The organism is Saccharopolyspora sp. MMCC62 (assembly GCF_057736575.1).
The window spans coordinates 399,930-514,452 of the sequence record NZ_JBYKCM010000004.1; the positions used below are offsets into that span (position 1 = coordinate 399,930).

Annotated in this window: 104 protein-coding genes (2 of these 104 only partly in view); 67 read left to right on the top strand and 37 right to left on the bottom strand. The window is 72.9% G+C overall.

The features are described from left to right. Nucleotides 1-809 carry the 5' portion of a type VII secretion integral membrane protein EccD gene (eccD, locus tag AC29IT_RS12275; RefSeq protein ID WP_488218765.1) on the bottom strand. Its footprint begins 610 nt before the window's first position, so 809 of the gene's 1,419 nt are visible here — the first part of the coding sequence; it begins with the start codon at nt 807-809; its stop codon lies beyond the left edge, outside the window. Nucleotides 810-1,128: 319 nt separating this feature from the next. On the opposite strand from eccD, the gene eccCa reads away from it, so the two are divergent. From eccCa to AC29IT_RS12350, 15 genes are all read left to right on the top strand, one after another. Next, the gene (eccCa, locus tag AC29IT_RS12280; RefSeq protein ID WP_488218766.1) at nt 1,129-5,226 is read left to right on the top strand and encodes a type VII secretion protein EccCa; all 4,098 of its coding nucleotides are present in this window, start codon (nt 1,129-1,131) and stop codon (nt 5,224-5,226) included. A gap of 62 nt (nt 5,227-5,288) precedes the next feature. Next, a complete protein-coding gene (locus AC29IT_RS12285) occupies nt 5,289-6,233 on the top strand; it encodes a helix-turn-helix domain-containing protein (protein WP_358434085.1) in 945 nt (314 codons plus the stop codon). Beyond that, a complete protein-coding gene (locus AC29IT_RS12290) occupies nt 6,193-6,369 on the top strand; it encodes a DUF397 domain-containing protein (RefSeq protein WP_358434088.1) in 177 nt (58 codons plus the stop codon). The genes AC29IT_RS12285 and AC29IT_RS12290 overlap by 41 nt, the downstream gene beginning before the upstream one ends. 319 nt (nt 6,370-6,688) lie before the next feature. After that, nucleotides 6,689-8,509 carry a type VII secretion-associated protein gene (locus AC29IT_RS12295; RefSeq protein ID WP_488218767.1) on the top strand — a complete coding sequence of 607 codons (1,821 nt, stop codon included), beginning with the start codon at nt 6,689-6,691 and terminating at the stop codon, nt 8,507-8,509. A 268-nt stretch (nt 8,510-8,777) separates the two neighbouring features. Then, entirely contained in the window at nt 8,778-9,089 is a 312-nt protein-coding gene (locus tag AC29IT_RS12300) for a WXG100 family type VII secretion target (protein ID WP_358434094.1), read from the top strand. A 62-nt stretch (nt 9,090-9,151) separates the two neighbouring features. After that, a complete protein-coding gene (locus AC29IT_RS12305) occupies nt 9,152-9,439 on the top strand; it encodes a WXG100 family type VII secretion target (protein ID WP_358434098.1) in 288 nt (95 codons plus the stop codon). A 418-nt stretch (nt 9,440-9,857) separates the two neighbouring features. Next, a complete protein-coding gene (gene rplM, locus AC29IT_RS12310; RefSeq protein ID WP_358434101.1) occupies nt 9,858-10,307 on the top strand; it encodes a 50S ribosomal protein L13 in 450 nt (149 codons plus the stop codon). Nucleotides 10,308-10,396: 89 nt separating this feature from the next. Continuing rightward, entirely contained in the window at nt 10,397-10,876 is a 480-nt protein-coding gene (rpsI, locus tag AC29IT_RS12315; protein ID WP_488218884.1) for a 30S ribosomal protein S9, read from the top strand. Nucleotides 10,877-11,003: 127 nt separating this feature from the next. Continuing rightward, nucleotides 11,004-12,338: a phosphoglucosamine mutase gene (glmM, locus tag AC29IT_RS12320; protein WP_358434358.1), complete on the top strand. Its 1,335-nt coding sequence runs from the start codon at nt 11,004-11,006 to the stop codon at nt 12,336-12,338. Nucleotides 12,339-12,389: 51 nt separating this feature from the next. Next, complete coding sequence (locus tag AC29IT_RS12325) at nt 12,390-12,554, top strand: hypothetical protein (RefSeq protein ID WP_358434106.1); 165 nt, start codon at nt 12,390-12,392, stop codon at nt 12,552-12,554. Further along, nucleotides 12,547-12,669 carry a hypothetical protein gene (locus AC29IT_RS12330; RefSeq protein ID WP_358434109.1) on the top strand — a complete coding sequence of 41 codons (123 nt, stop codon included), beginning with the start codon at nt 12,547-12,549 and terminating at the stop codon, nt 12,667-12,669. Before AC29IT_RS12325 ends, AC29IT_RS12330 begins: the two co-directional genes overlap by 8 nt. A 113-nt stretch (nt 12,670-12,782) precedes the next feature. Continuing rightward, nucleotides 12,783-13,118 carry a hypothetical protein gene (locus tag AC29IT_RS12335; RefSeq protein WP_358434112.1) on the top strand — a complete coding sequence of 112 codons (336 nt, stop codon included), beginning with the start codon at nt 12,783-12,785 and terminating at the stop codon, nt 13,116-13,118. A gap of 139 nt (nt 13,119-13,257) precedes the next feature. Beyond that, the gene (locus tag AC29IT_RS12340) at nt 13,258-13,569 is read left to right on the top strand and encodes a type VII secretion target (RefSeq protein ID WP_358434115.1); all 312 of its coding nucleotides are present in this window, start codon (nt 13,258-13,260) and stop codon (nt 13,567-13,569) included. After that, nucleotides 13,569-16,298, top strand: a complete 2,730-nt coding sequence (locus tag AC29IT_RS12345) for a DNA polymerase III subunit gamma/tau domain-containing protein (RefSeq protein ID WP_488218768.1) — start codon at nt 13,569-13,571, stop codon at nt 16,296-16,298. The genes AC29IT_RS12340 and AC29IT_RS12345 overlap by 1 nt, the downstream gene beginning before the upstream one ends. A gap of 27 nt (nt 16,299-16,325) precedes the next feature. After that, nucleotides 16,326-16,775 carry a hypothetical protein gene (locus tag AC29IT_RS12350; RefSeq protein WP_488218769.1) on the top strand — a complete coding sequence of 150 codons (450 nt, stop codon included), beginning with the start codon at nt 16,326-16,328 and terminating at the stop codon, nt 16,773-16,775. A gap of 44 nt (nt 16,776-16,819) precedes the next feature. Here the strand turns inward: AC29IT_RS12350 and AC29IT_RS12355 are convergent, their stop codons facing one another. Next, complete coding sequence (locus AC29IT_RS12355) at nt 16,820-17,227, bottom strand: hypothetical protein (RefSeq protein ID WP_488218770.1); 408 nt, start codon at nt 17,225-17,227, stop codon at nt 16,820-16,822. Between the two features lie 297 nt (nt 17,228-17,524). Continuing rightward, a complete protein-coding gene (locus tag AC29IT_RS12360; RefSeq protein ID WP_358434126.1) occupies nt 17,525-18,343 on the bottom strand; it encodes a dienelactone hydrolase family protein in 819 nt (272 codons plus the stop codon). Nucleotides 18,344-18,612: 269 nt separating this feature from the next. Here AC29IT_RS12360 and glmS point away from each other — a divergent pair, with 269 nt between their 5' ends. From glmS to AC29IT_RS12395, 7 genes are all read left to right on the top strand, one after another. Then, nucleotides 18,613-20,475: a glutamine--fructose-6-phosphate transaminase (isomerizing) gene (glmS, locus tag AC29IT_RS12365; RefSeq protein WP_488218771.1), complete on the top strand. Its 1,863-nt coding sequence runs from the start codon at nt 18,613-18,615 to the stop codon at nt 20,473-20,475. 134 nt (nt 20,476-20,609) lie between these two features. Then, nucleotides 20,610-22,112, top strand: coding sequence for an NAD(P)H-hydrate dehydratase (locus AC29IT_RS12370; protein WP_488218772.1), 1,503 nt, complete (start codon nt 20,610-20,612; stop codon nt 22,110-22,112). 94 nt (nt 22,113-22,206) lie between these two features. Beyond that, nucleotides 22,207-23,352, top strand: coding sequence for an alanine racemase (gene alr / locus AC29IT_RS12375; RefSeq protein WP_358434134.1), 1,146 nt, complete (start codon nt 22,207-22,209; stop codon nt 23,350-23,352). Then, nucleotides 23,349-24,455, top strand: a complete 1,107-nt coding sequence (locus AC29IT_RS12380; RefSeq protein ID WP_488218773.1) for an alpha/beta fold hydrolase — start codon at nt 23,349-23,351, stop codon at nt 24,453-24,455. Before alr ends, AC29IT_RS12380 begins: the two co-directional genes overlap by 4 nt. Next, nucleotides 24,452-24,913: a tRNA (adenosine(37)-N6)-threonylcarbamoyltransferase complex ATPase subunit type 1 TsaE gene (gene tsaE / locus AC29IT_RS12385; protein ID WP_488218774.1), complete on the top strand. Its 462-nt coding sequence runs from the start codon at nt 24,452-24,454 to the stop codon at nt 24,911-24,913. The genes AC29IT_RS12380 and tsaE overlap by 4 nt, the downstream gene beginning before the upstream one ends. Nucleotides 24,914-25,022: 109 nt before the next feature. Next, nucleotides 25,023-25,232: a hypothetical protein gene (locus tag AC29IT_RS12390; protein ID WP_358434143.1), complete on the top strand. Its 210-nt coding sequence runs from the start codon at nt 25,023-25,025 to the stop codon at nt 25,230-25,232. Between the two features lie 69 nt (nt 25,233-25,301). Next, nucleotides 25,302-25,955, top strand: coding sequence for a DedA family protein (locus AC29IT_RS12395; protein WP_358434145.1), 654 nt, complete (start codon nt 25,302-25,304; stop codon nt 25,953-25,955). Here AC29IT_RS12395 and AC29IT_RS12400 read toward each other — a convergent pair. Then, entirely contained in the window at nt 25,941-26,720 is a 780-nt protein-coding gene (locus tag AC29IT_RS12400) for an IclR family transcriptional regulator (RefSeq protein WP_358434148.1), read from the bottom strand. The two genes, AC29IT_RS12395 and AC29IT_RS12400, sit on opposite strands and share 15 nt — an antisense overlap. Before the next feature lie 181 nt (nt 26,721-26,901). Between AC29IT_RS12400 and aceB the strand changes: the two genes are divergently transcribed. The 3 genes from aceB (at nt 26,902) to AC29IT_RS12415 (ending at nt 30,712) form a co-directional block, all read left to right on the top strand. Continuing rightward, a complete protein-coding gene (aceB, locus tag AC29IT_RS12405) occupies nt 26,902-28,500 on the top strand; it encodes a malate synthase A (RefSeq protein ID WP_358434151.1) in 1,599 nt (532 codons plus the stop codon). Between the two features lie 72 nt (nt 28,501-28,572). After that, a complete protein-coding gene (locus AC29IT_RS12410) occupies nt 28,573-29,823 on the top strand; it encodes a DUF6986 family protein (RefSeq protein WP_488218775.1) in 1,251 nt (416 codons plus the stop codon). Nucleotides 29,824-30,373: 550 nt separating this feature from the next. Next, entirely contained in the window at nt 30,374-30,712 is a 339-nt protein-coding gene (locus AC29IT_RS12415; protein WP_358434157.1) for a hypothetical protein, read from the top strand. Between the two features lie 88 nt (nt 30,713-30,800). Here AC29IT_RS12415 and AC29IT_RS12420 read toward each other — a convergent pair whose 3' ends face one another. Continuing rightward, a complete protein-coding gene (locus tag AC29IT_RS12420) occupies nt 30,801-31,409 on the bottom strand; it encodes a TetR/AcrR family transcriptional regulator (RefSeq protein WP_358434160.1) in 609 nt (202 codons plus the stop codon). Nucleotides 31,410-31,542: 133 nt separating this feature from the next. On the opposite strand from AC29IT_RS12420, the gene AC29IT_RS12425 reads away from it, so the two are divergent. After that, complete coding sequence (locus tag AC29IT_RS12425) at nt 31,543-32,094, top strand: hypothetical protein (RefSeq protein ID WP_488218776.1); 552 nt, start codon at nt 31,543-31,545, stop codon at nt 32,092-32,094. 143 nt (nt 32,095-32,237) lie between these two features. On the opposite strand, the gene AC29IT_RS12430 is transcribed toward AC29IT_RS12425, so the two are convergent. The 3 genes from AC29IT_RS12430 to AC29IT_RS12440 all read right to left on the bottom strand — a co-directional run bounded on the left by AC29IT_RS12430 (nt 32,238) and on the right by AC29IT_RS12440 (nt 34,167). Continuing rightward, a complete protein-coding gene (locus AC29IT_RS12430) occupies nt 32,238-33,140 on the bottom strand; it encodes a serine/threonine-protein kinase (protein ID WP_488218777.1) in 903 nt (300 codons plus the stop codon). Beyond that, on the bottom strand, nt 33,137-33,325 hold the full coding sequence (locus AC29IT_RS12435) for a hypothetical protein (RefSeq protein WP_224963052.1): 189 nt from the start codon (nt 33,323-33,325) through the stop codon (nt 33,137-33,139). The genes AC29IT_RS12430 and AC29IT_RS12435 overlap by 4 nt, the downstream gene beginning before the upstream one ends. A gap of 242 nt (nt 33,326-33,567) precedes the next feature. Further along, nucleotides 33,568-34,167 (bottom strand): TetR/AcrR family transcriptional regulator, encoded by a 600-nt coding sequence (locus AC29IT_RS12440; RefSeq protein WP_358434169.1) that lies wholly within the window; start codon nt 34,165-34,167, stop codon nt 33,568-33,570. Nucleotides 34,168-34,291: 124 nt separating this feature from the next. Here AC29IT_RS12440 and AC29IT_RS12445 point away from each other — a divergent pair, with 124 nt between their 5' ends. Beyond that, nucleotides 34,292-35,167, top strand: a complete 876-nt coding sequence (locus tag AC29IT_RS12445; protein WP_488218778.1) for an NAD(P)H-binding protein — start codon at nt 34,292-34,294, stop codon at nt 35,165-35,167. Between the two features lie 469 nt (nt 35,168-35,636). Here AC29IT_RS12445 and AC29IT_RS12450 read toward each other — a convergent pair whose 3' ends face one another. Then, the gene (locus AC29IT_RS12450; protein WP_358434174.1) at nt 35,637-35,906 is read right to left on the bottom strand and encodes a hypothetical protein; all 270 of its coding nucleotides are present in this window, start codon (nt 35,904-35,906) and stop codon (nt 35,637-35,639) included. Between the two features lie 168 nt (nt 35,907-36,074). On the opposite strand from AC29IT_RS12450, the gene AC29IT_RS12455 reads away from it, so the two are divergent. Genes AC29IT_RS12455 through AC29IT_RS12475 form a run of 5 tightly spaced genes read left to right on the top strand, consistent with a single transcriptional unit; the run spans nt 36,075 to nt 37,684 of the window. Beyond that, nucleotides 36,075-36,944, top strand: coding sequence for a helix-turn-helix domain-containing protein (locus AC29IT_RS12455; protein WP_488218779.1), 870 nt, complete (start codon nt 36,075-36,077; stop codon nt 36,942-36,944). Next, nucleotides 36,913-37,116, top strand: a complete 204-nt coding sequence (locus AC29IT_RS12460; protein ID WP_224962254.1) for a DUF397 domain-containing protein — start codon at nt 36,913-36,915, stop codon at nt 37,114-37,116. The genes AC29IT_RS12455 and AC29IT_RS12460 overlap by 32 nt, the downstream gene beginning before the upstream one ends. After that, nucleotides 37,109-37,360 (top strand): DUF397 domain-containing protein, encoded by a 252-nt coding sequence (locus AC29IT_RS12465; protein ID WP_358434182.1) that lies wholly within the window; start codon nt 37,109-37,111, stop codon nt 37,358-37,360. Before AC29IT_RS12460 ends, AC29IT_RS12465 begins: the two co-directional genes overlap by 8 nt. After that, nucleotides 37,314-37,502: a DUF397 domain-containing protein gene (locus AC29IT_RS12470; RefSeq protein ID WP_358434185.1), complete on the top strand. Its 189-nt coding sequence runs from the start codon at nt 37,314-37,316 to the stop codon at nt 37,500-37,502. The genes AC29IT_RS12465 and AC29IT_RS12470 overlap by 47 nt, the downstream gene beginning before the upstream one ends. After that, entirely contained in the window at nt 37,499-37,684 is a 186-nt protein-coding gene (locus tag AC29IT_RS12475; RefSeq protein ID WP_488218780.1) for a DUF397 domain-containing protein, read from the top strand. The genes AC29IT_RS12470 and AC29IT_RS12475 overlap by 4 nt, the downstream gene beginning before the upstream one ends. Before the next feature lie 77 nt (nt 37,685-37,761). On the opposite strand, the gene AC29IT_RS12480 is transcribed toward AC29IT_RS12475, so the two are convergent. The 5 genes from AC29IT_RS12480 to uraD form a co-directional block, all read right to left on the bottom strand. Beyond that, nucleotides 37,762-38,784, bottom strand: a complete 1,023-nt coding sequence (locus AC29IT_RS12480; RefSeq protein ID WP_488218781.1) for a S8 family serine peptidase — start codon at nt 38,782-38,784, stop codon at nt 37,762-37,764. A 360-nt stretch (nt 38,785-39,144) separates the two neighbouring features. After that, nucleotides 39,145-40,119: a glycoside hydrolase family 43 protein gene (locus tag AC29IT_RS12485; RefSeq protein WP_488218782.1), complete on the bottom strand. Its 975-nt coding sequence runs from the start codon at nt 40,117-40,119 to the stop codon at nt 39,145-39,147. A 224-nt stretch (nt 40,120-40,343) separates the two neighbouring features. Next, the gene (gene pucL / locus AC29IT_RS12490; protein WP_488218783.1) at nt 40,344-41,234 is read right to left on the bottom strand and encodes a factor-independent urate hydroxylase; all 891 of its coding nucleotides are present in this window, start codon (nt 41,232-41,234) and stop codon (nt 40,344-40,346) included. A gap of 5 nt (nt 41,235-41,239) precedes the next feature. Next, complete coding sequence (gene uraH, locus AC29IT_RS12495; RefSeq protein WP_488218784.1) at nt 41,240-41,569, bottom strand: hydroxyisourate hydrolase; 330 nt, start codon at nt 41,567-41,569, stop codon at nt 41,240-41,242. Then, nucleotides 41,566-42,270 (bottom strand): 2-oxo-4-hydroxy-4-carboxy-5-ureidoimidazoline decarboxylase, encoded by a 705-nt coding sequence (uraD, locus tag AC29IT_RS12500; protein ID WP_488218785.1) that lies wholly within the window; start codon nt 42,268-42,270, stop codon nt 41,566-41,568. Before uraD ends, uraH begins: the two co-directional genes overlap by 4 nt. A 202-nt stretch (nt 42,271-42,472) precedes the next feature. Here uraD and AC29IT_RS12505 point away from each other — a divergent pair, with 202 nt between their 5' ends. From AC29IT_RS12505 to AC29IT_RS12540, 8 genes are all read left to right on the top strand, one after another. Beyond that, a complete protein-coding gene (locus AC29IT_RS12505; protein ID WP_488218786.1) occupies nt 42,473-43,585 on the top strand; it encodes a glycerate kinase in 1,113 nt (370 codons plus the stop codon). Nucleotides 43,586-43,687: 102 nt separating this feature from the next. Continuing rightward, nucleotides 43,688-44,335 carry a GntR family transcriptional regulator gene (locus AC29IT_RS12510; protein WP_488218787.1) on the top strand — a complete coding sequence of 216 codons (648 nt, stop codon included), beginning with the start codon at nt 43,688-43,690 and terminating at the stop codon, nt 44,333-44,335. A 485-nt stretch (nt 44,336-44,820) separates the two neighbouring features. After that, nucleotides 44,821-46,302, top strand: a complete 1,482-nt coding sequence (locus AC29IT_RS12515; RefSeq protein WP_488218885.1) for an NCS1 family nucleobase:cation symporter-1 — start codon at nt 44,821-44,823, stop codon at nt 46,300-46,302. A 23-nt stretch (nt 46,303-46,325) separates the two neighbouring features. Then, nucleotides 46,326-47,051, top strand: a complete 726-nt coding sequence (locus AC29IT_RS12520) for an aspartate/glutamate racemase family protein (RefSeq protein WP_488218788.1) — start codon at nt 46,326-46,328, stop codon at nt 47,049-47,051. 35 nt (nt 47,052-47,086) lie between these two features. Further along, nucleotides 47,087-48,433, top strand: coding sequence for an allantoinase AllB (allB, locus tag AC29IT_RS12525; RefSeq protein ID WP_488218789.1), 1,347 nt, complete (start codon nt 47,087-47,089; stop codon nt 48,431-48,433). Continuing rightward, nucleotides 48,430-49,557, top strand: coding sequence for an allantoicase (alc, locus tag AC29IT_RS12530; protein ID WP_488218790.1), 1,128 nt, complete (start codon nt 48,430-48,432; stop codon nt 49,555-49,557). The genes allB and alc overlap by 4 nt, the downstream gene beginning before the upstream one ends. Nucleotides 49,558-49,833: 276 nt before the next feature. Further along, nucleotides 49,834-50,694 carry an AraC family transcriptional regulator gene (locus AC29IT_RS12535; RefSeq protein ID WP_358446810.1) on the top strand — a complete coding sequence of 287 codons (861 nt, stop codon included), beginning with the start codon at nt 49,834-49,836 and terminating at the stop codon, nt 50,692-50,694. 97 nt (nt 50,695-50,791) lie between these two features. Further along, nucleotides 50,792-51,244 carry a MarR family winged helix-turn-helix transcriptional regulator gene (locus AC29IT_RS12540; RefSeq protein WP_358446807.1) on the top strand — a complete coding sequence of 151 codons (453 nt, stop codon included), beginning with the start codon at nt 50,792-50,794 and terminating at the stop codon, nt 51,242-51,244. 177 nt (nt 51,245-51,421) lie between these two features. Here the strand turns inward: AC29IT_RS12540 and tsaD are convergent, their stop codons facing one another. The 8 genes from tsaD to AC29IT_RS12580 form a co-directional block, all read right to left on the bottom strand. Next, nucleotides 51,422-52,480, bottom strand: a complete 1,059-nt coding sequence (tsaD, locus tag AC29IT_RS12545) for a tRNA (adenosine(37)-N6)-threonylcarbamoyltransferase complex transferase subunit TsaD (protein ID WP_358446805.1) — start codon at nt 52,478-52,480, stop codon at nt 51,422-51,424. Continuing rightward, nucleotides 52,477-52,968, bottom strand: coding sequence for a ribosomal protein S18-alanine N-acetyltransferase (gene rimI, locus AC29IT_RS12550; protein ID WP_358446802.1), 492 nt, complete (start codon nt 52,966-52,968; stop codon nt 52,477-52,479). Before rimI ends, tsaD begins: the two co-directional genes overlap by 4 nt. Then, the gene (gene tsaB, locus AC29IT_RS12555) at nt 52,965-53,723 is read right to left on the bottom strand and encodes a tRNA (adenosine(37)-N6)-threonylcarbamoyltransferase complex dimerization subunit type 1 TsaB (RefSeq protein ID WP_358446799.1); all 759 of its coding nucleotides are present in this window, start codon (nt 53,721-53,723) and stop codon (nt 52,965-52,967) included. Before tsaB ends, rimI begins: the two co-directional genes overlap by 4 nt. Nucleotides 53,724-54,152: 429 nt before the next feature. After that, the gene (locus AC29IT_RS12560) at nt 54,153-54,581 is read right to left on the bottom strand and encodes a thioesterase family protein (RefSeq protein ID WP_488218791.1); all 429 of its coding nucleotides are present in this window, start codon (nt 54,579-54,581) and stop codon (nt 54,153-54,155) included. After that, nucleotides 54,578-55,537 (bottom strand): 3-hydroxyacyl-CoA dehydrogenase NAD-binding domain-containing protein, encoded by a 960-nt coding sequence (locus AC29IT_RS12565; RefSeq protein ID WP_488218792.1) that lies wholly within the window; start codon nt 55,535-55,537, stop codon nt 54,578-54,580. Before AC29IT_RS12565 ends, AC29IT_RS12560 begins: the two co-directional genes overlap by 4 nt. Further along, nucleotides 55,537-56,427 (bottom strand): beta-keto acid cleavage family enzyme, encoded by an 891-nt coding sequence (locus AC29IT_RS12570; RefSeq protein ID WP_358436664.1) that lies wholly within the window; start codon nt 56,425-56,427, stop codon nt 55,537-55,539. Before AC29IT_RS12570 ends, AC29IT_RS12565 begins: the two co-directional genes overlap by 1 nt. Nucleotides 56,428-57,037: 610 nt before the next feature. After that, nucleotides 57,038-57,589: a SanA/YdcF family protein gene (locus tag AC29IT_RS12575; protein ID WP_358436661.1), complete on the bottom strand. Its 552-nt coding sequence runs from the start codon at nt 57,587-57,589 to the stop codon at nt 57,038-57,040. A 117-nt stretch (nt 57,590-57,706) separates the two neighbouring features. Beyond that, nucleotides 57,707-59,272 (bottom strand): alkaline phosphatase D family protein, encoded by a 1,566-nt coding sequence (locus tag AC29IT_RS12580; protein WP_488218793.1) that lies wholly within the window; start codon nt 59,270-59,272, stop codon nt 57,707-57,709. An 803-nt stretch (nt 59,273-60,075) separates the two neighbouring features. Here AC29IT_RS12580 and groES point away from each other — a divergent pair. After that, nucleotides 60,076-60,366 carry a co-chaperone GroES gene (gene groES / locus AC29IT_RS12585; RefSeq protein ID WP_184483059.1) on the top strand — a complete coding sequence of 97 codons (291 nt, stop codon included), beginning with the start codon at nt 60,076-60,078 and terminating at the stop codon, nt 60,364-60,366. A 231-nt stretch (nt 60,367-60,597) separates the two neighbouring features. After that, nucleotides 60,598-62,217 carry a chaperonin GroEL gene (groL, locus tag AC29IT_RS12590; protein ID WP_488218794.1) on the top strand — a complete coding sequence of 540 codons (1,620 nt, stop codon included), beginning with the start codon at nt 60,598-60,600 and terminating at the stop codon, nt 62,215-62,217. 266 nt (nt 62,218-62,483) lie between these two features. Here the strand turns inward: groL and AC29IT_RS12595 are convergent, their stop codons facing one another. Continuing rightward, nucleotides 62,484-62,786 (bottom strand): WhiB family transcriptional regulator, encoded by a 303-nt coding sequence (locus AC29IT_RS12595; protein WP_224956128.1) that lies wholly within the window; start codon nt 62,784-62,786, stop codon nt 62,484-62,486. A 205-nt stretch (nt 62,787-62,991) separates the two neighbouring features. Between AC29IT_RS12595 and AC29IT_RS12600 the strand changes: the two genes are divergently transcribed. The 4 genes from AC29IT_RS12600 (at nt 62,992) to AC29IT_RS12615 (ending at nt 67,872) form a co-directional block, all read left to right on the top strand. Beyond that, nucleotides 62,992-64,380: a MerR family transcriptional regulator gene (locus tag AC29IT_RS12600; protein WP_488218886.1), complete on the top strand. Its 1,389-nt coding sequence runs from the start codon at nt 62,992-62,994 to the stop codon at nt 64,378-64,380. Nucleotides 64,381-64,678: 298 nt separating this feature from the next. Next, the gene (locus AC29IT_RS12605) at nt 64,679-65,275 is read left to right on the top strand and encodes a response regulator transcription factor (protein ID WP_184483053.1); all 597 of its coding nucleotides are present in this window, start codon (nt 64,679-64,681) and stop codon (nt 65,273-65,275) included. Between the two features lie 653 nt (nt 65,276-65,928). After that, a complete protein-coding gene (locus tag AC29IT_RS12610; RefSeq protein ID WP_184483051.1) occupies nt 65,929-66,501 on the top strand; it encodes a sigma-70 family RNA polymerase sigma factor in 573 nt (190 codons plus the stop codon). A gap of 318 nt (nt 66,502-66,819) precedes the next feature. After that, nucleotides 66,820-67,872: an anti-sigma-D factor RsdA gene (locus AC29IT_RS12615; RefSeq protein ID WP_488218795.1), complete on the top strand. Its 1,053-nt coding sequence runs from the start codon at nt 66,820-66,822 to the stop codon at nt 67,870-67,872. Nucleotides 67,873-68,008: 136 nt separating this feature from the next. Here AC29IT_RS12615 and AC29IT_RS12620 read toward each other — a convergent pair whose 3' ends face one another. After that, nucleotides 68,009-68,410 (bottom strand): DUF5319 domain-containing protein, encoded by a 402-nt coding sequence (locus AC29IT_RS12620; RefSeq protein WP_224968014.1) that lies wholly within the window; start codon nt 68,408-68,410, stop codon nt 68,009-68,011. A 239-nt stretch (nt 68,411-68,649) separates the two neighbouring features. On the opposite strand from AC29IT_RS12620, the gene guaB reads away from it, so the two are divergent. Then, on the top strand, nt 68,650-70,161 hold the full coding sequence (guaB, locus tag AC29IT_RS12625; RefSeq protein WP_224956125.1) for an IMP dehydrogenase: 1,512 nt from the start codon (nt 68,650-68,652) through the stop codon (nt 70,159-70,161). Between the two features lie 49 nt (nt 70,162-70,210). On the opposite strand, the gene AC29IT_RS12630 is transcribed toward guaB, so the two are convergent. Beyond that, on the bottom strand, nt 70,211-71,128 hold the full coding sequence (locus tag AC29IT_RS12630; protein ID WP_488218796.1) for an NmrA family NAD(P)-binding protein: 918 nt from the start codon (nt 71,126-71,128) through the stop codon (nt 70,211-70,213). A gap of 94 nt (nt 71,129-71,222) precedes the next feature. Here AC29IT_RS12630 and AC29IT_RS12635 point away from each other — a divergent pair, with 94 nt between their 5' ends. The 4 genes from AC29IT_RS12635 (at nt 71,223) to guaA (ending at nt 76,582) form a co-directional block, all read left to right on the top strand. Continuing rightward, nucleotides 71,223-71,786, top strand: a complete 564-nt coding sequence (locus tag AC29IT_RS12635; protein ID WP_358436644.1) for a TetR/AcrR family transcriptional regulator — start codon at nt 71,223-71,225, stop codon at nt 71,784-71,786. Nucleotides 71,787-71,876: 90 nt separating this feature from the next. Continuing rightward, a complete protein-coding gene (locus tag AC29IT_RS12640; RefSeq protein WP_358436641.1) occupies nt 71,877-73,007 on the top strand; it encodes a GuaB3 family IMP dehydrogenase-related protein in 1,131 nt (376 codons plus the stop codon). Nucleotides 73,008-73,175: 168 nt separating this feature from the next. Beyond that, nucleotides 73,176-74,891: an FAD-dependent oxidoreductase gene (locus AC29IT_RS12645; protein ID WP_358436638.1), complete on the top strand. Its 1,716-nt coding sequence runs from the start codon at nt 73,176-73,178 to the stop codon at nt 74,889-74,891. A 149-nt stretch (nt 74,892-75,040) separates the two neighbouring features. Continuing rightward, nucleotides 75,041-76,582, top strand: a complete 1,542-nt coding sequence (guaA, locus tag AC29IT_RS12650; RefSeq protein ID WP_488218887.1) for a glutamine-hydrolyzing GMP synthase — start codon at nt 75,041-75,043, stop codon at nt 76,580-76,582. 309 nt (nt 76,583-76,891) lie between these two features. On the opposite strand, the gene AC29IT_RS12655 is transcribed toward guaA, so the two are convergent. The 3 genes from AC29IT_RS12655 to AC29IT_RS12665 form a co-directional block, all read right to left on the bottom strand. Then, nucleotides 76,892-77,818, bottom strand: coding sequence for a glycoside hydrolase family 16 protein (locus tag AC29IT_RS12655; RefSeq protein WP_488218797.1), 927 nt, complete (start codon nt 77,816-77,818; stop codon nt 76,892-76,894). Between the two features lie 629 nt (nt 77,819-78,447). Next, nucleotides 78,448-78,639 (bottom strand): hypothetical protein, encoded by a 192-nt coding sequence (locus AC29IT_RS12660; RefSeq protein ID WP_488218798.1) that lies wholly within the window; start codon nt 78,637-78,639, stop codon nt 78,448-78,450. Beyond that, nucleotides 78,632-79,819: a PspC domain-containing protein gene (locus tag AC29IT_RS12665; RefSeq protein WP_488218799.1), complete on the bottom strand. Its 1,188-nt coding sequence runs from the start codon at nt 79,817-79,819 to the stop codon at nt 78,632-78,634. Before AC29IT_RS12665 ends, AC29IT_RS12660 begins: the two co-directional genes overlap by 8 nt. Nucleotides 79,820-80,300: 481 nt before the next feature. Between AC29IT_RS12665 and AC29IT_RS12670 the strand changes: the two genes are divergently transcribed. Together AC29IT_RS12670 and AC29IT_RS12675 are read left to right on the top strand one after the other, a co-directional pair. Then, the gene (locus tag AC29IT_RS12670; protein WP_488218888.1) at nt 80,301-81,596 is read left to right on the top strand and encodes a PspC domain-containing protein; all 1,296 of its coding nucleotides are present in this window, start codon (nt 80,301-80,303) and stop codon (nt 81,594-81,596) included. A 26-nt stretch (nt 81,597-81,622) separates the two neighbouring features. Next, nucleotides 81,623-82,297, top strand: a complete 675-nt coding sequence (locus AC29IT_RS12675; protein ID WP_488218800.1) for a response regulator — start codon at nt 81,623-81,625, stop codon at nt 82,295-82,297. Between the two features lie 59 nt (nt 82,298-82,356). Here AC29IT_RS12675 and AC29IT_RS12680 read toward each other — a convergent pair whose 3' ends face one another. Next, nucleotides 82,357-83,298, bottom strand: coding sequence for a DMT family transporter (locus tag AC29IT_RS12680; RefSeq protein ID WP_488218801.1), 942 nt, complete (start codon nt 83,296-83,298; stop codon nt 82,357-82,359). 112 nt (nt 83,299-83,410) lie between these two features. On the opposite strand from AC29IT_RS12680, the gene AC29IT_RS12685 reads away from it, so the two are divergent. Then, nucleotides 83,411-84,304, top strand: coding sequence for a LysR family transcriptional regulator (locus AC29IT_RS12685; RefSeq protein ID WP_358436620.1), 894 nt, complete (start codon nt 83,411-83,413; stop codon nt 84,302-84,304). A gap of 64 nt (nt 84,305-84,368) precedes the next feature. Here AC29IT_RS12685 and AC29IT_RS12690 read toward each other — a convergent pair whose 3' ends face one another. From AC29IT_RS12690 to AC29IT_RS12710, 5 genes are all read right to left on the bottom strand, one after another. Further along, nucleotides 84,369-85,928 carry a serine/threonine-protein kinase gene (locus AC29IT_RS12690; RefSeq protein ID WP_358436617.1) on the bottom strand — a complete coding sequence of 520 codons (1,560 nt, stop codon included), beginning with the start codon at nt 85,926-85,928 and terminating at the stop codon, nt 84,369-84,371. Between the two features lie 210 nt (nt 85,929-86,138). Continuing rightward, a complete protein-coding gene (locus AC29IT_RS12695) occupies nt 86,139-87,596 on the bottom strand; it encodes a serine/threonine-protein kinase (protein WP_488218802.1) in 1,458 nt (485 codons plus the stop codon). A 494-nt stretch (nt 87,597-88,090) separates the two neighbouring features. Beyond that, on the bottom strand, nt 88,091-89,026 hold the full coding sequence (locus AC29IT_RS12700) for a hypothetical protein (protein ID WP_488218803.1): 936 nt from the start codon (nt 89,024-89,026) through the stop codon (nt 88,091-88,093). A gap of 205 nt (nt 89,027-89,231) precedes the next feature. Continuing rightward, on the bottom strand, nt 89,232-90,464 hold the full coding sequence (locus tag AC29IT_RS12705; protein ID WP_488218804.1) for a hypothetical protein: 1,233 nt from the start codon (nt 90,462-90,464) through the stop codon (nt 89,232-89,234). Between the two features lie 158 nt (nt 90,465-90,622). Continuing rightward, nucleotides 90,623-90,943 carry a hypothetical protein gene (locus tag AC29IT_RS12710; protein ID WP_358436605.1) on the bottom strand — a complete coding sequence of 107 codons (321 nt, stop codon included), beginning with the start codon at nt 90,941-90,943 and terminating at the stop codon, nt 90,623-90,625. A 160-nt stretch (nt 90,944-91,103) separates the two neighbouring features. Here AC29IT_RS12710 and AC29IT_RS12715 point away from each other — a divergent pair, with 160 nt between their 5' ends. Then, nucleotides 91,104-91,880 (top strand): 3-hydroxybutyrate dehydrogenase, encoded by a 777-nt coding sequence (locus AC29IT_RS12715; RefSeq protein ID WP_358436602.1) that lies wholly within the window; start codon nt 91,104-91,106, stop codon nt 91,878-91,880. 84 nt (nt 91,881-91,964) lie between these two features. On the opposite strand, the gene AC29IT_RS12720 is transcribed toward AC29IT_RS12715, so the two are convergent. After that, a complete protein-coding gene (locus AC29IT_RS12720; protein ID WP_358436599.1) occupies nt 91,965-92,282 on the bottom strand; it encodes a chorismate mutase in 318 nt (105 codons plus the stop codon). A 285-nt stretch (nt 92,283-92,567) separates the two neighbouring features. On the opposite strand from AC29IT_RS12720, the gene AC29IT_RS12725 reads away from it, so the two are divergent. After that, on the top strand, nt 92,568-95,021 hold the full coding sequence (locus AC29IT_RS12725; protein WP_488218805.1) for a UvrD-helicase domain-containing protein: 2,454 nt from the start codon (nt 92,568-92,570) through the stop codon (nt 95,019-95,021). Nucleotides 95,022-95,044: 23 nt separating this feature from the next. Here AC29IT_RS12725 and AC29IT_RS12730 read toward each other — a convergent pair whose 3' ends face one another. Continuing rightward, nucleotides 95,045-95,866, bottom strand: a complete 822-nt coding sequence (locus AC29IT_RS12730) for a class I SAM-dependent methyltransferase (protein WP_358436593.1) — start codon at nt 95,864-95,866, stop codon at nt 95,045-95,047. Between the two features lie 87 nt (nt 95,867-95,953). On the opposite strand from AC29IT_RS12730, the gene AC29IT_RS12735 reads away from it, so the two are divergent. Then, on the top strand, nt 95,954-96,421 hold the full coding sequence (locus AC29IT_RS12735; RefSeq protein ID WP_488218806.1) for a GbsR/MarR family transcriptional regulator: 468 nt from the start codon (nt 95,954-95,956) through the stop codon (nt 96,419-96,421). An 89-nt stretch (nt 96,422-96,510) separates the two neighbouring features. Here AC29IT_RS12735 and AC29IT_RS12740 read toward each other — a convergent pair whose 3' ends face one another. Then, entirely contained in the window at nt 96,511-97,248 is a 738-nt protein-coding gene (locus tag AC29IT_RS12740) for a M23 family metallopeptidase (protein WP_358436588.1), read from the bottom strand. A gap of 698 nt (nt 97,249-97,946) precedes the next feature. On the opposite strand from AC29IT_RS12740, the gene AC29IT_RS12745 reads away from it, so the two are divergent. The 10 genes from AC29IT_RS12745 to AC29IT_RS12790 form a co-directional block, all read left to right on the top strand. Continuing rightward, on the top strand, nt 97,947-99,755 hold the full coding sequence (locus tag AC29IT_RS12745; RefSeq protein ID WP_358436586.1) for a hypothetical protein: 1,809 nt from the start codon (nt 97,947-97,949) through the stop codon (nt 99,753-99,755). 423 nt (nt 99,756-100,178) lie between these two features. Next, nucleotides 100,179-101,348: an ADP-forming succinate--CoA ligase subunit beta gene (gene sucC / locus AC29IT_RS12750; RefSeq protein WP_358436583.1), complete on the top strand. Its 1,170-nt coding sequence runs from the start codon at nt 100,179-100,181 to the stop codon at nt 101,346-101,348. A gap of 3 nt (nt 101,349-101,351) precedes the next feature. Next, nucleotides 101,352-102,236: a succinate--CoA ligase subunit alpha gene (gene sucD, locus AC29IT_RS12755; protein WP_358436580.1), complete on the top strand. Its 885-nt coding sequence runs from the start codon at nt 101,352-101,354 to the stop codon at nt 102,234-102,236. A gap of 332 nt (nt 102,237-102,568) precedes the next feature. After that, entirely contained in the window at nt 102,569-103,675 is a 1,107-nt protein-coding gene (locus tag AC29IT_RS12760; protein WP_488218807.1) for a DUF5336 domain-containing protein, read from the top strand. A 296-nt stretch (nt 103,676-103,971) separates the two neighbouring features. Beyond that, complete coding sequence (locus AC29IT_RS12765; protein ID WP_488218808.1) at nt 103,972-105,594, top strand: cell division protein PerM; 1,623 nt, start codon at nt 103,972-103,974, stop codon at nt 105,592-105,594. A 231-nt stretch (nt 105,595-105,825) separates the two neighbouring features. Then, nucleotides 105,826-106,419 (top strand): phosphoribosylglycinamide formyltransferase, encoded by a 594-nt coding sequence (gene purN, locus AC29IT_RS12770; protein ID WP_358436679.1) that lies wholly within the window; start codon nt 105,826-105,828, stop codon nt 106,417-106,419. After that, nucleotides 106,416-107,981: a bifunctional phosphoribosylaminoimidazolecarboxamide formyltransferase/IMP cyclohydrolase gene (gene purH / locus AC29IT_RS12775; RefSeq protein ID WP_358436571.1), complete on the top strand. Its 1,566-nt coding sequence runs from the start codon at nt 106,416-106,418 to the stop codon at nt 107,979-107,981. Before purN ends, purH begins: the two co-directional genes overlap by 4 nt. A gap of 611 nt (nt 107,982-108,592) precedes the next feature. Next, complete coding sequence (locus AC29IT_RS12780) at nt 108,593-109,675, top strand: hypothetical protein (protein WP_488218809.1); 1,083 nt, start codon at nt 108,593-108,595, stop codon at nt 109,673-109,675. After that, nucleotides 109,665-111,683 (top strand): DNA polymerase Y family protein, encoded by a 2,019-nt coding sequence (locus tag AC29IT_RS12785; RefSeq protein ID WP_488218810.1) that lies wholly within the window; start codon nt 109,665-109,667, stop codon nt 111,681-111,683. Before AC29IT_RS12780 ends, AC29IT_RS12785 begins: the two co-directional genes overlap by 11 nt. Next, on the top strand, nt 111,680-114,523 hold the 5' portion of the coding sequence (locus tag AC29IT_RS12790; RefSeq protein ID WP_488218811.1) for an error-prone DNA polymerase. The gene runs 459 nt beyond the window's last position; 2,844 of the gene's 3,303 nt are visible here — the first part of the coding sequence; the start codon lies at nt 111,680-111,682; its stop codon lies off the right edge, out of view. Before AC29IT_RS12785 ends, AC29IT_RS12790 begins: the two co-directional genes overlap by 4 nt.

Here is a 114,523-nt window from a genome sequence, read left to right on the forward strand (position 1 = left end):
GCGCCTGCGCCGGCGGCGACCCCGGCCGCGCTCGCCCCGCTCGGCAGCAGCAGCGCGGCGATGAACGCGAGCACCGCGAAGGTGGAGACGGTCGCGGCGGCGATGAACGTGACGATGCCGGTGCCGATCACCATCAGCGAGATCGACGCGAAGATGAGCACCAGCGCGCTGGCCAGCAGCAGCTTCGGGGTGGGGTCGTTGCCCGGCACCGCGTTGAGCCCGGCGACGAACGCCATCGGCAGCGCGCCCGCCCCGGCGATCACGGTCCCGGTGGTGGCGGCGCCGTAGGCGCGGGTCACGACGGAGCCGATTCCGGTGGCGAACACGGCGACCACGACCGCGATGATCGCGGTGATCGCGTGGAAGAGGACGCCACCGGCCTGACCGGACAGTCCTAATGCGGCGGCGGCCGCGACGAACCCGAGCACGCCCGCCGCGTGCCCGATCTTCGCGGCGGTCTCCTTCGTCCACGGCCGGTAGCTGCCCGGTTCCGCTTCGGCGAGCGCGTCCACCACGTCGTCGTACAGCGGCGGCGGCGGGTCGTCGGAGCGGCGGCGCAGCTGCAGCAGCTCGCCGTCGACGACGCCCAGCGAGGACAACGTCTGGCTGTTCTCCAGCGGTTCTTCACCCAGCTTCGCCAGGCACCAGCCGCCGTGCCGCGAGCCACCGTCCGTGCTGGCCTCGCGGGCCATCTCCAGCAGCATCGGCAGCAGATCCGCCACCGCGACGTCGGCGGGCAGCGCCAAGTCGATGCGAGTATTCGGCGCCACCACTGTCACGCGGCTGAACACCGTGGTCCCGGTCGCCACTGCGGCCCCCTACTTCCTAAGTCCTGGCACTTGGGTCCTCCTGCGTCAATCCGGCCGTGGTGCGGTTTTCTCGGCGAAAGCGGCCCGCCCGGCCGAAGAGCGCCCCTAGTATGGCCGCACCGACCTCGCAGGGGTGAAGGGTTTGGTCGAACTCGTGCCAACGGGTTCGCAACCGGATGGTCACGGACCGGCCGGAACCACCCGGACCCTGCTGACGTCGGTGCCGTGGACGGTACAGAATGCCGCCTGCGGCAGTAGGGGCGTCGTGACGTGAGCCCGCCGCTCCACATTGCTACGACAGGAAAGGTTGCTGCCTCCGGTGAGCACGCTGCAGTTCAAGCGAACGCCGCGCATGGCCGCTCCGAGGCCGCCTGGCGGGGAGGTGCACCTCGAACCGCCACCCGAGATCCCGCGGGTGATCCCCGGCAACATCGTTCAGAAGGTGCTGCCAGGCGTCATGATCGTCGCATCCCTCGGGATGATGGTCTTCATGCTTCAGCGGGCCAAGGACAACCCGATGATGATGATGATGCCGATGATGATGCTCGTCTCGACCTTCGGGATGATGGCGGGCGGCGGCAAGGACGGCGGTCAGAAGAAGGCCGAGATGAACGAGGACCGCAAGGACTACCTGCGGTACCTCGGTCAGATGCGGGATCGCGCCCGCGAGGCCGCGGACGAGCAGCGCCTCGCCCGGGAGTGGGTCCACCCGGACCCGCAGACGCTGTGGTCGCTGACGAACGGCACCCGGCGGATGTGGGAGCGCAGGCCGAACGACAACGACTTCTGCCAGGTCCGGGTCGGCCGCGGTTCGCAGCGCCTGGAGACCCGGCTGGTGCCGCCGCAGACCGGTCCGGTCGACGAGCTGGAGCCGATCACCACGTTGGCGCTGCGCCGTTTCGTGCGCGCGCACTCGCTGGTGGCGCAGCTGCCGATCGCGACCTCGCTGCGCGGTTTCGCCGCGGTCGGGCTGCAGGGCGACCGGGCGGTCACCCGGGGGCTGGCGCGGGCGATGCTGGCGCAGCTGGCGACCTTCCACTCGCCGAACGACGTGATGATCGCGGTCGCCTCCAGCGGCCGGGCCCGCACCGAGTGGGACTGGGTGAAGTGGCTGCCGCACGCGCAGCACCCGACCGAGACCGACGGCATCGGCTCGTTGCGGTTGATGTCCGGTTCGCTGTGGGGCATCGAGGAGATGCTCGACGAGCAGCTCGCCGAACGCCCCCGGTTCCAGCGCAACGCGGCCCCGCCGGACGGCCAGCCGCACATCGTGATCGTGCTCGACGACGCCGAGATCAGCCGCGAGGAGCAGCTGATCGTCGAAAGCGGCCTCGCCGGCGTCACGATCATCGACCTGTCCGATGTGCTCGGTCAGATGACCCAGCGCCGCGGCATGCGCATCGTCGTCGAGCCGGACCGCATCGGCGCTCGCGGCCAGAACAGCGTGGAGTGGTTCGGCGAACCGGACACGCTGAGCATGGAGGAGGCCACCTCGCTGGCCCGCCAGATGGCGCGCTACCGCATCGCGTCCGGCCCGGCCGAGGTGGACGACGGCGACGGTTTCGAACCGCTCACCACGCAGCTCAACTACATCGAGCAGCTCGGCCTCGCGGGCGACCCGGTCACCTTCGACCTCAACGAGGCGTGGCGCCCGCGCCCGCGGGACGACATGTACCGCGTCGCGATCGGCCCGGGTGAGCAGGGCGAGATCGTGCACCTGGACATCAAGGAGACCGCGTCCAACGGCATGGGCCCGCACGGGCTGTGCATCGGTGCGACCGGTTCCGGCAAGTCCGAGTTCCTGCGCACCATCGTGCTGGGCCTGCTGGCCACGCACTCCTCGGCATCGCTGAACTTCGTGCTCGTCGACTTCAAGGGCGGCGCGACGTTCAAGGGCTTCGACAGCGCCCCGCACGTCTCGGCGAGCATCTCGAACCTCGGTGACGACAGCACCCTGGTCGACCGGATGCAGGCCGCCCTCGACGGCGAGATGAACCGCAGGCAGGAGGTGCTGGACAAGGCGGGCGCGAAGAACGTCTGGGACTACCGGAAGCTCTACGAGGCCGGGCACGAGAACGCCAAGGACCCGCTGCCCGCGCTGTTCGTGGTCATCGACGAGTTCGGCGAGCTGCTGCAGCAGAAGCCCGAGTTCGCCGACCTGTTCAACATGATCGGCCGGCTGGGCCGGTCGCTGCAGGTCCACCTGCTGCTCGCCTCGCAGCGGCTGGAGGAGGGCAAGCTGCGCGGCCTGGACTCGCACCTGTCCTACCGGATCGGCCTGAAGACGTTCAACGCTTCCGAGTCCCGCGCCGCCATCGGCATCCCGGACGCGGCGGACCTGCCCTCCAACGGTGGGCACGGCTACCTGAAGCACCCCAACGGGATGGAGCGCTTCCGCGCCGCCTACGTCTCCGGCCACGACCACCAGACCAGCGGACGCCGCCCGATGAGCCGCGCGGCTTCGCCGGTGACGGGGGAGAAGCGGCCGCGGTTCTTCATCCCCGACTTCGTGGAGAAGCCCCCGGAGCCCGCGGCACCGGCGGTCGTCGAAGAAGAGGAACCGAAGAAGAAGGACGAGCTGGCGCCGACCGACTTCCAGCTGGTCATCAACAAGGTCGAGGGCCAGTGGCCGCCCGCGCACACCGTGTGGCTGCCGCCGCTGGACGCGCCGCCCACGCTGGACGGGCTGCTGCCGCCGCTGCAGGCCACCGACGACCGCGGCTACTCCGCCGTCGGCCACCCGGGCAGCGGCAAGCTGGAAGTGCCGATCGGGCTCATCGACGTGCCCTACCACCAGCGGCAGGACCCGCTCGTGCTGCGCTTCGCCAACGGCGCCGAGGGCAACGGGGCCGTGGTCGGCGGTCCGCAGACCGGCAAGTCGAACCTGCTGCGCACGATGATCGCGTCGATGGCGCTCACGCACACCCCGCAGGAAGCGCAGTTCTACTGCGTCGACCTCGGTGGTGGTTCGCTGGCGGCGCTGCGCAACCTGCCGCACGTCGGCGCGTACGGCAACCGGCGCGACCCGGACACGGTGCGCCGCACCATCGCGGAGATCAAGGCGCTGCTGGCGGCGCGCGAAGGCCGGTTCCAGGAGGCGGGCATCGACTCGATGACCGACTTCCGCAACCGGAAGCGCCGCGGCGAGATCACCGACGACCCGTACGGCGACGTGTTCCTCATCATCGACGGCTGGGAGGCGTTCCGCGCCGAGCCCGATTTCGAGCCGCTCGAACCGGAGATCAACAACCTGGTGCAGCAGGGCCTCGCGTTCGGCATCCACGTGTTCATCGGTGCCAACCGGTGGGCCGCGATCCGGCCGCAGGTCAAGGACGCCCTCGGCACCCGGATGGAGCTCCGGCTCGGTGACCCCGGCGAGTCCGAGGTCAACCGCAAGCTCGCGGTGACCGTGCCGCAGGGCCGCCCGGGACGCGGGCTGCACGCCACGCAGATGCACTACCTGACGGCACTGCCCCGGGTGGACAGCGAGAAGCTCGGCGACCGCATCCCCGCGGAGGCGGCCCGCGCCGAGGCGGCGAACGAGAAGCACCCGCGCCCGTCGTGGGAGCTCTACAACGACGACCTCGCCGACGGCGTCGCCGACCTGGTCAACCGGGTCCGCAGCTCGTGGAAGGGCCGTCCGGCGCCGCAGGTCCGGCTGCTGCCGAACCTGCTGCCGTACGAGCAGCTGCCCACCTTGGAGCAGCAGCCGCGTCCGCACCTGGTGCCGATCGGCATCAACGAGGACGGGCTCAACCCGGTCTACCTGGACTTCAAGGCCGAGCCGCACTTCTACGCGTTCGGCGAGCGGGAGTCCGGGAAGACGGCGCTGCTGCGCAGCATCGTGCACGGCATCACCACCAGGTACACCCGCGAACAGGCGCTGATCCTGCACGTCGACCTCCGCCGCACGATGCTCGGCGTCGTGCCGGAGTCGCACCTGATGGAGTACACGGTCACCTCGGACCAGCTGAAGAGCAACGTGCGGGACATCGTCAACGCGCTGAAGCGGCGGCTGCCCGGCCCGGACGTCACGCAGCAGCAGCTGCGCGACCGCTCCTGGTGGAAGGGCGCGGAGCTGTTCATCGTGATCGACGACTACGAGATGGTCTCGCCGCAGGGGAGCAATCCGCTGGCGCCGCTGGCCGAGTTCGTCCCGCAGGCCTCCGACGTCGGGCTGCACATCATCCTGGCCCGGAACTCGGGCGGTGCCAGCCGGGCGCTGTTCGAGCCGATCATCGGCAAGATGCGGGAGGTCTCCACCCCGGGTCTGGCGATGAGCGCGAACAAGGACGACGGCCAGCTCGTCGGCAACGTCAAGTCCCGGCAGCTGCCGCCGGGCCGCGGGATGCTGGTCAGCCGCTCGATGCGCGGTGGCCCGCAGCTGATCCAGACGGCGTACTCGCAGCCGCAGTGATCGGTTCCTGAGCGGAACGACGACGGCCCTCCCCTGACCGGGGAGGGCCGTCGTCGCTCTCGGTGAATGACACGATCGAGCGAAGATCTTCCTCGGTTTTCGCGCTTATGGTGTGGGCCATGTCAGACACCCCCCGAGCCCGCGCGCTGGGAAAGGAATTGCGTGCCGTTCGCGAGCAATCCGGACTGACCTTGCGCCAGCTCGGCGATCTGATCGGCTGCTCCGAAGCGAAGGTGAGCCGAATGGAGACGGCCCGCCGCCGTCTCGCCCCGAATTCCGTGCGGGCCTTCCTGGACGCCGTGGACGTCCGCGGCGCGAACCGCGACCGCCTGTTGCGCCTCGCCTACGACATCGACGAACCGGTGTGGTGGGAATCGGGTGTCGGATTGCCCGCGCAGCTCACCGAACTCATCGACGCGGAACAACGCGCGGTCTGCATCACCGAGGCGTCCGAGGTCCTCATTCCGGGACTGCTGCAGATTCCCGACTACGCCCGCGCGCTGTTCCTCGCCACCGGTGTTCCGGCCGATCGCGTGGACCGGCTCATCGCGGCCCGGCTGGCCCGGCAGGGGGTGCTGCACCGCTCCGAACCGACCCGGTACGTGGTGCTGCTGGACGAGGCCGCGCTGTGCCGCGCCGTCGGCGGGCCTGCGGTGATGGCCGCGCAGCTGAACGCCGTGCAGGCGATGTGCCGGGAACCGAACATCTCGCTGCACGTGGTGCCGTTCGCGAAGGGCGCGCACACCGGGCTGGACGGCCCGTTCCTGCTGCTGGAGTTCGTTCGGAGCAGGCCGATCGTCCACTTGGAACAGCGCCGGTGCGGCGCATTCCTGGACGACCCGGAAGATGTAACGCCCTTTCTGCACGCACGATCTAGTCTGTGCCGGACGGCGCTGAGCCCTGAATGTTCCCTGGAACTCGTCGCGGCTTATGCGCGCAGGTACGAGTGCGGGGAGGGCACTGGTCATGGGGACGGGGCGCTGGCGGAAATCGAGCTACAGCGGTAGTCAATCGGCGTGCGTGGAAGTGGGGTCGATCGCGATGCGGGTGGACGTGCGCGATTCGAAGGACCAGTCCGCGGTGTTGTGCTTCCGACGCGATCAATGGCGCACGTTCCTGGCCGAGATCAAGTATTCGAATTGAGCTCCGCGGGCCGCCGGGGGAGGGCGGCCACCGGGACGGCGGGACGACCGCCGCGCCCGGGGTCGGCCGGGCCGCTCGATGATCGGGAGCGTCGCGCACGGTGAGTCAAGGGGTTGCCGCCTAAGTCACCCGATCGAGGGCAGACTGTTGAACTGCGCGCACCCTCGGCCTCTAGGGTGCTGGGGTGGATTCGGGATCGGAACCCGACTCGCGCGAACCGTTCGGGGGAATTCGGGTTCGCTCCCGGTTCGTCCCGCCGCACCGGCGGCCCGGCGAAGACACCGACGCGACCTCGCGGCGGTGCGCGAAGGAGTAGTGGGTGTCCCTGCACGTCTCGGTCGACTTCGGCACCTCGAGCACTTGCACCGTGGTGTCCGTCGGCGGCGGTGAACCGCAGGTGGTGGTCGTCGACGGCCAGCCCCTGGTGCCCTCGGCGGTGTTCGCCGCCGCCGACGGCACGGTGTTCGTCGGCCACGAGGCGGAGCGGCAGGCCGCCGTCGACCCGTCCCGGTTCGAACCGCACCCCAAGCGCCGCATCGACGAGGGCGAGCTGCTGCTCGGCAGCAGCGTGCTGCGCGTCGGCGACGTGGTGCGCGCGGTGCTGCAGCGCGCCGTCGGCGAGGCCCGCCGGTTCGCCGCAGGCGCCGGAGTGGACCTGCTCGTGCTCACCCACCCCGCCGACTGGGGCGCGGTCCGCGCCGGGGTGCTGCGCCAGGCCGCCGCCGGGCTGGCGAAGGAAGTGGTGCTCGTCCCCGAACCCGTGGCCGCGGCCGTGTTCCACTCCGCCGGGCACGGGCTGCCCGACGGCGGCGCGCTGGCCGTGCTCGACCTCGGCGGCGGCACCGTGGACGCCAGCGTGGTCCGCAAGCAGGGGCACGCGTTCCGGGTGCTGGCGACGAGGGGCGAACCGAACTTCGGCGGCGCCGACATCGACCAGGCGTTGCTGGAGCACATCGGTTCCGTCGTGTCCGGGATGGACCCGGCCGCGTGGCACAAGCTCGTCGAAGGCCGGGACATGGCCGACCGGCGGCGCCGCCGGGTGCTGCGCCAGGACGTGCGCGGGGCGAAGGAGACGCTGTCCCGGCACACCTACACGGACGTGCCGATGCCGCCGCCGTTCTCGGACGCGCACGTCACCCGCGCCGACCTGGAACGCCTGGTGGCCGCGCCGCTGGCGAAGGCCGCGGACCTCGTCTCGACGATCCTGCAGGACGGCCAGGTGCCGCGGGACCGCCTCGCCGGCGTGTTCCTGGTCGGCGGTTCCAGCCGGATCCCGCTGGTGGCCCGGTTGCTGCACGAGCGCACCGGGGTGCTGCCGACCACGTTGGACCAGCCGGAGACGGTGGTGGCCCGCGGCGCGCTGCGGGCGGTGCGGCTGGACCCGGAGCGCACCGGTGGGCTCGCGCCCGCGGGCGCGCACCGCGGCGCGCCGGCACCGGCCGCGCGTCCCCGCTACGCGGCCGGGCAGCGGCCGGGATGGGTACCGCAGCCCGCCGCGGTGCCGCCGGGCGATTCGCTCAGCCGCGCCTCCACCATCGTCATCGGCGCCGGCGACCAGACGCGTCCGGTGTTCCACACCCCGGTGCCGCGCCGGACCGGGGTGCAGCCCTGGGTGTGGGGTGCGGCCGCCGCCGCGGCGATCGTGCTCGTGGTGGTGGTCGCGGTGCTGCTCGTGCAGGTCACCGGCGGCCGGGCGGACGTCCCGCCGCGGCACGTCGCGCAGTACGAGTACGGCTTCGACTACCCGGGCGGTTGGAAGCAGACCGGCGGCGATCCGGAGCTGTGGCAGACCGTGGTCGCGCCGCGCTCCGACGGCGACGACCTGATCGTCGTGCAGCAGGGGGACCTCGGCTACGACGTGGAGGCCGGGCGTTCCCGCGCGGTCGCGGACCTGCGCGCCGAGTACGACCGGTACAACGCCGACGGGCAGCGCTTCTCCGGTTTCGACTCCTCGGCGACCTTCGCGGGCCGGGACGTCGTGTACTACCGGGAGGACCTGGCGGGCGCGACCGTCGAGTGGTTCGTGCTGCACCAGGGGCACTACCAGGTGAGCGTGGGCTGCCGGTACACCGCGGCGGGGAAGTCCGAAGTGGAGGGAGCCTGCGAGCGGGTCGTCTCCTCGCTCTCGATCTCCCGGTGATCACCGCCCCGCGAAAGGTGCCCGCCGCCACGCGAAATCGGTAGCGGGTGCAAATCGCATTCGCGAATTCCGCGTCCGTTCGTCCGCGCAGTCGGCGCGCGCGGATTCTTTCGCAATCGCTAATCCGCTCGTGACCAGCGATTTCCCTCATCCGCGTTTACAGCCGCAACCGTTTCCGCGAAAAGCTGGGACAGAGCGGAACCGGACGTGGCAATGTCTGCGTCGTAGGTTCATCGATCTTCGAACAACGAATGAAGGGGGCTCACCTATGAGCGGGATGGGTACCGACGCGGACCTGATGGCCAAGGCTTCGGGTCAGGTCGAAGAGGTTCGCGGCAACGTCGAGAACGCGGTGAACACGCTGCAGACGCAGCTCGAGCCGGTCCTGGCTTCCTGGAAGGGCGGCGCCTCCGACGTCTTCCGCCGCCTCATGGACGCGTTCCAGGAGAACGCCAAGGTGATCAACCAGAAGCTGGGCGAGATCAGCGAGAACATCCAGTCCTCGGGTCAGGCCTACACCCAGAACGAAGAGGAGCAGGCCGCCGAGATCTCCAAGATCGAGGGCATGCTCGGCGGCTGAGCCCGCCATCGACGTTCGTTTCTCCACCTTCTTTCGACCACTTCACGTGAGGGGACCACATCATGGAAATTCGGGTTGATTTCGGCCAGCTGAGCCAGGCTGCGGACGACCTGGGCGGCACCGCCACCAAGATCCAGGGCGAGCTGGACGAGCTGGAGAACATGCTCAAGCCGCTGGTCAACACCTGGGAGGGCCAGGCCCAGGAGGCGTACCGCGCCGCGCAGACCGAGTGGGACAAGGCCGCCCAGAACATGATCGAGATCGCCGCGAAGATGGGCATGGCCGTCAACGCCGCGAACGAGTCCTACCAGGCCGGTGAGCAGAAGAACGCCGGTCGCTTCGGCGGCTGATCTTCGCCCCGAGCCCACCGCCGACCCCGGACGCCCCTCGCGGCCCGGGGTCGGCGTTGCACCGGGGCGGGTGTCCGGGGCTTCCGGGCCGCCGGGTAGCATCCACTCGGCGATTCGGCACGCCGACGGGCGTTCCCCGGCGAAGGGGACCCCGTATCGGTGGGTCTTCTCGCCAACGAGTACCCTGATTGTTTGTTGTGCGGTGCGCGACTGCGGTGTTGGAGCGGTGACCGGCCCAGCGGAACGCCCGGCGAGAGCCGAGGCCGAACCGGGGCCACAGGTCTCTGGTGACACCCAGGACGTGCCGGTTCCCCGGCCAGACCGGGGTTTCCGACCCGGCACGGTTCCGATGGGCTCCCCAGAGGAACACACGGGGTCCGCACCGAGATTCCGACGCGAACGACGACGAGGTAGATCCGTGCGCACGTACAGCCCCAAGGCCGGCGAGGTGACCCGCGCCTGGCATGTCATCGACGCCGAGGACGTGGTGCTCGGTCGGCTGTCCACCCAGGCCGCCCTGCTGCTGCGCGGCAAGCACAAGCCGACTTACGCCCCGCACCTCGACACCGGCGACTTCGTCGTCATCGTCAACGCTGAGAAGGTGGCGCTGACCGGCAAGAAGCGCGACCAGGCGTTCCACTACCGGCACAGCGGTTACCCGGGCGGCCTGCGCAAGCAGTCCCTGGGCGAGGTTCTGGATTCGAAGCACCCCGAGCGGGTCCTGGAGAAGGCCATTCACGGCATGCTCCCGAAGACCAAGCTCGGCCGGGCCATGGGCAAGAAGCTCAAGGTCTACGCAGGCCCGGAGCACCCGCACGCGGCCCAGAACCCGCAGCCGTACCAGATCAACGCGAAGGTCGAGAAGTGACCGAGGGACCCGAGGACCAGCCAGTGACCACTCCTGCTCCGGAGGAGACTCCGGTTATCGAGACCGTCGGCGAGGACGTCGTCGAGAACATCGGCGAGAACTTCGCTGCGAACGCCGAGGTCGACGCGGACGTCGAGACCGACGTCGAGGACGCGCCTCAGGAGTTCGCTCCGATCCCGTCCGGCCGCGCCGTGCAGACCGTCGGCCGCCGCAAGGAGGCCATCGTCCGCGTGCGCCTGACCTCCGGCAGCGGTGGGTTCAAGCTGAACGGCAAGGCGCTCGAGGACTACTTCCCGAACAAGGTCCACCAGCAGATCGTGAAGGAACCGCTGGTTCTCGTGGAGCGCGTCGAGGGCTTCGACGTGCACGCGAACCTCAACGGCGGTGGCCCCTCCGGTCAGGCCGGTGCGCTGCGCATGGCCATCGCGCGTGCGCTGGTCGAGCTGGACGCGGATGACCGTCCGGCGCTGAAGAAGGCCGGCATGCTCACCCGCGACTCGCGGGAGAAGGAGCGCAAGAAGTACGGCCTCAAGAAGGCCCGCAAGGCTCCGCAGTACAGCAAGCGCTGACCTTTCGTACGATTCACGGGAGCAGCCGTGGCGTCCGCGCGACGCCGGGGCTGCTCCCGTGATCTTTTTGCGGGCCGGGTTCGGCCTGACAGTGGCACTGCCGTCGATCCAGGAGGATTCGCTGCACATGTCCCGGCTGTTCGGCACCGACGGGGTTCGAGGTCTCGCGAACGCGGACCTCACGCCGGAACTGGCGTTGTCCGTGGCGGCCGCGGCGGCCCGAGTGCTCTACGACCGCGACGACTCCCGGCGCCGGGTGGCGCTGGTGGGCCGCGACCCGCGGGCCAGCGGCGAGATGCTGGAGGCGGCGGTCACCGCCGGGCTGACCTCGGCGGGCATGGACGTGCTGCGGGTGGGCGTGCTGCCCACGCCCGCGGTCGCGTACCTGGTCGGCGAGCTGGGCGCCGACATCGGCGTGATGATCTCCGCCTCGCACAACCCGATGCCGGACAACGGGATCAAGCTGTTCGCCGCCGGTGGGCACAAGCTGCCGGACGCGGTGGAGGACGAGATCGCCGCCCGCCTCGACGAGCACGTGCAGCGGCCCACCGGCGAGCACGTCGGCCGGGTGCGGGACGTGCCGGACGCGGTGCAGCGCTACGTGGACCACCTGCTGGTGGCAACGCCGCAGCGGCTGGACGGCATCCGCGTCGTGGTGGACTGCGCGAACGGCGCCGCCTCCGGCGCGGCCCCCGAGGCCTACCGGCGCGCGGGTGCGGACGTGATCGCGCTGCACGCCGACCCGGACGGCATCAACATCAACGACGGCGTCGGCTCGACGCACCTGGACAACGTGCGGGCCGCGGTGCTGGAGCACGGCGCCGACCTGGGCATCGCGCACGACGGCGACGCGGACCGCTGCCTCGCGGTGGACGCGGCCGGGCAGGTCGTCGACGGCGACCAGATCCTCGCGGTGCTCGCGGTGGCGATGAAGGAGTCCGGCGAGCTCGCCGACGACACGCTGGTCGCCACCGTGATGAGCAACCTGGGCCTGCACCTGGCGATGCGCGATCACGGTGTGAAGCTGCGCACCACCAAGGTCGGCGACCGCTACGTGCTGGAGGAGCTGCGCGCGGGCGGGTTCTCGCTGGGCGGCGAGCAGTCCGGGCACGTGGTGCTGCCCGGGCACGCCACCACCGGTGACGGGCTGCTCACGGCGCTGCGGCTGATGGGCCGGATGGCCGCGACGGGCGAGTCGCTCGCCGACCTGGCCACCACGATGCGCCGGCTGCCGCAGGTGCTGGTGAACGTGCGGGTGGTGGACAAGGCGCAGGCCGTCTCGGCGTCCGAGGTGTCCGAGGCCGTGGCGGCCGCGGAGGCGGAGCTCGGCGAGCAGGGCCGCGTGCTGCTTCGCCCGTCCGGTACCGAGCAGCTCGTGCGGGTGATGGTGGAGGCGCCGAGCGAGGAGATCGCCGACGCCACCGCGCAACGACTCGCCGGAGTGGTTGCTGCCATCCGGTGAAGCTGTGATCTAGGTCTCCCCGTGCGAGCAGATGTGTGAGACGCTGCTCACATGGGTGCCATCGTCGTCGCCATCATCGTCGGACTCGTCGCGGTCGGGCTCGTCACCGCCGTCCTCGTGTTCTCCGCCCTCGGCATAGCCGGGACCAAAGCCATCAACGCCGTGCACGACGGCGGTCAGTGGTGGGTGAACCGGCGGGCGCGCAGGCATGGCTGAGCGGGTGCGCGCGGCGCGCGGGGAGTGGCTCGCGAACCTGGTCATGCTCCTGGTGCTGCCACTGGCCGGGATGGCGCTGGCGGTGATCCTCGCGCTGGTGATCATCGGGTATTGAGCGGCCGGTCCGATCCTCCTCCCGTCGGCTGGCCGCCGGTGGTCCGCGGTGCCGCGGGCGATACCTTGGGCGCGAGCCGAAGGGGGGACCCGATGAACTGGATTTTTCTGCTCGTGAGCATTCTCGTCGGTGGTGGCGCCGGTGCGCTGACCGCCGCGCTCGTGGTGAAGGTGAAGCTGGGCGAGCACGCCCCGAACCCGGGTCCGCCGCAGGCCGGCCCGCCGTTCGCGCAGCCGTTCCCGCACGCGCAGCCGCAGCCGTTCCCGCCGGGGCAGCCGCCGCAACCGCAGGCGCCGCAACCCCAGGTGTCCGCACCGCAGGCTCCGCAGTCCCAGCCGTTCCCGGTCGCTCAGCCGCACCAGTTCGGCCAGCCGTTCCCGCAGTCGCAGCCGTTCCCGCAGCAGGCCCCGCCGCCCTACCCGCCGCAGGGGCCCTACCCGCCCCGGTGAACCTTCGCGTATGCAAGGAGATCACCGGTTTCGGCCCACCGGCCGCTCCTGCCTGCCAGGGTGAGGAACCTGGCGCCACCACCTGACGTCGCACCCGTGCGCGCGTCCGTGGCGGCGTGAAGTGCGAGGAGGGGCAACGATGTCAGGTTTCGGGACGAACTCGGGAGAGTTGGTCGCCGCCGGTAACAGCATCCGGGGCACGGCGGATCCGGTGCGGGACGAGCACGCCAAGAAGATCGGGGAGCTCGATCTGGGGGCGGCGGACTTCGGCCGCGTGCACCAGCAGGCGTTCGGCGGTTATCAGGAAGCCATGGCGAAGCTGTCGAAGTGCGTCTCCTCGATGGCGGACGCCATGGACGACTTCGCGGGCAAGCTGGAGCAGACCGGCCAGGGCTACGACTGGTCCGACGCGGACGCGTCGGAGACCGTCGGGAAGTCGGGGAACAGCTGATGGCCGACGAGCAGAAGTTCCCCTCCGTCGACGAAGTCAAAGCGATCCTGGACGACAGCTCGGTCGACGAGGACGCCAAGGTGACCTTGCTGCTCGACTACCGGCGTTCGGGCGGCGACGACCCGGACGACGTGCTCGACGCCTACATGACGAAGTACGACGACGGCGCCGGTGTGCAGCAGGTGCCGTACGAGAGCGGTGGCACCAGCACCAGCCAGCGCGTCAAGGACGCCTACGCCGGGGCGAAGAAGCAGGCGGACGAGGGTGCGCGGGCGCGCCGCGAGCACGGCGACGCGATCGAGGGCGGCAAGGCCACGATCGGCGACACTCAGCGCCGCGCCGACAACGGGGAGGGCGCGGGGGCGGCGGATTCCGATCAGCTGCTCAACGCGGGCGCTCCGGGGTTGAGCCTGATGATCGACCTCGTGAAGCTGTACGCGAAGATCAAGAGCATCAAGCACGCTGGCGTCGGGGTCGGCGACGAGGCGAAGGTGAAGGAGCGCTACGACGAGCAGCGCGGCATCGAGTTCGCCAAGTTCGACCGGATCATCGGTGACCTGGAGAACGCCGACCGCGGGACGGGGCAAGCGCACAGCGCGATGTCCGACCGGCTGGGGCAGTTGCGGCAGGGCTGGACCGGGTCCGCGTCGGAGAGCGCGCAGGGGTTCTTCGACGAGAAGTTCACGCCCACGGCCCAGGACAGGGTGATCGAGCGGCTGCGCACGTCGGCGCAGGTCACGAAGGAGTCGATCAAGGCGGTCGGTGATCTCTGCCGGGAGAAGGCCCGTTTCGTCCTGGAGCAGGACGGACGGCGCGCCGAGGTCTTCCAGAAGAAGAGCAAGCCGGACTGGGAAGTCACCATCGACCTCGCCAACGGGAGCGACGACGACCTGGTGATCCGCAAGGTCGCGAGCATCTGGCAGATCCCGATCGACGAGAGCTGCGGCGACGCCGACAAGGAAACGAAGGATGCGGCCCGGAACAAGGCCAACTCGGTGGTCCTGCAGTTCGCCGAGTCCATCGAGACGGAGTGGAAGAACTTCGTCAAGAAGTGCGATGACACCAAGACCGCCGTCGACGACGCGTGGAAGAAGCTGACCGAGGAGCTCGGCAAGGCCGAGGAGAACCCGTTCAGCAATCCCGGCCCGGCGAAGGACGAGTCCGGTCCGCAGGGTTCCGACCAGCAGGGCGCGGGGCAGCAGAACCCGGGCGGTTCGCCGGGAGGCTCTCCCGGTGGTTCGCCGGGCGGGTCCCCTGGTGGTTCTCCTGGTGGTTCGCCGGGCGGTTCCCCCGGCGGCGCGCCTTCGATGCCGGAGACCCCGGCGATGCCCGAGGCCCCGAAGATGCCGGAGGCCCCCGAGATACCCGAGGCACCGGGGATGCCGCAGCCCGGCGCGGACGGTTCGGGCGGCCCGGGAACCGGTGCGCCCGCGACGGAGACGGTCGGCGAAGGCCGGAACGCCGTGCAGGTCCAGGAACCGGACCAGCAGGGCACCTCGAAGGTGACGATCATCGGCGAGGACGGGCAGCCGAAGACCTACGACGTGCGGTTCGGCCCCGAGGGCGGCCTGTCCGGCGTCGGCACGAACCCCAGCCCCGGCACGATGCCGGGCCAGGGCGGCCTGCCCGGCGTGGGCACGAACCCGACCCCCGGCGCGATGCCGGGGCAGGCGGGCCTGCCGGGCGTCAGCACCCAGCCCGCTCCCGGTCCGATGCCCGGCGAAGGCGGTCTGCCGGGCGTCGGCACGAACCCGACCCCCGGCGCGCCGGATCCCGCGCAGCAGCCCGGTATTCCGGTGCAGCCGGGCGAGGACGGCAAGGCGGTGATCCAGGAGGGCGACCGCACGATCACCCTGGAGCGGGCCCCGGACGGCAGCATCCGGGTGGACGTGGACAACGGTCCCGGTCAACCCCCGGCGCACCAGGCGATCGACTTCGGTGCCGAGCACGGTGCGGGTGCCGAACCGCGTCTCGCCGCACCCGCTCCGGGCGAGCCGCCCGCGATGCCCGGTGCTCCGCCGGACGACGCGGCGGGCGCACCCGTCGGCCGTGATCCGGGCGCCGGGTTCGACCCGTCGGCGCCGGTGGGCACGCCGCCGCAGGTCGGTGGCTTCGAACCGCCCGCGTCCGGCGGCTTCGAACCACCTGCGTCCGGTGGCTTCGAACCGGTGGGTGGCTTCGAACCGGTGGGCGGATCCGAGCCGGTGGCGCCCGCGGCGTACGCGGCGTCGACCGATTCGGCGCCCGATCCGCTGGCCCCGGCGCCGACCGCTCCGCAGTCCGCGGGGCTCGGGCTGGCGAGCGCGTTCACCGGCGATCAGGTGCCCGGGTCGTTCACGACGATGTCGGGTCAGCTGTTCTCCGGTGATCTCGCCGATCCGCCGCCCGCGCACCCGGGCCCGTTCGAGGACGCGCACCCGCAGGCCGGCGCGACCAAGCTGGCCGGGGCGGACGACGCGGCTCAGGGCAGCCCGCAGGGCGCGACGGGACTGGGCATGCTGGGCGATCCGGCGGATTCGGCGGGTGCCGCGCAGCAGTCCGGCGCGATGGGCGGCGGCATGATGGGCGGCATGGGTGGCATGGGCGGCGGCCAGCAGGGCGGCGGCTCGGGTGATCAGGAGCGGACGAACTCCAGCCCGTGGCGCACCCAGGGGCAGCTGTTCGACGACGGCGTGGACGATTCCGGTGCCCGGCACCGGGCGGTGTTCGGCGAGGACCGGCGGGGATGAGCGTGAAGCAGGGGAGTGCGGGCTGAGATGAGCACCGAGACACCGGCGGCGCGCGCCTTCCGGGAGTCGATGACCAAGCTGGTCAGCGACGACGTGAACCGCAGCCACGAGCTGACCCGGAGTTCCCGGGAGAGCGCGGAGAAGGCCAAGGCCGGCATCGAGAGCACGGTCGCCACGGCCCGGAAGATGGCCGAGCGGATCCGGGAGCGGGCGGAGCGCGCGGCCACCGAGCGCGACCGGATCGCCGAGATCGATGTGGGCCTAGCGGACGACGAGGAGGAGTACACCGATCCGCCGCCGTCCCGCCCGGTCGAGCAGCAGGACCGCAGGCCGCGCCCGGAACCGGTGGCGCCGCCGGAGCCGCGGGGCTGGCAGCAGCCGCCCCCGCGTCCCGCACCGCGTCCGGCCGCTCGCCGCCGACCCGTGGTGCACGACGACGATGACGACGACTTCTCGAACCGCACCTGGCTGAGGTGACGCCGGGCCGCGTCCTCGCCGGGGCGCGGCCCGACCTCATCGGCTCACCTGTGCGACCAGGGAACCGGTCGCGCCGCCACGCTCCTGCTGATCGCGGGGACGAACGCGAGCAGCGTCGCCGCCAGGCCGATCACGAGGAGAGCGGTGAAGCGGTTGTCGAAGAAGTACCCGATGCCGAACCGGAACCCGCCGTGCACCAGGTCGTGCATCTCGTAGGCGGCGCTCACCAGGTAGGCGAGCCCGCTCGAGGCCGCCGGGCCGACGGCGAGGATCTGCGCGGCGGGTTTGCGCGCGAAGCAGAGGATCCCGGCCACGAGCGCGACCAGTCCGCCCGGCACGATCAGGGCGCCGCGCGCGATCGCCAGGGTGTTGTTCAACCCCGCCTGGGGACGGCCGGACACGACTACGCGGGCGGCTTCGATGCTGCCGGTGATCGAGATGGTGCCGTCCACGAGGAAGAGGATCCCGACACGCACAGCACCACGCCGTAGGCGATGCGCGGCAGGTTCGAAGCCGGGCGCCGCGGCGGACCGGACGGCCGGGGTTGAACCGGAGGCGGCCCATACCCCCACTGCACTCCCGGGCCGGGCGGCGGTGGCCCGTACCCCCACTGCCCACCCGGGCAGGTCGGGGGCGGCGTGCCGTGCGGGAAGGGTGGTCTCGGTGGTTGCTACGGAACGTTCACGAGCGGTGATTCTCGCCGCCTCGCCGCCGCCGCGAGGCGTTTCCGGCTGATCGCCGGCCGGAGCTCAGGCGGTGAGCGCGGCGGTGCGGGTGCGTTCCTGGTCGATGGTGGCGCCGGAGACGTCGGAGTCGAGCAGCGCGTCCCACCGCTTGTCCCCGTCGAGGTGGCGCAGCAGGAACGCGGTGAGCAGCGCGCGGGCGGTGCGCTGGGTGCGGTATTCGGCCTTGCCGTGCAGCACGAGCTCCGTCCAGTGCCTGCCTTCGGTGAACCCGAGGTGGCTGGCCTTCGGCAGGGTGCGCAGCTGCACTGGCCCGCCCCAGGCGGCGGCGATCGGTTCGGCGTTGGCGACGGACGGCGCGAGCAGGTCCTTGCCACCGGTGAGGTGCAGTCCGGGCGCGGTGACGCGGTGCGCGGCGGCCAGCGCCGAGGGCATCGTCTCGGTGACGGCGAAGGTGGCGACGGCGCGGACGCGCGGATCGTCGGCGGCGGCGAGCACGGCGCTGCCCCCGCCGAGGGCGTGCCCGGCGACGGCGAGCTTGCGGTCGTCCACGCTGATCTGCCCGTCGCCGAGCCGCACTCCGGTGCAGATGTCGAGCGCGGTGCGCAGGTCGGCGGCCAGCATCCGGTGCGAGGCCAGCGGTCCGCGCTGGGTGCCGGGCGCGGCGGCGACGATGCCCCAGGAGGCCAGGTGGCGCAGCAGTCCCGCGTAGCGGCGGGGCGATTGCAGCCAGCCGTGGCCGAACGCGACGGCGGGCAGTCCGCGCCCGCTGCGCGGGGTGCACACGATGCCGGGCAGGCCGACCAGCGCGAGATCGCCGTGCAGCACCTCGTGCGGCCCGCGGTGGGACAGTTCTTCCAACGCCTTCTTGGCATTCCGCGCCATGGTGGGTCACGGTAGCCGACGCGGGCGCGACCGCGCCCACGCGAGGTGCGCGGTTCGTCACGTGGCGGATGCCTCGCTCGCGTCCGCCGGGCCCGCGCACCACCGGAACTCCCCAGGTGGGGACCGCGACCACGGGTGCCGAGACCGGGTTCGGGTCGTTGACCGGCGGTGATGGGCGTAGCCGGGTCGTGGACGAGGGGTTCGCACCGTCAGGTGCGGCTGCCCTGCCCGTTCTGAGGCGTTCCGCGGCGGTGGCTACGCTGACTCGGGTGTGCGGCATCGTGGGTTACGTAGGACATCGTCAGGCGCTGGACGTCGTGCTGGACGGGCTCAGGCGGCTGGAATACCGGGGTTACGACTCGGCGGGCGTCGCCATGCTCGACGGCGCGGGTGGTCTCGCGGTCGAGCGCGCGGCGGGCGCGCTGTCGAACCTGGAGGGCAAGCTCGCCGGTCAGGACGGTTCGCGGTTCGTCGCGACCAGCGGCATGGGCCACACCCGGTGGGCGACGCACGGCGCGCCGACCGACCGCAACGCGCACCCGCACCGGGACGCGGCGGGGAAGGTCGCGGTGGTGCACAACGGCATCATCGAGAACTTCGCCGCGCTGCGCGCCGAGCTGGAGTCCGCGGGCGTGGAGATGGCCAGCGAGACCGACACCGAGACCGCGGCGCACCTGGTCGCGGCCGCGTACGCCGCCGGCCCGACCGCGGGTGACCTGACCGCCAGCACGTGCGCGGTGGCGCGCCGGCTGGAGGGCGCGTTCACCCTGCTGGTCACGCACGCCGACGAGCCGGACAAGATCGTGGCGGCGCGCCGGTCCTCGCCGCTGGTGGTGGGCGTCGGCGAGGGGGAGAACTTCCTGGCCTCGGACGTGGCCGCGTTCATCGAGCACACCAGGGACGCGGTGGAACTCGGCCAGGACCAGGTCGTGACGATCGACCGCGACGGCTACCGGGTCACCGACTTCGACGGCGCCGAGGTGCAGGCGAAGCCGTTCACGGTGGACTGGGACCTGTCGGCCGCCGAGAAGGGCGGCCACGACTACTTCATGCTCAAGGAGATCGAGGAGCAGCCCGAGGCGCTGGAGAACACGCTGCGCGGGCACTTCGTCGACGGCGGCATCGTCCTCGACGAGCAGCGGATGACCGAGCAGGACCTTCGGGACATCGACAAGGTCTTCGTCGTCGCTTGCGGCACCGCCTACCACTCGGGCCTGCTGGCGAAGTACGCCATCGAGCACTGGTGCCGCATCCCGGTGGAGGTGGAGCTGGCCAGCGAGTTCCGCTACCGCGACCCGGTGCTGGGCCGCGACACCCTGGTGGTGGCGATCTCCCAGTCCGGCGAGACCGCCGACACCCTGGAGGCGGTGCGGCACGCGCGCACCCAGCGGGCCCGGGTGCTGGCGATCTGCAACACCAACGGCGCGCAGATCCCGCGCGAGTCGGACGCGGTGCTCTACACCCACGCCGGCCCGGAGATCGGGGTGGCGGCGACGAAGACGTTCCTGGCGCAGATCACCGCGAACTACCTGGTGGGGCTGGCGCTGGCGCAGGCGCGCGGCACGAAGTACTCGGACGAGGTGGCGCGCGAGTTCGAGGAGCTCGCCGCGATGCCGCAGGCCGTCCGGCAGGCGCTGTCCACCGTGGACCAGGTGCGCACGCTGGCCCGGGAGCTCGCCGACTCGAAGGCGGTGCTGTTCCTGGGCCGCCACGTCGGCTACCCGGTGGCGCTGGAGGGCGCGCTCAAGCTCAAGGAGCTCGCCTACATGCACGCGGAGGGCTTCGCGGCGGGCGAGCTCAAGCACGGGCCGATCGCGCTGATCGAGGACCGGCTGCCGGTGGTCGTGGTGATGCCGTCGGCGAAGGGCCGGGCGCTGCTGCACTCGAAGATGCTGTCCAACATCCGGGAGATCCAGGCCCGCGGCGCCCGCACCATCGTCATCGCCGAGGAGGGCGACGAGGCGGTGCGCCCGTTCGCGGACGAGCTGATCGAGATCCCGGCGGTGGCGACGCTGCTGCAGCCGCTGGTGTCCACCGTTCCGCTACAGGTGCTGGCGGCGGAGATCGCCCGGGCCCGCGGCTACGACGTGGACAAGCCCCGCAACCTCGCCAAGTCCGTCACGGTGGAGTGATCCGCCGGCGCTGATCGGGCCGCTCGACCTCGGGTCGGGCGGCCCTTCGCGCTCGATGGGCCATGATCGGGCGGGCCGGGAACGGAGACGCCGGCCGTCGAGGAACGGGGCCGGCCGCGAACAGGAGGTCGCCAGTGCAGGGAGCGTGGACCCCGGACCAGGTCCGGGACGCCGAGCGCAGCGTGTTCACCCGCACCCCGGAGCCGGTGGTGATGCGCCGCGCCGCGTTCGCGGTGGCGGTGCACGGCGCCCGGCTGCTGGCGGAGACCGCGGGCGCGGTCGCGGGCGCGCACGTGGTGCTGCTGGTGGGAGCGGGCAACAACGGCGGCGACGCGCTGTGGGCCGGGGTGGAGCTGCGCCGCCGCGGCGCGGGCGTGACCGCGCTGCTGCTGTCCCCGGACAAGGCGCACCCGGCGGGTTCGGCGGCGCTGCGCCGCGCGGGCGGGAAGCTGGTGGACGCGGCCGGGCCGGGCGCGGACACCGCCGGGGTCGGTGCGGCCGCGGCGGGCGCGCTGGAGCGCGCGGACCTGGTGGTCGACGGGATCGTGGGGCTCTCGGCGCGGGGATGCCTGCGTCCGCTGGCCGCGGAGCTGGTGTCCCGGGTGGCGGCGCCGGTGGTGGCGGTGGACCTGCCGTCCGGCGTCGACCCGATCACCGGTGCGGTGGACGGGCCCGCGGTCGACGCGGACCTGACGGTGACGTTCGGCGGCCGCAAGCCGGGCCACCTGCTCGGCGCCGGCTCGGTGCGGTCCGGCGCGGTGGTGGTGGCGGGCATCGGCGTCGACGAGCACCTGCCGGAGCCGGACCTGGTGGTGCTGGACGCGGCGGACGTGGGCGCGGGCTGGCCCGTGCCGCGGCCGCAGGACGACAAGTACTCGCAGGGCGTGGTGGGCGTCGCGGCCGGTTCCGCGACCTACCCGGGCGCGGCGGTGCTGGCGACGGGTTCGGCGGTGCAGGCGACCTCGGGGATGGTGCGCTACGCGGGTTCGGCCGCGGACCTGGTGCGCTCGCACTGGCCGGAGGTGGTGGCCACCGGGTCGATCACCGATGCGGGCCGGGTGCAGGCGTGGGCGGTCGGCCCGGGCATCGGCACCGGCGCCAGCGGCCGCGAGGTGCTGCGGCGCGCGCTGGAGTCGGGCCGCCCGGTGTGCGCCGACGCCGACTCGATCACCCTGCTCGCGGAGGACCCGACGTTGTGGGACGCCCGGGACCCGGACGCGGCGCTGGTGCTGACGCCGCACGCAGGCGAGTTCCAGCGGCTCGCGGGCGAGGTCGGCCCGGACCGGGTCGCCGCGGCGCGGGAGGTGGCGCGGCGCTTCGACGCGGTGCTGCTGCTGAAGGGGAACACGACGGTGGTGGCCGCCCCGGACGGCCGGGTGCTGGTGAACCCGTCGGTGCACGCGTGGCCCGCGACCGCCGGATCGGGTGATGTGCTGACCGGGTTGATCGGCGCGCTGCTCGCGGCAGGCGTCGACCCGTGGCTGGCCTGCGGCTACGCGGCGCACGCGCACGCGCTGGCGGCCGAGCTCGCCGCGTTCGGGCCGGACGCCGGGGACGACCCGGTGGGCGCCCCGATCGGTGCGTCGGCGCTGCTCAGGGCGGTTCCGGCGGCGATCCGGGAGCTCCGCGCGAGCTGACCTCCCCGCGGCGCGGCCGGTGGTGATCTCCGGGCGGGGGTGGGTCACATGTGCGGGCCTTTCGCCGGTTTCCGTGTGCGACGATGTGCGCGCCATGACCGAACAGCCCGTGCACCGCGCCGACCTGCGCATTGACGTCGACGCGCTCCGCACCAACGTCGCCCTGCTGGCCGAGCGCGCTCGGCGTTCCGGTGCTCGCACGATGGTGGTGGTGAAGTCCGACGGCTACGGCCACGGCGCCGCGACGGTCGCGCGCGCCGCGCTGTCGGCGGGCGCCGCCGAACTGGGCGTGGCCGCGATCGGCGAGGCGCTGCGGCTGCGCGCGGACGGCATCACCGCGCCGCTGCTGTGCTGGCTGCACGTGCCGGGCGACGACTTCGAGGCGGCCGTCGCCGCGGACGTGCAGCTCGGGGCCTCCTCCGAGGCGGAGCTGCACGCGATCGCGGCGGCCGCGCAGGCGCGGTCGACGACCGCCCGGGTGCACCTCAAGATCGACACCGGGTTGAGCCGCAACGGCTGCCCGCCGGAGCTGTGGCCCGCGCTGGTGGAGCAGGCGGCGAAGGCGCAGGCCGCGGGCTCGGTCGAGGTCGTCGCCGTGTGGTCGCACCTGGCGTGCGCCGACGAGCTCGGGCACCCGTCGATCGACGCGCAGGCCGCCCGCTTCGACGCGGCCTACCGGCAGGCGCGCGCCGCCGGCCTCGACCCGATCCGGCACCTGGCGAACTCGGCGGCCGTGCTCACCCGGCCCGACCTGCACTTCGAGCTGGTCCGGCCCGGCATCGCCGCCTACGGGTTGGACCCGGTGCCGCAGGACGGCGACCACGGCCTGGTCCCGGCGATGACGTTCCGCTCCACCGTGGCGCTGACGAAGCGGGTCGCGGCGGGCGAGAGCGTGTCCTACGGGCACCGGTGGACCGCGGACCGCCCGTGCACGCTGGCGCTGGTCCCGGTCGGCTACGCCGACGGCGTGCCGCGCAGCCTCTCCGGCCGGATGGACGTGTGGCTGGCGGGCCGCCGCCGCCCCGTCGTGGGCCGGGTGTGCATGGACCAGCTGGTGGTGCGCTGCGATGACGACCCGGTCGCCGTGGGCGACGAGGTGGTGCTGTTCGGCGCCGGTGCGCTGGGCGAGCCGACCGCCGCGGAGTGGGCGGAGGCGCTCGGCACGATCCACTACGAGATCGTCACCGGCATGTACCGGCCGCGGGTGACGCGCACCGCGGTGGGGACGGAGGCGACATGAGACCGGTGTGGCAGGCGCTGGCCTGGACCAGCGGGGTGCTCGGGGCCGCGGTGACCGGTGCGGTCGTCGGCGTCGCCGCGCACAGCTCGCGCGTCGCCACCCAGCGCCAGGACGAGGACGACCCGCACGCCGAGGAGGGACTCGGCAAGCTGCGCCCGGACCGGCAGTCCACGGTCGCCGCCGACGACGGCGTCCCGCTGGCGGTGCAGGAGATCAAACCGGCCGACGGCGGGCACGCCGACCTGACGGTGGTGCTGGTGCACGGCTACGCGCTCGATTCGCGATGTTGGCACTTCCAGCGCCGCGACCTGCCGAAGATGACCGATCCGCGGGTGCGGGTGGTGCAGTACGACCAGCGCAGCCACGGCCGCTCCGGCCACTCGTCGCGGCGCGGCAGCACGATCGAGCAGCTCGGCAAGGACCTGGACGCGGTGGTGCGGGCGACCGCGCGGCGCGGGCCGGTGGTGCTGGTGGGGCACTCGATGGGCGGCATGGCGATCATGGCGCTGGCCGAGCAGCGGCCGAAGCTGTTCCGGGACCGGGTGTGCGCGGTGGCGTTCATGAGCACGTCGGCGGGCGAGATCGGCGCCTCCGGCCTGCCGAAGCCGTGGCTGTCCCGGCACAACCCGCTGACCCGCGGCCTGGGCGTGATCGCCGGGCTGCAACCGGAGCTGGTGGAGCGGGTGCGCCGCACCGGCGGGCAGCTGGCGTGGAGCATCGTGCGCGCGCTGTCGTTCGGCGACCGCGAGGTGAGCCCCTCGCTGGTGGACCTGATGAACAAGATGATCTCGGCGACGACGGTCGAGGTGGTCACGGACTTCCTGGAGACGCTCGGTTCGCACGACCGCAAGGCCGCGCTGGCCGGGCTGCGGCACACCGAGGTGCTGGTGCTCAGCGGTGATCTGGACCGGATGACGCCGTTCTCGCACTCCGAGGTGATCGCCGGGGAGCTGCCGGACGCCGAGCTGGTGCGGGTGCACGGTGCCGGGCACATGGCGATGCTGGAGCAGGACGAGCTGGTGACCGCGCACCTGGAAGCGCTGATCAGGCGCGGTGCCCGCCGCGCCGCGGAGGGCGAGACGAAGGTGGGCGGCCGGTCATGAGCACCGTCGAGTTGGCGACCCCGGACGAAGCGCTGGAGTTCGGCAGGCGCCTCGGCGCCGGGCTGCGCGCGGGCGATCTGGTGGTCCTGGACGGCCCGCTGGGCGCGGGGAAGACCGTGCTGGCGAAGGGCATCGCCGCGGGCATGGGCGTGACGGGCCAGGTCACCTCGCCGACGTTCGTGATCGCGCGGGTGCACCACCCGGCCGCGGACGGGCCGCCGCTGGTGCACGTGGACGCCTACCGGCTGGGCGGCCTGGAGGACGTGGACGACCTGGACCTGGACACCGATCTCACCGATGCGGTGGTGGTCGTGGAGTGGGGCGCCGAGGTCGCGGACCGGCTCGCCGACGAGTTCCTGCTGATCCGGTTGCACCGCCGCGCCGACGACGTGCGCGAGGTCGAGCTGGAGCCGCACGGCGCGGACTGGGCGCACCGGTTGGACGCCGTCCGGAGCTGACCGGGCGAGGGATGCCCCTGCGGTTCACCGGCGGACCCGATCTTCCGCCGATCTCGCGGTAGGAAGAGTGCGCGCGGCGCGGTGCCGCGCGGGCGAGATCGGAGTCGGAATGCTGCGCAAGATCCTGGCCGGGGCCGCGCTGACCACCTGCCTGCTGTCCGTGGGCGCGCCCGCGATGGCGGCGGACGACTGGCGCTACGTCCGGTCCTCGAACGACCGCTCCGTCGTGGAGGCCGAGTGCAACGCGGGCCTGTCGTTCGGCGAGTGGAGCGAGTGCGACATCCGCGAGGACGACGGCTTCCACCTGTTCGTGCGCTGATCGGGCTGACCGGCGGGGTGAGGGGCCCGCCGGTAGCGGCGGCGTCGGACGGTGCGGAGGGATCGCTCGGTGGTCGAGCACGTGATGGGGTTGCCGGTGGCGGCTCTGCTGGTGGTGGCGGTGCTGGTGCTGGCGTCGGAGTCGGGATCGCCGCTGGGGGTGCTGCTGCCGGGTTCGCCGATGTTGCTGACGCTGGGCCTGCTGTCCCGGCAGGGCGTGGTGCCGCTGTGGGTGGCGGTGCCGGTGGCGGGTGCCGCGTCGGCGCTGGGCTGCCAGTGGGCGTTCCTGCGGGCGCGACGGCTGCGGTTGCTGGACGAGGACGCGGACCTGCTGGAGCCGCCGGGCCGCTGGGAGCGCGGGTTGATCCAGCGCGCCGGTCCGGAGCGGGTGCGCCGGTCGTTGTCGCTGCTGGAGCGCCGCGCGGTCCCCGCGGTGGCGGGAGCGCACTTCGTGAGCGTGCTGCGCACGTTGATGCCGCGGCTGGCGGGTCGCGCGGGCGTCTCGTACCGCCGGTTCTGCGCGGCGAGCGTCCCGGCGTCGTTCGCGTGGGCCGCGGTGATCTGCACGGTGGGCCGGATCGCGGGGGAGGCCTACGGCCGGGTGTCGGCCGCGGTGGGGGTGGTGGGCGCGCCGCTGCTGGTGCTGGCCGGGCTGGTGGCGGGCGTGGTGCTGCTGGTGCGGCGGCGCCGGGCCGCGCGGGCGGCCCGATCAGGCGCCGTGTGAGGCGGTGCGCAGTTCGGCGGCGAGCTTCTCGGCGAGCCGCTGCATGAGCGGGACGAGCGTCTCGGTGGACATGCGGGTCATCCGGCCTTCGGGACCGCTGATGGAGATCGCGGCACCGGCGGGCGCGCTGGGCAGGGCGACCGCGTAGCAGCGCACGCCGACCTCCCGTTCCCCGTCGTCGACGGCGTAGCCCTGTTCGCGGATGCGGGCGAGCTCGTCCTGCATGGCGCTGACGCTGGTGATGGTGCGCTCGGTCTGCGCGCGCATCCCGGAGCGTTCCAGCAGCGTGGCGACGCTGTCGGCGGCGAGGTCGGCGAGCACGGCCTTGCCGACGGCGGTGGCGTGCGCGTCGACGCGGCGGCCGACTTCGGTGAACATGCGCATGGAGTGCTGCGAGGGCACCTGCGCGACGTAGACGACCTGGTCGCCGTCGAGCACCGCCAGGTTGGAGGTCTCGCCGGTGGCCTCGGTGAGTTCGGCGAGGTAAGGGCGCGCCCAGGACCCGAGCGACCGGCTGGCGGTGTCGCCGAGCCGGATCAGCCGTGGCCCGAGCGAGTACCGCCGGGACGGCTGCTGGCGGGCGTACCCGCTGCTCACGAGGGTCCGCATGATCCGGTGGATGGTGGGCAGCGGCAGCCCGGAGGTTTCGGCGAGTTCGGAGAGCGCGACTTCGCCGCCTGCGTCCGCCATCAGTTCCAGCAGGTCGAAGGCGCGCTCGATGGACTGCACCCCTCCGCCTTGGTTGGCACGACGTGGCCCGGTCATCGCTGCGTCCCTTCGGGTCGGTCTGGTGATCGAGTCTAGTCGGCGGTGCCCGAGCTCATGTTGCCTCGGGCCACATGTGGAAACTAACATCCACGATGCAGAAAAGCACTGAAGCGTTCTGGCGCTGCCGAGCGGGCCCCGGCTCGGCGGCGAGCGCAGGTACCGAGAGAGGTGGGCTTCCATGTCCGACACGACCCCGACGACGAGCGTGCAGGTGCTCGGCGGCCCCGTGGAGCGCGGCGACGAGATCCTCACCGCCGAGGCCCTCGACTTCGTCGCCGGTCTGCAGCGCAAGTTCGGCGCCCGCCGGGACGAGCTGCTGGCCCGCCGCGTGCAGCGCCGCGCCGAGGCCAAGCGCAACGGCAGGCTCGACTTCCTGCCGGAGACCGCGGAGGTCCGCGAGTCCGACTGGCAGGTCGCCGCGCCGCCGGCGGACATCGCCGACCGCCGCGTGGAGATCACCGGCCCCACCGACCGCAAGATGTCGGTGAACGCGCTCAACTCCGGTGCCCGCATCTGGCTGGCCGACCTGGAGGACGCGAACACGCCGCACTGGTCGAACGTGGTCAGCGGCCAGGTCAACCTCTACGACGTGGTCCGCAAGCAGGTGGAGCTGACCACCCCGGAGGGCAAGCAGTACAAGCTGCGCGACGACGTGCAGCACGCGGTGCCGCTGGTGCGCCCGCGCGGCTGGCACTTCGACGACAAGCACGTGCTCGTCGACGGCGAGCCGATCGTCGGTGCGCTGCTGGACTTCGGGCTGTACTTCTTCCACAACGCCCAGGAGCTGGTGAACCGGGGCAGCGGGCCGTACTTCTACCTGCCGAAGATGGAGAGCCACCTCGAAGCGCGGCTGTGGAACGACGTGTTCACCCACGCCCAGCAGGAGCTCGGCATCCCGCACGGCACGATCCGCGGCACGGTGCTCATCGAGACGTTCCCGGCCGCGTTCGAGATGGAGGAGATCCTCTACGAGCTGCGGGACCACTCGGCCGGGCTGAACGCGGGCCGCTGGGACTACCTGTTCAGCGTGATCAAGACCTTCCGCGACTCCGACCAGTACGTGCTGCCGGACCGCAACACGGTCGGCATGACGGCGCCGTTCATGCGCGCCTACACCGAGCTGCTGGTGCGCACCTGCCACAAGCGGGGCGCGTTCGCGATCGGCGGCATGGCCGCGTTCATCCCGAACAAGAAGGACCCGGAAGCCAACGACAAGGCGATGCAGAAGGTCCACGACGACAAGAACCGCGAGGCCGGCGACGGCTTCGACGGTTCCTGGGTGGCGCACCCGGGCCTGGTGGAGATCTGCTTCGAGGAGTTCGACGCGGTCCTCGGCGACAAGCCGAACCAGATCGACCGCAAGCGCGCCGACGTGTCGATCACCGCGGACGACCTGCTCGCGGTGAACAAGACGCCCGGCGACAAGACCATCGACGGCCTGCGCGCGGCCGTGGACGTCGGCGTCCGCTACATCGTGTCCTGGCTGGGCGGCAACGGTGCGGCGGCCATCCACAACCTGATGGAGGACGCCGCGACCGCCGAGATCTCCCGCTCGCAGATCTGGCAGTGGCTGCACAACGACGTGGTCCTCGCCGGTGGCGAACAGGTGACGGTGGAGCTGGTGCGCCAGGTCCTCGCCGACACCGAGCAGGCGCTGCGCGCCGAGGCCGGGTTCCCGACCGAGAACCTCGCCGCCGCGGTGGAGCTGTTCGAGCAGGTCGCGGTCGCCGACGAGTTCGTCGACTTCCTGACCCTGCCCGCGTACGAGCGGATCTGATCCACTGGTCCTGATCCACTGGAAGGAGGGGGCGGTCGTCGGCCGTCCCCTCCGCCGTTCCCGGAGGTGCGCGTGAGGACTTCGCTGGACGCCGAGCAGGTTCGGCGGCGGTTGGACCGGTTGTCGGCGGTGGACGAGGACATGGCGCGGCGCTACCCGGGAGCCGGGTCGGCGCGGCAACCGGTGCACACCTGCTACGTGCCCGCGTCCGCGGTGGACGCGCAGGTGCTGCGGTCGTGGGCCGGCGCCGCGCTGGACGCGTTCGACGAGCACCTGCCGGATCCGGCCGCGCTCGGCGCCCTGCTGGGACTGGCCGACCCCGTGGCGGCCGCGGTGCATCCGCGGGTGCGGGAGAAGCTGGCCGGGGCACCGGTGGAGGACCTGCGGATCGACTTCGAGGACGGCTACGGCTCGCCCGGCGACGAGGCCGAGGACGCCGACGCCGAACGCGCCGCCGGGATCGTCGCCGGCTGGCTGCGGGACGGGGCGCAGCCGCTGAACTTCGGGCTGCGCGTGAAGTCCTTCGACGACCCCGAACTGCGGGCCCGCTCGGTGCGCACGCTGGACGTGTTCCTCACCGCGCTGCTGCAGCGGTGGGGGAGCCTGCCCGCCGGATTCGTGCTCACCTTCCCGAAGGTCGTGGACGTCGCGCAGGTCGAGGTGCTGGTGGAGCTGCTGGAACTGTTCGAGCAGCAGCTCGGGCTGGCCTCCGGGTCGTTGCGGTTCGAGATCCAGGTCGAGACCACCCAGTCCATCGTGGACGGTTCGGGGCGGCTGGCGCTGCCGAGGTTCGTCGAGGCCGGGCGGCGGCGCGTCAGCGGGTTGCACTTCGGCACCTACGACTACACCGCGAGCTGCGGGCTCACCGCCGCGCACCAGCACCTCGCGCACCGCTCCTGCGACTTCGCCCGGCACGTGATGCAGGTGTCCGCGGCCGGGACCGGGATCTTCCTGTCCGACGGGTCCACCAACGTGCTGCCCGTGGGCGACCAGGTGCACCACGGCTGGCGCAACCACTACGAGCTGGTGCGGCGCTCGCTCGCGCACGGCTTCTACCAGGGCTGGGACCTGCATCCGGCGCAGCTGGTGAGCCGGTACGCGGCCGTGTTCGCCGCGTTCCGGGAGAGCGCGCCCGCCCAGGCCGAGCGGCTGGCCGCCTACGTCGGCTCCGGGAGCGGTGCGGTCCTCGACGAGCCCGCCACCGCCCGCGCCCTGGCGTCCGCGTTCGTGCGCGCCCTCGACGGCGGAGCGATCGACGCGGCGGAGGCGCGCGAGCTGACCACGGTCGACGAGACCCGGCTGCGCACCCTAGCCCGCCTCTAACCCCCACTTTTTCCGAGTGAACGGACCGTTCGTCCCATCTAGTTGGTCGAACGGTCCGTTCACTCGGGTCGGTCGTCGCGGGGTGAACGGACCGTTCGCGCCGTCGAGCCGACCGAGCGGTTCGTTGACTCGGGCTGTTCGTTCGGGGTGAACGGACCGTTCGTCCGATCTAGTTGGTCGAACGGTCCGTTCACTCCGGTCGGGTCGCTGCCGCCCCTGGACGGTTCGAGTCGGCCCGGCTTGCTCGGGTGAACGGGGCGTCGGTTGGGGCCTTTTTGGAGAACGGACGGTCGTTATTTTGGCTGCGGCGGCACCAGCGCGGGGTGAACGGACCGTTCGGCTCGCGGCCGTTCCCGGACGGTTCGAGCCGGCTCGGGTCTCCTCGGGTGAACGGGGCGTCGGCCGGCCCCTGTTAGGCGAACGGGCGTTCGTTATTACGGCGGCGGCACCATCGCCGGGTGATCGTCCCGTTCGGTCGGTCGGACGGTCCGTTCGCTCGGGGGCGGCGGCTAGGGTCGGTGGGGAGTCCAGATCGGCCTGGGGAGGCGGCATGTCCGGCAGTGACGAGCTCGTGACGACGGAGGACGCGGTCGCCGCGCTCACGACCGAACTCCGCGAAGGCCAGATGTTCGGCCCGGCGGTGCAGCAGGGTGGCACGACGCTGCTGCCTGTCGTGCAGGTGCGTCGGGGCGGCGGGGTGAGCGGCCGCCGCAAGAACCGCTCGGGCGGGGGTGGCACGATCGCGAAGCCGGTGGGGGCGTGGGCGGTGACCTCGGACGGCGCCGTCTGGCATCCGGCGGTGGACGTGAACCGCATCGTGCTCGGCGGCCAGGTGGCGTTGACCGCGGTCGCCGTGGCGCTGGCGGTGGCCTTCCGCCGCAAGCGCTGACCGCCCGGCACGGAACCCCAACCCGAAATCCCCGGCACAGCCCGGAATCCCGCCCGGCCGCGGCCCGCGACCGCCGTGGCCGGCGAGCTCAGTGCAGCACGGTGAGCAGTCCTTCGACCCCGCGCTGGAACGCGGCGCCGACGTTCTCCGCGCCGTCGATGTGGGCGCCGGTCATCGCGCCGTCGCGCATCATCACGAAGTGCCGCGCGGCGTGCTCCGGTTTCCCACGGCGCGGTGAGTCCCCGAAGACCTGCGCGAACAGCGCGGTGAGCTCGTCGACGTACCAGGCGCGGTGGTCGAGCACGACCTGGCGCACCGGGTTGCCGGGTTCGGGGTATTCGTTGGCGGCGTTGAGGAATGCGCAGCCGCGGAATTCGGGCCTGCCGAGGTCCGCGGCGACTCCGTCCCCGATCGCGCGCACCGCGTCGGCGGGGCTCGGCGCGTCGTCGACGGCGGTGCGCACTCCGGCGCGGATGTGCGCGTCGACGTCGCGGAGGTAGGCGAGCACGAGCGCTTCCTTGGAGGGGAAGTGCCGGTAGAACGTGGCCCGCGTGGTCGGCGCTTCGGCGAGGATGCGTTCGACGCCGACGGCCCGGATGCCTTCGCCGTAGAAGAGCGCGCTCGCGGTGTCGAGCAGCCGGTCGCGGGCTTCGGACCGGCCGCGCGGGTTCGGGTCCTCGGTTCGCGTCGTCGCCATGCGGCCACCGTAGCAGAAAGAACGATCGTTCTTGCTTTCTGCGGCGCGGTCTGCCACGCTTCCCCCATCGGGAGAGAGAACGGTCTTTCTCCCTTGGCTCGACGCCGAGCCGCCTCGATGAAGGGACCCCGCCATGACCACCGCCACCGCCCCCGCCGCCCCGACCGGTGTCGCGGCGACGCTGCGCCGCCTCTACTTCGTGCGCTTCGGGTTCGCCCTGGTCTGGGCGGTCCTGGTGTTCCTCACCGCGTCCAGCCTCGGCCCGCTGACGGCGGTGCTGCTGGTGCTGTACCCGGTGTTCGACGTGGCGGCGGCGATCGTCGACGCCCGCTCGTCGCGGGGTTCCGCGGCGGGGCTCTACGCGAACATCGCGATCAGCACGCTGGCCGCGGCCGGCCTGATCTTCGCGCTCACCTCGGGCATTCCGGCGGTGCTGCGGGTGTGGGGTGCGTGGGCGGTCGTGGCCGGTGCGGTGCAGCTCGGGGTGGCCGTGCGGCGGCTCCGCCTGGGCGGGCAGTGGGCGATGATCGCCAGCGGTGGCATCTCCGTGCTGGCCGGTGCCTCGTTCTTCATGATGGCGGGGAAGCCGGACGCCTCGCTGGCGAACGTCGCCGGGTACGCGCTGCTCGGCGGGATCTTCTTCCTGGTCTCGGCGGTGCGCCTCGGCTCCGCGCCGCGTTCCTGAGTCGGCGAATCCCGCCAGGTCAGCGGCCCGTTCGCCGCACGAGCTCGGGGCTCGGTTCCGCGCCGTGTTCCCGGGATCAGGTGAGCGGCCCACCCGCCCCCCGGACGCGGGCGGGTGGGCCGCTCACCTCGACGTGTGCGTGCTCAGGCCGCCGGGTCGATGCCGGACCAGGTGATGAGGCGGTCCGCGACCTCGGTGACGGTGGGCCGGGCACCGGGGTCGGGCGCGAGGCAGGCGTCGACGGTGCGGGACAGCCGCGCGGGCAGCCGCCGCCGGGTGCGCAGCGGTGGCGGGGCGGACGTGAGCTGCGGGTAGTGGCGCACCCCGTCCGCGCCGCGCCGGTGCGGGTGCTCCGCCCACGGCGGGGCTCCGGACAGCGCCTCCCACAGCGTGATCCCGAGCCCCCACACGTCGGTGGCCGCGGTCATCTCGCCGCCGCGCGCCTGCTCCGGCGACAGGTAGTCGAAGGTCCCGGCGGAACTCCGCTCCCCGACGCGGCAGGCGAGGCTCAGGTCCAGCAGCACCGCCCGCCCGCCGGTGGAGATCACGTTGGAGGGCTTCACGTCCAAGTGCGCCCACCCCTGCCGGTGCAGGTAGCCGAGCGCGGAGCACAGCTGCACGCCGAGGATCGCCGCATCCACCGGTCGCAGCCGTTCGTGCTGGTCCAGCAGGTAGCTCAGCGTCGCGCCGGGCAGCGTCTCGGTGATCACCACGGGCCGCTCGGGTTCGCCGCTGAGCAGCGTTCTGTAGCCGCGCACCAGGTTCGGGTGGGTGAGCGACCCGAGCAGCTCGCCTTCGCCGCGCAGCCGTTCCGCCGCCGTGGAGTCCGCGGCGCGTTCGGGCCGCAACGTCTTGCCGATGCAGCGGCAGTCGCGTTCCTCGCTCCACAGGTCGTAGACGTCGAGGCGGTTTCCCCGCCGCAGCAACGAGATCACGCGGTACCCGGGGGCCAGGTGCTCGCCCGGCCCGAGGGCGGGCCCGGGCGGGCCCCAGTCGCCTTCGTCGTAGTACGAGCTGGCTTCGTCCGGGGCCGGTGCAGCGCTCAACTGCGGCTGCGGTGGCGTCGACGGCCCGAGCCGCTGCGGCTGGAGCTGTCGCGGCGACGGCGGCGGTGATCGCTGCTGGAGCCGCTGTGCCCGCGGTGGTGGCGGTGGCGGTCGCTGCTGTCGCGGGAGGAGCGGTGGCTGTGCTTGGCGGGGGACAGCGAGTTGAACAGCTTGCCCAAGTCCATTGTGGACCTCCTGGTGGCGGCCGGTGCCGATCCCGGTCGGCGAGATCATCTCCTGCCAGCGTACGCGAAGAACGGGCATACCGGACGGGGTCGAAACGTGCTCGCCGCGGGTGAACGGACCGTTCGTCCCGTCTAGTTGGTCGAACGGTCCGTTCACTCGTGCTGGGCGGGGAGTGAACGGACCGGTTGCCTCATCTCGTTGGGCGAACGGTCCGTTCACTCCGGTCGCGGGCGGCGGTGCGTCAGCGTCCGCCGGTGGTGGAGCGTCCCCGGATCCCGGCCAGGAGGTACGTGGTGCGGCGGTCGTAGTCCTCCCGGGGTGGCCGCGGGCCGTGCTTGAGGACGAGGGCGTTGTCGTGGACGAGCGCGTGCAGGTCGCTCGCCGTGAACTCCGGCCGCAGCACGCCGGAGGTGCGGGCCGCCGCGACGATTTCCTCGTTGGCCTCGCTTCCGGCGCGGCAGATCTCCACGAGCTGCGGCGAGTCCGGGTAGGTCTGCAGCAGGACGTCGTTGACGGCGGGCTGGCGGTACTGGAGGTCGCGGATCGCGGTGAGGTAGTGCTCGATCCGCTCGCCGGCGTCGTCGATGGCCCGCGCGCGGTCGATGACGGCGCACAGCTCGTTCGTCACGACCTCTTCGATGACGGCTTCGATGAGGCCGATCCGCCCGCCGAACCGGTTGAAGATCGTCGCCTTGCTCACCCCCGCCGCCTTGGCGACCTCTTCCAGCGGCACGGCCAGGCCCTGGCCCTGGAAGGCGCCGATCGCGGCGGAGCGGATCTGCTCGGAGTTGCGCCGGGCATCGGCGCGCAGCTGGGGTTCCGGGGGTACCGCGCCGGGCATCGTCGCCTCTTCCTGTCGTGCGCCGTCATAACTTGACTCTTCGGGTCAGTTTACTTACGGTCGGGGCCGAAGGCTAAATTGACACCCCGGGTCAACTTGTGCGGGGCGTCGTCCACCTGGGCGGATGTCCGGAAAGGTCGAGCAGATGATCGTTGTCACCGGTGCCACCGGTGGGCTGGGCGCTGCCATCGTCGAGCACCTCCTGGAGCGCCTGCCCGCCGAGCGGATCGGCGTCAGCGTCCGCGACGTCACCCGGGCGCGGCACTTCGCCGACCGCGGCGTGCGGGTGCGCCGGGGCTCCTACGAGGACCCGGTCGCGCTGCGCGACTCGTTCGCCGGTGCCGAGCAGGTCCTCCTGGTGTCCGGCAACGATCCGGCCGCCGACGTCGTCGGCCTGCACCGCGGTGCCGTCGAAGCCGCGGTCGCGGCCGGTGCCCGGCGGATCGTCTACACGAGCCAGCACGGCGCCGTCCCCGGCAACCCGTACCGGCCCTCGGACATCCACGTCGCCACCGAGGCGTTCCTCGCCGACTCCGGAGTCGACTGGACCGCGCTGCGCAACGGCGCCTACGGCCCGCTCGACCAGGTCCTGGGCCCGTGGCAGCGGACCGGCGCGATCGCTCGGCCGGAAGACGGACCCGTCCCGTACACCGACCGCGACGAGGTGGCCGAGGCCACCGCCGTCCTCCTCGCCGGTGACCGCACCCTCGACGGCCCTGCCACCCTCGCCGCGCCGGCCGCCGTCACCTTCGACGATCTCGGCCGGATCGCCTCCGACCTCACCGGTCGTGCCATCGGGCGGATCGTCGTGGACGACGAGCAGTGGGTCGCCGACCAGATCGCGAGCGGTGTGCCGGAGCAGGTGGCTCGACTCCTGCTCACCTTCTACCAGGCTGCGCGGGCGGGGTACTTCGCCGAACCGGGCTCGCTGCTGGCGGAACTCCTCGGCCGCGAACCCCGCACCGTCGCGGACCGGCTCGCCGCGGACCTCGGCGCCTGAAGTCGAGCTGCCACTCCGGTTCTCGTTCCGCTGGATGAACGGTCCGCTCACTCTGCCCACGGGATACGCAGGTCCGGGTGAACGGACCGTTCGTCCGGTCTGGTTGGACGAAGGGTCCGTTCACCCGGCGGGTTCGGGGTGAACGGACCGTTTGCCTGATCTGGCTGGTCGAACGGTCCGTTCACTCGACGAGAACCTGGGTGAACGGGCCGTTCGTCCGGTCTGGTTGGTCGAACGGTCCGTTCACTCGACGAGAACCTGGGTGAACGGGCCGTTCGTCCGGTCTGGTTGGTCGAACGGTCCGTTGACTCGGCGGGTTCGGGGTGAACGGACCGTTCGCCTCGTCTGGCTGGACGAACGGTCCGTTCACTCCGGGGTGGTGGCCGGGCGCTGGTCGGAGGGGGTGCGCCCGGCCACCGGCCGGTCGGGGCGGTGTCGGGGAGGTCCCGCCGCGGACCGGGTCAGGGGCTCAGAAGTCCCAGGTGAGCAGGAGGTAGTCGTGCTCCGCGGCGAACTCGGCGCACTGCGGGCAGCGCGCCGTGATGTCGGCGGAGCGCGGCCGGCGCGGCGGTGGCGTGTCGAACGGGACGCGGATCCGGGTGCCGCACAACGTCGCCGCCCGCGCCCCGCCGGGTAGCGCGCCCGGCCGGGACGGGGTGGCGTGCCGCAGGTGCAGCGCCAGGCCGACGATCCAGAACGCCACCGGCCTGCTGCACCGGTACGGGTGGGGCAACGCCACGACCGTCCTCCTTTCGGTTCGATCACCGGGCGAACCGCTGACGAATCGAAAGGTAGATCGCTACCTTCTGGCCCAGCGAATGTGTGACGCCGCAGTTCAGCGGATTGTCGCGCTGCAAATCCGGTCAGTTCTCGAACCGATCCCACGCCGGAATCCGGAGGTCATGGAATGCGGCAATCAGAAGCCCTGCGTCAGCTCGGGCTCGGCGTGCGACTGCGCACCTTGCGGGAGAATCGCGGAATGACCACCCGATCGGTGGCGGCGGCCCTGGGTGTCTCACGTTCCTCGATCAGCCGGACCGAGCGCGGCACGCGCGCCCCGGATCGCGAGGAGGTGAGCGCGCTGTGCGCGTTGTTCGGCGTCATCGGTGACGACAAGCAGGAATTGCTGGACCGCGTCGGCGAGTCGAACGAGACGTCCGCGTGGCTGGCGCTGGGCGACGGCATGTCCGAGCAGCTCGCGAGCCTGCTCGTGCTGGAACGCGAAGCCGCGAAGATCACGTGCGTGGAACTGGCCCTGATCCCGGGTTTAGCGCAGGCGGCCGACTACACCCGTTGCCTGATGGCGAGCGCCGGTCTGCAACCGCGCGAAGTGGAACGCCGGGTGGCGTCGAGGCTCGGCAGGCAAGCAGTGCTGTCCAGGCCGAGGCCTCCGCACGTCCGCTTCGTGATCGACGAGTCCGCGTTGAGCAGGACCCTGGGCAGTGAAACGGCGCTGAGGTTGCAGCTCGAACACCTGATCAGCGTCGGGCGCCGACCGAACGTCGAGATCCGCGTGATCCCGTTGTCCGCTCCGGCGCACCGGGTGTTGAACGGAGCGTTCAGCTACTTCGAGCTCGCGGACGGCACGGGCTACGCCTTCGTCGAGTCGCAGGGTTTCGCCGTATGCCTCGCCGAAGCTGTCGATCTGCGACTGGTCGTGGAAACCTGCAACGAAGTGGACGATATCGCGCTGGGTGAGCGCGAATCACTGGAGTTGATCAAGAAAGCCGCGGAGGGACTGTCCGATGAGCGACTGGGTGTGGCGGAAGAGCTCTAGGAGCAACGCTTACCACAACTGCGTCGAGGTGGCGTTATCGCCGACGTCCGTGGCGGTCCGGGATTCCAAGGATCGCGCGGCCGGTTCCCTGTCGTTCTCGACGCGGAACTGGCGGCGGTTCCTGGCGGGCCTCGACGCCGGGCGTTCTGGTGGTGAGCCGGACGATGGCTGAACCGAACTGGCGGACGAGCACGTACAGCGGTGACTACAACTGCGTAGAGGTGGCTCTTTTGCCTGAGTCCGCGGCCATTCGGGATTCGAAGGATCGCGCGGCCGGGTTCTTGTCGTTCTCGTCGCGCGCGTGGCAACGTTTCCTGTTCGGGATCAAAACCTCCCACTGCGACTGTTGGGCGGAAGGGGAACGACATCATGACCGAACCGATGTGGCGCAAGAGTTCGCGGAGCAACGCATTTGACAACTGCGTGGAGGTGGCGTTGTCGCAGGACGCGGCAGCGGTCCGGGACTCCAAGGATCGCGCGGCCGGTTCCCTGTCGTTCTCGACGCGGGACTGGCGGCGGTTCCTGAGCGGGGTCGGCGAAGGCCACTATGACCGATGAGTGAGCTGAACTGGCGGAAGAGCACCCGCAGCAACCAGTACAACTGCGTAGAAGTGGCGTTATCGCCCCACTTCGTCGCGCAGCGGGACTCGAAGGCGGTGGAGGACGGGCGGCTCACCGTCTCCCCGGCGCGCTGGACTTCGTTCCTCCGCGGCCTCGAATCGGGCCGTTTCGACCGCTGACCGCTGAGCCCTGACCGCTGACCGCTAGCCGAACCGTGGTGGGCGGCCCGACCCGCGGCGGGCCGCCCACCGCGGGATCACGGCTGGGAGATCGGCTGCGCGACCGCGGCGGCGGCGTCGATGACGCCGTGCCCGGTGAACAGGCTGAACTGCCCGGTCTTGTCGCTGCCGGGGGAGTGCGCGGTGTCGATCAGCGCCTGCTCCACCTGGTCGGCGGTGCGGCCCTGGGCGGTGAGCAGCGCGGCGACGCCGGTGACCATCGGCGCGGCCATCGAGGTGCCGGCGAGCGCGTCGTAGTCCGGGTCACCGCACTTGGTGCCGGTGCCGCGCGGCACGGTGGAGACGATGTCGCCCTCGCAGGTGCCGTCGCCCGCACCGCCGGGGGCGGCCACGGCCTTGAAGTCCAGCTTCAGGCCGAAGTTGGAGTACGAGGCCTTCTTCTCGGCGCGGTCGGTGGCGGCGACGCACATGGCGCCCCGCTCCCACGCCGGGGTGTCGCACAGCGGCGCGGTCTCGTTGCCCGCCGAGGCGATGACGACGACGCCCTTCTCGCGGGCGTAGTCGACGGCGTCCTTCGCCTGCGCCTGGAGCCCGAGCAGCGTCAGCAGCTGGGAGCCGGGCTGCGCGCCGAGGCTCAGGTTGATGACGTTGGCGCCGTGGTCGGCGGCGTAGCGGATGCCCGCGCCGATCTCGGCGAAGTCGCCCTTGCCGTCTTCCAGGACCTTCACCGGCATGATCTTCGCGTCGGGCGCGACACCGGCGCCACCGACGCCGTTGTTCGCGGCGGCCGCGGCGATCCCGGACACGTGCGTGCCGTGCACGTCGGTCTCCTGGCCGACGCCGTCCGGCCCGCGCCAGTCACCGTTGCCGCACGGCGCGGGACCGCCGCCGCAGGTGAAGGTGGCGCCCGGGACCAGCTGCGAGCGCAGGTCGGGGTGGTCGAGGTCGACACCGGTGTCGACGACGGCGATGACCTGCCCGGCGCCGGTGCTGGTCTGCCAGGCCTGTTCGGCGTGGATCTGGTCGAGGCCCCACTGCTGACCGGCGAGGGGGTCCTGGGTGGCGGCGGCGGAGGCGGACGGCGCGGCGAGCGCGGTCAAGCCTGCGACCGTGATTGCGAGGGCCCGTAAACGCATGGGCTGCTCCCGGAGTTCGGTGAAAAGTTCAGGCGATCAACGACAGCCTGACCACCGACGTTCCGGCCCGATACACGTCCGAGTCCAGAATGGGACGAGCAGCGCAGCGAATTGCGCTGAACGGAGCAGCGCCGAACGGATAAAACGGACCCGATGTCCACAGAGGACATCGGGTCCATTGCCTCCCTCGCCCCGTGCCGCGCAACGAGATCGTGCACCGCGCGGGACTGATCGGAACGATAGCCGGGAGCCGCCCCGCGCAGAACCGTTCCGCGGCTTCACGATCGGGTGGAAAGGCCTGATCGTTCAAGAGGAAACTTCTTGCTACAGCAGGGGATTCAGCCCGTCCCAGGACAGCTCCGCCATCCACATGCCGCGATCGCCGGGCGGCTCGGCGAGATCGCCGTGGAACGCGATGAGCTCGCCGTCGTCGAACACGTCCTGCCCGCCGGGATTCGTCACCGCGCCGCCGAGCGACTCCCGGCTCAGCAGCGCACCCGGCGCCTTCGTGAACGGGCCGGTCGGGCTCGGCGCCGTCGCGAAGTTCGTGAAGTAATCGCCGCTGTAGAACGTGTTCCCCGAGTACAGCAGCACGTATCCCTGCGGGCGGCGCACCAGCGTCGGCGCCTCCACCACCCCGGCCTCCTCCGGGCGGTCCGCCCGCAGCAGCGGGACGTCCCGGCCGGTGGGGGCGAGCCCGTCGGCCGCAACCGGTCTCATGTGGATGGTCGACGGGCCGCTGCGGGCCTGGCTGCCCCGGGAATCCTTGTACAGCAGGTACCGGCTGCCGTCGTCGTCGACGAAGCTCGCCGGGTCGATCACGTCGCCCTGGCCGGGTGCGCAGATCAGCGGATCCGGGCTCGTCGGCTCGAACGGGCCGGTGGGGGAATCCGCGACGGCGGCGCCGATGCACTGGTGGCCGGAACCGCTGTGGTGCGCGGTGTAGTACAGCAGGAACGTGCCGTCGGAGCGTTCGCTCACGTCCGGCGCCCACACGTTCAGGCCGCCGTTCTCGGACGGGCCCACCCACGGCGGCAGGGACGGCAGCGCGTCCGGCTGCCGCTCCCACGGTCCTTCCGCGTCGGTGGCGGTCGCGAGCTGCACGTTCGAGCCCGCGGTGTTGGTGGCGTACGCGTAGTACTCCCCGTTGTGGGACAGCACGTCGGGGTCCGGGAAGTTGCGGTCGATGACCTTCCCGGCGCTCGTCCCGGCGGCGCGCTCGTCGGCGAGCGCGGCGGGTGGCGCGAGGAGCAGCAGCACGGCGGCGGTCAGGCTCAGGTGGCGGCATGGTCGCGGCACGGGTTCCCCTTCGTCGGCAGCCCCACCAGTGCACCGGCGCCCCGCGCGTCCCGCCGGACACATTCACCCCACGAGTGACACTCGATCCGGTGGTTCACCGTGCGCGCCGCCGCTGCCGCCCCGCGACCCGTTCCGGACCGCGAAATCCAGCAGGTGCACGGCCGTCCCATCGGGTCGGGCGAACAGACCGGGTGACCGGTCCGGTCACCCGCGGTGCGGCGGGATCAGAACTCGGGGAGGCCGTACCAGGCCATCGGTGCCTCGGGCACGTCGTCGCGGGTGACGATTCCTTCGATCAGGCCGTACGGGCGATCCGCGGCGAAGAAGACCTCGTTGTCGTTGTCCAGTCCGAACGGCTCCAGGTCCACCCGGAAGTGGTGCTTGTTCGGCAGCGACAGCCGCACCTCGGCGATGTCCGGGTGCGACGCCAGCACCGCCTCGCCCATCGCGTGCAGCGTCTGCTGCAACGCCAGGCTGTGCGTCGTCGCGAACGCCGACAGCAGCGCCGCGCGCACCGAGGCGAAGCTCGCCGCCCACGGCACCTCCGTGCCCAGGTGCCGCCAGCGCGCCGACACCGCCGTCGCCAGGACGCGGTCCGAGGTCTCCGGCAACGTCGTGTACTCGTCCCGCGGGAAGCCGTGGAACTCGGAGCCGGTCGACTTGAGCACCACCAGGTCCTCGATCCCGCTCACCACGTGCACGTCGCCGCCGTCGACCGTGACGGCCGCGGTCCGCGTCTCCGCGCCGCTGCGGCGGAACGCGTGGTCGTGGCCCGCGCCGTCCACCTCGATGCGCTCCCACCCGTGCTCGGCGACCGTGATCCGCGCGCCCCGCACCGGTTCCCGGCTCGCGACGAAGTGCTTCCCCAGCCGCAGCGCGAAATCCTCCACCTCGCCGATCGGATACCGCTTCGCGAACGCGTAGGCGGTGTTCTTCTGCGAATCCGTCGGCAGCACGTTCGCGTTGTCCCCGGTGCGGTGCGCCGCCGCGAAGTCCCCGCGCAGCGCGGTGCTGACGGTGAGTTCCCGGATCTCGTGCCGGGCGGTGCCGCGGTCCACCGCGACCAACCTGATCTCGGCCTTGCCGTACTGGTTCGGTCCCGGCACGATGCCCACGGCGATCAGCTCCCTCGGTAGGTGGAGTAGGCGAACGGGCTCAGCAGCAGCGGAACGTGGTGGTGCTGCGCGGGATCGGCGATGCGGAAGGTGATCTGCACCAGCGGGTAGAACGACGCGGTGCCGCGCGCCGCGAAGTAGGCGCCGGTGTCGAAGGTCAACCGGTAGTCGCCGGGCGCCAGCACCTCCGGGCCGAGCGAGCCGACGCGACCGTCCTCGTCGGTGACGCCCGCCGCGATCGGCTCCGCGCCCTCCAGGCCCTCCAGCCGGACCGCGATCCCGGCGGCCGGGCGGCCCAGCGCGGCGTCCAGCACGTGCGTGGTCACGGCACTCATCCGATCACCTTCCCCAAGCGCAGCAGCGCGATCTTGCGCAGTTCGTCGGCGACCACGCGCAGCTCGGTGCGCGGATCGTGGTGCATCCGGGAGCGCAGCACCGCCAGCAGCTCCGCGCCACCGCGACCGGCGGCGCACACCAGGTACACGTGCCCGAACCTCCGCTCGTAGGCCGCGTTCCCCTCCCGCAGCGCGGCCCGCAGCTCCGCGTCCTCGGAGTCCACACCGGACTGCTCGGCGCGGGACCAGGCGGCGGTGGTGGCCGCGCCCGCCGGCCGTTCGCCGATGCGGGGATGCGCGGCGAGCGCGGCGCCGACCTCGTCCGGGGTGAGCTCGCGGGCGGCCGCATCGGCCACCGCGAGCACCGCACCGGGGGAGTCGTAGGGCCGCGCATCGCACACCCGCTCGGCCCAGCGCGGCACGTCCAGGCAGGCGCGCAGCTCCGGCAGCAGGTCGGCTCGGGCGGCGGCGTTGAAGCGGTCGGGCGCGGGCATGGCCTCCCCCTCCGGGCGGGCCGCGTCGCGGCCGATCCGCGGGCTCGCGCGCACCGGCGGGCGGCGGCGCACCTGCGAGCCGAAGCTACGACCGGCACCACGGGGTGTCAACGTGCCGTTGACCCAGCGGGTGAACCGGGCTCCCGCGAGCCGCGGGCGCTCGGGGCGACCCGCCGCACGGGCGGAGCGGAAGCCGCGGCGTGCCACCGGAAACCCTCCGTGACCGAGATGTGATCGCGCCCCCGGCCCCCCGATTCGGACGGAAAGGCCTGGCGACGAAGGCCCTTCGGCTCCGCGGCACCGATCCCGGCGCAGCACCACCCGCCGAACGCCGCCCGCCGGGGTTCCCCTGATCGGGCGAGTCGGGTGGAATGTGCGAGTCACCGCCGCAAGCCCGAGGGGGAGCACTGTGCCCGGTCCCGTCCTGATCGCGCCGGACAAGTTCAAGGGGTCGCTCACCGCCCCCGACGTGGCGAACGCGCTCGCCGCGGGACTGCCCGGCGTCGAGGTGCGGCTCGCTCCCATCGCCGACGGCGGGGACGGCACCGTGGACGCCGCGATCGCCACCGGGTACCGGCGGATGCAGGCGCGCGTCACCGGCCCCGTCGGGACACCGCTGGCCGCCGACTTCGCGCTCCAGGAGGGGAAGGCCGTCGTCGAACTCGCCTCCGCGTCGGGGCTCGCGCTGCTGCCCACCCGCGAACTCGCGCCGATGACCGCCTCCAGCTTCGGCACCGGAGAACTGATCCGCGCCGCGCTCGACGCGGGCGCCCGCACCATCGTGCTCGGCGTCGGCGGCAGCGCCTGCACCGACGGCGGCGCGGGCATGCTCGCCGCGCTCGGCGCCCGGCTGCTCGCCGACGCCGGACGACCGCTGCCCCCCGGCGGTGGCGGGCTCGTCGAACTCGCCGAAGTCGACCTCAGCGGGCTCGACCCGCGCCTCGCCGACGCCGACATCGTGCTCGCGTCCGATGTGGACAACCCGCTGCTCGGGGAGCACGGCGCCGCGCACGTGTACGGGCCGCAGAAGGGCGCCGACCCCACCCAGGTGCGGCTGCTCGACGCCGCGCTGCGCAGCTGGTCCGGTGCCGTCAGCCGCGCAGGCGGGCGCGACGCCGCCGACGAACCCGGCGCCGGAGCGGCGGGCGGCGTCGGCTACGCCGCGCTCGCCGTCCTCGGCGCGCGGCAACGGCCCGGCGCCGACCTCGTGCTCGAACTCGTCGGCTTCGACGCCGCGCTGCCCGGCGCCGCGCTCGTGCTCACCGGCGAGGGCTCCGTCGACGAGCAGACCCTGCACGGCAAGGGCCCCGCCGCTGTCGCCGCCAGGGCCGCCGCGGCCGGAGTGCCCGCCATCGCCGTCGCCGGGCGCTGCTCCCTCGCGCCCGAACGGCTCCGCGACGCCGGATTCGCCGACGTGTACGCGCTCACCGACGTCGAACCCGACCCGCAGCGCTGCATCCGCGAAGCCGCCGACCTGCTGCCGCGGCTCGCCGCCCACATCGCCGAGAAGTGGCTCGCCTGACCGGACCACGGCTCCACCCGCCCGCCGGGGCGGAGTGGCACGGACGCCGCGCCCGCCCCGGTTCGTAGAGTGGGGGCGGGAACTCGGGGGAGAGGTGTGCCGGTGGCGGACGCGGACGACGAACGGCTGCCGCTGCGCGAACAAGTGCGGCGAGCGCTGCAGGACCGCATCAGCGACGGCCGCCTCCGGCCCGGCGACCGGCTCTACGAGCAGCAGATCGCCGCCGAATTCGGCGTCTCCCGAGTGCCGGTCCGCGAAGCGATCCGCATGCTGCAGAGCGAAGGGCTCGTCGACGTCGCGCCCCACCGGCGCGGCGTGTTCGTCCGCAGCCTCGACCGCGACCAGGTCGAAGAGCTCTTCGACGTCCGCGAAGCCCTCGAAGCGCTCGCCGCCCGGCTCGCCGCCACCCGCGCCGGCACCGACGACGCCGCCCGGCTCGGCGAGCTCGCCCGGCGCGCCCGGCGCGCGTGGACCGACGGCGACGTGGACGCGATGTCCGCCGCCAACACCGAATTCCACGACCGGATCGTGGCGCTGTCCGGGAACGCGCTGCTCGCCAACGTGCTGGAACCGCTGCACGGCAGGCTCGCCTGGCTGTTCCGGCTCAACCTGGAGCCCGAACGCGTGTGCCGCGAACACGACGAACTGCACGCCGCCATCGCGGGCGGGGACGGTGATCGGGCCGCGGAACTCGCGCTCGGACACGTCAGAGCAAGCAGAAAAATGGTCCTCGACAGAATGCTCTTTTGAAAGGCATTTTTCTTCGCTGCCCGTTGCGAGGAGGGCTGGGTGGCGGAACCTCAGCGCTTCCCTCGCTGCGGGATCGTTTTCACCGGTGGCTCCGCCACAGGCGAAAACGCTGTCCTCGCGAGGAAAGCGCTGAGAACCCGCGGCGGTGCCGGTTGCGTGCGTGGTCGCTGCTCATCGGCTTCGCCGCTGACAGGCGAAGGACTACCCGGTGCTGTTGTGGTGGTTCGTGCTCGGTGGGTTCGTCGCTGAGGGGGATGGGCGAGGGACTGCTGTTTCTGGTGGTTCCTGTTCGGCGGCTTCGCCGCTGACGCGTGGCGGACGGGGGCTGCTGGGGCGTGCCGTGCGTGGCTCGTTCGTCCGGTTTCCGGGGTGTTCTGCTCGGGGGAGTGCGGGGAAGTGGTGGTTGACCGGGGGCTGGAACAGGCCTACTTTTCCGTATACCTATAAGTATACTTCCGCTATGTGGAATCGGAGCGGCCATGTCGATGGAGCGTGCCGAAGCCGTCACCACGCCGGGAAGCCCCAGCCCCCGGCTCTACAACGCCGACCTGGCCCCGCCCGAACAACGCCGCTGGAAGACCTACAGCATCTTCGCGCTGTGGATGAACGACGTGCACAACATCGGCAACTACACGTTCGCCGCAGGCCTGTTCGCCCTCGGGCTCGGCGCGCTGCCCTCGCTGCTCGCGCTGCTCATCGGCATCCTCGTCGTGTTCTGGGGCATGAACCTGATGGGCCGCATGGGGCAGCGCACCGGCGTCCCCTTCCCCGTGATGGCCCGCATCTCCTTCGGCGTGCACGGCGCGCAGCTGCCCGCGCTGATCCGCGCCGTCGTCGCCATCGCCTGGTACGGCATCCAGACCTACCTGGCCTCGCTCGCCGTCGTGGTGCTGGTGCTGCGCATCGACCCGGCGCTCACCCCCTACGCGCAGGACTCGATCCTCGGGCTCTCCAGCCTCGGCTGGCTCTGCTTCCTCGCGCTGTGGGCCGTGCAGCTGGTGATCCTCAGCTTCGGCATGGAGATCATCCGCCGGTTCCAGGACTGGGCCGGGCCCATCGTGTGGGTCGTGATGCTCGCGATGGCGATCTGGGTGCTGGTCCTCGCGGGCGGCCGGATCTCCTGGAACCCGCCGAACGCGCTCAGCGGGCCCGCGATGTGGTGGGAGGTGCTCGGCGCCGCCGGGCTCACCATCGCCATCTACGGCACGCTGATGCTCAACTTCTGCGACTTCTCCCGGTTCGCGCCGGACCGGAAATCCGTGCTGCGCGGGAACTTCTGGGGCCTGCCGGTGAACTTCACCGCCTTCGCGATGGTGTCGATCATCGTCACCGCCGGGACCTACACCCTGTTCGGCGAGATCATCACCGATCCGGCGGAGATCATCGCGAAGGTGCCGAACACCTTCGTTCTCGTCGTCGGGGCCCTGCTGTTCGCGCTGGCGACCATCGGCGTGAACATCGTCGCCAACTTCGTCTCGCCCGCCTACGACCTCGCCAACCTCGCGCCGAAGCACATCGACTTCCGGCGTGGCGGGCTGATCAGCGCCGTGCTCGCCGTGGTGGTGCTGCCGTGGAACCTCTACAACAGCCCCGCCACCGTGGAGTACTTCCTCGGCGGGCTCGGCGCGGTGCTCGGGCCGCTGTTCGGCGTGATCATCGTGGACTACTGGCTGCTGCGGCGCGGCCGGATCAACGTGCCCGACCTCTACACCGAGGACCCCGGCGGTGAGTACGCCTACCGGCGGGGCGTGAACCCGCGGGCCATCGCCGCGCTGCTGCCCGCATCGGCGGTCGGCATCGCGCTCGCCGTGGTGCCCGCGTTCGCCGTGCTGTCCTCGTTCTCCTGGTTCCTCAGCGCGCTCCTCGCGGGAGGGATCTACCACCTGATCGCCGACCGCAGCCGCGACTTCACCGACGTCTCCGGCGACCACCTGAAGCAGAGCACCACCGCTGAGGGAATCCGCTGAGAGGCTCCACCGAGGGAGAGCACGTGCGCATCGTCGTCGCCAACGTCAACACGACCGAAGCCGTCACCGAGGTGATCCGGGCGCAGGCCACCGCGATCGCCGCGCCCGGCACCGAGATCCTCGCCGTCACCCCGCGCTTCGGCCCGCCCTCCGTGGAGGGGAACTTCGAGAGCTACCTGGCCGCGGTCGCCGTGATGGACCGGGTGCGGGCCGTGCCGGACCCCTTCGACGCGGTGGTGCTGGCCGGGTTCGGCGAGCACGGCAAGGAAGGGCTCGCGGAGCTGTTCGACGTGCCCGTCGTGGACATCACCGAAGCCGCCGCGCACACCGCGAGCCTGCTCGGCCGCCGCTTCTCCGTGGTCACCTCGCTGGCGCGCACCATCGGCCAGATCGCCGACCGGCTCGCGCTGACCGGGCTGAGCTCGCGGTGCGCCTCGGTGCGCGCCACCGGGATGGCCGTGCTGGAACTGGAAGCCGACCCGGAACGCGCCAGGGACCGGCTCGCCGCCGAAGCCGTGCGCGCCGTCCGCGAAGACGGCGCCGAGGTGATCTGCCTCGGCTGCGCAGGCATGGCGGGACTCGCCGAGCAGGTGCGCGACGCCGCGGGCGTGCCCGTCGTGGACGGCGTGCCCGCCGCGGTGGGACTGGCGGAACTGCTGGTGCGGCAACGGCTCAGCACCTCGAAGGTGGGTGGCTGGGCCGCGCCGCTGCCCAAGGAGATCACCGGCTGGCCGATCAGCCGGGCCTGACCGGCGGAACCGGGAACGACGAACAGGAGGTTGCGGTGCCAGACGACCCGTACGACGTGGTGATCCGCGCGCGGCGGCTCATCGGCCCGCGCGGCGAGACCGCGGGCAGCATCGCCGTCCGCGACGGCCGCATCGCCGCCATCGCACCGCACGACGCGCCACCGCCCGCCGCGCGCACCGTGGAACTCGCCGACGACGAAGTGCTGCTGCCCGGCCTCGTCGACACCCACGTGCACGTCAACGACCCCGGCCGCGCCGAGTGGGAGGGGTTCCCGACCGCCACCCGCGCCGCCGCCGCGGGCGGCATCACCACGCTGCTGGACATGCCCCTGAACAGCCTCCCGCCGACCGTCGACCCCGGTTCGCTCGCGGTGAAGCGGCAGGCCGCCGACGGCAGGGTGCACGTGGACGTCGGGTTCTGGGGCGGCGCGATCCCCGGCAACCGCGAGCACCTCGGGCCGCTGCACGACGCCGGGGTGTTCGGGTTCAAGAGCTTCCTGCTGCACTCCGGCGTCGACGAGTTCCCGCCGCTCGACTCCGCCGGGCTGGAAGCGGCGCTGACCGAGCTCGCGACCCGGGACGCGCTGCTGATCGTGCACGCCGAGAACTCGGAAGCGATCGACGCCGCACCCAGCCCGCACGGCGAGCACTACCGCGACTTCCTCGCCTCCCGCCCGCGCGGTGCGGAGGACGTGGCCATCGCCCAGGTCCTCGACCTGGCGCGGCGCACCGGCGGGCGGGTGCACGTGCTGCACCTGTCCTCCGCGGACGCGCTGCCGATGATCGCCGCCGCGAAGGCCGACGGGGTGCGGGTCACCGTGGAGACCTGCCCGCACTACCTCGGCTTCACCGCCGAGGAGATCCCGGACGGCGCCACCCAGTTCAAGTGCTGCCCGCCGATCCGCGAAGCGGCCAACCGCGAACGGCTCTGGCAGGGGCTCGCCGACGGCACCATCGACTGCGTCGTCAGCGACCACTCGCCCTGCACCCCGGAGCTGAAGCGGCTCGACACCGGCGACTTCGGCGTCGCCTGGGGCGGCGTGTCCAGCCTGCAGCTCGGCCTGTCCGCGGTGTGGACGCAGGCGCGGCTGCGCGGGCACGGGCTCGCCGACGTGGTGCGCTGGATGGCCGGGCGCACCGCGGAGATCGCCGGGCTGCACCGCAAGGGAGCCATCGCACCGGGAGCCGACGCCGACCTGTGCACCTTCGCCCCCGACGAGGCCTTCGTCGTCGACGCCGCCGAGCTGCAGCACCGCAACCCCGTCTCCGCCTACCAGGGCCGCGCGCTCGCCGGGCGCGTCCGGCGCACCTGGCTGCGCGGCGAACCCGTCGACATCGCAGGCCCACCACGAGGAACGCTGCTGAGCAGGGGAGAAGCATGAACGACCGGTCCGCGCTGCCCGACCTCGCCTCGCGCGCCGTCGGCGGCGCCGTCGTGCACGCCAACGACGAGCTGTTCGCCGAACGCGAGAACCTCATCAAACCCGCCGCACCCGCCTACCAGCCCTACACGTTCGGCCACAAAGGACAGGTCTACGACGGGTGGGAGACGCGGCGGCGCCGCGAACCGGGCCACGACTTCGCGCTGATCCGGCTCGGATTGCCGGGGATCGTGCGGCGGCTCGTGGTGGACACCGCGTTCTTCAAGGGCAACTACCCGCCCGAGGTGTCCGTGCAAGGCGCGGCCGTCGACGGCTACCCGAGCCCGGCGGAGCTCCTCGACGCCGACTGGGTGGAACTGCTGCCCGCCTCGCCGGTCCGCGGTGACGCCGAGAACGCCTTCGACGTGGACACCGCGCTGCGCTGCACCCACCTGAAGCTGTGCATGCACCCGGACGGCGGCATCGCCCGGCTGCGCGCCCGCGGTGAACCGGTCGCCGACCCGAGGTGGGCGCGCGGCGAGTTCGACCTGGCCGCGCTGGAGCACGGCGGGCGCATCACCGGGTGCAGCAACATGTTCTACAGCTCGCCGTCGAACCTGCTCGCGCCCGGCCGGGCCGCCGTGATGGGCGAGGGCTGGGAGACCGCGCGGCGCCGCGACGACGGCAACGACTGGGTGGAGGTGGGGCTCGCCGCGCCCGGTGTGCTCACCGCCGCAGAGCTCGACACCAGCCACTTCGTCGGCAACGCGCCCGGCTGGGCCGTGCTGTCCGGTGTGGACGGACGAGTGGCCGATCCGGCCGATCCCGCCGCGTGGCGGGAGGTCCTGCCGCGCACCCGGCTGCAACCCGACACCCGGCACCGGTTCCGGCTGCACTCCGGCGCCGAGTTCACCCACGTGCGGCTCGACGTGCACCCGGACGGCGGCATGGCGCGGCTGCGGCTGCACGGCACCGCCACCACCGACGGGCACGCCGACCTGGTGCGCCGCTGGTCCGCCGCGGTGCCCGCGGAGTACGCGCGGGCCGTGCTGCTCGACTGCGGCGTTCCGGCCGGCACCGCGGGCGAACTCGCCGCCGCGGCGGGCTCCGACGCCGTGACCGCGTTGGCGGCCGCCTTCCGCTGACCGGCCGGGCGCTCCGCTGCTGCCGGTTCCTGCTGACCGGACGGGTTTCTGCCGACTGGCCGGGTTTCCGTCGACCGGCCGGGCCTGCCACCGACCGAGCCCTCGCCGACCGACCGAGCCCTGCCGGACCGAGCCCTGCCGACCGACCGAGCCGACCGACCGAGCCCTCGCCGGTCGGCAGGCCCTCCGTCGACCGACCGGAACGGGCACGGGAAGTCGGGTGCGCCGCGGCGCCTGCGACCTAGCGTGGTGGGCATCAGGAAGAAGGAGGATCCGGTGCTGGATCGGCTGAACGCGGCCCTGGACCACGCGGAAGCGCACCTCGGCGACACCGTCGACGTGGGCGAGCTCGCGCGGATCACGGCCACCTCCGAGTACCACTTCCGGCGGATGTTCTCCGCGCTGGCGGGGATGCCGTTCTCGGAGTACCTGCGGCGCAGGCGGCTCACCCTCGCGGGGGCGGAAGTGCTCGCCGGGCGGCGGACGCTGCTGGACATCGCCGTCCGGTACGGCTACGGCTCGGGGGAGGCGTTCGCGCGGGCGTTCCGCGCGGTGCACGGCGTCGGCCCCGGCGAAGCCCGGCGTACCGGCGCCGCGCTGCGCTCCCAGCAGCGGATCTCCTTCCGGCTCACCGTCGAAGGGAGGAGCGAGATGCGCTACCGCATCGTGCGCCGCGAGGCGTTCCACGTCGTCGGCCGGAAGGCGCGGGTACCGCTCGTGCACGAAGGCCCCAACCCCGCGATCGTCGAGCACGTCCGCGGCATCGGCCCGGACGAGCTGCGGCGCATCGCGGCCCTGTCCGACCAGGAACCGGCCGGTGTCATCGCCGCCACCGACGACCTGGACGACGGCCGCGCCGAGGGGAGCACGCTCGACTACTACCACGGGGTGGTGGCCGGGAACCCCGGCCCGGACGACCTCGACTCGCTGGCGGTCCCGGCCGGGACCTGGGCCGTGTTCGAGGTGTCCGGCGAGTTCCCGCACGCCATCCAGTACCTGTGGCGGGACGTCTACACCGAGTGGTTCCCGTCGAACCCCTACCGCAGCAGGCCCGGCCCGGAACTCCTCCGCACCGAGGTGTCCGCGGACGGCGCCCGCGGCGAAGCGGAGCTGTGGATCCCGGTGGAGGAGGCCTGACGGCCTGCGCGGTGCTCGGGTGGCGGAACCCCGGCGGTTCCGCCACCCGGTGCCGTGCAGCAGGAGTGGACGGGCACCTTCATGTCAGACTGCTGACATGAGTCGAAGCGGTCCCGGCGTCGAGCTGGAGACGTCCCTGGGCTACCTGCTCAAAGAGGTGTCGAGCACGCTCCGCGCCGCCATGGAGGACGTGCTGCGGCCGCTCGGGATGACCGTCACGCACTACTCCTGCCTGGAGCTGCTGGCGCAACGACCGGGCCTGTCGAACTCCGAGCTCGCGCGCGGCGCGTTCGTGACGCGGCAGTCGATGAACGTGCTGCTGCAGAACCTGGAACGCGCCGGTCACGTGACCAGACCCGCGGAAGCGCCCGTCGGCAAGGCGCTCCCCGCCCGGCTCACGCCCAGCGGCCGGCGCAGCCTGGAGCAGGCGAGCGCCGCGGTCCGGGACGTCGAGCGCCGGATGCTGGGCGGCCTGGGCGAAGCCGAGCAGGCGGAGGCGTTCCGGCTGCTCAAAGGCATGATCCACTCGCTGCGCGAGCAGTCCGGCTGACCGGTTGTCGGGTTCGTCCGGCTGGCCGACTCGTTCGGCTGGTCCGACTCGTCCGGCTGTCCGGGTTCGACCGGCTGTCCGGGTTCGACCGGCTGGCCCGGCTCGACCGGCTGGCCCGGCTCGACCGGCTGGCCGGCTCGACCGGCTGACCGGCACCGGCCCGTCCCCACGGCCCGGTCAGCTCAGGACGATCGTCTCCACCGGCAGCCCGGGTGTCGCGGACAGGTCCAGCGGGGACGGCTTCGCGCCCGCGGCCACCACGTGCGCGCCCAGCGCGGCGATCATCGCGCCGTTGTCGGTGCACAACCGGGGCCGCGGCACCCGCAGCTCGATCCCGGCGGCCGCGCACCGCTCCGCGGCCAGCGCGGACAGCCGCGAGTTCGCCGCCACCCCGCCGGAGATCACCAGGGTGCTCACCCCGAGGTCCTGCGCCGCGCGCACCGCCTTGAACGTGAGCACGTCCGCCACGGCCTCCTGGAACGAGGCGCACACGTCGGCGACCGGGATCTCCCGCCCCGCCCGCTGCTCGCCCTCGACCCAGCGGGCCACCGCGGTCTTCAACCCGGAGAACGAGAAGTCGTGCCGCGCGTCCCGCGGACCGGTCAGCCCGCGCGGGAACGCGATCGCCTTCGGATCCCCCTGCTTGGCCAGCTCGTCGATCGGCGGCCCGCCCGGGTACGGCAGGTCGAGGATGCGGGCGACCTTGTCGTAGGCCTCCCCGGCGGCGTCGTCGATGGTGGAGCCGACCTGGGTGATCCGCTCCGCGATGCCCTCCACCAGCAGCAGCTGGCTGTGCCCGCCGGAGACCAGCAGCGCCAGGCAGCGCCGCGGCAACGGTCCGTGCTGCAAGGTGTCCACGGCGACGTGCCCGCCGAGGTGGTTCACCCCGTACAGCGGGACGTCCAGCGCCACCGAGTAGGCCTTGGCCGCGGACACGCCCACCATCAGCGCCCCGGCCAGGCCGGGTCCCGCCGTCACCGCGATCGCGTCCACATCGGACAGTGCGAGCCCGGATTCGTCCAGCGCGCGGCGCATCGTCGGCGCCATCGCGGTCAGGTGCGCCCGGCTGGCGATCTCCGGCACGACACCGCCGAAGCGGGCGTGCTCGTCGACGCTGGAGGCCACGGCGTCCGCGAGCAGCTCCACCGAACCGTCCGCGCCGAGCCGCACCAGGCCGACTCCGGTCTCGTCGCAGGAGCTCTCGATGCCGAGCACGATCCGGTCGGTGGTGGTCACGACGCACCACCTCCCTCCGCAGTGGGGTCGACCGCGGGCCTGCGCATCGTGTGCGCGTCCGCGCCCGAAGGCTGGTAGTAGCGCTTGCGCAGGCCGACGATCTCGAACCCGTTCTTGCGGTACAGCTCGATCGCCGGGTCGTTGTCGGTGCGCACTTCGAGGAACGTGGTGGCGTGGTGCTCGTCGGCGCGCGCCAGCAGCCGCAGCAGCAGTGCCCGGCCCACCCCGCGGCCCTGGTGCGCGGGATCGACGCCGATGGTGTGCACCTCGGCGTCCACCTCCGGCGGGCGGCCGGCCAGGGACAGCCCGGCGTAGCCGATCAGCTGCTCCGCCTCGTCGTAGGCGCCCAGGTAGTGGTGGCCGCGGTCCAGCTCGGCGGCGAACGACTCCAGCGACCACGGGTCGTCGCCGGGGAACAGCACCTGCTCCAGCTCGGCGCACCGCTTCAGGTCGGCGCGGCGCAGCTTCGCGATGAACGGGGTGCTCACGACGCCGCCTCCGGGCTGACCTGCTTGCGCGGTCCCGGAGCGGTGGCGTCCGGGCGGCGCAGGTACATCGGCACCAGCGGCAGCGGTTCCTCCCCGCTGTGCAGGTCGTGCCGTGCGGCCGCGACCAGGCCGGTCGGGGTCGGGTACCGGGTGTCGAGGACCTCCAGCCCGAACACCTCGCGGTGCGCGTCGGCCATCTCGCCGACGGCGAAGTCCAGGTCCAGCTCGGCGATCTCCGCGGGCACGTCGGCCGGGCGGTGCACGTGCGGGCCGGTGAGGCGCTCCCGGTCCGGCCCGTAGGCGGCCCAGTACACCTCCTTGCGGCGCGCGTCGGTGGCGACCAGCAGCCGCATCCCGCCCGCCGAGGCACCGGACACGGCGGCGCCCGGCTCACCGACGTCGGCGAGCACCCCCTGCGCAGCGGCCGTCTCCGGCACCGCGGCGGCGATCGCGTCCAGGCTGCACACCGGGTGCACCGGGACGTCCAGGGCCTGCCCGAGCGCTGCGGCCGTCACCATGCCCGCCCGCAGCCCGGTGAACGGGCCGGGGCCGGAGCCGACGACGATCGCGTCCGCGTCCGCCAGCCGATGACCGGCCTCGCTGACCGCCGCCATCAGGTGCGGGGTGAGCAGTTCGCCGTGCGCCCGGGCGTTCACCGTGACGCGTTGCGCGAGAGGCCGGGGTCCGCCGCCGTCCAAGGCGACCAGCCCTGCGGTGACCGCGGGCGTCGAAGTGTCCAGCGCGATGACGAGCACAGCCGAAAAGACTACGTCACCCCAGGTCACCGACGTGTCCCGGGTGCCGGGCGGGACCCCGACCACGACGAACCCCGCCCACCCGGATCGGAGTGAGCGGACCGTTGGTCCAATCGGACGGGACGAACGGTCCGTTCACCCGGCGATGGCGCCGCGCCGCTGTAGAAATAGCGACCGGCCGTTCGTCCAACAGTGGCCGGCCGACGCCCCGTTCACCCGAGGAGACCGGACGAACGGTCCGGTCACCCCGCGATGGTGCCGCCGCAGCCAAAATAGCGACCGGCCGTTCGCCTAAAAGGGGCCAACCGACGCCCCCGTTCACCCGAGGAAGCCGGGCCGACTCGAACCGTCCGGGGGTGACCACGAGCCGACCGGAGTGAACGGACCGTTCGACCAACTAGATCGGACGAACGGTCCGTTCACTCCCGCTCAGCCGATGGCGCGTCCCGCGTACTCCGGCGCCGGTTCGGTGCGCTCCGCGATGCGCGCCGCGATCTCGTCCGGGAACGGCACCGCGCGGCCCGCGGCCGAATCGACGTGCAGCGCCAGCAGCTCCTCGGTGGCCACCGCGGTCCCGTCCACCACCATCTCGTGGCACAGCACCAGCTTCTTCGGCCCGCCGCCGACGATCCGCGAGGTCACCACCAGCTCGGCGTCCGGCCCGACCTCGCGCAGGTAGCGGACGTGCGCCTCCACGGTGTATAGCGACCGGCCGGTCGCCAAATACGCGGTGTCCAGGCCGAGCCGGTCCATCACCGCGTCGGTGGCGAAGCCGAACACCAGCACGTAGTAGGCCTCGCTGAGGTGCCCGTTGTAGTCGATCCACTCGGGCCGCACCCGCTGCCGGAACTCGGTCACGCGCCACCGCCCCGGACGGCCCGCACCGCGCGCAGCACCGCGATCACCGCGCGGTCCCGGTCGGCGACCAGCTCGGCGATGCTGCGCCCGTCGGCGGTCTCCTCGCAGCCCTGCACCATCCGGTCCCGCAGCTCGGCGGTCAGCTCCGGTGCCTCCAGCCGGGTCCACGGCGATTTCAGCGAGGGCCCGAAGTGGTCGAGCATGTGCGCCATGCCGCCTTCGCCGCCCGCGAGATGGAAGGTCAGGCAGGGTCCGAGGAACGGCCACCGCAGCCCCGGCCCTTCGGTGATGGAGGCGTCGATCTGCTCCACGGTCGCCTCGCCTTCGGCGACCATGTGCAGCGCCTCCCGCCACAGCGCCTCCTGCAACCGGTTCGCGATGAATCCGGGCACCTCCCGGTCCATCGTGATCACCGATTTCCCGGCGACCTCGAAGAACCGGGACGCCCAGGCGACCGCCTCCGGGGAGGTGCGCTCGCCGCTGACGACCTCCACCAGCGGGATGAGGTACGGCGGGTTGAACGGGTGCCCGACCACGAGGCGTTCCGGGGTGGCGCAGCGCTGCTGCATCTCGGTCATGCCGTAGCCGGAGGTGGACGAGGACACCACGACACCGGGCGGGGTGGCCGCGTCGATCCGGGCCAGCAGGTCCTGCTTGAGCTCCAGGTCCTCCGGCGCGCTCTCCTGCACGAACTCGGCGCCCGCGACCGCGTCCTCCAGGGTGGCGGTGACGGTGAGCGCGTCCCGGGACGCGCCGGGGGCCAGGCCCAGTTCGGTCAGCGCGGGCCACGCCGCGTCCACCAGCCGCCGCAGCTTCTCCGCCGCGTCCGGCGCCGGGTCCCACGCCGTGACCCGGTAACCGCGGGCCAGGAAGTGCGCCGCCCAGCCGCCGCCGATCACGCCCGCGCCGATGCAGGCGACCTCGCGCACCGCTTCCGGTGCCACCGGGGCCGCCATCAGGCGGTCCGCCGCTTCAGGCCGAGCTTCGCGCGCGCCTGGTCGGGGGTGGCGATCCGTGCGCCCATGCCCTCGATGATCGTCACGGCGCGCTCGACGAGCTGCGCGTTGGTGGCCTTCACGCCCTTGCTCAGGTAGAGGTTGTCCTCCAGCCCGACGCGGACCTGGCCGCCGAGCAGCGCGGACTGCGCCACCCACGGCAGCTGGTTGCGGCCGATCGCGAAGCTCGCCCAGTTGGCGCCCTCCGGCAGCATGTTCACCATCGCCTGCAGCACGCCCGGGTCGGCGGGGGCGCCGTACGGGATGCCGGTGCACAGCTGGAACAGCGGCGGCGGGTCGATGAGGCCCTCGTCGATGAGCTTGGTGGCGAACCACAGCTGCCCGGTGTCGAAGATCTCCAGCTCCGGCTTCACGCCGAGCTCCTGGATGCGCTTCGCGCCGGCCCGCAGCATGTCGGGGGTGCTGATGTAGAGCTGGCTGCCCTCGCCGAAGTTCAGCGAACCGCAGTCCATGGTGCAGATGTCCGGCAACAGCTCTTCGACGTGCGGCAGCCGGTCGAGGCCGTTGACCAGGTCGGTGCCGTCGACGGGCTTGAGCGGGTCGTCCGGATCGATCACCAGGTCGCCGCCCATCCCGGCGGTCAGGTTGATGACGACGTCCACATCGGACTCGCGGATGCGGCGCACGACCTCGCGGTAGAGCGGGACCTCGCGGGAGCCCTGGCCGGTCTCGACGTCGCGCACGTGGATGTGCACCACGGCGGCGCCCGCGTTGGCGGCTTGCACGGCGGACTCGGCGATCTGCTCGGGGGTCACCGGTACGTGCTCGCTGCGGCCGACGGTGTCGCCCGCTCCCGTCAACGCGGCGGTGATGATCACTTCCTCGTTCATGCGCCCTCCCTGTCGCGGTCGGCCCGGCGCGGGCCGCGGTGACGCTAGCAAGCGAGTTGCGAAATTCGCAATGCTCCGTCCGGGGAGGGCTGCACCGGGAGGCGGAACGGCCGGAAATCCAGCGAAAGAACCGGCCGCGAGTGCGGGGGAGAACTGATCATCGAGTCAGTCGATCGCACGGTCCGGCCGCCGCGCCCGTTGGCCGGCGAACCGGGGGAGCGCGAACAGGGCGGACCGCGAACGGCCGGATCAAGAGGAGGGCCCCGACGGCCGGATCGAGGAACGGACCGCGAGGGAGCGGATCAAAAGGCGGACCGCGAACGGGTGAACCAAGGGGCGAACCAGGGACGGACTGCGAGTGAGCGGGCCAAGGGGCGAGCCAAAGACCGATCACGAACGTCCGGATCAAGAGGAGTCCTACGGACGGCCGGACCAAGGGGCGAACCAAGGACCGACCACGAACGTCCGGATCAAGAGGAGCCCTACGAACGGCCGGACCAAGGGGAGAACCAGGAGCCGGCCTACGAGCGAGCGAACCAGCGAGCGGACCACGGAGCGGACCACGAACGCGCCCACCACGAGCGGACCCGGCGCGCCGACCGCGCCGCGCTCACCGGCTGAACCAGAACGCCTTCGTCACGGCCAGGAACTCGCGCCGCGCACCGCGCGCGGACACCCGCCGCAACCCGTCCGCCGCCGCGTCGTGCCCCACCCCGCAGGCGTCCATCCCGGCGCGGCGGCACAGCGCGATCGACCGGCGCAGGTGGAACTTCGAGGTCACCACGGTCACCGCGTGCAGCCCGAAGTCCGCGACCGCGCCGCGGCAGGACGCCCAGGTGTCCACACCGGACTCGTCCATCACCACCGCCCGCTCCGGAATCCCGTGGCGCAGCAGGAAGTCCCGCATCACGACCGGTTCGCTGTACCCGCGGGAGTGCGGGCTGCCGCTGACCAGGATCCACCGCACCCGGCCCGCCCGGTGCAGCTCCACCGCGACGGCGAGCCTGCCCTGCAGGATCCGGCTCGGCAGCCCGTCGCGGCGCACCCCGGCGCCCAGCACCAGCGCGACCTCGGCGTCGGGCACGTCGGCCACCGTCCGCACCCGGCCACGGCTGCGCACCAGCACCCACCACGACGGCGCCGCGGCCACCGCCGCCGCCATCACCACCGCACCACACCATCGCCCGCGCACCCGGCAAGTGTGCCGTGCCGCGGCCGGGTCGCCGACAGCGGCTGAACGGGTGCCGCCCGGACCGCGCCGGACGGCACCCGCGCCGGATCAGGCCCCGCGCAGCCTCGGTTCGCCGTCGGCGACGGTGAAGCTCTGCGCGGTGCTCGCCGCGCCGTCCGGCTTCGTCACGTGCGGCACCGTCCGGTAGTCCGCCCGCAGCTCGTCCGCGCCGAACCGGGTGCGCACGTAGCCGCGGCGGTTCCGGTGGAACTTGATGTGCGGGTTCTCCGCCAGCACGGCCGACTTCGGGTCGTCGTCCCCGTCGCCGCCGCTGGTGATCGAGGTGGTGACCAGCTCGGTGCCGACCACCGCCGAGTCCGGGTCCTCGTGCGCGGCCTGCACCTCCGCGGCCCAGTGCCGGTGCACGTCGCCGGTCAGCACCACCGCGTTGCGCGCCTGCGCGAGCCCCGCGGCGATCCGGTCCCGGTTCGCCACGTAGCCCGCCCACGAGTCGGTGCTGAACGCGACGCCCTCGTCCACGTCGTTGTCCAGCCGGGAGAAGAACACCTGCTGGCCCAGCACGTCCCAGCGCGCCTCCGAGGCCGCGATCCCGTCCAGCAGCCAGCGCTCCTGCTCGGCGCCGGTGATCGTGCGGTCCGGTTCCAGCCGCTCCGCGCAGTCCACGTTCCCGGCGTCGTCGCAGGGCTGGTCGTCGCGGTACTGGCGGGTGTCGAGCAAGTGGAACGTGGCCAGCCCGCCCCACTCCAACCGGCGGTACAGCCGCATGTCGGCGCCGACGGGCTTGGCCGAGGAGCGCAGCGGCATGTTCTCGTAGTACGCCTGGAACGCGGCGGCGCGCCGGTCGAGGAAGTGCTCGTCGGGCGTCTCCGGCACGTCCCCGGCCCAGTTGTTCTCGGTCTCGTGGTCGTCCCACACCACGATCCAGGGCGCGGTGGCGTGCGCGAGCTGCAGGTCGGCGTCGGTCTTGTACTGGGCGTGCCGCTGCCGGTAGTTCGCCAGCGTGCGGGTCTCCGGCCCGAGCACCCGCCGCACGTCCTCGTCCTCCGCGGCGTACTCGTACTGGTAGTCGCCGAGGTGCAGGATCAACCCGGGCTGGTCCTCGGCCATCCGCCGGTAGGCGGTGAAGTGGCCCTGGCCGAAGTGCGCGCAGGACGCGAAGCACATGGTCAGCGGGTCGAGCGAGCCGGGCGCGGGGGCGGTGCGGGTGAAGCCGGTGCGGGACACGGCGCCTCCGGTGCGGAACCGGTAGTAGTACTCGGCGCCGGGCCGCAGTCCTTCGAGCTCGACGTGCACGCTGTGGCCGAGTTCCGGGGCGGCCTGGGCCCGCCCGCGCTGCACGACGCGGCTGAACCGCTCGTCCTCGGCGACCTCCCACTCCACGTCGACGGCCTTGCCGGGCATGCCGCCGCGGCCGTCGTCGGCGGTCGGGTCGGGGGCGAGCCTGGTCCAGAGCACGACGCCGTCCGGCGCCGGGTCGCCGGAGGCGACGCCGAGGGTGAACGGGTCGCCGAGCGGGCGGCCGGTGCCCGCGCCGGGCAGCGAGAGCGGTCCGGCGAGCGCGGTTCCGGCGAGTGCGGTGGTGCCCAGCGCCGCGGCGCCGCCGAGCAGCACGGCACGGCGGGACACGGATCGGGACGTGGTGGGGTCGGGCATTCGGGCGGTCCTCCCAGAGACGTCGGTGGTCGCCGCGGCCGACGTGCTCGGTGCACGTCGAAGCAGGGTTGCGTCCTGCTTTCGGCTTCACTCGAACGAGTGGAAAGGTATCCGCGCCCGGTGGGCATCCGGTTAACTTCTGGCGAAGACGGGTTGTTGATCACCGCGACCGCGCCGGAGGGTCCTCCCGAGGAGCGGGAGGAACGTTCAGCGCGGGCGCCAGCCGGACCGGCCGGGAGGCCCGGACGGGCCGGGTGGACGAGAGGGGCGAGGGCGGCGTTCCCACGGACGGTTCGTGGGCTTCGTCGGAGCCATGCGGCAGAACCTAAGCCACAGCCCCTCGATGGTGTGAACCGCCATCGGGTTCCGGTGACATTTCCCGCATGCCGATCTACCTGCGAAGATCGGCAGCAGGGGCCGGTCGGCGGCGACCGCGCCGCGCCGCCGGCCGGCCCGCCCCTCGCGGGGTGGACCCGGCCCCACCTCGGCGGTTCCGCGCCGGGAAGATCGGCTGCCGGAACGTCCTCCGCGATCACCGGAGATCCACTCCTCGGTATCCGAGCGCGCACTGCGGGTGTCCGCCGTCCGGAGCGGGGCCCGGGAGCGCCCGGCGTCGCGCGCTCCGCGCCTTCGAGTGACGGCGGATCGGGTGCCCGGTTGTTGAGGCTTGGCACTCGCGTGGGTAGAGTGCCAATCAGCACGGCGCCGCTGCGCCCCGGCACCCGCGACGACGGGGAGCCACGGAGCCGTCACCCAAACCACAGCCAACGCTTACGCAGGCCCCAGAAGGTGGAGGTCACACCGTGGCGAGCATCAAGCCGCTTGAGGACAAGATCGTTGTCCAGGCGAGCGAAGCCGAGACGACCACTGCGTCCGGCATCGTGATCCCGGACACCGCCAAGGAGAAGCCCCAGGAGGGCAAGGTCCTGGCCGTCGGCCCGGGTCGTGTCGACGACAAGGGCAACCGCGTCCCCGTCGACGTGCAGGAAGGTGACGTCGTCATCTACTCCAAGTACGGCGGCACCGAGGTCAAGTACAACGGCGAGGAGTACCTGATCCTCTCCGCCCGCGACGTGCTGGCCGTCGTCAACTGACGATCCCGCACCATGCGCATCCCACCGCCCCGGTGGTCCCGCCTCCGGGACCCCGGGGCGGTGGTCTATCCCAGGCCGGACGTCGTGCCCGCACGCTGCGGCGACTCCGCCGACCCGACGCCGCACCCCGGCGGCCCACCGGACCGCCTCGGCGCGCCGGGTCGAACCGAGCTCGCGCCGGGGCGATCGCGACCGGCCTCCGAACACCCCATGCTGAAGGGCTGTTGAAACATGGCTAAGCAGATCAGCTTCGACGAGCAGGCGCGCCGCGCGCTGGAGCGCGGTGTCAACCAGCTCGCCGACGCCGTGAAGGTGACCCTCGGGCCGCGCGGCAGGCACGTGGTGCTGGACAAGCAGTTCGGCGGCCCGCAGGTCACCAACGACGGCGTCACCATCGCGCGCGAGATCGAGCTCGACGACCCGTACGAGAACCTCGGCGCCCAGCTCGCCAAGAACGTCGCCACCAAGACCAACGACGTCGCGGGCGACGGCACCACCACCGCCACCGTCCTGGCCCAGGCCCTGGTGAAGGAAGGCCTGCGCAACCTGGCCGCCGGCGCCAACCCGGCCTCGCTCGGCAAGGGCATCCAGGCCGCCACCGACGCGGTCGTCGAGGCGCTCAAGGCCAAGGCCACCCCGGTCAAGGGGCGCGACAACATCGCCCAGATCGCCACCGTCTCCTCCCGCGACGAGAACATCGGCGCGCTGGTCGGCGAGGCGATGGAGAAGGTCGGTGAGGACGGCGTCATCAGCATCGAGGAGTCCTCGACGCTGGCCACCGAGCTCGAGGTCACCGAGGGCGTCCAGTTCGACAAGGGCTTCGTCTCCCCGTACTTCGTCACCGACGCGGAGCGGCAGGAAGCGGTCCTCGAGGACACCCAGATCCTGCTGCACCGGGACAAGATCTCGAACATCCAGGACCTGCTGCCGCTGCTGGAGAAGGTCGCCCAGAACGGCAAGCCGCTGCTGATCATCGCGGAGGACGTCGAGGGCGAGGCGCTGTCCACCCTGGTCGTCAACGCGATCCGCAAGACCTTCAAGGTCGTCGCGGTCAAGGCCCCCTACTTCGGCGACCGCCGCAAGGCGTTCCTGGGTGACCTCGCCGCCGTCACCGGCGCGGAGGTCATCGCCCCCGAGGTCGGGCTCAAGCTCTCCGAGGCCGGCCCCGAGGTCCTGGGCAGCGCCCGCCGCGTCACCGTCACCAAGGACGACACCATCCTCGTCGACGGGCACGGCAGCAAGGACGACGTGCAGGCCCGGGTCGAGCAGATCCGCAAGGAGATCGAGGCCAGCGACTCCGACTGGGACCGGGAGAAGCTGCAGGAGCGGCTCGCCAAGCTCGCGGGCGGCGTCGCCGTGATCAAGGTCGGCGCGGCCACCGAGACCGAGCTCAAGGAGCGCAAGTCCCGCATCGAGGACGCCGTCGCGGCGTCCAAGGCGGCGGCCGAAGAGGGCAGCGTCCCCGGCGGCGGCTCCAGCCTCATCCACGCGTCCAAGGCGCTGGAAGGCGACCTCGGCCTCACCGGCGACGAGGCCACCGGCGTGCGGCTCGTCCGCAAGGCCCTCGAAGCCCCGCTGTTCTGGATCGCCAGCAACGCGGGCCAGGAAGGCGCCGTCGTCGTCTCCAAGGTCCGCGACCTGGACTGGGGCGCCGGCTACAACGCCGCGAACCTCACCTTCGGCGACCTGATCGAGCCGGGCATCGTCGACCCGCTGAAGGTCACCCGGTCCGCGGTCGCCAACGCGGCCTCCATCGCGCGCATGGTGCTCACCACCGAGAGCGCCGTGGTGGAGAAGCCGGAGGAGGAAGCGGAGCAGGCCGCGGGCCACGGCCACGGCCACTCCCACTGACGACCGGGTCGTTCCGCTCGTCCCGCTCGGCGGGGCGCGCGGCGGCCCGCCGGCGGCCGAGCCACCGAGCGGGAGCACCGGGTGCTCCCGGGCGGTGCGCCTGCCGCCGGGGGAGGACGTGAATCAGGGGCGGCACCTTCGGGTGCCGCCCCTGATCTCTTTTCGCGCTCGCCCCGGGGGCCGCCGCGGATGACGCCCCTCGCAGTCATCCGATTCGGCCCGCCCGGCGCGGGCACCGCCACCGCCGTTCGCGCGGCGGTCGCGTCTCAACCGGCCAGTGCGGCCACCCGGCGCTTGCGGGTCTTGATGATCACTTCGCGCTCGGACTCCGAAAGCCCACCCCAGATCCCGTAAGGCTCCTGCACCGCCAGCGCGTGCCGGCGGCACTGGTCCAGAACCGGGCAGTGCTGGCACACCTCTTTCGCCTTCGACTCACGCCGTGCCCGTGCCGGGCCGCGTTCGCCGTCGGGATGGAAGAAGTACGCGCTGTCCATCCCGCGGCACGAGCCCTTGATCTGCCAGTCCCAGATGTCCGCGTTCGGGCCTGGAAGACGTCGAGTGTCGGCCATTGCGACAACCACCTCCCACCGGTGGATCCCCTCCCCGCCACGGCGGCTGCCGTGGCCTCGCATGATCCAAGGTAGAACCGCGCCAATGCTTGTTCAACCCCTTTCGCGCCGAAAGCTGTTCACTGACGGGTGATCTCTGACCGGTGGCATCCGGGTGCACCCGCTTGCCAGCGGCCGCCACGATCCGGAACATGACCGCGTGACCATGCGGGAGGAACCCCTGTCCGGGCAGCACGGCGCCGCCCGGGCGGTTGATCCACGACTTGCCGACCATCCGGACGGCCCGGCACCCGCCGGAGGAGCCGGGGCCGCCGACGAAGATCGGAACGGCGCCCGCCGCAAGATCGCGGAGGGGACGTCCGGGGCGGACGCGCACCGGGGCGGCAGGCACCGCCGCGACCCGGAGCCCGAGGCCCGGCCGGACGCGGAAACCGCGGGCTCCGCCGAGACCGGGACGACGTCGGCGGAGTCGGGTTCGGGAGCCGTGGCGGAGGACCGGCTGGACCCGCCGCGCGCCGACTTCGCCGCCGGATCGCTCGGCACCGACGCGGAGCTCGACGCGAGCCCGTCCGGAACCGAGCCGCACGACGCGGTCGAGCCGGAGGAACCCCGCCTCTCCGTGGCCGCCGTCGCCCGCAGGCTCGGCGTCGCGCCCGCCACCCTGCGCACCTGGGACCGCCGCTACGGCCTGGGACCCACCGACCACGCCACCGGCCGCCACCGCCGCTACGGCCCCGAGGACGTCGCGCGGCTGGAGCAGATGCAGCGCGCCCTGCTGCGCGGCGCCTCCCCGGCCGAAGCCGCCCGCTACGCGCTCGCCGCGACCCCGCCGCTGCCCCGGCACGGCGACGGCGCCGCGGCGCCCGCGGTCCCCGCGACCGGCGAGCCGGTCCTCATCTCCGGCGTGCTCGACCCGCTCGACGAGGAGCCCCTTGCGGAGTCCACCGCCAACCCGGGCGGGCGCGGGCTGCGCCTGACCGGTGCCGGGCCGCGCGCCCGCGGGCTCGGCCGGGCGGTGCTCGCGCTGGACGCCTGGCACCAGCAGCGCCTGCTCGCCGAGTCCATCGAGCAGCAGGGCGTGCTCGCGACCTGGTCCGAGGTGCTGTCGCCGGTGCTGGCCGCGGTGACCGGGCGCTGGCAGCACACCGGGACCGGGGTGGAGGCGCTGCGGCTGCTCACCGACAGCGCGGCGACCGCGTTACGTGCGGTCCTGGCCGCCGCTCCCGAACCGCGCAACCCGCGTCCGGTGCTGCTGGCGCCGGTGCCGGGGGAGCAGCAGGAGCTGGAGCTGGTCGCGCTGGCCGCCGAACTGGCCGCCCGCGGCGTGGGGATCCGGTTGTTCGGCGCGGGCCTGCCGCCGGAGGGCCTGAACGCGGCGGTGCGCCGGGCGGCGCCCGCGGTGGTGGTGCTCTGGGCGGAGCAGCCGCACTACGCGGCGCCCGCCCTGCTGGCTGGCTTGCCCGGAACGCGGCAGCGGGCCCGGGTCTTCGCCGCCGGCGCGGGCTGGGCGCCGGGCCGGTTGCCGGGTCACGCGGAGACGGTTTCGACGCTCGCGGAGGCCGCGAAAGGCGTTGTTCGAGTCGTGCTCGATTGACCTGTGACGCAAATCACTTTTGGCAAGTTTCGGCTGACTGCCGGGTGTCGCGAGATCGGGTGTCTGATCGCCCGACAGGGCCACAACAGAGTGAATATCGCAGGTATGGGCCTTGAGCGAGGGGTGACATCGTCTCTCGCCCGTGCCCGCGTCGGACCCTGCTCCGTTCCGGTGAATATCTCGAACGAGTGGCGTGAGCCGATCTCTGGACGGATTCAGCACTAGATCGTGTCAAGGTTCCCCGGCTTGCGTCCGATAGGGGAAGAGGAACGTCACTCGCCTGCAGGAAGGAGTTCCCGTGACGACGGTCCTGATCTGCGATGACCGACGCAGCGTCCGGGAAGGGCTCACTCGCGTGATGTCTGCTGTCCCAGGAGTGAGTCGGATTGATTGCGTAGCACACGGTGACGAGCTGCTCGCGCGCTTCGCGCGGCAAGCGGTGGACGTCGTGCTGGTCGGCACCCAACGCGCGGTGCCGAACGGTGTCGAGGCCACCAGGCGGCTCGTCTCCGCCCACCCCCAGGCCAATGTGATCGTCTTCGGTGCGCCGGACGACGCGGGCAGCATCGCGGCGGCCATCGCCGGCGGTGCTCGTGGATATCTGCGCTGGGACGCCTCGCGGCCGGAGCTGGTCGCCGCGCTGGCGCACACCTTGGCCAGCACGTCCGTCCCCGCACCGCGGCAGCCGTCCGATCCGGGCGTGCAGCTCACCGAGCGCGAGTTGCAAGTGCTGCGGGGGATGAGTCAGGGGAAGAGCAACGGCCAGATCGGCCGCGAGCTCTACCTGTCCGAGGACACCGTCAAGACCCACGCCCGCCGGCTCTTCCGGAAGCTCGGAGTGCGGGATCGGGCGCAGGCGGTGGCGCACGGGTTCAGACGAGGGCTGGTCGCCTGAGTCGAACGGGACTCCGCGGAAGCCCACCTGCTCGCTCGATCATCCGGGTTCCGGTCGGCGCACCCAGTGCACCGATCGCCCGCGGGCGGCGGGCCGCGCCTCGCATCGCGCTCGTCCAGGGCGGTACGCCCCGGACGACTCCGGTGCCCGGCACAGCCCGGCGACCGGGTCCTCGCTCGCGAGGGCTCGACGGATGAGCCGAGGAGGTTCTGCGGGAGCTCCTTCCTGCTGTGTGACGCCCCTCGCCGGAACGCGGCCAGCGGCCGCCGCCCGGTTCACCTCGACGCCGCCGTTCGGGCTCGGCGGCGTCGACAGGACTTCGGTGTCCACCGTCATGTCCCGGTGCCGCATCGCCGGGACATGACGGCGGACACGTCTCATGACCCGGCCGGGACGAGCCGGGAGCCGACCGCCGTGTCGCGAACGCCCCCTACCATCCGTCGATCAGTGCCGGTTCCGGACTGGGCGGACGATGCTCGGGTGGATATCTGGTAGTTATGGTTACGTGACAACGACCGCAGCTGGCCCCCACTCCCTGTTCAGGGATCAGTCCTTTCCCGGTACGGTGACCTCGGCGCTGCGTGCGGTGCACGTGATGTTCGCCGAGCAAATCCGAGTCGCTTGAACGCGTAACACCAGGGCTGCTGTCTGCGATGAGCAACGTGGGGGACGGGCTGGACGCACTTGTAGGCGCCGCCGTCGACGGCGATCGTCAGTCGATCGAGCGCTTGCTGGCCGAAATCCGTCCTTTGGTGGTGCGGTATTGCCGCGCCAGGGTAGGACGAAACGAACGGTCGTTCGCTTCGGCGGACGACGTCGCCCAGGAAGTGTGCCTCGCCGTGCTGACGGCGTTGCCCAGCTACCGGGATCAAGGTCGTCCTTTCCTGGCGTTCGTATACGGCATCGCCGCGCACAAGGTGGCTGATGCTCATCGGGCGTCGGCCCGCAACCGCTCCGAGCCGGTGGCGGATGTTCCGGACACCCCGGAATCCGAGGCTGGACCGGAGCAGCGGGCCATGCAAGGTGAGCTTTCGGGCAGGATGGCGCAGCTGTTGCGCGTCCTCCCGGCCAAGCAGCGGGAGATCCTGCTGCTCCGGGTGGTCGTCGGGTTGTCCGCGGAGGAAACGGCCGAAGCGGTCGGTTCGACTCCGGGAGCGGTGCGAGTGGCACAGCACCGCGCACTGGCCCGGCTGCGCAAGACGCTGTCCGCGGAGGAGGTGGTCTGAATGGTCGAGCGGGAAGAACCGGAGCGCGCCCCGAAACGGGAGCACGCCTCGGACGATCCCGTCGATTCCGGCCGGCAGGACGACCGTGCGGGCGGAACGCGTGCGCCGGAGGATTCTCCGGCCGTGCCCGCCGCTGGCGAGGGAGCCGAGCTGATCGACAATCGAGAGTCCGACTCCGCCACCCCGGCGGCGTCCGGGTCGCACATCGCCGACGTCGCCGACGGTCCGGGATCGGACGCCGGGGACCACCCTACCGTCCATTCGGCCCATTCGGCCACGTCTTCGGAATCCGCTGAACGGACCGGCGGCTCCGGACCGGTGGACGAACACGGCGAAGCGGTCGCGGACGCGGCGGACGAGCAGCGCACGATTCGCGTGGCGCGCCCCGAGGACGAGGTCACGACCGAACTCGGCACCTCGGCCGCGGAGGCCGGCGCCACCGTGCTGGACTTCCGACGACGACCGCTGCTCACCGACGCCGATACCGAGCAGGCCGCGGTCGCGGGGCTGATCGACGCCGACGAGGTCGGTTCGGAACCGCTGAACCTCTCCGAGCTGCAAGCCGACGACGCGCTGCTCGACGCGCTCGGCGGCACCAACCCGAACGTGCCCGCGGAGTCGGCCGACACCGCGCCCGCGCTGGAATCACTGCTGGTCGCGTGGCGGCGGGAGGTGGACGCGGCGCCGATCGGCGACCTGGTGGACACCGATGCCGCGGTCGCCGCGATCGCCGCGGGCAGCAGGCCGCGCCGCAAGTCCCGCCGCAGGCACCTGGTCCCGGTGGCCTCGGCCGCCGCGGTGCTGATGATCGGGTTCACCGGGGTCGGCCTCGCCGCCCGGGACGCGATGCCCGGCGACATGCTCTGGGGCGTGGCGCAGGTGCTCTACAGCGACGACCACACGGAGGAGGCCGCGGCCGCGCAGCGGGCGCAGTCGCAGCTGGACGAGGCGGAGCGCCTCTTGAACTCGGGCTACTACAGCGACGCGAAGGTGTCGCTGCAGCTGGCGCACCAGACCATGCAGAACGCCGGTTCGCGCCTCAAGGACCTGGAGCTGCGGCACCAGCTGCTGGAGTACCGCGTCCAGCACCCGCAGGTGCCCGACGATTCCACCTCGGAGTCCTCGTCGAGCTCGCGCCCGACGTCGACCTCCACCGTCGAACCGCCCCCGCCGTCGAACCCGCAGCTGCCGCCGCCGGACTGGCCGACGCCGACCTCGCCGACCACGCCGAGCTCCTCGCAGGAGCCGACGGAGCCGACGACGCAGCCGAGCGAGACCAGCGACAGCACCGACATGCCGTCCAGCGGGAACCCGGACGGCTCCACGTCGGCGCCGAACCACGGCGGCGGGCTGTTCCCGACGCCGAACTGACGCACGCAGCACTGACGCACGAATCCGGATCCGCGCCCGCGAAGGGCGCGGATCCGTTTCACGTTCTGGTGGGGAGCGCGCGAGGATCGCCGGCCGACGCTGGACCGCCGCTGACCGGCCACTGCTCGACCGGTGGTCAGCGGGTGTTCTCGTTCTCCGTCTCGGTGACGCCGTCGGCGAAGCCGCGGCAGTACTCCCAGCTCATGTACTCGCTGGGGTCCGGGGCGAACGCGGGCTCGTGCGGGCGCATCCGGCCATCGTGCAGCAACTGCTCGAGGCTGGAGCGCAGCAGCTCCCAATCGTGGTAGTGCGGTTCACCGCAGTCGGTGCAGTCCACGACGATGCCGCGGACACCACGCGGTTCCAGCAGCGCCTGGTAGACGGCCAGGTCGGTGAGGTCGGAGAGGAGCTCGGCCCGTTCGTCCTCGCCCAGCGGCGGGCCGAACTCGGGCTCCTGGTCGTCGAGCGCTCTGCTCGGGTCGTCCGGGTCGCCCGCGAACGGGTCTGGGGGCAGCGGATCGTGCGGCACGCCCGGCACGGTACCGCCCACCGCGACCTGCACCGCCCCTCGGGGCGCCCGCGCGGGTGCGCCCGTGCGTTGCACCACCGCTTCCCATGTCTGACCAGCGGGGTCTCTATCATGGGTCAATCGCACCTGCCGCTCGCGCCGGGGACGTCGTCGAACCGCCGCCTCCGGTGCCCGGTATCGCCGATGAGCCCCCGCCCGGAACCTTCGGTCACCACACCGTTGCTTGCAGGAAGGCACACCGCCTCGCCATGACCAGCGAACTCACCGCCCCCGGTTTCCCTGCGAAGTTCGCGACGCTCGGGTTGACCTTCGATGACGTGCTGCTGCTTCCCGATGAGTCCGATGTGATCCCCAGCGGCGTCGACACGGGAACGCAGCTGTCGCGCAACGTGCGCCTGCGGGTTCCGCTGCTGTCCGCCGCGATGGACACCGTGACCGAGGCGCGGATGGCGATCGCCATGGCCCGCCAGGGCGGCGTCGGCATCCTGCAGCGGAACCTGTCGGTGGAGGAGCAGGCCGCGCAGGCCGAGGTCGTGAAGCGCTCCGAAGCCGGCATGGTCACCGACCCGGTGACCTGCTCGCCGGAGGACACCATGGCCGAAGTGGACGCGCTGTGCGCCCGCTTCCGGATCTCCGGCGTCCCCGTCACCGATCCCGACGGCACCCTCGTCGGCATCATCACCAACCGCGACATGCGGTTCGAGGTGGACCACACCCGTCGGGTGCGCGAGATCATGACGCCCGCGCCGCTGGTGACCGCGCAGGTCGGCGTCACCGCCGAGGCCGCGCTCGGCCTGCTGCGCAGGCACAAGGTCGAGAAGCTGCCGATCGTGGACAACGCGGGCAAGCTGCGCGGCCTGATCACCGTCAAGGACTTCGTCAAGACCGAGCAGTACCCCAACGCCACCAAGGACCCGGACGGTCGGCTGCTGTGCGGCGCCGCGGTCGGCGTCGGCGCCGACTCGCACGAGCGGGCCATGGCGCTGGTCGACGCCGGGGTGGACGTGCTGGTCGTGGACACCGCGCACGGGCACTCCCGGGCCGTCGTGGACACCGTGGCCACCCTGAAGAAGGAACTGGGCCACTCGGTCGACGTCATCGGCGGCAACGTCGCCACCCGCGCCGGGGCGCAGGCGCTCGTCGACGCGGGCGCCGACGCCGTCAAGGTCGGCGTCGGGCCGGGCTCGATCTGCACCACCCGCGTCGTCGCGGGCGTCGGCGTCCCGCAGATCAGCGCCATCTACGAGGCCGACCAGGCTTGCAGGCCCGCCGGGGTGCCGATCATCGGTGACGGCGGCATCCAGTACTCCGGGGACATCCCGAAGGCCATCGCCGCCGGTGCCAGCAGCGTGATGCTGGGCAGCCTGCTCGCGGGCACCGCCGAATCGCCCGGGGACCTGGTGCTGGTCAACGGCAAGCAGTTCAAGGTGTACCGGGGCATGGGTTCGCTCGGCGCGATGCAGAGCCGCGGGCAGGGCCGGTCGTACTCGAAGGACCGCTACTTCCAGGACGACGTGCTGTCCGAGGACAAGCTGGTGCCGGAGGGCATCGAGGGCCGGGTGCCGTTCCGCGGGCCGCTCGCGCAGGTGGTGGACCAGCTCGTCGGCGGGCTGCGCTCCGGGATGGGCTACACCGGCTCGACCACCGTTCCCGAGCTGCAGCGGGCGAACCTGGTGCGGATCACCGCGGCGGGGCTGAAGGAATCGCACCCGCATGACATCACGATGACCGTCGAGGCGCCGAACTACACGACCCGGTGAGGTGCGGGGCGCGGGAGCCGAGGGTTCCCGCGCCCTACTCCGCACCGGGTCACCCGCGCAGCTGCGCGGTCGCCCATTCCTCGAACGAGGTGGTCGGCAGGCCGAGCTCGGCCGCGAACTCCGGCCGGGCGGGCTGGCCGACCGCGTTCAGCCACTCGTGCGTCGAACCCATCTCCGGCATGCCCGCCGCGCGCGCCGCCTCGACGTCCAGGTCCGGCGCGGTCAGCGGGACGCCGAGCGCGCCGGTGAGGACCTCGGCGATCCGCGTCATCGGCAGCCGGTCGCTCGCGAGCTCCAGCTCGACCCGGTGGAACCGCCCCGGTTCGGCGAAGGCCGCCGCGGCCGCCGCGCCGATGTCGGCGACCGCGATCAGGGCCAGCTCGGTGTCCGGCTTGATGACGCTGACCAGGCCGCCCTCGACGCCGCGGGGGAACAGGAACGCCATCTCGGGCCGGAAGTTCTCCATGAAGAACGGCGGCTTGAGCAACGTCCAGCTGGGGAAGTCGGCCGCCCGCACCAGGTCCTGGACGGCGCTCTTGGCGTCGAGAGTGGGGGCCATGTCGCGCCAGCGGCCCTCCGCCCAGCCGGGGGCCCGGGTGTGCTGACCGGCGCCGCTGACCGAGGTGTGCACGAATTGCGGCACCTCGGCGGCGCGTGCCGCCTCGACGAGGTTGCCGCCCTGGCTGACCTCACCGGCGAAGTCGAACCCGTCGGCGGTGATCTCGGGCATCTGCACCGAGAAGACGGCGCGGGCGCCGCGCACCGCGTCCGGCAGGGAGGCGGGATGGCGGAGGTCGCCGGTGACGAGTTCGGCGCCGAGCGCGCGCAGCTCGGTGGCGGGTCCGGTGGTGGCGTCGCGGACCAGGGCGCGGACGGGGACGCCCGCGGCGAGCAGGGCGCGGGCGGTGGCGCCGCCCTGCTTGCCGGTGGCGCCGGTGACCAGGACGGGTGCGTGGTTCGGGGGCATGCTCGGCTCCTCGGACGGTAAACGGCGGGGCCCGCCGTTTCTAGCATCGTACGATACGGCGGACCCCGCCGTTTCGGTAGCTGGAGGTACCGCCATGCCCGCCGGTCAACGCTCGGACGCCCGGCGCAACCACGCGCGCATCCTCGCCGTCGCCGCCGAGGAGGTCGCCGCCCGCGGCGCCGACGCCTCCCTGGAACGCATCGCCCGCACCGCGGGCGTCGGCTCCGCCACCGTTCGCAGGCACTTCCCCACCCGTCGAGCCCTGCTCGAAGCCGTGTCGCACGACCGCATCGACGACCTGCGCCGCCGTGCCGCCGAGCTGACCGGCGCCCCCGACGGCCGCGCCGCGCTGCTGGAGTGGCTCGGCGAGGTGCTCGCGTACTCGACCGACGTCCGCGGGCTCGCCGCCGCGCTGTCCTACGCGGACGCCGCCGAGCCGGTGCAGGGCAACTCGTGCGCGGCACTGCTGGAGGGCGCGGGCGCGCCGCTGCTCGCGCGGGCCGTGCGGGAAGGGGCGGTCCGGGCCGAGATCGACCTCGCCGACCTGATCACCCTCGTCGTCGGCATCGTGCTCGCCGTCGAGCACCGCGCCGACGCCGCCGCCGAAGCCGAGCGGCTGTTCCGGCTCGCCGTGACCGGACTCGCACCGCAGCGCTGAACCGTCCGGGGAGGGGCGGCTGCGAGACTGGGCGCGGCGGCAGCGAGAATGCTCCGTCGGAGTGCTGCGGTCCACCTAGGAGGAACTGACGTGCGGGATCTGGTGGAGATCGGCATGGGCCGGACGGCCATGCGCGGGTACGAGCTGGACGACATCGAGATCGTCCCGTCCCGGCGGACCCGTTCATCGCAGGACGTGTCGCTGTCGTGGCAGATCGACGCGTACCGGTTCGGCATCCCGCTGGTGACGCACCCGACCGATGCCGTGGTGTCCCCGGCGACGGCGATCCGCGTCGGCGAGCTCGGCGGCCTCGGCGTGCTCAACGCCGAAGGGCTCTGGGCCCGGCACGAGAACGTCGAGGAGCGGCTGTTCGAGGTCGTGCGCGTCGCGGAGGAGAGCGAGGAGCCCACCGCCGCGATCAAGCTGCTGCAGGAGCTGCACGCCGCACCGGTGCGGCACGACCTGCTCACCCGGGCCATCAAGCAGATCAAGGACTCCGGGGTCACCGTCGCCGCGCGGGTCAGCCCGCAGCACGCCGAAGAGCTCACCCCCGACCTGCTCGCCGCGGGCGTCGAGGTGCTGATGGTGCACGGCACCATCGTCTCCGCCGAGCACGTGGCCCGGGACGGCGAACCGCTCAACCTGAAGCGCTTCATCGCCGACCTCGACGTGCCGGTGATCGCCGGTGGTGTCGGCGACTACCGCACCGCCATGCACCTGATGCGCACCGGCGCGGCCGGCGTGATCGTCGGCTTCGGCGAGTCGATGGCCACCACGACCACCCAGGTGCTGGGCATCGGCGTGCCGATGGCCACCGCCATCGCCGACGCCGCCGCGGCCCGCCGCGACTACCTCGACGAGACCGGCGGCCGGTACGTGCACGTGCTCGCCGACGGCGCGCTGTCCCACTCCGGCGACATCGCCAAGGCCATCGCCTGCGGTGCGGACGCCGTCGTGCTGGGCGAAGCCCTCACCGAAGCGGAGGAGGCGCCGGGCCAGGGCTACTACTGGACCGCGGCCGCCGCGCACCCGAACCTGCCGCGCAGCGAGATCATGGGCTTCACCGGCGCCGGTGTGGACCTGGAGACGCTGCTGTTCGGACCGAGCAGCGACGCGTCCGGCACCATCAACCTGTTCGGCGGGCTGCGGCGCGCGATGGCGAAGACCGGCTACTCGGAGCTCAAGGAGTTCCAGAAGGTCGGCCTGACGCTGCGGCGGTGATCCTGCCGCGCCGCTCCGCGGCCCTGATCGTGCGCGCCCGGTCTGCTCGGCAGGCCGGGCGCCGCTCGTCCTGAACCGGACGGATCGGGCCGAGGGGCGGAAATTCGTCGGCGGGGGAGCGCCGGAAGGTCTAGCTACCCGCGAGTAATGAAGGCTAACGTGTCCGGCATGGCTTCCAGCAACGGTGCTCAGGGTCAGCGCGGTCCGCAGCACTACGACGTCGTCGTGATCGGCTCCGGGTTCGGCGGCAGCGTCGCCGCGCTGCGGCTCACCGAGAAGGGCTACCGGGTGGCCGTGCTGGAAGCGGGCCGCCGCTTCAGCGACGACGAGTTCGCCAAGACCTCTTGGGACCTGCGCCGATTCCTGTGGGCACCGCAGATCGGCTGCTACGGCATCCAGCGCATCCACCTGCTCCGCGACTGCCTCATCCTCGCCGGAGCCGGGGTCGGCGGCGGTTCGCTGGTGTACGCGAACACGCTGTACCGGCCGCTGAAGCCGTTCTACAACGACTCGCAGTGGGCGCACATCACCGACTGGGAGGACGAGCTCTCCCCGCACTACGACCAGGCCAGCCGGATGCTGGGCGTCGTCACCAACCCGACGACCACCCCGTCCGACGTGGTGATGAAGAAGGTCGCCGCCGACATGGGCGTCGGCGACAGCTACCACCCGACGCCGGTCGGCGTGCACTTCGGCGAACCGGGGCGCACCGTCGCCGACCCCTACTTCGGCGGCGCCGGACCGGAGCGCACCGGCTGCACCGAATGCGGCTCGTGCATGACCGGCTGCCGCGTCGGGGCGAAGAACACGCTGGTCAAGAACTACCTGCACCTCGCCGAAGCCGGGGGCGCGGAGGTGTTCCCGCTGACCACCGTGCACCGGCTCGCCGAAGGCCGCGACGGCCGCTGGCGCATCGGCACCCGCCGCACCGGCGCGAAGACCGCGCTCGGCAGCCGGGTGTTCACCGCCGACCAGGTCGTCGTCGCCGCCGGGACCTGGGGCACCCAGAACCTGCTGCACCGGGCGCGGGACCGGGGCGACCTGCCGCGGCTGTCGGCGAAGCTCGGCGAGCTCACCCGCACCAACTCCGAAGCCATCATCGGCGCGCAGGTGCCGCAGCTCGGCGAGCAGGACTACTCCAGCGGCGTCGCCATCACCTCCTCGTTCCACCCCGACGAGGACACCCACATCGAACCCGTCCGCTACGGCAAGGGCAGCAACGCGATGGGGCTGTTGCAGACCTTCCCGACCAAGGGCGACCACCCCGACCCGCGCTGGAAGCAGTGGCTGCGGTTCGTGCGCACCGACCCGCTGAAGGCGCTGAAGATGGCGGTGGTGCGGAACTGGAGCGAGCGCACGATCATCCTGCTGGTGATGCAGAGCCTGGACAACTCGCTGATCACCCGGGTCAAGCGCGGCCTGTTCGGCTCCCGGCTCACCTCCCGGCAAGGCCACGGCGCACCCAACCCCAGCTTCATCCCCGCCGGTGAGGAGGCCAACGAGCGGGTCGCCGAGCAGATCGGCGGCATCGCGGGCGGCACCTGGGGCGAACTGGTCGACATGCCGATGACCGCGCACTTCATCGGCGGTTGCGCCATCGGGGAGGACGCCGAGCACGGCGTCATCGACCCGTACCACCGGGCCTACGGGCACCCGACGCTGTCGATCGTGGACGGCTCCGCGATCACCGCGAACCTCGGGGTGAACCCGTCGCTGACGATCACCGCGCAGGCGGAGCGGGCGTTCTCGATGTGGCCGAACAAGGGCGAACCGGACCGGCGCGCCGCGCAGGCCGACGGCTACCACCGGATGACCCCGATCGCGCCGAAGCACCCGGCGGTCCCCGCCGAGGCGCCCGCGGCGCTGCGCCTGCCACTGGTCTGACCGGAGCCGCTGCCCGGGCGGTGGGGGCTAGCTGGGATGATGGGTCCCAGCGCACGCATTCGCCTGGAGGTTTCGACGACGTGTCCGGTAACGCCAACACCCCTGACCAGTCCCCGGCATCGGGTCCGCCGCGCGAGGGGAAGGGGCCGGTGCTCGTCGTCGACTACGGCGCCCAGTACGCGCAGCTGATCGCCCGCCGCGTCCGCGAGACGCAGATCTACTCCGAGGTCGTCCCGCACGACACGCCCGTCGAGGAGATCGTCCGCCGCGACCCGGCGGCCCTGGTGCTCTCCGGTGGCCCGTCCAGCGTGTACGCCGAGGACGCCCCGCAGGTCGACCCGGCGCTGTTCGAGGCGGGCGTGCCGGTGTTCGGCATCTGCTACGGGTTCCAGGCCATGACCGCGGCCCTCGGCGGGACGGTGGAGCACACCGGCACCCGCGAGTACGGCCGCACCGAGCTGGAGATCACCGGTGACGGCGGTGCGCTGCACGAGGAACTGCCCGGCCACCACCCGGTGTGGATGAGCCACGGCGACTCGGTCAGCAAGGCGCCCGAGGGCTTCACCGTGACCGCGGGCAGCAAGGACACCCCGGTCGCCGCCTACGAGGACCGGAACCGCCGGCTGGCGGGCGTGCAGTACCACCCGGAGGTCGCGCACTCGCCGCACGGCCAGGAGGTGCTGCGCCGGTTCCTGCACGACATCGCGGGCATCAAGCCGCAGTGGACCACCGCGTCGATCGTGGACGACACCGTCCAGGCGATCCGCGAGCAGGTCGGCGACCGGCGCGCGATCTGCGGGCTGTCCGGCGGCGTGGACTCGGCGGTCGCGGGCGCACTCGTGCAGCGCGCCATCGGTGAGCAGCTGACCTGCGTTTTCGTCGACCACGGGCTGCTGCGCGCGGGCGAGCGGGCGCAGGTGGAGCGGGACTTCGTCGCCGCCACCGGCGTCAAGCTGGTGACGGTCGACGCCACCGAGCAGTTCCTGGGCGCGCTGGCCGGGGTCACCGACCCCGAGGAGAAGCGCAAGATCATCGGGCGGGAGTTCATCCGCAGCTTCGAGCAGGCGGCCCGCGACCTGGTGCAGGGCTCCGAAGGCGACGTGGACTTCCTGGTGCAGGGCACCCTGTACCCGGACGTCGTCGAATCCGGCGGCGGCAGCGGCGCGGCGAACATCAAGAGCCACCACAACGTCGGCGGGCTGCCCGACGACCTGCAGTTCGAGCTGGTCGAGCCGCTGCGCGCGCTGTTCAAGGACGAGGTGCGCCGGGTCGGCCTGGAGCTGGGCCTGCCGGAGACCATCGTGCACCGGCAGCCGTTCCCCGGGCCGGGACTGGGCATCCGGATCATCGGCGAGGTCACCGCGGACCGCCTGGAGACGCTGCGCGCCGCCGACTCGATCGCCCGCGAAGAGCTGACCGCGGCCGGGCTGGACCGCGACATCTGGCAGTGCCCGGTGGTGCTGCTGGCCGACGTCCGCTCGGTGGGCGTGCAGGGCGACGGCCGCACCTACGGGCACCCGGTGGTGCTGCGGCCCGTCTCCAGCGAGGACGCGATGACCGCGGACTGGACCCGACTGCCGTACGACGTGCTGGAGCGGATCTCCACCCGCATCACCAACGAGGTCGCCGAGGTCAACCGGGTCACGCTGGACGTGACGTCGAAGCCGCCGGGCACCATCGAGTGGGAGTGACCGGACTCCGGAGCCACGGGCCGCGCGGAACACCGCGCGGCCCGTTCTCGTTCCCGGGCCGGGACGGCGGTGCTCTCCGGGCAGGCGAACGGGCCGTGCCGCCGGAACGGAAGCTCGGGTGCGACCGCGTCCGGGGGTGGACGTGCGTGAACGGACCGTCCGTCCAATCGGGTTGGACGAACGGTCCGTTCACTCGGAGGTCGGGGGCGGAGCCGCGGTGCTGCCGGGATCGGACCGGGGCGCACCGGGCCCGCCTCCACCCGGTTCACGGGCGTCGCGGGCGCGGGTCACGACGCACGTGAGCGGGAATCACTGCTCGACGCGGACCCAGTCGACGAGGTAGCGCGCATTGCCCGCCTTCACCTTGTCCACCGATTCCTGCGGGAGACCGAAATAAGGTTCGGTGACGCCGTTGACGCCGTTCGGGAACTGGCCGCCGAGTGCGAAGTTCAGAATCATGAACTGCGGGTCGTCGTAGACCCAGGTCCAGCCGTTCTGCTCCATTTCGGCCTTGGTGATCTTGTAGATCTCCTTGTCATCGACGAGGAAGGTGATTCCTTCCGGCGTCCAATCGGCCGTGAAGACGTGCCAGTCGCCCGGGTCGGAACCCTCGAATTGCTGCTGCCCGTTGATCGGGGTGTCGCCGTTGTACTCGGGACCGTGCAGCGCGACGCTGGTCCACGGCTCGCCGACGCTCTCCATGATGTCGACCTCGCCGCACTGCGGCCAGTTCACCTCGTCGATGTTGGCGCCCAGCGACCACCACGCCGGCCACAGGCCCTGGCTGGTGCCGCCCTCGGGCAGCTTCACCTTCGCCGAGTAGCGGCCGTAGGTGAACTCGAAGTTGCCCTGGGTGTTGACCCGGCCGGACTGGAAGTCGTAGGTGTTCCCGTCCGGGGCCTGGAAACCGGGAGTGCTGCGCGCGTGCAGGGCGAGTGCGCCGTTCTCGGCGCCGGTGTTCGCGTCGTCGTGATCGATGTAGATCGTCTCGGGCGAGTCCACGTAGGCCTGCTGCTCGGAGTTCACCGTGGTGAAGTTGTCCCCGGTGACCTCGACCTTCCACTTGGAGCGGTCGAGCTGGTCGCCGGAGAAGTCGTCGAAGAACACCTCCTTCTTCGGCGCGGCCGCGGGCTCGGCCGGAGCCGCCACCGCGGAGGTGGCCGAAGAGGTGACGAACGGGAACAGGCACAGCGCGGCGAGGGTCGTTCCTGCCGCCTTGAATCCGGTTCGGGGCACGAGAAGTCTCCTTCGGGGGGACGTTGAAGGATGAGAGCGCTCTCAACGGGACAGGCTGCTCACCTGAAACGTTCCGGTAAAGGCTATATCGATGCAGTCCGGAACTGATTAGGCCGATCGGCTGCTATTCGCCGCTCAACGGGACCCGGTTGCGCAATTCGAGGTACTGAATATCGCCGTTTTTGCCAGTTGCGGCGAGCGCGTGATCACGGTTCGAAGTCGGGCGAATGCGATTGGTTCGTTCCCATTATTCCTGCCCGCGGATTGCGAAGATCAATTGCGCGGGAGTCGCGCGGGCTCGCGGCGGATCGGTACCACCGGCAGCGCTTCGCGGGGCGGAATCACCGGCCGCGGTGTGGCGACCGGCCGTTGCGTCGAGACCGGCCGGAGCGCCGAGACCGGCCGGAGCGCCGAGACCAGCCGGAGCGCCGAGACCAGCCGGAGCGCCGAGACCAGCCGCAACGTCCAGAGGGTCCGCAGCGCCCGAGGGAGTCGGCCGCGCCCGGCAGGGTCCGCCGCGCCAAGACCGCCCACGCGCCAAGACCGCCCACGCGACACACGCCACCACCGCCCGCGCCACCACCGCCCGCGCCACCACCGAGGCGGCAGCGCGGGCAGCGGTCAGCGATTCAGCGGCGGCGCATCGACGCGATGAGCAGGAAGATCCCCACCACCACCGCCAGCCCGGCCAGCGACCACTCGATCCAGAAGTCCCGCGTACCGCCCAGCAGCACCGACGCCGAGATCATCAGCGCCACCGCGCCGGAAGCCAGCAGCATCGTGTCCGGCGACTGCGCACGCCCCTCGTCCTGCTCAGCCACGGAGCACCTCCACCATTCCTTCGGTCACGGACGCGTTCACGGTGAGGTGGCCGGCGCCGACCCCGTCCGCACCGGGATCCTCGATGTCGAGCCGGGCGGACCCGTCCCCGTGCTCCTGGTCGCCGAGGCAGTTCACCGAGCCGCTCTCGGCGGTGCACGACGCGGTGACGTCCAGGTCCCGCGGGAGCAGCACCCGCACCTGGCCGTCGCCGACCTCCGCGGTGGTCTCGATCCGCTCGTTCCCGCCCAGCCGCAGCTGCCGCAGGTCCAAGGTCAGCGTGCCGTGCTCCAGGTAGGGGTAGTAGTCCTGCAACCCGGCGGAGGTCGTCGCGACCACCCGCTGGTCCTGGACCGGTTCCCGCGCCTCGTCGTGCGCCGGGCCCAGCAGCAGCGCCAGCGCCCCCACCGGTAGCGCGAACGCGATGAGCGCCCGCCCGCCGTGCAGGAACGCGGCGGCCAGCATGCCCGCGCCGAGCACGCCCAGCGCAACCGCGAGCGCCTCCCCGGGGCCACCACCCGCGATCAGCACCGCGCCACCGGCGAGCACGGCCAGCCCCAGCGCGAGCCAGGTGATCCAGGTCCGCTTCTGCGGCGGCTCCTCCGGCTCCGCCCCCGGGCTCGGCAGGTCCCAGGCGAACGGCGCGGCGCCCAGCGGGTCCCAGGACGGCGGTTCGGTGCGCTGCTGGGCGCCCGGGTACACCCAGGTGTTCTCCCCGGACGGGGTCGCCGTCGCGCTCATCGCCGGTTCGGGCGGTGCGGCGGTCGCGGCCGTCGCGTCCGGAGCCGAGGTCTGCCGGTCCCGGTAGCCGCGGTGCAGCAGGTACAGCCCGCCGAACGCGGCCCCGAACACCAGCCAGCCGTGCGGGTAGAGCATGGACAGCGCGGTGGGAATCCCGATCAGCACCAGCAACGCCATCCCGGCCAGCCAGCGGAACCGGCTGGTGCTCGGCGCGTCCGGATCGGACGGCAGCAGCAGCCACAGCAGCAGGTACAGGGCGAGCCCCCCGCCGCCCGGGATGGTGGCGACCACGAACGCCACCCGCAGCAGCACCGGATCGATGCCGTAGCGCCGCCCGATCGCGCCGCACACCCCGCCGAGCTTGCGGTCCCGGCGCAACCGCGCGGGCCGCGTCTCCCACATCTCCCGGAGGGTGTCGCCGACGTCGTCATTCCCACTCATGCGTCCACTATCGAGCCGAGCCGTGCGGCGGGACATCGGGGACGCCCCTGAGCGCGGCCCGGAACGCCCTGGGAATTCCCCGATGCGGTTGATCACCCGCGCGTGTGACCATCGCAGGGTGAAGAACCGGTACCAGCGGAAACAGGATCGCGAGTCGCGGCGGGCGCGCGCGCAGCAGGCCGCCGCGCCCACCTGGGGCGATCGGCGGGAGGACGCCGTCCGCGCTCCGCACCCGGGGTTCGCCGCGCCCGGCCAGGCCGCGCCGGGGCAGGGAACACCCGACCGGACCGCGCCGATCCGGACCGCACCCGGCCAGGTCGAGCCGGGGCAGGCCGTGCCGGGCCGGACGGCACCGGGGCAGGCCGCACCCGGCCAGGCCGCACCCGGCCAGGCCGCACCCGGCCAGCCCGCACCGATCCGGACCGCGCAGCCCCCGCGCTTCTCGCCCGGCGCGGTCGAGCCGGACACGAGCCCGTTCCACCTGGACCCGGACCGGCCCACCGAACCGCACGGCCACCTGGTCCGGGACACCGCTGACGCCGCCCGCCCGCCGACGCTGTACCGGCGGCGCGGCGGCAGGCTCGTCGCCGGGATCTGCGGCGGGCTCGCCGACCACCTCGGGGTGTCGGTGCTGTGGGTCCGCGCCGCGTTCGCGTTGCTCGCCGCGTTCGGCGGGGCCGGGGTGCTCGGCTACGGGCTGCTGTGGATCTTCGTGCCGCAGAGCGGCGGGAACGAACCGCCGATGTCCGACCGGGAGCGCCAGCAGGGCCTCGGGCTGATCATCCTCGGCCTGGGGCTCGCGGTCGCCGTCGGACTGCTCGGCATCCTGCCCGGCTGGCTCACCGGCCCGTTCGGGGTCGCGATGGTGGGCGCCGCCGTGGTGTGGCGCGAGGCCGACGAGTCGCAGCGGCGGCGCTGGCGGGAAGGCGCGCGCTCCGGAGTGGCGGGCGCGGTGCTCGGCGGTGGCGGGCGGGCCGCGGTGGTGCGGATCGTGTCCGGCGCCGCGCTCGTCGTGATCGGCGCGGTGGTGTTCCTCGCCGGGTCGGCCAGCGTCAGCGACCTCCAGTTCGCGCTGCTGTCCACGGTGACCGCGCTGGTCGGCGCCGCGGTGCTCACCGTGCCCTGGTGGGTGCGGCTGATGCGGGACCTCGACGTGGAACGGGCCGGCCGGGTCCGCTCCCAGGAACGCGCCGAGATCGCCGCGCACCTGCACGATTCGGTGCTGCAGACGCTGGCGCTGATCCAGAAGCAGGCCGGTTCGGAGCGCGAGGTGCGGCGGCTCGCGCGCGGCCAGGAGCGGGAGCTGCGGACCTGGCTCTACGGCCCCGGCGGCTACGGCCGCGGCGACGACGCCGAACCGGAGGACCCGGCCGCGGAACCGGGACCGATGCTGTCCGCGCAGCTCACCAGGGCCTGCGGCGAGGTGGAGGACGCCTTCGCGATCACCGTGGGGCAGGTCGTCGTCGGCGACTGCGAGCTGGACGAGGCCCTCACCGCGCAGCTCGCCGCGGCCAGGGAGGCCGTGGTGAACGCCGCCAAGCACGCCGGGGTCGCCGAGGTCAGCGTGTACGCCGAGGTCGAACCCGAGCAGGTGTCGATCTTCGTGCGGGACCGCGGCACCGGCTTCGACCCCGACCGCGTGTCGGCGGACCGGCACGGGATCGCCGATTCGATCCGGGGCAGGATGGAGCGCAACGGCGGCTCGGTCCGCATCAGGACCGCGCCCGGCTCCGGCACCGAAGTGCAGATGGACATGCCGCGCAAGGCCCGCCGGTGACCCGGCGGCCGGTGGAGGAGGAGAACGTGACCAGCGAAGCAGCAGACCAGCGCCCGGTGCGGGTGTTCCTGGTCGACGACCACGCGTTGTTCCGCTCCGGCGTGCGCGCCGAGCTCGCCGCCGCGCCCGACCAGGTCGAGGTCGTCGGCGAGGCGGGTTCGGTCGCCGAGGCCGCCGCGGGCATCGCGCACTACCGGCCGCAGGTGGTGCTCCTCGACGTGCACATGCCCGACGGCGGCGGTGCCGAGGTGCTGCGGCGGGTCCGCGGCGAGCAGCCGGACGTCGTGTTCCTCGCGCTGTCCGTCTCGGACGCCGCGGAGGACGTGATCGCGGTGATCCGCGGTGGGGCGCGCGGCTACGTCACCAAGACGATCTCCGGCCGGGAGCTCGCGGACGCGGTGTGCCGGGTGGCCGCCGGGGATCCGGTGTTCTCGCCGCGGCTCGCGGGGTTCGTGCTGGACGCGTTCTCGCAGGGGCCGAACTCGGCGCCGGTGGGCGACCCGGAGCTGGACCTGCTCACCCCGCGGGAGCGGGACGTGCTGCGGCTGCTCGCGCGGGGCTACGCGTACAAGGAGATCGCCGCCGAGCTGTTCATCTCGGTGAAGACGGTGGAGACGCACGTGTCGAGCGTGCTGCGCAAGACGCAGCTGTCGAACCGCTACGAGCTGTCCCGGTGGGCGAGCGACCGCAGGCTCGTCTGACCCGAGCGGCGCGGGTGAACGGCCCCGGACGAACGGGCCGTTCACCTCCGGCTCGGTGATCACTTCATCGGGTGCTCGGTGGCGAGGTCGGCGTACGGGGCGCGGGCCGGTGCCTTCCGGGCGGGACGGTTCCGGGCCGGACGGTTCCGGGTGAGCGCCACGCCCGCCAGCACCAGGCCGATGCCGAGCAGCACTCGCCAGCTCGGCTGCTCGCCCAGCACCAGCCATCCGAGCAGCACCGACACCACCGGCATCAGGTAGGTGACCGTCGAAGCGACCGTCGCGCCCTCATCGGCGATGAGTCGGTAGTTCAGCGCGAACCCCACGCCGGTGCCGAACACCCCGAGCACCGCCACCGCCAGCAGCGCCACCGCGTCGAACCGCACCGCGGGCAGCCCCTCCAGCGGGAGCACCAGCGCCGCCAGCCCGGCCGCCGCGACCAGCTGCAGCGCCGCCAGCACCGGCGCGGGCGCTCCCGTCCCGGTCAGCTTCCGGCCGATGTGCACGTAGCCGACGCCGTAGCTGGCCGCCGCCGCGAGGCAGGCGAACACCCCGGCCCCGGCCGACGCGCCCTGCCACGGCGCGAGGATCAGCAGCACCCCGCCGAACCCGACGGCCAGCCCGCCGAGCATCCGCGGCGAGATCCCGCTGCGCGCCCCCAGGAGGTACCCGAACAGCAGCGTCCACAGCGGGGTCGTCGCGTTCACCGCCCCCGCCAGCCCCGAGTCCACGGTCCGCTCGCCGACGCCGAGCAGCACCCACGGCAGCGCGCTCGCGAAGAACCCGGCGACGACGACGTGCGGCAGCAGCCGCCGGTCCAGCCGCACCGGCAGCCCGCGCACCGCGCAGAGCACCACCAGCACCGCCGCGCCGAGCGCGATGCGGGTGAACGCCACCTGCGCCGGGGACATCGCGGTCAGCGCCACCTTGATCAGCAGGAAGCTCGCGCCCCACAGCAGCGCGAGCACGCCGAGCCGCAGGTGGCTCGTCCGGTGGTTCATCGTGTCTCCCTCGGTCGCGGGGCGGTTCCGGGAACCACGATCCGAGAGCCGACGTGTAAGGACAAGCGAAATAATCTGAAGTGAAGTTTCAGATTTGCTGTACTGTCGGGCCATGTTGGACGCCCGCCGCATGCAGGTCCTCCGCGCCGTCGTCAGCGGCGGCTCGATCAGCAGCGCCGCCACGAACCTCGGCTACACGCCCTCCGCGATCAGCCAGCAGATCGCCACCCTCGAACGGGAGGCGGGCACCGCGCTGCTGGAGAAGGTCGGCCGCGGCGTGCGGCCCACCGCCGCCGGGCGGCTGCTCGCCGAACGCGCCGCCGACCTCGCCGGGCTGCTCGCCGACACCGACGCGGAACTCGACGACCTGCGCGCCGGCCGCACCGGACGGCTGCGGCTGCGCTACTTCACCTCGGCCGGGGTCGGGCTCGTCCCGCCCGTCGTGGCGAAGTTCCGCGCCGAGCACCCCGACGTGCGGCTCGACCTGAAGATGATCGACGACGGCATCCTCGGCGACGTCGCCACCGGTGCCGCCGACCTCGCCGTGATCGTCGTCGGCCGGGAACCGCCGCAGGCGCGCGGCGTCCGGATCGAGCACCTCGTCGACGAGCCGTACCGCGTGCTGCTGCCGCAGGGGCATCCGCTGTGCCAGGAGGAGGAGATCGACCTCGCCCGGCTCGCGGGCGAACCGTGGGTGCTGGAGGCGCTGGGCGACGGGCCGTGCGCCGAATCGCTGCGGGACGCCTTCGACTCGGCCGGGTTCACGCCGCGGCTGGAGCTGGAGACCGGCGGGGACTACGCGGCGCAGGGGTTCGTCGCGGCCGGGCTCGGCATCGGGCTGCAACCGCGGCTCGCGCTCGGCGTGCTGCACCCCGGCGTCGTGGTCCGGCCGGTGCGGCGGCCCGAACCGGTGCGGCGCATCCACATCGCGGTGCGGGAGACGATCGCCGACCAGCCGGCCACCCGGTCGCTGCTCGCGGCGCTGCGCGACACCGCGCGGGCGTGATCGGGCGCGTGCGTGATCGGGCGCGAGCCGGGCGGCGGACGGTCCGGTGGCGGGACCGCCGGGCTCAGACCCGGGAATCGCTGTTGATCAGTGCTTCGCCGTCGCGGGCCACCATGCCCAGCAGGTGGCGTTCCTTGCTGGTCTTGCCGTCCTTCTCGAACTCCAGGATCACCAGCACCTTCGCGCCGATGACCTTCGGGCCCGAGGTGATCTTGACGTCGTCGACGGACTTCCAGAACGACTCGTAGCTGTCCTTGCCCGCCGCCTGCATGTCCGGGCCCAGCAGCGACCAGGACTTGTCGAGGTCGTCGGGGACGGACGAGAAGTAGGTCTTCACCGCGTTCTCGATCTCATCCTTGGACGGCTGCTCGTCCTTCTTCTCGCTGGAGGTCGTCGTGGGCGTGCTGCTCGTCGTGGTCGGCGCGGCCGAGGACGTCGGCGCGGACGTCGTCGGCGGTGCGGTCGTCGTCGACACGGGATCCGCGGGCGCCATCGGCTCGGAAGCGGGCGGCGGCTCCGACTGCGGGGAACGCTGGTTCCCGGCGCCGAACGCGCTCGCCGTCAGCACCCCGACCAGCACCGCCACCAGCAGCGCCGCCGCCCACAGCAGCACCGCCTTGCGCGAGGTGCCGCTCCCGGAGGGCTCGGACACCGCGGTCTGCCCGACCTGGGTCGGCGGGTTGCCCGCGCCCGCGGGCACCGCCGCGCCCACCCGGGTCGGCTGCGCCTGCTGCGGCCTGCCCTGCGGGGCGGCCGCCGGGCGCTGCCAGCCCCCGGCCGGCGTGGAACCGCCGGGCAGCGGACGTCCCTCCGCCACCGCCAGCAGCATGCTCCGGGTCTGCGCCATCGTCGGCCGGTCCACCGGGTCCGGCTGCAGCAGCTGCATCAGCGCCGGGGCCAGCGGGCCCGCCTGCCGCGGCGGCTCCACCTGACCGCGCGCCACCCGGTGCAGCAGGCTGATCGCGTTCTCGTCGGTGCCGAACGGGGGCTCGCCCTCCACCGCCGCGTACAGCGTCGCGCCCAGCGAGAACACGTCCGAGGCGGGAGCCGGGTCGCGGCCCAGCGCCACCTCCGGCGACAGGTACGCCGGGGTCCCCGCGAGGATGCCGCTCTTGGTCACCGCCACGTCGCCGATGGCGCGGGAGATGCCGAAGTCGGTGATCTTGGCGATGCCGTTGTCGCCGAGCAGGATGTTCCCCGGCTTCAAGTCGCGGTGCACGATGCCCGCCATGTGCGCCGCCGCCAGCGCGCCCGCGACCTGCGAGCCGATCCGGGCCACCGACTGCGGCGGTAGCACGCCCTGCTCGCTGAGCACCGTCGCCAGGCTCTGCGACGGCAGGTACTCCATCACGAGCACCGGCTGGCCCTCGTCCTCGGCCACGTCGAACACCACGATGGCGTTCTGGTGCTGCAGCCGGGCGGCGATGCGGCCTTCGCGCATCGAGCGCTGCCGCGCCTCCTCGGTCTCCTCATCGGTGTAACCGGGCTGGAGCAGCAGCTGCTTGACCGCGACGGTGCGGTGCAGCCGCTCGTCGACCGCGCGCCACACGATGCCCATGGCGCCGCTGCCGATCCGCTTCTCCAACCGGTAACGGCCCGTGATCAAACGGCCCTCGGCGCTCACAGGTCTCTCCTGATGCTGGGGTGCTGGCGGCTAGGACGGTACTGACCGGGCCCCCGAGACCGGCTCGTGCTCATCGGCCCCACGTTACTGGTGGGCGACTGGGGGAACGCACCAGGTCGGGGTGAACGGATCGCCCCTGGCGAAAGCACCGGGCCGGGGCCACGCATCGCGAGATGCCTGTCCCCGGCCCGGAAAACGACCACCTGGTGCTCAGCCCGGAAGCTGGAACGCGGAGGCACCGGATTGCGGTGAGGTGGCCTCCGACTGCGTCGGCTGATCCGCGGAGGACTCACCGCCGTCGTCGTCGCCGTCGTCACCGGAGGTCTCGGTCGGCTGGGACTGCTCCGTCGAGGTCGGCTGCTGCGTCGTCGTCGGCTGGGAGGTCTGCTCCGTGGACGTCGGCGTGCTCGTGGTCTCCTCGTAGGTCTGCTCCTCCGAGGAACCGGAGCTCTCCGACGACTGGGTCGTCGGCGCGGGCGGAGGCGGCGGCGCCTGCTGGGAGGTGCCCGAGTCGTTGCCGGTCGGTTCCGGCGTGTTGCTGTTCAGGAACGCCGAGGTCACCAGCACCGCGACCACGGCGGCCGCGACCAGCGCGATCCCGGACAGCACCAGCGGGCGCCTGCTGCGCCGCGGCCGGTCGTCGAACGACGTCTCCGCACGCGAATCCGGGCCCAGGTACGAGGTCCGCGGGTTCGAGTCGTACTGGCCGTACTGGTCGTCGTCGTAGTAGGCGGTCCCACCGTGGTGGTCCTGCCCGACGACGCTGGTCGGAGCCAGGTCGGGCCTGCTGTCCGGGCCGATCGCGGGCGGGATCGGCGCGGCCATCGTGGGCACCGAGTTCGCCGAACCGCCCTCGGCGACCGCCAGCAGCATCTCCCGGACCTGCGCCATGTCCGGCCGGTCCTCGACGCGCACCTGCATCATCGCCATCAGCGGCTGGGCCATCGCGCCCGCCTGCTGCGGCGGTTCGATGCGGCCCGCGGCCACCGAGTGCAGCAGCGCCAGCGTGTTCTCGTTCAGCCCGAACGGCGGCCTGCCCTCGATCGCCGCGTACAGCGTCGCGCCCAGCGAGAACACGTCGGAGGCACCACTCGGCTCCCGGCCCATGGCGACGTCCGGCGACAGGTAGGCGGGCGTGCCCGCGAGCATCCCCGTCTTCGTCACCTGCACGTCGCCCTGGGCGCGCGAGATGCCGAAGTCGGTGATCTTCACCGTGCCGTTGTCGCCGAGCAGGATGTTGCCCGGCTTGATGTCGCGGTGCACCACCCCGGCCGCGTGCGCGGCGCCGAGCGCGGCCGCGGCCTGCGCACCGATCCGGGCCACCTCGCGCGGTGGCAGCGGTCCGTGGTCGGACATCATCGCCGCCAGGCTGGTGGAAGGCAGGTATTCCATGACCAGCACCGGCTGGCCTTCGTCCTCGGCTACGTCGTAGACCGAGATCGCGTGCTGGTGCTGCAGGCGCGCCGCGATGCGGCCTTCCCGCATTGCCCGCTGCCGCGCTTCCTCGGCCTCACCCGGGTCCAGTCCGGGCTGCAACAACAACTGCTTGACCGCGACAGTGCGGTGCAGGCGTTCATCCACACACTCCCACACCACGCCCATCGCGCCACTGCCGATGCGTCGCTGCACTCGGTAGCGTCCGGCGACCAGGCGACCTTCGTCGCTCACCGACGTCTCCCCGTACTGCTATCGATGCCCGCTCGAGCGCGGTCCCGAACCGGACGGATCCGGATCGGCACCGTCCCGTCGGGCATCGGGCGGTTTAGCGGACCGGTTCGGCCCTCCGACAACTACACGTTCGTTCAGCGCGGCCCGGTTCGGCCGGTGGCCGCACATCCGGCCGCGGTACGGCAGCCTAGCCGACGCCTTCTCGGCGCAGACCCGAAGTCGTGAGATCGGTGTGCCCGATTCCACGCGCGTCCGGCGAAGTGCCGTCGTCCTCCTGATCGCTCCCGAGGCCCGAAGTGTTTCCGCAGTCCACACGTGGCGTGCTCGGTCCGTCGGCGGAGCGTGTCCGCGCCGGTCCCGGTGCGGACCGCAGGTGTCCGGTTCGTGCCGGGATGACCTCGGTGGTGATCGGGGAGGAGACGGGCACCGCGGCGTCGTTGCCGCATTGTTGTGATTCGCGCCCCACGGTACGCGCGGCGCGCACCGTGCGGGGGTCAACGGGGGAAGTGCTGGAACGACCGCAGCTGCACCTCGACCCGGCCGTCCGCGCCGAGGTGCAGCAGGTGCCGCAGCAGCGAGTGCGAGCCGTCCGGGTGCTTGACCTCCACGAGCGCCCGCACCAGCTGCGGGGACTCGGCGCGCAGCAGCAGCGGCCGCACCGCGACCGCCTCGCGCCACGCGCCGTCCGGCCCGCCGCGGCCCGTCGCGGGCAGGCCGGGGGCGAGGCGGGGCATGGCGAGCGCGGGGGAGCGGTCGATGTGGTCGTAGAACTCGCGGGCCGTCGTCACCGCGTCGACGTCCGCGGCCGGTTCCGGAGCGAGCACCTGCCGCGGGCGCTGCGGGGACTGCACGGATTCCACGGCGGGCTCGGCGGGTTCCGGGTCGCCGCCGAGCAGGTCGTCGCCCGTGGCCGGGGACACCCCGGTGAGCGTGGCGGTGGCGACGGCCGCGCCGACCAGCAGCGCGGTGCACAGCGTGCCCACCGCGGCCCGCACGCCCGGCGAGTCCGGGGTGCCGCTCGCCGGTGCCGCGGTGTCGAGCAGTGCGTTGACGAGCTCTTCGGTCTGCGCCGATTCCTCCGCGCTCAGCCGCAGCGGTTCCGGGGCGAACCAGAGCGGCTTCGGCTTGCGCAGCACCAGTTCGGCGACCGCCGCCCGGCGGGAGGACGCGGGCGGCTCGGTGGCGGGTGCGGCGAGGAACGGTGGCAGCGGCCGGGTGTCGGTGTCGTCGATCCGGCCGATCGGGCGGGTGATCGCACCACCGCCGTCGCGGCCGCACCGGCGGCAGCACCGGCTCGCGGTGGCGGTCAGGTGTTCGTGGTCGGAGGCGCGGCGGGGGAGCGGCGGGAGCGGTGCCTGCTCGCGACCCTCGGCGCGGGTCCCACCGGTGTCTTGCGGGCTGTCGCGGAGCAGGGGTATTCGGTGCCGCATCTCGATTCGCCGAGCCTCCTTCGTCTCGAACCGGCCGGGTACGTGGCCGGGTCGGGGTCGCACGGTCGCTGCGATTGCACTCGTACTCCTCACCGAACGTGTTCGGGGGGTTCGGGGCGTGACTTCACCTGAAAGAGAAGCGCTGGCCGGAGCGGGCGATCTCTAACAGCCCATCCGGTCACCGTCGGTCACCTCGTGTCGGGCGTCAGGCCGCGTCGTCGGCGTACACCCGCGGGTTCGCGCCGGGCGTGAAGCGCAACCGCCGCTGCTGCTCCCGCACCGAGCCGTCGGCGCCGGTGATGCGCAGGGTCGTGACGGTGCTCGCCGAGGTGGCCGACACGGACAGCACCTCCACCGCGGCCGCGTCCCGGTACCGCTCGGCGAACGCGTCGAAACCCGCCGCCCGCAGCCGCCCGGTCGTCCCGGCGTAGGCCCCGGCGAGGTCGTGGGAGCTGATCGCGCCGAAGTAGTCCGCCGAGCGGGCCGCCACCAGCTGCGGATCGGCGAAGGACAGCAGCTCGTCCCGGTAGGTGACCGGCGCGGGTGGCCGCGGCGGTGCCTGCGGTGCGGCCTCCGGTGCCTCGTCCACCGGAGCGGGGTGGTCACCCGCTCCCGGAACCGGCCCGGGAGCGCCGTGCTCCGGAGCCGGGGCGGGCGGGAGGTCCGCCGCGCCGGGGGCCTCCGGCTGCGCCGCGCCGGGCGGCGGCGCGATCCCCGGCCCCGGTACCCGGTCGGCGAGCGCGTCCGGGCGCTGGGTGTGCGGGTGCCGGGCGTGCGGTTCGGGAGCGGGCGCCGGGAACTGCGTGGCCCGCGGCATCCGCGGCAGCTGCAGGGCGTCGATCGAGGTGGTCGGGCTGACCAGCGTGGTCGCGATCAGCAGCAGTCCGCTGAGCACGGCACCGGCGGACAGCACCGCGAACCAGGCCGCGCGGCGCGAGGAACGCGGTGGCGTGACGGAGGCGGGCACCATGCCGAGGTCGAACTTGTGCAGGCCGCCGACCGGGGTGGTGTCGCTCAGCGGATCGGTACCCGGCGCGGCGGCGGGCGCTGGGGCGGCGGCCACGGTGGCTGCCGCCCTGGTGGTGGCAGCCCCGGTGGTGGCAGCGCCGGTCGCTCCGGCGGCGGCCACGGTGGTGGTGCTCGCGACGGTGCTCGCCACCGCGGGCAGCGGGCCGGTGTCCGCGAACGGGTCGTGCACGCCGGTGTCGGCGGCGCACGCGCTGATCGCGCGGATCCGGTGCGGGCCCGCGCCCGGCGCGGGCTGTTCGATGAGGCCGCCCCAGCTGACGCCGGTGCTCGTGGTGCGGCCGAAGTTCGTCGGCCACGCGCCGTAGGAACCGGGAGCCGGGCCGACGGCCGCACCGCCCGGCCAGGACGGAGCGGGGAGGTCGTCGTGCTCGGTCGTGGTCGCCGAGGGGGACACCGCCGAAGGGGTCATGGTCGGCGAGGCTAGGCAGCGCCGCGCGCCCCTCGCGTCACACGAGTCGGTGATAACACTGACTACCGCCCGAAAGAGGGACGGCGCGCGGCGATTTTTGACTTGCGATCACAGCCCGGAGTAGTTCCCGCTCAGGCAGCCACTCGGGTCGGTGAGGATCAGTAGTCGTTGTTGCGGAACTTGGTCTGGGTGGTCTGGAGCGCCTTGAGCGCGCCGACACCCCCGCCCGCACCGAGCAGCATGGCGAACACGTCGGCCCCGCCGGACCCGCCGAGCGCGATGAGCAGCGCGACCACCGTGACCGCCAGCGTCGCCCCCGCGACCGGCAGCCGCTTCCGCGCGAAGTCGGCCACCGGCTGACCGCCCGGCCGCTTCTTCGCCGCCGAGGTCAGCATTCCGAGGTAGGCCCCGTGCCCGGCGGCGGCGGCGACCGCCACGAGCGTGACGAGCAATGCGACGATCCCGATGAGTGCACCCATGCCTCCAGTCTGCCCTGTCGCGGACCGGTCCGGTATGGGTGGTTTCCCCGAGGCCCGTCCGGGCAAGTTCGGCGCTGAGCTGGGCCTGCGCCGCCGCTCGCGGAAGCGGTTGTGCCGATCCACTGGATTGAGATCGGCATCACGCCTAGGTTCTCAGGCTATGAACGATCGCCCCGCCGAACTCCCGGACCAGTACTCCCTCGCCGGCAAGCGGGCGGTCGTGACCGGCGCGGCCAGCGGCATCGGTTCCGCCACCGCCCGCAGGCTGGCCGCGAGCGGGGCGACCGTGATCGTCGTGGATCGCGCGGCGGAAGCGGTGGAGCGGATCGCGGCGGAGATCGACGCCGAGGCGCGCATCGTCGACCTGGAGGACCCGGACGCGGCGGCCGGGCTGGGCGAGCACGCCGACATCGTGGTCAACAACGCCGGTCTGCAGCACGTGGCGCCGGTGCACCAGTTCCCGCCGGAGATGTTCGCGAAGCTGGTGACGGTGATGCTGGAGTCGCCGTTCCGGTTGATCCGCGCCGCCCTGCCCGGCATGTACGAGCGGGGCTGGGGCCGGATCGTGAACATCTCCTCGGTGCACGGCCTGCGCGCGTCCCCGTTCAAGAGCGCCTACGTGGCGGCCAAGCACGGCCTGGAAGGGCTGTCGAAGACGGTCGCGGTGGAGGCCGCGGGCTACGGCGTCACCTCGAACTGCGTCTGCCCGGGCTTCGTGCGGACCCCGCTGGTGGAGCGGCAGGTCGCCGAGCAGGCGGAGCTGCACCGGGTGCCGGAGGAGCAGGTCGTGGAGGACGTGCTGCTGGCGCGCACCCCGGTGAAGCGGCTGGTGGAACCGGACGAGGTGGCCGACCTGGTGCACTGGTTGTGCGGCCCGAGCACGGCGTCGATCACCGGCTCGTCGTTCCCGATGGACGGCGGCTGGACGGCGCACTGACCGCCCGGCCGTCCGGCCGTCCGCGCCGGGTGCACGGCCCGCCGCCGGGCCGTGCACCTCGGGTGATCAGTGCACCTCGGGCGATCAGCGGCCCAGGCGGCCGCGGCCGAGGCGGAGCAGGATCATCGCCAGCTCGCGGCCTTCCGGCCCCAGCTCCCGGTAGCGCGCCAGGACGTCCATCTCGCGGTTGTAGACGATGCGCGGTCCGCCGTCGGCCATCCGCGCCTCGCCCACCTGCCGGGAGACGTCGGCGCGGCGCTTGATCAGCCGCAGGATCTCGGCGTCCAGGTAGTCGATCTCCTCGCGGAAGTTCGCGATGGCCTCGGTGGCGGGACGCGCCGGGGTATCCGGTGCGTCGTTCGGCTCGGGCTGGTGCTGCTCACCGTCCACAGCGGCGTTCATGACTCGTCCTCCGAATCGGCCCCACCCCGGACCGGACATGTGAAACGCCCCGAGTCCGAGGACTCCGGGGCGTCGTAGTGGTGTGCGCGCTCACACGGCTACGGGCGTCGGAATCCCGGTCCGCCCGTAGTAAAAGTTCGCGCAAGCGAGGCGCGTCCGCGTCAGCACGCCGCCAGTCTGCCACAACCCGAGCTCCGGTGGCCATCCACCGGGACGACGTTCCCGATCGCTGGGACCGCCGTCGGCGGCCGGGCTGTCGGGGGCGGCCGGTAACGTGGAGCGACGATGAGCACCCTCTTCGATCTCCCGCACGACGGTTCCTCCGAGTCCGGTTCCGGCCCGGCGGGGCACGAACCGGACGCGCTGCTCGCGGGCCTGAACTCGCAGCAGCGCGACGCCGTGGCGCACACCGGTTCCCCGCTGCTGATCGTCGCGGGCGCCGGGTCCGGCAAGACCAGGGTGCTCACCAGCCGCATCGCGCACCTGCTGGCGCAGGGCGTGCACCCCGGCCAGATCATGGCGATCACGTTCACGAACAAGGCCGCCGCGGAGATGAAGGAGCGCGTCGCCGACCTGGTGGGCCGCCGGTCGAACGCGATGTGGGTGTCCACGTTCCACTCGATGTGCGTGCGGGTGCTGCGCCGCGAGGCGAAGGCGCTGGGGCTGTCGTCGAACTTCTCCATCTACGACTCCGACGACTCCAAGCGGCTCATCACGATGATCGGCCGCGAGCTGGAGCTGGACTCGAAGCGGTACCCGGCGAAGACGCTGTCGATCCACGTGTCCAACCTGAAGAACGAGCTGGTCACGCCGGAGGAGGCCGCCGAGCGCGCGGGCAACGACCTGGAGCGCAAGGTCGCGCAGGTCTACGCCGCCTACCAGCGCAGGCTGGCCGATTCGCAGGCCGTGGACTTCGACGACCTGATCATGCGCACGGTCGACCTGCTGCGCGGCCACCCGGCGATCGCCGAGCACTACCGCCGCCGCTTCCGGCACGTGATGGTCGACGAGTACCAGGACACCAACCACGCCCAGTACGCCCTGGTGCGCGAGCTGGTCGGCACCGAGGACACCGAGCTGGGCACCCCGCCCGCCGAGCTGTGCGTGGTCGGGGACGCCGACCAGTCGATCTACGCCTTCCGCGGCGCGACGATCCGCAACATCGAGGAGTTCGAGCGGGACTACCCGCAGGCGCGCACGATCCTGCTGGAGCAGAACTACCGCTCGACGCAGACGATCCTCACCGCCGCGAACTCGGTGATCCGCCGCAACCCCAACCGCCGGGACAAGCGGCTGTGGAGCGATGCGGGGGACGGGGCCCCGATCGTCGGCTACGTCGCGGACAACGAGCACGACGAGGCCGCGTTCGTCGCGGGCGAGATCGACCGGCTCGTCGACGACGGCGAGGTCACGTTCAACGACATCGCGGTGTTCTACCGGACGAACAACCAGTCGCGGGTGTTCGAAGAGGTCTTCATCCGGCTCGGCCTGCCGTACCGCGTGGTCGGCGGCGTGCGGTTCTACGAGCGCCGCGAGGTCCGGGACGCCCTCGCCTACCTGCGCGTGCTGGACAACCCGGACGACACGGTGAGCCTGCGCCGCATCCTCAACGTGCCCAAGCGGGGCATCGGGGACCGGGCGGAGGCCGTCGTCGCCGCGCACGCCGACCAGGAGCGCACCTCCTTCGCCACCGCGCTGCGGGCGGCCGCGGCGGGCCGGGTGCCGGCGCTGGCGACCCGCGCGCAGAAGCAGATCGCCGGGTTCGTGGCGCTGCTCGACGAGCTGGGCGAGGTCGCCGCCGAAGCCGACGTGGCCGAGGTGCTCGACGCGGTGCTGGAGCGCACCGGCTACCGCGGCGAGCTGGAGGCCAGCGACGACCCGCAGGACGCGACGCGGGTGGAGAACCTCGTCGAGCTCGTCACCGTCGCCCGCGAGTTCATCGAAGCCCGCGCGCCGCAGGCGGGCGAGGTCGCCACCGAGGGCACCGACCCGTCCGCGGAGGCCGTCGTCGCTCCCGCCGAACCGGCCGCGGAGGACCCCGAGGAGCAGGACCTCGGCCTGCCCGCCGACGACTCGCTCGCCGCGTTCCTGGAGCGGGTGTCCCTGGTCGCCGACGCCGACTCGCTGCCCGAGTCCGGCGACGGCGTGGTCACCCTGATGACGCTGCACACCGCGAAGGGCCTTGAGTTCCCGGTGGTGTTCTCCACCGGCTGGGAGGACGGGATCTTCCCGCACATGCGGGCGTTGAGCGATCCCGCGGAACTCGCCGAGGAGCGCAGGCTCGCCTACGTCGGCATCACCCGCGCCCGGCAGCGGCTGTACCTGTCGCGGGCGCTGATGCGCTCGGCGTGGGGCCAGCCGATGGCGAACCCCGCGTCCCGGTTCCTCACCGAGATCCCGGACGAGCTGATGGAGTGGCGGCGCATCGAACCGGAGCGCGCCGCACCGCAGGTGCGCAGCACCTGGGGCGGTCGCGGCGGCTTCGACCGGGGTGGTTCGGACTCGGCGCAGGCCTCGGTGGCCTCGCGGGGCCTGCGCAGCACCGGGGCGCCCGGCTGGAAGGACACCGTCGCCATCAAGCTCGACGCCGGGGACCGGGTCACGCACGACAAGTACGGCCTCGGCACGGTGCTGGCGACCGAGGGGGAGGGGCCGCGGGCCACCGCGACCATCGACTTCGGCAGCTCGGGCACGGTCCGGCTCATGCTCATCGGCAGCGTCCCGATCACCAAGCTCTGAGTCCTCTCCCGCGAGGCCGGCCCTCAGCCGAAGTGCATGGTGAGGATGAGGGCCAGCCTGCGCAGCGCGGGGATCCCGCCCATGCCGCGCAGCAGCGCCCGGTAGGCGGGGTGCACGCGTTCCAGCCCGGGGACGTCGAAGAAGGTGCGCTCCTCGTCGAGGACCAGTCCCGGCACGGCCCGCTCCAGTTCGGCGCCGCCGCGCACGCCCCAGGTCAGCCTGGCCCCGGCCGCGCGAACCGCGCCGTTGAGCAGGTGCGCCCAGCGCGTCGCGAGCGGGCTCTGCACGTCGCAGATCAGGTGCCCGGCGGGGAAGTGCTCGGTGATCCGGCGCAGCAGCGCGGTCCCGTCCGCTTCGGTGAGGTACATCAGCAGTCCTTCGGCGACGACCAGCACCGGCCGGTCGCCGGGGATGCCGTCCAGCAGGTCGGGCGCGGTGACCGAGGCGCCGAGGACGTGGTGGTGCGGCCGTGCCGGGTAGATCCGCTCCCGCAGGTCGATGACCTCGGGGAGGTCGATGTCGTACCACTCGACGCTCGGCGGCGGGTCGAGCCGCCGGCCGCGGCTGTCCAGCCCGCACCCGAGGTGCAGCACGACCACGTCCGGGTTCGCCGCGAGCCGCACCGCGGTGAGGTCGTCGAACAGCCGCCCGCGCAGCGCCACGGACAGCGCGTCGTTCCCGCGCAGCCCGGTGGCGGCGAAGTCGTGGTCGATGCGCCGCACGGCCTCCTCGGCGTACGGGTCGTGCAGCACCGGGTTCGCGGTGCGGCTGTGCAGCGCGCGCCCGTAGAGGGTGGCGAGCATGGTCGCCGGTGCTCCGGTGAGGTCGGCTCGTTCGCGGTCCATCGGTTGCTCCCCAGGTGAGTGCGGTCCTGCGGAGCTGAAGCTACGCTCCTTTCACAACTTCGTGAAATAAAGGAAGCGTATAAAATCATGCGGGTGGAGCACGGGGAGCCGGACGCGGCGGACAGGTTCGTGGAGCGCTTCGCGCTGGACCTGGCGGCCGCCGGGATGCCGCGGATGGCGGCGCGGGTGTTCGCCGGGCTGCTCATCGCCCCCGACGCGCGCCGCACGGCCGCGGAGATCGCCGAGCGGCTGCGGATCAGCCCGGCCGCGGTGTCCGGCGCGGTCCGCCACCTGGTGCAGGCGGGCATGGTCGTCCGGGAGCGCGAACCGGGGCTGCGCCGCGATCACTACCGGGTCCGGGACGACCTCTGGTACGAGACGATCATGCAGCGGGACGGGATGCTCGAAGCCTGGGTGCGCACCCTCGCGGTCGGCGTGGATGCGGTGGGCGCGGACACCGAGGCGGGCCTGCGCCTGGACGAGACGCGCCGCTTCTTCGACTTCCTCCGCGCCGAGATGCCCGAGCTGATGCGGCGGTGGCGGGAGCAGCGGTGAACCGCCGATGACCTGCCGGACGGCCGGAGCGGACGGCTCGCCGGACCGTCACCGGCCGGGCGGGTCGTCCGCTCGCGGAACCGGGTGGATCAGGTGACGTCGACGCCGCGCTCGCTCAGCCACGGCAGCGGGTTGATCTTCTTGCCGCTGGAGTTCCACACCTCGAAGTGCAGGTGGGTACCGGTGGAGAAGCCGCGGTTGCCCATGGTGGCGATCTGGTCGCCCGCCTTCACCTTCTCGCCTTCGCTGGCGGTGATGGTGTTGACGTGGCCGTAGACGGTGATCGTGCCGTCCTCGTGCTGCACGCGCACCCACAGGCCGAAACCGCTCGCCGGGCCCGCGTCGATGACCACGCCGTCGGCGGCGGAGACGATCGGGGTGCCCTTGCTGTTGGCGATGTCGATGCCGTAGTGCGTGGTGCCCCAGCGGCCGCCGAAACCGGAGGTGAAGGTGCCCTCGGCCGGAGCGACGATCTTCGGTCGCTTGGCCTCCTCCTCGGCGGCGATGCGGGCGGCCTCTTCCTCCGCGCGCTGCTCGGAGATGCGCTCGCTCTTGGCCAGCTTCTGGACTTCGGAGTCCGCGCTGCTGACCTTGGCGACCGGCAGCATCTCCGGGGCCGGGGCGGAACCGCCCATGCCGCTGGAGGAGTCGTCGGCGGCGGAGCTGAACGAGGCGGCCGCGTCCTGACCGGAGGCGAGCGGGGTGATGCCGTCCTGGTCGGGGGCCGGGTCGCCGCTGGCCATCGACTGGCCGGCGGCGGCGAACGCGCCTGCTGCGACGGCTGCGACGACGAGCCGACCGCGGATGACCGAAGGCGGGGTGGACATCCGCCGCTGGCGCTGTTGCGGAAGATCGTGCGGGGACGACTCCTCGGCGATCGGGGCGCCGCCGGGGGAGCGGTGTCGAGACAAGGCCTGCCCTTCCGTCTCGGGGAGTCCGTCACTGGCTCCCGGACGGGGTTCCGGGGCGCCGGTCGGGGTAACCGGCGTTCGTGATCGGACCGTGACAACGGACCGGGGGACAGTAACCAGGCTCATCCCCTAGGGGCAAATCTCGATCAGTGCTTGTTTCACTACACGGAGTGACCGACTCGAGGCGTGCTGACGCGGCCGCGTGCCGTGCGGCTGCGCGGTGGGCGGTGTTACCGAGTGGCACTGCCTGGCGGTTCGTGATCGAGGAAGACGGTCCCGTTCGGACTAGAGGAACGGGGTGGTTCCGCTTCGGGCAGTGATGCGCCACGCCTGCGAGTGATGCAAGTCACATAAAAATGCTCGCAATGCACTCAACCCCGATGACCCGTCCGGGGCCTCAAGTCGGACAACCCGCCCGGCGCTCCCGCTATTCCCGGCCCTCCCGAAGCGCCCCCGCAGCGGCCACGGTCCCGGCGCAACCGCCGCCCGAGCCGACATCCCCGACACCGTGCGTAGCCGCCGCAGATCCCCGGCGGGCCTCGGGGCGATCAGTTGCTAGCGTCGGCGCGGTGAGTGCCCGGCCCGATCTCCCGTTCGAATCCCCGGAGACGCAGATGAGCCGCCCGACGGCGCCCGAACCCACCGGTCCGCCGACCGGTCTCACCGCAGCGATCGCGCTGTCCGCGCTCGGCGCGCTGCTCGCCGCGTTCGCCCCGCTGCTCGGCCTGGTCGCGCCGGACATGCCGACCGGGTTCACCTCCTGGCCGTGGCTGCTGGTGCCCGCGCTGATCCCGGCGGTGCTCGCCGCGGTGTTCCGCGGGAGCAGGCCCGCGCTGGCCGCCGCCGTGCTGCTCGGACCCGCGGTGCTCGCGCCCGGCCGCCTGGTGCAGGACGCGCAGCTCGTCGTCGACGCCGGGCTCGCGGCCCGGCCCGAGCTGCTGCTGCCCGACACGCTCGACCCGCTCGGCCCGGCGCTCGGCACCTGGCTGCTGCTGGCCGGGCACCTGCTCGCCCTCGCCGCCGGGGTGCTCGCGCTGATCGCCGGCCGCGGGCTGTTCGACCACGCCGACGGCTCCTCCGACGCGTTCGGCTCGTTCGGCGAGGACGCCTTCGCGGGCAGCTCCGTCGCCGAGGCCGCCGCTGACGGCGCTCCCGGGCGCGGGCGCGCCGGGGCGCGCAGGCAGGGGCTGCTCGCGCTCGTGCTGTGCGCGACCGCCATCGCCGCGGTCGGGCTGCTGATGGGGCCGTTCACCTCCGAGGACCCGTACCTGCTGGCCAAGCCCGCCGTGGAAGCGCCGGTCCCGGTCGCGCTCGGCAGCCTGCTGCTGGCGATCGCCGTGCCCGCGGCCGCCGCGTTCATGTCCGGTTCCGCCGACCGCGACCTGGTGCGCGGCGGGCTGCTCGGGCTCGCCGCCGGGCTGGCCGCCGTCGCGGTGCCGCCGCTGGTCGCGGTGGCGCTGCTGCCCCGGCTGCAGTTCGGCTGGGGACCGGCGCTCGAACTGGGCGCCGCGCTCGTGCTGGTCGGGCTGGCCGTCGAGGGCGGTCGCGACCCGGCCCGCGGCTCCGGCGACGTGCGGCTGCCCGCGCTGACCCGGCTGCTGCGGACCGCGGGCGCGCTCGCGGTGCTCGCCGGCGCGCTGGCCATCACCGGCGCGCTCACCCCGCACCTGGAGATGCCCAGCTGGGTCGACGACCCGTCGCTGTACCCGGCGCGGCTGCTGTGGCCCGGTGGCGTCCTGCTGGTGCTGCTCGGCGCGGCGCTGCTGGTGCCCTCGATCGCCGCCGCCGTGCGCCCCGCGCTGGCCGTGGCCTGGACGGCGGTGCCGCTGGCCGGAGCCGCCGCGCTCGACACCGTGCTCACCGCCACCCAGGTCGCGGGCGCGAACGCGGCCCCGGGCGCGTGGATCTCCGGCGGAGCCATGGCGTGCGCGCTGCTCGCCGCGATCACCGCCGCGCTGGCGGGCGGCGTGGAACGCGAAGAGGTCGACCTGGCCGAACCGGACTGGCACCCGGAGCGCGGCGCCGACGACCTCGCCGAGCGGAGCTGGCGGCCTGCGGTCGCGGTGCCCGCCGCGGTCGCCGCGCTGCTCGGGCTCGCCGCGGTGCTGCTGCCGGTGCTCGCCGCGCCCGACTACACCGCGCCCGGGGTGTTCACCCGGTTCAGCACGTCCTCCTGGGGGCTGATCGGTGCCGGGGTCGCGGTGCTGGTCGCCGCGGTGCTCGCCGTCCGCAGCAGGCCCCCGCGCGCCGCCGCGCTGCTCGTCGGCGCCGCGCTGGTGATGGCCGTGCGCGCGCTGGAGTTCCCGCTCACCGCGGGCCGTGCCGAGGGTGCCGTGCCGGGGCCCGGGCTCTGGTGCGCGATCGCCGCCGCCGTCGTGCTGCTGGTCGCCGCGGCGCTCGCCGCCCGCTCGCCGGAGCGCTGACGCCGGAGCCGCTGACGCCGGAGCGCTGCTCGTCGGAGTGCTGACTCCGGAAGGCTGCTCGTCGGAGTTCTGGTCGCCGCGTTGACGTCGGAGCGCCGCTCGCGGTCCGCTCGCCGGAGTGCTGATCGCCGCGACAGCTGACGCCGGAGCGCTGACGCCGCAACGCGGGCGCGAAATCCGGCGGTGCGCAAAAACGGGCGAAATTGCGCGCCGGGTCCCCTTGACGCGCGCCGAACCGGTGTTCCGTTCGTCACTCCGCGGCCCGGTCCAGCGGTTTTCCAGCGCCGAAATCCCCGGTCTGGATGCATCCACCTGCGGCGATCGGGCGAACGGGGTGAGCCAGTTCACCGGGTGCGGCGCACCGGTCGTCCTCGCAGGTCGCTATGGTCGCCCAGTCCGACACCGACGTCGCAGGAGAGTCGAGTGGACCTGTACGAGTACCAGGCGAAGGAACTCTTCGCTTCCCACGGAGTGCCGACGCTGCCCGGTTCCGTGGCCACCAATCCCGAAGAGGCCAAGGCAGCCGCCGACGAACTCGGCGGGCCCGTGGTGGTCAAGGCCCAGGTGAAGACCGGGGGCCGCGGCAAGGCCGGTGGCGTGAAGCTGGCCGAGACGCCGGACGAGGCCCAGACCAAGGCCGAGGCGATCCTCGGCTTGGACATCAAGGGCCACGTGACGCGTCGTGTGCTGATCACGACCGCCTCCGACATCGCCGACGAGTACTACTTCTCCTTCCTGCTCGACCGCGCCAACAGGAACTTCCTGGCGATGGCCTCGGTCGAGGGCGGGATGGAGATCGAGGAAGTCGCCGCGACCAAGCCCGAGGCGCTGGCGCGCATCGCGATCGACCCGATCCAGGGCGTGGACGCCGCGAAGGCCCGCGAGATCGTCGAGGCCGCGAAGTTCCCGGCCGAGGTGGCCGACCAGGTCGTCGACGTGATCGTCAAGCTGTGGGAGACCTTCGTTTCGGAGGACGCCACGCTCGTCGAGATCAACCCGCTGGTCAAGGACCCGCAGGGCAAGATCATCGCGCTGGACGGCAAGGTCACGCTGGACGAGAACGCCGCGTTCCGGCAGCCGCAGCAGGCCGAGCTGGTCGACGCCGAGGCGGAGGACCCGCTGGAGGCGAAGGCCAAGGCCAAGGGCCTCAACTACGTCAAGCTCGACGGCGAGGTCGGCATCATCGGCAACGGCGCCGGCCTGGTCATGTCCACGCTGGACGTGGTGGCGTACGCGGGCGAGGCGCACTCGAACGTCAAGCCCGCCAACTTCCTGGACATCGGCGGCGGCGCGTCCGCCGAGGTCATGGCGGCCGGGCTGGACGTCATCCTCGGGGACAACGACGTGAAGTCGGTGTTCGTCAACGTCTTCGGCGGGATCACCGCCTGCGACGCCGTCGCCAACGGCATCGTGCAGGCGCTGAAGATCCTGGGCGACGACGCGACCAAGCCGCTGGTCGTCCGGCTCGACGGCAACAACGTCGAGGAAGGCCGGCGCATCCTGGCCGAGGCGAACCACCCGCTGGTCACCCTGGTCGACACGATGGACGGCGCGGCCGACAAGGCCGCCGAACTTGCTGCTGCGGGGGCGTGACCCATGGCCATCTTCCTCAACGAGAACAGCAAGGTCATCGTCCAGGGCATCACCGGGTCCGAGGGCACCAAGCACACCGCGCGGATGCTGAAGTCGGGCACGAACATCGTCGGTGGCGTCAACGCCCGCAAGGCCGGGCAGACCGTCGAGATCGAGGGCAAGGAGCTCACGGTCTACGGCACCGTCGCCGAGGCGATGAAGGAGACCGGCGCCGACGTGTCGGTGCTGTTCGTGCCGCCGAAGTTCGCCAAGGACGCGGTCATCGAGGCCATCGACGCCGAGATCCCGCTCGCCGTGGTGATCACCGAGGGCATCCCGGTGCACGACTCCGCCTACTTCTGGGCGCACGCGAACGCCACCGGCAACAAGACCCGCATCGTCGGGCCGAACTGCCCCGGCGTGATCTCGCCCGGCAAGTCCAACGCGGGCATCATCCCGGCGGACATCACCGGCCCCGGCAAGATCGGCCTGGTGTCGAAGTCGGGCACGCTGACGTACCAGATGATGTACGAGCTGCGCGACATCGGTTTCTCCACCGCCGTCGGCATCGGCGGTGACCCGATCATCGGCACCACGCACATCGACGCGCTCCAGGCGTTCCAGGACGACCCGGAGACCGAGGCGATCGTGATGATCGGCGAGATCGGTGGCGACGCCGAAGAGCGGGCCGCCGACTACATCAAGGCCAACATCACCAAGCCGGTGGTCGGCTACGTCGCGGGCTTCACCGCGCCGGAGGGCAAGACCATGGGCCACGCGGGTGCCATCGTGTCCGGTTCCTCGGGCACCGCGGCCGCGAAGAAGGAGGCCCTGGAGGCCGCCGGCGTCAAGGTCGGCAAGACCCCCAGCGAGACCGCGAACCTGATGCGCGAGATCGTCAAGGGCTGAGCTCCACCCTTCCCACGACCGGGGCCGGGCACCGAACGAGGTGCCCGGCCCCGGTCGTTCGCGCTGCGCGCGTCCGCTGCGGTGAACTTCTCCACACCTGCCAACCGGACGGGGTTCCGGGCGCGCGGCGGGTCGGGCGGGGGACGGGCGCGGCGCGGCCGGGTGGCCGGTGACCGGTGCGGACGGCTTCGGACGGGGCGTGCGCGGGGGAGGAATGGGCGATCCGTACCCGTTCGGTGGCCGAATCACAGTCCGATACCGTTTCGGGTGTCACTCTTCCGGGAGGACACTTGTGTTCTCCTGACCCTCGGCGAGGAGGAGTCCTCTCAACCATGTCCACGCCCTACGGTGCACCGCCGCCCCACCAGCAGGCACCTCCGCACGCAGGGCCTCCTCGTGCGGAGCCGCCGCAGCCGGCGAACGCCGGTGGCACCGACCTCAAGTCCGTCCTGCCGCTCGTGGCCGCGGGAGCCGGGTTCATCGCCTACGTGCTCGGATTCTTCGACCAGGCCGCGGCCGGGCTGATCGGCGGCACGGCCGGGCTCGCCATCGTCGGGACCGCGGTGCTGATGGGGCTGCGCGTGCTGCCGAAGGCGCCGAACGTGCTGCCCGCGGCCGTCCCGCTCGCCGTCTACGGCGCGCTCGCCGTGCTGCAGGCCGTCATCGCCGGACTCGCCGGGGGCATCGCGATCGTCCAGCTCGTGCTGGCCCTCGTGCAGGCCGCCGTGGTCGTCGTGCTGCTGCTCGCCGAGTCCGAGGTCGTCGCGCTGCCCGGCGGCGGCGCCAAGGGCCCCGATCCGCGCGGCCGCCAGCAGGGTCCCGGCACCGGGCCGTTCCCGCCGCTCGGCCAGCCAGGGCCCGGCGGACCCGGCGCGCAGGGTCCGGGTACCCAGGGTCCGGGCGGTCAGGGACCGGGCGGTCCGGGACCGGGTGCGCCCGGTCCCGGTGGGCAGGGTCCGGGGCCGCAGGGTCCCGGTGGCCAGCCGCAGCAGCCGTGGGGACCGCCGCCCGGCCAGCCCGGTTTCGGCGGGCCGCAGGGCGGACCCGGCCAGCCGCAGCAGGGCCAGCCCGGCCAGCCGCAGCAGGGCCAGCCCGGCCAGCCGCATCCTGGCCAGGCCCAGCCGGGCCAGCCCGGCCAACCGCAGGGCGGGTACCCCGGCCAGGGCGGTCCCGGCCAGCCCGGCCCCGGCTACGGCCAGGGCGCGCCCGGCGGTTACGGGCAGGGCCCCGGCGGCGGCTACGGCGGCCCCGGTGCTTCCGGCGGTTACGCCCAGCAGCAGGGCCCGGACAGCCCCGCGGGCGGCTACGGCCAGCAGGGCCAGGACAGCCCCGCGGGCGGCTCGCCCGCAGGTGACCCCGGCCCGGCCTCCGCGCCGCAGCAGCAGGTCAACGACGGCCCGGAAGGCACCAGGCAGATGCCCTACCCCGGCCAGAACTGACGCAAGTCCCCCGAAGGGCGCCGACCGCATCCCGCGGCGGCGCCCTTCGCGCGTTCCGCCACGACCACGCCCCACGCCGAGTCCTTTCGCCTTTTCCTGTCAGCGGCGAAGCCGCTGAGCGCCGTCCACGCACGCAACCGGCACCGCCGCTGAGGTTCCGCCACCCGCCCCACCTCGCAGAACGAGCCCGGAGACAACCGGAGAGACGAACTCTGCGTGATCGTCGTCGCTCGATGGGCGGACGCTTGGGCGCGTCATGGGGTGAGAGCGGCTGCGCCGGTGCGAGATTCGGCCGCATGCCGCTGATCGAATCGCCGTCCGATCCGGATCTGGTGCCCGAGGACGATGCCGAGTACCGCGACCCGATCGGCGCGGTCCGGCTCGGTCTGGTCGCGGTGGCCACGGTGCTCGCCGGTTATCTGCTGTCCGCGACGCTGCTGGCGCTCGCCACCGGCACCGCGAGCGGCCCGGAGGTCGGCGCCACCGCGCTGTTCGCGGCCGCCGTACCGGGCTGGCTGGTGGCGCACCAGGTCCCGCTGGTGGTCCTCGGCTCCCCGCTGTCGGTGCTGCCGTTCCTGCCCACCGCGGTGCTGGGGTTGCTCATCGCCGCGATCACGGCGGTGTTCCTGCGCCGCACGGGTGCCGATACCGCGCGCGACGCGGTGCGGGTGATCGGCGCGGTCGCCACCGCGCACGCGGCCCTCGGTGCGGTGCTGGCCGCGCTGCTCAGCGGGTCCGTCGAGGCCTCGGTGCCGAGCGCGTTCCTGCGCTGCGGGCTGGTGGCCGCCGCGGGGGCGGCGGCCGGGGCGTGCCGCACGGGTGAGTTCGCGGCGGCGGTGCGGTGGCGGGCCGGGCCGACGGTCAGCGCGGGCCTGCGCGGTGCGCTGCTGGGGTGGGCGTGCCTGCTCGTCGCGGGTGCGGTGGTGGCGGTGGTGGCGCTGTGCCTGTCGACGGGACGCGCCGGGGAGGTGCTGGGACGAGCCGGTTCGGCGGGTGACGCGTTCGGGTTGCTGCTGCTGTCGCTGCTGTACCTGCCGAACGCGGCGCTCGCCGGGTGGTCCTTCGCGGCCGGGCCGGGGATCAGTGTCGGCGGGCTGACCGCGCGGTTCTACGAGACCGCGCCGGGAGCGGTCCCGGACGTCCCGCTGCTGGCGGCGCTGCCGACCGGAGCCGCGGCTTGGTGGTGGCCGGTGGCGCTGGTGCTGCCGCCGGCGGTGGGCGCGGTGGTCGGGCTGCGCTGCGGACGCGACCTGGACCAGGCGCGGCGTCCCGCGGCGGTCGCGGTGGCGGCGCTGGTCGGGGCGCTCGGCGTCCTGCTGGTCGGGGCGATGGCCGGGGGCAGTGCGGGTGGCGGACGGTTCGATCCGATCTCGCTGCACTCGCCGGTGCTCGCGCTCGTCACGTTCGGCTGGGTGCTGGTGCCCGCGCTGCTCGCGGTGTGGCTGTTCCCGGTGGCGCGATACGAGCCTGAGTTCGACGACGCGGGCGAGCTGGACAGCGACGGGTTCGACGGCGAGGAGCTGGACGGCGAGAACGCGCTGGACGAGACCGGTGTCGACGAGGACGGCGACTTCGACGAGGACGGCGACTTCGACCAGGACACCGACTTCGACCGGGAGGCCGCGGACCCCGACGAGCTCGACGACCCCGACGGGCTCGACGACCCGGACGACCTCGCCGACCTCGACGACCCCGACGACCCGGCCGCCGACCCCGCGGCCACCGCGGATCGCGAATTCGACCTCGACGAGGAGGAGTGGGCCGACCTCGTCCGCCGGGCCCAGGAGGTCGAGGACCCGGACCAGGCCCGCTCCTGGTCCGGCGAGATCCACGGCGACACCGACGTCCCCGACCCCCGCCCCCGCGGCGAGGCGCACCGGCCCGCCGACGACGACGCCGACGGGCCCGGTTCCCGCTGACCGCGCTCGGTGAGGGCTGGGCCACTCGCCCGGGACCTGGCCGAGTACCGCGGCGGGCCGCCGCCTACGCTGCTCGGTGAGATCGTGACCAGGCACTGTCAGGAGTCAGAGCTGAGCACCCCCGCATCGAACGCGGCCTCCGCAGCACGACCGGACCCTGCCCCCGGCACCCCCGAACCGGACCCGTCCGCGCAGCCGCCGACGCGGTTCCGCCCCGGCGATCCGGCCCGCGTGGTCGTGCTGGTCTCCGGTTCCGGAACCCTGCTGCAGGCCCTCCTCGACGCCACCGCGCGCCCCGACTACCCGGTGCGCGTCGTGGCGGTCGGCGCCGACCGGCCCGGCATCGAAGGCCTCGCCCGCGCCGAGCGCGCCGGCATCCCGACCTTCGTGCGCCGCGTCGCCGACCACGCCACCAGGCAGGACTGGGACGAGGCGCTGACCGGGGCGTGCGCCGAGCACGAACCGGACCTCGTGGTGTCCGCGGGCTTCATGAAGCTCGCCGGGGAGCGCTTCCTCGCCCGTTACGGCGGCCGCTACCTGAACAGCCACCCGGCGCTGCTGCCCGCGTTCCCCGGCATGCACGGGGTGCGCGACGCCCTCGAGCACGGGGTGCGGGTCACCGGCTGCACGCTGTTCGTGGTCGACGCGGGCGTGGACACCGGCCCGATCCTGGCGCAGGAGGCGGTGCCGGTGCTGCCCGACGACGACGAGGCGAGCCTGCACGAACGCATCAAGGCGGTCGAGCGGCGGCTGCTCGTGGAGACCGTGGAACAGCTCGCGCGGCACGGCTGGACCGTGCAGGGACGGAAGGTGGAAATCCCGTGACCCAGAACTCGCAGGAACGGCGGCCGGTGCGCCGGGCGCTGATCGGCGTGTCCGACAAGTCCGGCCTGCTGGACCTGGCCACCGGGCTGCACGCGGCAGGCGTCGAGATCGTCTCGACCGGTGGTACGGCGCGCACCCTCGCCGATGCCGGAGTGCCGGTCACGCCCGTCGAAGAGCTCACCGGCTTCCCGGAGGCCCTCGACGGCCGGGTCAAGACGCTGCACCCGCGGGTGCACGCGGGCCTGCTCGCGGACCTGCGCCGCCCGGAGCACGCCGACCAGCTCGCCGAACTGGACATCCCGGCGTTCGACCTGCTGGTGGTCAACCTGTACCCGTTCGTGCGCACCGTCGCCTCCGGCGCGGCGCCCGACGAGGTCATCGAACAGATCGACATCGGCGGCCCCGCCATGGTGCGCGCCTCGGCGAAGAACCACGCCAACGTGGCCGTCGTCGTCGACCCCGGCAAGTACGAGTGGCTGCTGGAGCAGGTGCGCGCCGGCGGCTTCACGCTGCCCGAGCGCGTCGAGCTGGCCGCGGAGGCGTTCCGGCACACCGCGTCCTACGACGTGGCCGTCGCGGGCTGGATGAGCCGGGTGCCCACCGGGGACGACGCCGCGTTCCCCGGCTGGCTCGGCGAGACCTGGGAGCGGCGGTCCGCGCTGCGCTACGGCGAGAACCCGCACCAGGCCGCCGCGCTGTACGTCTCCGGCGGGGAGGCCACCGGTCTGGCCGCCGCCGCGCAGCTGCACGGCAAGGAGATGTCGTACAACAACTACGTGGACGCCGACGCCGCGTGGCGCGCCGCCCACGACCACGACCGGCCCTGCGTGGCGATCATCAAGCACGCCAACCCCTGCGGCATCGCCGTCGCCGAGGACATCGCCGACGCGCACCGCAAGGCCCACGAGTGCGACCCGGTGAGCGCCTTCGGCGGCGTCATCGCGGCGAACCGCGAGGTCACCGTGCCGATGGCCGAGCAGATCGCGGAGGTGTTCACCGAGGTCGTGGTCGCTCCCGGTTACGCCGACGGCGCGGTCGACGTGCTGGCCCGGAAGAAGAACGTCCGGGTGCTCACCGCGCAGCCGCCGCGCTCCGGCCGGGTCGAGATGCGGGCCATCTCCGGCGGGACCCTCGTGCAGCAGTCCGACGCGATCGACGCCGACGGGGACGACCCGGCGAACTGGACGCTCGCCGTGGGCGACGCGGCGGACGAGGCCACGCTCGCGGACCTGCGGTTCGCCTGGCGCGCCTGCCGCGCGGTGAAGTCGAACGCGATCCTGCTCGCCGACGACGGCGCCACGGTCGGCGTCGGCATGGGCCAGGTCAACCGGGTGGACTCGGCGCGGCTCGCGGTGGCGCGGGCCGGGGAGCGGGTCTCCGGTTCGGTGGTCGCCTCCGACGCGTTCTTCCCGTTCGGGGACGGGCCGCAGGTGCTCGTCGACGCCGGGGTGCGGGCGATCGTGCAGCCGGGCGGTTCGGTGCGGGACGAGGAGACGGTCGAGGTGTGCCGGGCGGCGGGGATTCCGCTGTACCTGACGGGCACGCGGCACTTCGCCCACTGAGCTGTTCCGCGCCCGGCCTGGTCGGCCGGGTGGTGCTTCCGCGGAGGGGCGGTGCGGGTCTTCGGACCTGCGCCGCCCCTCTTCGCGTGCGCGACGGGTTGTCGGTGGGGCGGGGCAGGATGGGGGTGTGCGGCGGGTTTTCGGGGCGGGGATGCGTCCACCTGCTGTTATCGAACTTGTGTTCGCTCTTTGGTGTCAACGCCTTGACGGCGGGCTCCTGGCCAGGGTTTACTTGAGTCGGTCGAACAAGGGTTCGATCTCCGGTCGGGGTCGGGAACGGCCTGCGGTGCGGCTCAGGGGCGGGGTGCCCGGGGCCACCGGTGACCGGAGGACTCCGGGCGTCGCGGGGGCGTGCGGACGAGAGTGATCGGGACGGTGATGTCGAGGACGGGACGCAACGGCAACGGCGGCGGTCCGCAGTGGAACGGGGACCGCCGGAAGTACTGAACTACCGGAAGAACTCCGGAGCGATCGCCGTCGGGGGGCGGTCGTTCCACGAGGTGGTGCCGTTCGGGTGCAGACGGCACGACCTCACCGCTGTCTCCCCACAGCGGACGTGGGTGCCCGAGACGGGGTCGGGCATCCCTGCGAACGAGGTGGGGAGACGGCGGATGTCCGCGAGCACGTCCTTGGTGGCGTTGGACGGGGTGACCACGGCTCACGGGGTGTCCGTGGCTTCCCCGGCCGCCGAGGCGGGCGGCGATCCCGTTGCGGGACGGGTGCTGCCTGCGCGGGCGGAATTCGCCGCCGTGCTGCCATGGCCGGGCCTGCGCCGTGGCAGCACGGTGGCGGTGCACGAGTCGACCTCCCTGCTGTTCGCCCTGCTGTCCGCGGCGACGGCGGCGGGCTCCTGGGCGGCGGTCGTCGGGCTCCCCGGACTCGGGTTGTCCGCGGCGTCCGAGGCGGGCGTGGAACTGTCCCGGCTGGCCCTGGTCCCGCATCCGGGGGACGACCCGGTCGCCGTGATCGCCGCCCTGCTGGACGGGGTGGACCTGGTGGTGGTCGGCCGCCCGGGGCTGGTGACCGAGGCCGACGCCCGCCGGTTGTCCACCAGGGCTCGGCACCGCGGTGCGGTGCTGCTGCCGTTCGGCGCCTGGCCGGGCGCCGAGGTGCGGCTGCGGTGCGGGCAGGCGCGGTGGCGCGGCGTGGGACAGGGCCACGGTCACCTGCGGGAACGCGAGGTCACGGTGCGCGCGGGCGGACGCGGGGCGGCGTCCCGGCCGCGCTCGTGCCGGATGCTGCTGCCGGGGCGCGGCGGGCCCTCAGCACCGCTGAAGACGACGACGCCGCTGGAACCCATCGCACCACTCGAACCGACGGCACCGCTGCAACCCGTCGCACCACTGGAACCCGTGGCTTCGACGGAAGCCTCGACGTCGCTGGAACCTGCTCCGGCAGGGGAACCCGTGGCGGGGCCGGAATCGGCGGCGTCGGTGGGGTCGGCTGCGCCGTGGGGACCTGCTGCGCCGCTGGGAACCGTGTCGCCGCTGGAACCGGTGGCGTCACTGGACCTCGTTCCGTCGCCGGAATCCGGTGCAGCGCCGGAATCCGCAGCGCCGGAACTCGCAACGCCGGAACTCGCAACGCCGGAACCGGCAACGCCGGAACGGGCAGCGGCGGAACCGGCAGCGGCGGACCTCGCGGGGGAGCGGCGGGCGCTGCGGCCGGTGCGGAGCGGCGACCATGCCTGCTGACCGCACCCGCCCCAGCACGCCCGAGCCGGACGCGGCTCCGGACGCGGGGCACGGCTCCGCGGTGCGGCGGTTCCTGGTGTGGTGTCCGGACTGGCCAGTGGTGGCGGCCTCCCGCGCCGACGACCTCGACCCGCTGGCACCCGCTGCCGTGTTCAGCGCGAACCGGGTGCTGGCCTGCTCGGCGACGGCCCGGGACGCCGGGGTCCGGCGCGGGATGCGGCGCCGGGAAGCGCAGGGCCGGTGCCCGGAGCTCGTGGTGTCCGAGCACGACCCGGCGCGGGACGCGCGGTTGTTCGAGCCGGTGGTGGCCGCGATCGAACAGCTCAACCCCGGCGTGGAGGTGGTGCGCCCGGGACTGGTCGCGGTGCCGGCCCGCGGCCCCGCCCGCTACTTCGGTTCGGAGGAGGCCGCCGCGGAACGGCTCGTCGACCAGGTCGCCGCGCAGACCGGGGTGGAATGCCAGGTGGGCGCGGCCGACGGCCTGTTCGCCGGGGTGCTCGCGGCCCGGCGCGGCGTGCTGGTGCCACCGGGTGGGAGCGGGGAATTCCTCGCTCCGCTCGGCATCGGCGAGATCGACCAGCCCGCGCAGCGGCTCACCGCGAACCGCGCGGAACTGGTGGACCTGTTGCGACGCCTGGGAATCCGCACGCTCGGCGAGTTCGCCGCGCTGACTCCCGGTGACGTCACCACCCGCTTCGGCTCCGACGCGCTGCTGGCGCAGCGCTCCGCCCGCGGCGCCGAGGAACGCCCGCCGGACCGGCGCCGCCCGGCACCGGAACTGACGGTCACCGAGCAGCTGGACCCGCCGGTCGACCGGGTGGACGCCGCGGCGTTCGCGGCGCGAGCGCTGGCCGAACGGCTGCACCGGCTGCTCGCGGACCGCGGCGTCGCCTGCACGCGGCTCGGCATCGCCGCGCGGACCGAGCACGGCGAAGAACTGCACCGGGTGTGGCGGTGCGCGGAACCGCTGACCCCGGCCGACACCGTGGACCGGGTGCGCTGGCAGCTCGACGGCTGGCTCAGCGCCCGAGCACGGGAACCGCGCCCCACCTCGGGGGTGGCGGTGCTGGCGCTGTCCCCGGAGGAGGTCGTGGGCGCGGGCGGCCTCCAGCTGGACCTGGTGCACTCGGCGACCGGTGCCGCCGACGCCCGCGCGGGACGCGCGTTCGTGCGCGTGCAAGGGCTGCTCGGGCCGGACCGGGTGCTGGTGGGCGTGCCCTCCGGCGGCCGCGACGCGCGGGACCGCGTGACCCTGGTGCCGTGGGGCGCGGAACGCCACCCGCGGCTGGAACCGGACCGGCCGTGGCCGGGGCGGGTACCGGCGCCGTCCCCGTCGGTGCTGCCCGAACGGCCGTGGCCGGCGACGGTGCTCGACGCGTCCGGCGAACCGGTGCGGCTCACCGCCAGGGCGGAGCTGACCGCACCGCCGCGGCGGGTGCTGGTGCACGGCCGCGGCCGGGAGGTCGTCGGCTGGGCCGGGCCGTGGCCGCTGCGGGAACGCTGGTGGGACCAGGGCTCCGGACCTGCCGGAGGTTCCGGACCCGCCGGGAACACCGGCCCCGCGGGAGAGACCTCGCCGCTGCTCGCGCGCCTGCAGGTGGTCCTCGCTCCGGAGACCGGACCGGACGAGCCCCGAACCGACCTGCGCGACCGGCGAAGCCGGCGCGATCACCGAAACCACCGAGACCGGCCCGACCGCCAAGACCGGCAAGACCTGCCCGACGGCCAAGACCCACCCGACCGGCAAAGCCGGCGCGACCACCAAAACCGGACCGACTGCCACGACCGGCACGACTGCCACGACCGGCAGGACCGACAGGACCGGCAGGACCGGTCCGACCGGCAGGACAGGCAGGACCGGCCCGACCGGCAGGACCGCCAGAGCCGGCCCGACCGGCAGGACCGCCAGAGCCGGCCCGACGGCCAAGACCACGACGACCCGGGCGAGGTGGCGTTGCTGCTGGTGCACGAGAACGCCGCCTGGTGGGTGCAGGGGGTGTACCGGTGAACTGGTTCAACCCGCCGCAGACCTGGTCGGAGCTGGAAAAAGCGTTGTCCGGCAACGGGAACCTGCCGCGCGACGAGCGGTATCCCGGCGACGGCGGCGACAGCCCCGCCTGGACCCGGACCCGCGCGCCCTACCGGGGCGGGGGCGCGCCCGCGCCCGCCGACGTCCCCTACGCGGAGCTGCACGCGCACTCGCACTTCAGCTTCCTGGACGGCGCGGGCCACCCGGAGGAGCTGGTCGCCGAAGCGGCCCGCCTCGGCCTGGAAGCGGTGGCGCTGACCGACCACGACGGCATGTACGGGGTGGTGCGCTTCGCGGAGGCCGCCGCCGAGCACGGCGTGCGCACCCTCTTCGGCGCCGAACTGGGCCTGGGCGGCGACGGTGGCCGGGCCTCCGCCCGCACCGGCGAGCCGGACCCGCCGGACCGGCACCTGCTGGTGCTGGCCCGCGGCCCGGAGGGCTACCGCAGGTTGTGCCGGGCGATCACCACCGCGCAGCTGCGCGGCGGGGAGAAGGGCCGCCCGCACTACGACCTGGCGGAGCTGGCGGCGGAGGCCGACGGGCACTGGCTGGTGCTGACCGGCTGCCGCAAGGGCGCGGTGCGCGCGGCGTGGACCGAGGGCGGGACGTCTGCGGCCGCCGCGGAACTGGACCGGCTGGTGGCGCTGTTCGGCGCGGAGAACGTGGCCGTGGAGCTCACCGACCACGGGCTGCCGGAGGACTCGGTGCGCAACGACGACTTGTACGAGCTGGCGCGCAGCCGCGGACTGCGGGCCGTGGCGTCCACGGCGGCGCACCTGCCCGCACCGGACCGGGAGCGGATCGCCGCGGTGCTGGCGGCGATCCGGGCCCGCAGCAGCCTGGACGAGCTGGACGGCTGGCTGCCGCCGTCGGCGGGCGCGCACCTGCGGTCCGGCGCCGAGATGGCGCGCCGGTTCGCCCGCTACCCGGGTGTGGTGGCCGCGGCCGCCGAGCTGGGCCGGGAGTGCGCGTTCGACCTGCGCCTGGTGGCGCCGCGGCTGCCGCCGTTCGACGTGCCACCGGGCCGCACCGAGGCGCAGCACCTGCGGGAGCTGACGATGCGGGGCGCGCTGGACCGCTACGGCCCGCCGGAGCGGAACCCGGCCGCGTACCGGCAGCTGGAGCACGAGCTGGCGGTGATCGAACGGCTCGGCTTCCCCGGCTACTTCCTGGTGGTGCACGACATCGTGCGGTTCTGCCGGGAGCAGGACATCTTGTGCCAGGGCCGGGGTTCGGCGGCGAACTCGGCGGTGTGCTTCGCGCTGCGGATCACGAACGCGGACCCGGTGCGCTACGAGCTGCTGTTCGAGCGGTTCCTCGCCCCGGAGCGGGACGGGCCGCCGGACATCGACCTGGACATCGAGTCGGACCGCCGCGAAGAGGTCATCCAGTACGTGTACGGCCTGCACGGCCGCACGCACGCCGCGCAGGTGGCGAACGTGATCTCGTACCGCCCGAAGTCGGCGGTGCGGGACGTGGCGCGGGCGCTCGGCCACTCGCCGGGGCAGCAGGACGCGTGGAGCAAGCGGGTGGAGTCCTGGCACGAGATCCCCGCCGACGAGGAGATCCCGGCGCAGGTGCGGGAACTGGCGGACGAGCTGCTCGGCTTCCCCCGCCACCTGGGCATCCACTCCGGCGGCATGGTGCTGTGCGACCGGCCGGTGAGCGAGGTGTGCCCGGTGGAGTGGGCGCGGATGCCGGGTCGCACGGTGCTGCAGTGGGACAAGGACGACTGCGCCGCCGCGGGGCTGGTGAAGTTCGACCTGCTGGGGCTGGGCATGCTCTCGGCGCTGCACTACGCGATCGACCTGGTCGCCGAGCACCACGGCCGCCGGGTGGACCTGGGCGAGCTGGACCTGGCCGACGACGCGGTGTACGAGATGCTGCGCCGCGCCGACGCGATCGGCGTGTTCCAGGTGGAGAGCCGCGCGCAGCTGGCGACGCTGCCGCGGTTGAAGCCGCGCGAGTTCTACGACCTGGTGGTGGAGGTGGCGCTGATCCGCCCCGGCCCCATCCAGGGCGGCTCGGTGCACCCGTACATCCGCCGCCGCAACGGGCTGGAGGAGTGGGACTACGAGCACCCGCTGATGGCGGGGGCGCTGGCGAAGACGCTGGGCGTCCCGCTGTTCCAGGAGCAGCTGATGCAGCTGGCGGTGGACGTCGCGGGCTTCTCGCCCGCGGAGGCCGACGAGCTGCGCCGGGCGATGGGCGCGAAGCGCTCGGGGGAGCGGATGCGGCGGCTGCGGGACCGGCTGTTCGCGGGCATGGCGGCGAACGGCATCGGCGAGGAGCTGGCGGAGCGGGTGTACGCGCGGCTGCTGGCGTTCGCGAACTACGGGTTCCCGGAGAGCCACGCGTTGAGCTTCGCGCTGCTGGTGTTCGCCAGCGCCTGGTTCAAGCGCTACTACCCGGCGGCGTTCTGCGCGGCGCTGCTGAAGGCGCAGCCGATGGGCTTCTACTCGCCCCAGTCGCTGGCCGCGGACGCGCGCAGGCACGGGGTGCGGGTGCTCGGCCCGGACGTCAACGCGAGCCGGGTGCGGGCGGACCTGGAGCCGGACGAGCGCTCGGACGGCGGGCAGGCGGTGCGGCTGGGCGTGGCATCGGTGCGCACCGTCGGCGAGGGCGCCGCGGAGCGGCTGGTGGCGGAGCGGGCCGAGCACGGCCCGTTCGCGGACCTGCCGGACGTGGCGCGGCGGGTGGGCCTGTCCGCGCCGCAGATGGAGGCGTTGGCGACGGCGGGCGCGTTCGGCTGCTTCGGCCTGTCCCGCCGGGAGGCGCTGTGGAACGCGGCCGCCGCGGCGGCGGACCGGCCGGATCGG

Coding starts and splice junctions, on each gene's coding strand:
- AC29IT_RS12290 (WP_358434088.1), top strand. CDS start 6,193: ATGGGGACGGGGCGCTGGCGGAAATCGAGCTACAGCGGTAGTCAATCG.
- AC29IT_RS12300 (WP_358434094.1), top strand. CDS start 8,778: ATGAGCGGGATGGGTACCGACGCGGACCTGATGGCCAAGGCTTCGGGT.
- AC29IT_RS12305 (WP_358434098.1), top strand. CDS start 9,152: ATGGAAATTCGGGTTGATTTCGGCCAGCTGAGCCAGGCTGCGGACGAC.
- glmM (WP_358434358.1), top strand. CDS start 11,004: ATGTCCCGGCTGTTCGGCACCGACGGGGTTCGAGGTCTCGCGAACGCG.
- AC29IT_RS12325 (WP_358434106.1), top strand. CDS start 12,390: ATGGGTGCCATCGTCGTCGCCATCATCGTCGGACTCGTCGCGGTCGGG.
- AC29IT_RS12330 (WP_358434109.1), top strand. CDS start 12,547: ATGGCTGAGCGGGTGCGCGCGGCGCGCGGGGAGTGGCTCGCGAACCTG.
- AC29IT_RS12340 (WP_358434115.1), top strand. CDS start 13,258: ATGTCAGGTTTCGGGACGAACTCGGGAGAGTTGGTCGCCGCCGGTAAC.
- AC29IT_RS12345 (WP_488218768.1), top strand. CDS start 13,569: ATGGCCGACGAGCAGAAGTTCCCCTCCGTCGACGAAGTCAAAGCGATC.
- AC29IT_RS12350 (WP_488218769.1), top strand. CDS start 16,326: ATGAGCACCGAGACACCGGCGGCGCGCGCCTTCCGGGAGTCGATGACC.
- AC29IT_RS12360 (WP_358434126.1), bottom strand. CDS start 18,343: ATGGCGCGGAATGCCAAGAAGGCGTTGGAAGAACTGTCCCACCGCGGG.
- alr (WP_358434134.1), top strand. CDS start 22,207: ATGACCGAACAGCCCGTGCACCGCGCCGACCTGCGCATTGACGTCGAC.
- AC29IT_RS12380 (WP_488218773.1), top strand. CDS start 23,349: ATGAGACCGGTGTGGCAGGCGCTGGCCTGGACCAGCGGGGTGCTCGGG.
- tsaE (WP_488218774.1), top strand. CDS start 24,452: ATGAGCACCGTCGAGTTGGCGACCCCGGACGAAGCGCTGGAGTTCGGC.
- AC29IT_RS12390 (WP_358434143.1), top strand. CDS start 25,023: ATGCTGCGCAAGATCCTGGCCGGGGCCGCGCTGACCACCTGCCTGCTG.
- AC29IT_RS12400 (WP_358434148.1), bottom strand. CDS start 26,720: ATGACCGGGCCACGTCGTGCCAACCAAGGCGGAGGGGTGCAGTCCATC.
- aceB (WP_358434151.1), top strand. CDS start 26,902: ATGTCCGACACGACCCCGACGACGAGCGTGCAGGTGCTCGGCGGCCCC.
- AC29IT_RS12415 (WP_358434157.1), top strand. CDS start 30,374: ATGTCCGGCAGTGACGAGCTCGTGACGACGGAGGACGCGGTCGCCGCG.
- AC29IT_RS12420 (WP_358434160.1), bottom strand. CDS start 31,409: ATGGCGACGACGCGAACCGAGGACCCGAACCCGCGCGGCCGGTCCGAA.
- AC29IT_RS12425 (WP_488218776.1), top strand. CDS start 31,543: ATGACCACCGCCACCGCCCCCGCCGCCCCGACCGGTGTCGCGGCGACG.
- AC29IT_RS12435 (WP_224963052.1), bottom strand. CDS start 33,325: ATGGACTTGGGCAAGCTGTTCAACTCGCTGTCCCCCGCCAAGCACAGC.
- AC29IT_RS12440 (WP_358434169.1), bottom strand. CDS start 34,167: ATGCCCGGCGCGGTACCCCCGGAACCCCAGCTGCGCGCCGATGCCCGG.
- AC29IT_RS12445 (WP_488218778.1), top strand. CDS start 34,292: ATGTCCGGAAAGGTCGAGCAGATGATCGTTGTCACCGGTGCCACCGGT.
- AC29IT_RS12455 (WP_488218779.1), top strand. CDS start 36,075: ATGCGGCAATCAGAAGCCCTGCGTCAGCTCGGGCTCGGCGTGCGACTG.
- AC29IT_RS12460 (WP_224962254.1), top strand. CDS start 36,913: ATGAGCGACTGGGTGTGGCGGAAGAGCTCTAGGAGCAACGCTTACCAC.
- AC29IT_RS12465 (WP_358434182.1), top strand. CDS start 37,109: ATGGCTGAACCGAACTGGCGGACGAGCACGTACAGCGGTGACTACAAC.
- AC29IT_RS12470 (WP_358434185.1), top strand. CDS start 37,314: ATGACCGAACCGATGTGGCGCAAGAGTTCGCGGAGCAACGCATTTGAC.
- AC29IT_RS12475 (WP_488218780.1), top strand. CDS start 37,499: ATGAGTGAGCTGAACTGGCGGAAGAGCACCCGCAGCAACCAGTACAAC.
- uraH (WP_488218784.1), bottom strand. CDS start 41,569: ATGAGTGCCGTGACCACGCACGTGCTGGACGCCGCGCTGGGCCGCCCG.
- AC29IT_RS12515 (WP_488218885.1), top strand. CDS start 44,821: ATGGAGCGTGCCGAAGCCGTCACCACGCCGGGAAGCCCCAGCCCCCGG.
- alc (WP_488218790.1), top strand. CDS start 48,430: ATGAACGACCGGTCCGCGCTGCCCGACCTCGCCTCGCGCGCCGTCGGC.
- AC29IT_RS12540 (WP_358446807.1), top strand. CDS start 50,792: ATGAGTCGAAGCGGTCCCGGCGTCGAGCTGGAGACGTCCCTGGGCTAC.
- AC29IT_RS12565 (WP_488218792.1), bottom strand. CDS start 55,537: ATGGCGGCCCCGGTGGCACCGGAAGCGGTGCGCGAGGTCGCCTGCATC.
- AC29IT_RS12570 (WP_358436664.1), bottom strand. CDS start 56,427: ATGAACGAGGAAGTGATCATCACCGCCGCGTTGACGGGAGCGGGCGAC.
- AC29IT_RS12575 (WP_358436661.1), bottom strand. CDS start 57,589: ATGGCGGCGGCGGTGGCCGCGGCGCCGTCGTGGTGGGTGCTGGTGCGC.
- AC29IT_RS12580 (WP_488218793.1), bottom strand. CDS start 59,272: ATGCCCGACCCCACCACGTCCCGATCCGTGTCCCGCCGTGCCGTGCTG.
- groL (WP_488218794.1), top strand. CDS start 60,598: ATGGCTAAGCAGATCAGCTTCGACGAGCAGGCGCGCCGCGCGCTGGAG.
- AC29IT_RS12595 (WP_224956128.1), bottom strand. CDS start 62,786: ATGGCCGACACTCGACGTCTTCCAGGCCCGAACGCGGACATCTGGGAC.
- AC29IT_RS12600 (WP_488218886.1), top strand. CDS start 62,992: ATGCGGGAGGAACCCCTGTCCGGGCAGCACGGCGCCGCCCGGGCGGTT.
- AC29IT_RS12610 (WP_184483051.1), top strand. CDS start 65,929: ATGAGCAACGTGGGGGACGGGCTGGACGCACTTGTAGGCGCCGCCGTC.
- guaB (WP_224956125.1), top strand. CDS start 68,650: ATGACCAGCGAACTCACCGCCCCCGGTTTCCCTGCGAAGTTCGCGACG.
- AC29IT_RS12630 (WP_488218796.1), bottom strand. CDS start 71,128: ATGCCCCCGAACCACGCACCCGTCCTGGTCACCGGCGCCACCGGCAAG.
- AC29IT_RS12635 (WP_358436644.1), top strand. CDS start 71,223: ATGCCCGCCGGTCAACGCTCGGACGCCCGGCGCAACCACGCGCGCATC.
- AC29IT_RS12645 (WP_358436638.1), top strand. CDS start 73,176: ATGGCTTCCAGCAACGGTGCTCAGGGTCAGCGCGGTCCGCAGCACTAC.
- AC29IT_RS12665 (WP_488218799.1), bottom strand. CDS start 79,819: ATGAGTGGGAATGACGACGTCGGCGACACCCTCCGGGAGATGTGGGAG.
- AC29IT_RS12680 (WP_488218801.1), bottom strand. CDS start 83,298: ATGAACCACCGGACGAGCCACCTGCGGCTCGGCGTGCTCGCGCTGCTG.
- AC29IT_RS12685 (WP_358436620.1), top strand. CDS start 83,411: ATGTTGGACGCCCGCCGCATGCAGGTCCTCCGCGCCGTCGTCAGCGGC.
- AC29IT_RS12700 (WP_488218803.1), bottom strand. CDS start 89,026: ATGCGGCACCGAATACCCCTGCTCCGCGACAGCCCGCAAGACACCGGT.
- AC29IT_RS12705 (WP_488218804.1), bottom strand. CDS start 90,464: ATGACCCCTTCGGCGGTGTCCCCCTCGGCGACCACGACCGAGCACGAC.
- AC29IT_RS12710 (WP_358436605.1), bottom strand. CDS start 90,943: ATGGGTGCACTCATCGGGATCGTCGCATTGCTCGTCACGCTCGTGGCG.
- AC29IT_RS12715 (WP_358436602.1), top strand. CDS start 91,104: ATGAACGATCGCCCCGCCGAACTCCCGGACCAGTACTCCCTCGCCGGC.
- AC29IT_RS12720 (WP_358436599.1), bottom strand. CDS start 92,282: ATGAACGCCGCTGTGGACGGTGAGCAGCACCAGCCCGAGCCGAACGAC.
- AC29IT_RS12725 (WP_488218805.1), top strand. CDS start 92,568: ATGAGCACCCTCTTCGATCTCCCGCACGACGGTTCCTCCGAGTCCGGT.
- AC29IT_RS12730 (WP_358436593.1), bottom strand. CDS start 95,866: ATGGACCGCGAACGAGCCGACCTCACCGGAGCACCGGCGACCATGCTC.
- AC29IT_RS12735 (WP_488218806.1), top strand. CDS start 95,954: ATGCGGGTGGAGCACGGGGAGCCGGACGCGGCGGACAGGTTCGTGGAG.
- AC29IT_RS12740 (WP_358436588.1), bottom strand. CDS start 97,248: ATGTCCACCCCGCCTTCGGTCATCCGCGGTCGGCTCGTCGTCGCAGCC.
- AC29IT_RS12745 (WP_358436586.1), top strand. CDS start 97,947: ATGAGCCGCCCGACGGCGCCCGAACCCACCGGTCCGCCGACCGGTCTC.
- sucD (WP_358436580.1), top strand. CDS start 101,352: ATGGCCATCTTCCTCAACGAGAACAGCAAGGTCATCGTCCAGGGCATC.
- AC29IT_RS12760 (WP_488218807.1), top strand. CDS start 102,569: ATGTCCACGCCCTACGGTGCACCGCCGCCCCACCAGCAGGCACCTCCG.
- AC29IT_RS12765 (WP_488218808.1), top strand. CDS start 103,972: ATGCCGCTGATCGAATCGCCGTCCGATCCGGATCTGGTGCCCGAGGAC.
- AC29IT_RS12780 (WP_488218809.1), top strand. CDS start 108,593: ATGTCCGCGAGCACGTCCTTGGTGGCGTTGGACGGGGTGACCACGGCT.
- AC29IT_RS12785 (WP_488218810.1), top strand. CDS start 109,665: ATGCCTGCTGACCGCACCCGCCCCAGCACGCCCGAGCCGGACGCGGCT.